Origin of the sequence: Enterococcus sp. FZMF (assembly GCF_030263915.1) — a bacterium.
Classification (GTDB): domain Bacteria; phylum Bacillota; class Bacilli; order Lactobacillales; family Enterococcaceae; genus Enterococcus_D; species Enterococcus_D casseliflavus.
In genome coordinates this window covers 2,045,687-2,161,029 of record NZ_CP127160.1, presented here as the reverse complement: position 1 = coordinate 2,161,029, position 115,343 = coordinate 2,045,687, and the positions used below count along the sequence as shown (strand labels likewise).

119 protein-coding genes and 1 riboswitch (2 of these 120 running past the window's edge) are annotated in these 115,343 nt (G+C 41.1%); of the genes, 96 read left to right on the top strand and 23 right to left on the bottom strand.

What is annotated here, in order from left to right; all coding sequences use genetic code 11:
- Nucleotides 1-189, bottom strand: partial view of a glycerol-3-phosphate 1-O-acyltransferase PlsY gene (gene plsY / locus QN079_RS10480; RefSeq protein WP_289229715.1) — the start only. It extends 450 nt beyond the left edge of the window; the window shows 189 of its 639 coding nt (coding positions 1-189); the start codon lies at nucleotides 187-189; its stop codon lies off the left edge, out of view.
- Nucleotides 190-473: 284 nt separating this feature from the next.
- Here plsY and parE point away from each other — a divergent pair, with 284 nt between their 5' ends.
- The 18 genes from parE to efp all read left to right on the top strand — a co-directional run bounded on the left by parE (nucleotide 474) and on the right by efp (nucleotide 26,739).
- A complete protein-coding gene (gene parE / locus QN079_RS10475) occupies nucleotides 474-2,501 on the top strand; it encodes a DNA topoisomerase IV subunit B (protein WP_289229714.1) in 2,028 nt (675 codons plus the stop codon).
- Nucleotides 2,502-2,512: 11 nt separating this feature from the next.
- Nucleotides 2,513-4,975, top strand: coding sequence for a DNA topoisomerase IV subunit A (gene parC, locus QN079_RS10470; protein ID WP_289229713.1), 2,463 nt, complete (start codon nucleotides 2,513-2,515; stop codon nucleotides 4,973-4,975).
- 269 nt (nucleotides 4,976-5,244) lie between these two features.
- A complete protein-coding gene (gene pflB / locus QN079_RS10465; protein ID WP_010749399.1) occupies nucleotides 5,245-7,473 on the top strand; it encodes a formate C-acetyltransferase in 2,229 nt (742 codons plus the stop codon).
- A 104-nt stretch (nucleotides 7,474-7,577) separates the two neighbouring features.
- Complete coding sequence (gene pflA, locus QN079_RS10460) at nucleotides 7,578-8,333, top strand: pyruvate formate-lyase-activating protein (protein ID WP_010749400.1); 756 nt, start codon at nucleotides 7,578-7,580, stop codon at nucleotides 8,331-8,333.
- 94 nt (nucleotides 8,334-8,427) lie between these two features.
- Nucleotides 8,428-9,357 (top strand): manganese-dependent inorganic pyrophosphatase, encoded by a 930-nt coding sequence (locus QN079_RS10455; protein ID WP_289229712.1) that lies wholly within the window; start codon nucleotides 8,428-8,430, stop codon nucleotides 9,355-9,357.
- Nucleotides 9,358-9,445: 88 nt separating this feature from the next.
- A complete protein-coding gene (locus tag QN079_RS10450) occupies nucleotides 9,446-10,255 on the top strand; it encodes a DUF1803 domain-containing protein (RefSeq protein ID WP_289229711.1) in 810 nt (269 codons plus the stop codon).
- 197 nt (nucleotides 10,256-10,452) lie between these two features.
- The gene (locus QN079_RS10445; RefSeq protein WP_289229710.1) at nucleotides 10,453-10,899 is read left to right on the top strand and encodes a hypothetical protein; all 447 of its coding nucleotides are present in this window, start codon (nucleotides 10,453-10,455) and stop codon (nucleotides 10,897-10,899) included.
- Nucleotides 10,900-10,997: 98 nt separating this feature from the next.
- On the top strand, nucleotides 10,998-11,405 hold the full coding sequence (locus QN079_RS10440; RefSeq protein ID WP_005229650.1) for a hypothetical protein: 408 nt from the start codon (nucleotides 10,998-11,000) through the stop codon (nucleotides 11,403-11,405).
- Nucleotides 11,406-11,594: 189 nt separating this feature from the next.
- Entirely contained in the window at nucleotides 11,595-13,541 is a 1,947-nt protein-coding gene (gene glgB / locus QN079_RS10435; protein ID WP_289230735.1) for a 1,4-alpha-glucan branching protein GlgB, read from the top strand.
- Between the two features lie 31 nt (nucleotides 13,542-13,572).
- Entirely contained in the window at nucleotides 13,573-14,715 is a 1,143-nt protein-coding gene (locus QN079_RS10430) for a glucose-1-phosphate adenylyltransferase (protein ID WP_016610807.1), read from the top strand.
- Entirely contained in the window at nucleotides 14,705-15,856 is a 1,152-nt protein-coding gene (gene glgD / locus QN079_RS10425; protein WP_289229709.1) for a glucose-1-phosphate adenylyltransferase subunit GlgD, read from the top strand. Before QN079_RS10430 ends, glgD begins: the two co-directional genes overlap by 11 nt.
- On the top strand, nucleotides 15,853-17,286 hold the full coding sequence (gene glgA / locus QN079_RS10420) for a glycogen synthase GlgA (protein ID WP_289229708.1): 1,434 nt from the start codon (nucleotides 15,853-15,855) through the stop codon (nucleotides 17,284-17,286). Before glgD ends, glgA begins: the two co-directional genes overlap by 4 nt.
- Nucleotides 17,287-17,403: 117 nt before the next feature.
- Nucleotides 17,404-19,857 carry a glycogen/starch/alpha-glucan phosphorylase gene (locus QN079_RS10415; protein ID WP_289229707.1) on the top strand — a complete coding sequence of 818 codons (2,454 nt, stop codon included), beginning with the start codon at nucleotides 17,404-17,406 and terminating at the stop codon, nucleotides 19,855-19,857.
- An 81-nt stretch (nucleotides 19,858-19,938) separates the two neighbouring features.
- Nucleotides 19,939-20,700: a hypothetical protein gene (locus QN079_RS10410; protein WP_289229706.1), complete on the top strand. Its 762-nt coding sequence runs from the start codon at nucleotides 19,939-19,941 to the stop codon at nucleotides 20,698-20,700.
- Nucleotides 20,701-21,124: 424 nt separating this feature from the next.
- Nucleotides 21,125-24,130: a WxL domain-containing protein gene (locus QN079_RS10405; protein WP_289229705.1), complete on the top strand. Its 3,006-nt coding sequence runs from the start codon at nucleotides 21,125-21,127 to the stop codon at nucleotides 24,128-24,130.
- A 362-nt stretch (nucleotides 24,131-24,492) separates the two neighbouring features.
- A complete protein-coding gene (locus QN079_RS10400) occupies nucleotides 24,493-25,062 on the top strand; it encodes a DUF2179 domain-containing protein (protein ID WP_005229664.1) in 570 nt (189 codons plus the stop codon).
- A gap of 103 nt (nucleotides 25,063-25,165) precedes the next feature.
- Nucleotides 25,166-26,104 (top strand): cation diffusion facilitator family transporter, encoded by a 939-nt coding sequence (locus tag QN079_RS10395; RefSeq protein ID WP_415271214.1) that lies wholly within the window; start codon nucleotides 25,166-25,168, stop codon nucleotides 26,102-26,104.
- A 74-nt stretch (nucleotides 26,105-26,178) separates the two neighbouring features.
- A complete protein-coding gene (efp, locus tag QN079_RS10390) occupies nucleotides 26,179-26,739 on the top strand; it encodes an elongation factor P (protein ID WP_005229668.1) in 561 nt (186 codons plus the stop codon).
- A gap of 58 nt (nucleotides 26,740-26,797) precedes the next feature.
- Here the strand turns inward: efp and QN079_RS10385 are convergent, their stop codons facing one another.
- Nucleotides 26,798-28,009 (bottom strand): chloride channel protein, encoded by a 1,212-nt coding sequence (locus QN079_RS10385; RefSeq protein ID WP_289229703.1) that lies wholly within the window; start codon nucleotides 28,007-28,009, stop codon nucleotides 26,798-26,800.
- Nucleotides 28,010-28,101: 92 nt separating this feature from the next.
- Nucleotides 28,102-28,174: riboswitch (Fluoride riboswitch) on the bottom strand.
- 231 nt (nucleotides 28,175-28,405) lie between these two features.
- Here QN079_RS10385 and QN079_RS10380 point away from each other — a divergent pair.
- Nucleotides 28,406-29,098, top strand: a complete 693-nt coding sequence (locus tag QN079_RS10380) for a hypothetical protein (protein WP_015509989.1) — start codon at nucleotides 28,406-28,408, stop codon at nucleotides 29,096-29,098.
- A gap of 86 nt (nucleotides 29,099-29,184) precedes the next feature.
- Here QN079_RS10380 and QN079_RS10375 read toward each other — a convergent pair whose 3' ends face one another.
- Together QN079_RS10375 and QN079_RS10370 are read right to left on the bottom strand one after the other, a co-directional pair.
- A complete protein-coding gene (locus QN079_RS10375; protein WP_015509988.1) occupies nucleotides 29,185-29,463 on the bottom strand; it encodes a GIY-YIG nuclease family protein in 279 nt (92 codons plus the stop codon).
- On the bottom strand, nucleotides 29,453-30,187 hold the full coding sequence (locus QN079_RS10370) for a tRNA1(Val) (adenine(37)-N6)-methyltransferase (protein WP_015509987.1): 735 nt from the start codon (nucleotides 30,185-30,187) through the stop codon (nucleotides 29,453-29,455). Before QN079_RS10370 ends, QN079_RS10375 begins: the two co-directional genes overlap by 11 nt.
- A 137-nt stretch (nucleotides 30,188-30,324) precedes the next feature.
- Here QN079_RS10370 and QN079_RS10365 point away from each other — a divergent pair, with 137 nt between their 5' ends.
- Nucleotides 30,325-30,960: a lysophospholipid acyltransferase family protein gene (locus QN079_RS10365; protein ID WP_005229679.1), complete on the top strand. Its 636-nt coding sequence runs from the start codon at nucleotides 30,325-30,327 to the stop codon at nucleotides 30,958-30,960.
- A gap of 53 nt (nucleotides 30,961-31,013) precedes the next feature.
- Here the strand turns inward: QN079_RS10365 and QN079_RS10360 are convergent, their stop codons facing one another.
- The 3 genes from QN079_RS10360 to anmK form a co-directional block, all read right to left on the bottom strand.
- Nucleotides 31,014-32,105: a DUF871 domain-containing protein gene (locus QN079_RS10360; RefSeq protein WP_289229702.1), complete on the bottom strand. Its 1,092-nt coding sequence runs from the start codon at nucleotides 32,103-32,105 to the stop codon at nucleotides 31,014-31,016.
- Nucleotides 32,106-32,222: 117 nt separating this feature from the next.
- Nucleotides 32,223-33,518 carry a PTS sugar transporter subunit IIC gene (locus tag QN079_RS10355; protein WP_005229683.1) on the bottom strand — a complete coding sequence of 432 codons (1,296 nt, stop codon included), beginning with the start codon at nucleotides 33,516-33,518 and terminating at the stop codon, nucleotides 32,223-32,225.
- Nucleotides 33,519-33,539: 21 nt separating this feature from the next.
- On the bottom strand, nucleotides 33,540-34,700 hold the full coding sequence (anmK, locus tag QN079_RS10350; protein ID WP_289229701.1) for an anhydro-N-acetylmuramic acid kinase AnmK: 1,161 nt from the start codon (nucleotides 34,698-34,700) through the stop codon (nucleotides 33,540-33,542).
- A 254-nt stretch (nucleotides 34,701-34,954) separates the two neighbouring features.
- Here anmK and QN079_RS10345 point away from each other — a divergent pair, with 254 nt between their 5' ends.
- The 3 genes from QN079_RS10345 to QN079_RS10335 are packed head-to-tail and all read left to right on the top strand — an operon-like array spanning nucleotide 34,955 to nucleotide 42,388.
- Nucleotides 34,955-36,076: an exonuclease SbcCD subunit D gene (locus QN079_RS10345; protein WP_289229700.1), complete on the top strand. Its 1,122-nt coding sequence runs from the start codon at nucleotides 34,955-34,957 to the stop codon at nucleotides 36,074-36,076.
- A gap of 2 nt (nucleotides 36,077-36,078) precedes the next feature.
- Entirely contained in the window at nucleotides 36,079-39,207 is a 3,129-nt protein-coding gene (locus QN079_RS10340; protein WP_289229699.1) for an AAA family ATPase, read from the top strand.
- A 16-nt stretch (nucleotides 39,208-39,223) separates the two neighbouring features.
- Nucleotides 39,224-42,388, top strand: coding sequence for a DEAD/DEAH box helicase (locus tag QN079_RS10335; RefSeq protein WP_289229698.1), 3,165 nt, complete (start codon nucleotides 39,224-39,226; stop codon nucleotides 42,386-42,388).
- Nucleotides 42,389-42,435: 47 nt separating this feature from the next.
- On the opposite strand, the gene QN079_RS10330 is transcribed toward QN079_RS10335, so the two are convergent.
- Nucleotides 42,436-43,170 carry an HAD family hydrolase gene (locus tag QN079_RS10330; protein ID WP_289229697.1) on the bottom strand — a complete coding sequence of 245 codons (735 nt, stop codon included), beginning with the start codon at nucleotides 43,168-43,170 and terminating at the stop codon, nucleotides 42,436-42,438.
- 244 nt (nucleotides 43,171-43,414) lie between these two features.
- On the opposite strand from QN079_RS10330, the gene QN079_RS10325 reads away from it, so the two are divergent.
- From QN079_RS10325 to pepF, 5 genes are all read left to right on the top strand, one after another.
- Nucleotides 43,415-45,151, top strand: coding sequence for an ABC transporter ATP-binding protein (locus QN079_RS10325; protein WP_289229696.1), 1,737 nt, complete (start codon nucleotides 43,415-43,417; stop codon nucleotides 45,149-45,151).
- 709 nt (nucleotides 45,152-45,860) lie between these two features.
- Nucleotides 45,861-46,259 (top strand): transcriptional regulator SpxA, encoded by a 399-nt coding sequence (spxA, locus tag QN079_RS10320; RefSeq protein WP_003127030.1) that lies wholly within the window; start codon nucleotides 45,861-45,863, stop codon nucleotides 46,257-46,259.
- Nucleotides 46,260-46,411: 152 nt separating this feature from the next.
- The gene (locus QN079_RS10315; RefSeq protein ID WP_005229698.1) at nucleotides 46,412-47,062 is read left to right on the top strand and encodes an adaptor protein MecA; all 651 of its coding nucleotides are present in this window, start codon (nucleotides 46,412-46,414) and stop codon (nucleotides 47,060-47,062) included.
- Between the two features lie 100 nt (nucleotides 47,063-47,162).
- Nucleotides 47,163-48,152 (top strand): competence protein CoiA, encoded by a 990-nt coding sequence (locus QN079_RS10310; protein WP_289229695.1) that lies wholly within the window; start codon nucleotides 47,163-47,165, stop codon nucleotides 48,150-48,152.
- 68 nt (nucleotides 48,153-48,220) lie between these two features.
- Nucleotides 48,221-50,038 carry an oligoendopeptidase F gene (gene pepF / locus QN079_RS10305; RefSeq protein ID WP_016610833.1) on the top strand — a complete coding sequence of 606 codons (1,818 nt, stop codon included), beginning with the start codon at nucleotides 48,221-48,223 and terminating at the stop codon, nucleotides 50,036-50,038.
- Between the two features lie 130 nt (nucleotides 50,039-50,168).
- Here the strand turns inward: pepF and QN079_RS10300 are convergent, their stop codons facing one another.
- Both QN079_RS10300 and QN079_RS10295 read right to left on the bottom strand, forming a co-directional pair.
- On the bottom strand, nucleotides 50,169-50,825 hold the full coding sequence (locus QN079_RS10300) for a ClpXP adapter SpxH family protein (protein WP_289229694.1): 657 nt from the start codon (nucleotides 50,823-50,825) through the stop codon (nucleotides 50,169-50,171).
- Nucleotides 50,826-50,933: 108 nt separating this feature from the next.
- Nucleotides 50,934-51,509 carry a CYTH domain-containing protein gene (locus QN079_RS10295; protein WP_015509976.1) on the bottom strand — a complete coding sequence of 192 codons (576 nt, stop codon included), beginning with the start codon at nucleotides 51,507-51,509 and terminating at the stop codon, nucleotides 50,934-50,936.
- A 196-nt stretch (nucleotides 51,510-51,705) separates the two neighbouring features.
- On the opposite strand from QN079_RS10295, the gene yjbM reads away from it, so the two are divergent.
- From yjbM to mgtE, 4 genes are read left to right on the top strand one after another with little or no spacing between them, the layout of a single operon-like run.
- Nucleotides 51,706-52,374, top strand: a complete 669-nt coding sequence (gene yjbM, locus QN079_RS10290; protein WP_289229693.1) for a GTP diphosphokinase — start codon at nucleotides 51,706-51,708, stop codon at nucleotides 52,372-52,374.
- A gap of 5 nt (nucleotides 52,375-52,379) precedes the next feature.
- Nucleotides 52,380-53,177, top strand: a complete 798-nt coding sequence (locus QN079_RS10285) for an NAD kinase (RefSeq protein ID WP_026008090.1) — start codon at nucleotides 52,380-52,382, stop codon at nucleotides 53,175-53,177.
- 4 nt (nucleotides 53,178-53,181) lie between these two features.
- Nucleotides 53,182-54,081: an RluA family pseudouridine synthase gene (locus QN079_RS10280; protein ID WP_074932946.1), complete on the top strand. Its 900-nt coding sequence runs from the start codon at nucleotides 53,182-53,184 to the stop codon at nucleotides 54,079-54,081.
- 17 nt (nucleotides 54,082-54,098) lie between these two features.
- Complete coding sequence (gene mgtE / locus QN079_RS10275) at nucleotides 54,099-55,463, top strand: magnesium transporter (RefSeq protein ID WP_010749430.1); 1,365 nt, start codon at nucleotides 54,099-54,101, stop codon at nucleotides 55,461-55,463.
- A 53-nt stretch (nucleotides 55,464-55,516) separates the two neighbouring features.
- Here the strand turns inward: mgtE and QN079_RS10270 are convergent, their stop codons facing one another.
- Nucleotides 55,517-56,353 carry an AraC family transcriptional regulator gene (locus tag QN079_RS10270; protein ID WP_010749431.1) on the bottom strand — a complete coding sequence of 279 codons (837 nt, stop codon included), beginning with the start codon at nucleotides 56,351-56,353 and terminating at the stop codon, nucleotides 55,517-55,519.
- 144 nt (nucleotides 56,354-56,497) lie between these two features.
- Between QN079_RS10270 and QN079_RS10265 the strand changes: the two genes are divergently transcribed.
- Both QN079_RS10265 and QN079_RS10260 read left to right on the top strand, forming a co-directional pair.
- Nucleotides 56,498-58,249, top strand: a complete 1,752-nt coding sequence (locus QN079_RS10265) for an ABC transporter ATP-binding protein (protein WP_010749432.1) — start codon at nucleotides 56,498-56,500, stop codon at nucleotides 58,247-58,249.
- Entirely contained in the window at nucleotides 58,236-60,017 is a 1,782-nt protein-coding gene (locus QN079_RS10260; RefSeq protein ID WP_213356641.1) for an ABC transporter ATP-binding protein, read from the top strand. Before QN079_RS10265 ends, QN079_RS10260 begins: the two co-directional genes overlap by 14 nt.
- Nucleotides 60,018-60,078: 61 nt before the next feature.
- Here QN079_RS10260 and QN079_RS10255 read toward each other — a convergent pair whose 3' ends face one another.
- A complete protein-coding gene (locus QN079_RS10255; protein ID WP_015509972.1) occupies nucleotides 60,079-60,720 on the bottom strand; it encodes a copper homeostasis protein CutC in 642 nt (213 codons plus the stop codon).
- Nucleotides 60,721-60,822: 102 nt separating this feature from the next.
- Here QN079_RS10255 and QN079_RS10250 point away from each other — a divergent pair, with 102 nt between their 5' ends.
- From QN079_RS10250 to QN079_RS10230, 5 genes are all read left to right on the top strand, one after another.
- Nucleotides 60,823-61,665 carry a methyltransferase domain-containing protein gene (locus tag QN079_RS10250; protein ID WP_005229724.1) on the top strand — a complete coding sequence of 281 codons (843 nt, stop codon included), beginning with the start codon at nucleotides 60,823-60,825 and terminating at the stop codon, nucleotides 61,663-61,665.
- Between the two features lie 353 nt (nucleotides 61,666-62,018).
- On the top strand, nucleotides 62,019-62,522 hold the full coding sequence (gene trmL / locus QN079_RS10245; RefSeq protein WP_015509970.1) for a tRNA (uridine(34)/cytosine(34)/5-carboxymethylaminomethyluridine(34)-2'-O)-methyltransferase TrmL: 504 nt from the start codon (nucleotides 62,019-62,021) through the stop codon (nucleotides 62,520-62,522).
- Between the two features lie 17 nt (nucleotides 62,523-62,539).
- Nucleotides 62,540-63,193, top strand: a complete 654-nt coding sequence (locus tag QN079_RS10240) for a histidine phosphatase family protein (RefSeq protein WP_289229692.1) — start codon at nucleotides 62,540-62,542, stop codon at nucleotides 63,191-63,193.
- 20 nt (nucleotides 63,194-63,213) lie between these two features.
- Nucleotides 63,214-65,868, top strand: coding sequence for an SF1B family DNA helicase RecD2 (recD2, locus tag QN079_RS10235; protein ID WP_289229691.1), 2,655 nt, complete (start codon nucleotides 63,214-63,216; stop codon nucleotides 65,866-65,868).
- A 101-nt stretch (nucleotides 65,869-65,969) separates the two neighbouring features.
- A complete protein-coding gene (locus tag QN079_RS10230; RefSeq protein ID WP_005229738.1) occupies nucleotides 65,970-66,197 on the top strand; it encodes a hypothetical protein in 228 nt (75 codons plus the stop codon).
- Nucleotides 66,198-66,301: 104 nt separating this feature from the next.
- Here the strand turns inward: QN079_RS10230 and QN079_RS10225 are convergent, their stop codons facing one another.
- Nucleotides 66,302-66,925: a response regulator transcription factor gene (locus QN079_RS10225; RefSeq protein WP_005229739.1), complete on the bottom strand. Its 624-nt coding sequence runs from the start codon at nucleotides 66,923-66,925 to the stop codon at nucleotides 66,302-66,304.
- Nucleotides 66,922-68,031 (bottom strand): sensor histidine kinase, encoded by a 1,110-nt coding sequence (locus QN079_RS10220; protein ID WP_370447897.1) that lies wholly within the window; start codon nucleotides 68,029-68,031, stop codon nucleotides 66,922-66,924. The genes QN079_RS10225 and QN079_RS10220 overlap by 4 nt, the downstream gene beginning before the upstream one ends.
- Before the next feature lie 86 nt (nucleotides 68,032-68,117).
- On the opposite strand from QN079_RS10220, the gene QN079_RS10215 reads away from it, so the two are divergent.
- The 3 genes from QN079_RS10215 to QN079_RS10205 are packed head-to-tail and all read left to right on the top strand — an operon-like array spanning nucleotide 68,118 to nucleotide 71,369.
- On the top strand, nucleotides 68,118-69,050 hold the full coding sequence (locus QN079_RS10215) for an ABC transporter ATP-binding protein (protein WP_015509966.1): 933 nt from the start codon (nucleotides 68,118-68,120) through the stop codon (nucleotides 69,048-69,050).
- Between the two features lie 14 nt (nucleotides 69,051-69,064).
- Nucleotides 69,065-70,210, top strand: a complete 1,146-nt coding sequence (locus QN079_RS10210) for an ABC transporter permease (protein WP_289229690.1) — start codon at nucleotides 69,065-69,067, stop codon at nucleotides 70,208-70,210.
- Nucleotides 70,197-71,369, top strand: coding sequence for an ABC transporter permease (locus QN079_RS10205; RefSeq protein ID WP_289229689.1), 1,173 nt, complete (start codon nucleotides 70,197-70,199; stop codon nucleotides 71,367-71,369). The genes QN079_RS10210 and QN079_RS10205 overlap by 14 nt, the downstream gene beginning before the upstream one ends.
- 53 nt (nucleotides 71,370-71,422) lie before the next feature.
- On the opposite strand, the gene QN079_RS10200 is transcribed toward QN079_RS10205, so the two are convergent.
- The 3 genes from QN079_RS10200 to QN079_RS10190 all read right to left on the bottom strand — a co-directional run bounded on the left by QN079_RS10200 (nucleotide 71,423) and on the right by QN079_RS10190 (nucleotide 73,650).
- Complete coding sequence (locus QN079_RS10200) at nucleotides 71,423-72,394, bottom strand: diacylglycerol/lipid kinase family protein (protein WP_289229688.1); 972 nt, start codon at nucleotides 72,392-72,394, stop codon at nucleotides 71,423-71,425.
- 472 nt (nucleotides 72,395-72,866) lie between these two features.
- Nucleotides 72,867-73,112: a hypothetical protein gene (locus QN079_RS10195; RefSeq protein ID WP_015509962.1), complete on the bottom strand. Its 246-nt coding sequence runs from the start codon at nucleotides 73,110-73,112 to the stop codon at nucleotides 72,867-72,869.
- 16 nt (nucleotides 73,113-73,128) lie between these two features.
- Nucleotides 73,129-73,650: a hypothetical protein gene (locus QN079_RS10190; protein ID WP_289229687.1), complete on the bottom strand. Its 522-nt coding sequence runs from the start codon at nucleotides 73,648-73,650 to the stop codon at nucleotides 73,129-73,131.
- Nucleotides 73,651-74,039: 389 nt separating this feature from the next.
- On the opposite strand from QN079_RS10190, the gene bsh reads away from it, so the two are divergent.
- On the top strand, nucleotides 74,040-75,014 hold the full coding sequence (bsh, locus tag QN079_RS10185; protein WP_289229686.1) for a choloylglycine hydrolase: 975 nt from the start codon (nucleotides 74,040-74,042) through the stop codon (nucleotides 75,012-75,014).
- A 60-nt stretch (nucleotides 75,015-75,074) separates the two neighbouring features.
- Here bsh and QN079_RS10180 read toward each other — a convergent pair whose 3' ends face one another.
- Nucleotides 75,075-75,602: an FUSC family protein gene (locus QN079_RS10180; protein ID WP_289229685.1), complete on the bottom strand. Its 528-nt coding sequence runs from the start codon at nucleotides 75,600-75,602 to the stop codon at nucleotides 75,075-75,077.
- A gap of 384 nt (nucleotides 75,603-75,986) precedes the next feature.
- On the opposite strand from QN079_RS10180, the gene QN079_RS10175 reads away from it, so the two are divergent.
- The gene (locus QN079_RS10175; protein WP_289229684.1) at nucleotides 75,987-76,685 is read left to right on the top strand and encodes a sunset domain-containing protein; all 699 of its coding nucleotides are present in this window, start codon (nucleotides 75,987-75,989) and stop codon (nucleotides 76,683-76,685) included.
- A 175-nt stretch (nucleotides 76,686-76,860) separates the two neighbouring features.
- Here QN079_RS10175 and QN079_RS10170 read toward each other — a convergent pair whose 3' ends face one another.
- The 4 genes from QN079_RS10170 to QN079_RS10155 form a co-directional block, all read right to left on the bottom strand.
- Nucleotides 76,861-77,313, bottom strand: a complete 453-nt coding sequence (locus QN079_RS10170; protein WP_289229683.1) for a hypothetical protein — start codon at nucleotides 77,311-77,313, stop codon at nucleotides 76,861-76,863.
- Nucleotides 77,314-77,877: 564 nt separating this feature from the next.
- Nucleotides 77,878-79,005, bottom strand: a complete 1,128-nt coding sequence (locus tag QN079_RS10165; RefSeq protein ID WP_289229682.1) for a site-specific integrase — start codon at nucleotides 79,003-79,005, stop codon at nucleotides 77,878-77,880.
- 103 nt (nucleotides 79,006-79,108) lie between these two features.
- Nucleotides 79,109-79,456, bottom strand: a complete 348-nt coding sequence (locus tag QN079_RS10160; protein ID WP_103299948.1) for an ImmA/IrrE family metallo-endopeptidase — start codon at nucleotides 79,454-79,456, stop codon at nucleotides 79,109-79,111.
- A 12-nt stretch (nucleotides 79,457-79,468) separates the two neighbouring features.
- Nucleotides 79,469-79,786 carry a helix-turn-helix domain-containing protein gene (locus QN079_RS10155; protein ID WP_086317086.1) on the bottom strand — a complete coding sequence of 106 codons (318 nt, stop codon included), beginning with the start codon at nucleotides 79,784-79,786 and terminating at the stop codon, nucleotides 79,469-79,471.
- 291 nt (nucleotides 79,787-80,077) lie between these two features.
- Between QN079_RS10155 and QN079_RS10150 the strand changes: the two genes are divergently transcribed.
- From QN079_RS10150 to QN079_RS10040, 23 genes are all read left to right on the top strand, one after another.
- Nucleotides 80,078-80,314 (top strand): hypothetical protein, encoded by a 237-nt coding sequence (locus QN079_RS10150; RefSeq protein ID WP_041119120.1) that lies wholly within the window; start codon nucleotides 80,078-80,080, stop codon nucleotides 80,312-80,314.
- Nucleotides 80,314-80,619, top strand: coding sequence for a DUF771 domain-containing protein (locus QN079_RS10145; RefSeq protein ID WP_142434657.1), 306 nt, complete (start codon nucleotides 80,314-80,316; stop codon nucleotides 80,617-80,619). Before QN079_RS10150 ends, QN079_RS10145 begins: the two co-directional genes overlap by 1 nt.
- A 14-nt stretch (nucleotides 80,620-80,633) precedes the next feature.
- Nucleotides 80,634-80,810 carry a hypothetical protein gene (locus QN079_RS10140; protein WP_289229681.1) on the top strand — a complete coding sequence of 59 codons (177 nt, stop codon included), beginning with the start codon at nucleotides 80,634-80,636 and terminating at the stop codon, nucleotides 80,808-80,810.
- A 208-nt stretch (nucleotides 80,811-81,018) separates the two neighbouring features.
- Nucleotides 81,019-81,450, top strand: a complete 432-nt coding sequence (locus QN079_RS10135) for a hypothetical protein (protein WP_289229680.1) — start codon at nucleotides 81,019-81,021, stop codon at nucleotides 81,448-81,450.
- Nucleotides 81,447-81,773, top strand: coding sequence for a DUF5406 family protein (locus QN079_RS10130; protein WP_123067483.1), 327 nt, complete (start codon nucleotides 81,447-81,449; stop codon nucleotides 81,771-81,773). Before QN079_RS10135 ends, QN079_RS10130 begins: the two co-directional genes overlap by 4 nt.
- A gap of 15 nt (nucleotides 81,774-81,788) precedes the next feature.
- Complete coding sequence (locus QN079_RS10125) at nucleotides 81,789-81,911, top strand: hypothetical protein (RefSeq protein ID WP_289229679.1); 123 nt, start codon at nucleotides 81,789-81,791, stop codon at nucleotides 81,909-81,911.
- Nucleotides 81,908-82,045: a hypothetical protein gene (locus QN079_RS10120; RefSeq protein ID WP_174784177.1), complete on the top strand. Its 138-nt coding sequence runs from the start codon at nucleotides 81,908-81,910 to the stop codon at nucleotides 82,043-82,045. The genes QN079_RS10125 and QN079_RS10120 overlap by 4 nt, the downstream gene beginning before the upstream one ends.
- Before the next feature lie 189 nt (nucleotides 82,046-82,234).
- Complete coding sequence (locus QN079_RS10115; protein WP_289229678.1) at nucleotides 82,235-82,564, top strand: hypothetical protein; 330 nt, start codon at nucleotides 82,235-82,237, stop codon at nucleotides 82,562-82,564.
- Complete coding sequence (locus QN079_RS10110) at nucleotides 82,561-83,205, top strand: ERF family protein (RefSeq protein ID WP_289229677.1); 645 nt, start codon at nucleotides 82,561-82,563, stop codon at nucleotides 83,203-83,205. Before QN079_RS10115 ends, QN079_RS10110 begins: the two co-directional genes overlap by 4 nt.
- A 5-nt stretch (nucleotides 83,206-83,210) precedes the next feature.
- On the top strand, nucleotides 83,211-83,933 hold the full coding sequence (locus tag QN079_RS10105) for a putative HNHc nuclease (protein ID WP_289229676.1): 723 nt from the start codon (nucleotides 83,211-83,213) through the stop codon (nucleotides 83,931-83,933).
- Between the two features lie 2 nt (nucleotides 83,934-83,935).
- Nucleotides 83,936-84,430: a hypothetical protein gene (locus QN079_RS10100; protein WP_289229675.1), complete on the top strand. Its 495-nt coding sequence runs from the start codon at nucleotides 83,936-83,938 to the stop codon at nucleotides 84,428-84,430.
- Between the two features lies 1 nt (nucleotide 84,431).
- Nucleotides 84,432-85,235 (top strand): phage replisome organizer N-terminal domain-containing protein, encoded by an 804-nt coding sequence (locus tag QN079_RS10095; protein WP_195960522.1) that lies wholly within the window; start codon nucleotides 84,432-84,434, stop codon nucleotides 85,233-85,235.
- Nucleotides 85,225-86,463, top strand: coding sequence for a DnaB-like helicase C-terminal domain-containing protein (locus QN079_RS10090; protein ID WP_289229674.1), 1,239 nt, complete (start codon nucleotides 85,225-85,227; stop codon nucleotides 86,461-86,463). The genes QN079_RS10095 and QN079_RS10090 overlap by 11 nt, the downstream gene beginning before the upstream one ends.
- Nucleotides 86,464-86,712 (top strand): hypothetical protein, encoded by a 249-nt coding sequence (locus QN079_RS10085; protein WP_289229673.1) that lies wholly within the window; start codon nucleotides 86,464-86,466, stop codon nucleotides 86,710-86,712.
- Entirely contained in the window at nucleotides 86,709-87,050 is a 342-nt protein-coding gene (locus QN079_RS10080; protein ID WP_289229672.1) for a VRR-NUC domain-containing protein, read from the top strand. The genes QN079_RS10085 and QN079_RS10080 overlap by 4 nt, the downstream gene beginning before the upstream one ends.
- The gene (ssb, locus tag QN079_RS10075) at nucleotides 87,047-87,517 is read left to right on the top strand and encodes a single-stranded DNA-binding protein (RefSeq protein ID WP_289229671.1); all 471 of its coding nucleotides are present in this window, start codon (nucleotides 87,047-87,049) and stop codon (nucleotides 87,515-87,517) included. Before QN079_RS10080 ends, ssb begins: the two co-directional genes overlap by 4 nt.
- Nucleotides 87,518-87,691: 174 nt before the next feature.
- Complete coding sequence (locus QN079_RS10070; RefSeq protein WP_289229670.1) at nucleotides 87,692-87,853, top strand: hypothetical protein; 162 nt, start codon at nucleotides 87,692-87,694, stop codon at nucleotides 87,851-87,853.
- Nucleotides 87,831-88,382: a DUF1642 domain-containing protein gene (locus tag QN079_RS10065; RefSeq protein WP_289229669.1), complete on the top strand. Its 552-nt coding sequence runs from the start codon at nucleotides 87,831-87,833 to the stop codon at nucleotides 88,380-88,382. The genes QN079_RS10070 and QN079_RS10065 overlap by 23 nt, the downstream gene beginning before the upstream one ends.
- Complete coding sequence (locus tag QN079_RS10060) at nucleotides 88,379-88,612, top strand: hypothetical protein (RefSeq protein WP_289229668.1); 234 nt, start codon at nucleotides 88,379-88,381, stop codon at nucleotides 88,610-88,612. Before QN079_RS10065 ends, QN079_RS10060 begins: the two co-directional genes overlap by 4 nt.
- Entirely contained in the window at nucleotides 88,612-88,923 is a 312-nt protein-coding gene (locus QN079_RS10055) for a hypothetical protein (protein ID WP_289229667.1), read from the top strand. The genes QN079_RS10060 and QN079_RS10055 overlap by 1 nt, the downstream gene beginning before the upstream one ends.
- 33 nt (nucleotides 88,924-88,956) lie before the next feature.
- Nucleotides 88,957-89,181, top strand: coding sequence for a hypothetical protein (locus tag QN079_RS10050; protein ID WP_270788439.1), 225 nt, complete (start codon nucleotides 88,957-88,959; stop codon nucleotides 89,179-89,181).
- A 365-nt stretch (nucleotides 89,182-89,546) separates the two neighbouring features.
- Entirely contained in the window at nucleotides 89,547-89,915 is a 369-nt protein-coding gene (locus tag QN079_RS10045) for a hypothetical protein (RefSeq protein WP_289229666.1), read from the top strand.
- Nucleotides 89,888-90,160, top strand: coding sequence for a hypothetical protein (locus QN079_RS10040; RefSeq protein ID WP_123836405.1), 273 nt, complete (start codon nucleotides 89,888-89,890; stop codon nucleotides 90,158-90,160). The genes QN079_RS10045 and QN079_RS10040 overlap by 28 nt, the downstream gene beginning before the upstream one ends.
- A 36-nt stretch (nucleotides 90,161-90,196) precedes the next feature.
- Here QN079_RS10040 and QN079_RS10035 read toward each other — a convergent pair whose 3' ends face one another.
- A complete protein-coding gene (locus tag QN079_RS10035; protein ID WP_142974169.1) occupies nucleotides 90,197-90,457 on the bottom strand; it encodes a hypothetical protein in 261 nt (86 codons plus the stop codon).
- Nucleotides 90,458-90,501: 44 nt separating this feature from the next.
- Here QN079_RS10035 and QN079_RS10030 point away from each other — a divergent pair, with 44 nt between their 5' ends.
- The 29 genes from QN079_RS10030 to QN079_RS09890 all read left to right on the top strand — a co-directional run.
- On the top strand, nucleotides 90,502-90,939 hold the full coding sequence (locus tag QN079_RS10030) for a YopX family phage-derived protein (RefSeq protein ID WP_289229665.1): 438 nt from the start codon (nucleotides 90,502-90,504) through the stop codon (nucleotides 90,937-90,939).
- Nucleotides 90,929-91,117 carry a hypothetical protein gene (locus tag QN079_RS10025; RefSeq protein ID WP_289229664.1) on the top strand — a complete coding sequence of 63 codons (189 nt, stop codon included), beginning with the start codon at nucleotides 90,929-90,931 and terminating at the stop codon, nucleotides 91,115-91,117. The genes QN079_RS10030 and QN079_RS10025 overlap by 11 nt, the downstream gene beginning before the upstream one ends.
- A gap of 2 nt (nucleotides 91,118-91,119) precedes the next feature.
- On the top strand, nucleotides 91,120-91,314 hold the full coding sequence (locus QN079_RS10020) for a hypothetical protein (RefSeq protein ID WP_289229663.1): 195 nt from the start codon (nucleotides 91,120-91,122) through the stop codon (nucleotides 91,312-91,314).
- Between the two features lie 89 nt (nucleotides 91,315-91,403).
- Entirely contained in the window at nucleotides 91,404-91,817 is a 414-nt protein-coding gene (locus QN079_RS10015; RefSeq protein WP_289229662.1) for a DUF722 domain-containing protein, read from the top strand.
- Nucleotides 91,818-92,402: 585 nt separating this feature from the next.
- Complete coding sequence (locus QN079_RS10010) at nucleotides 92,403-93,623, top strand: helix-turn-helix domain-containing protein (RefSeq protein ID WP_289229661.1); 1,221 nt, start codon at nucleotides 92,403-92,405, stop codon at nucleotides 93,621-93,623.
- A gap of 227 nt (nucleotides 93,624-93,850) precedes the next feature.
- Complete coding sequence (locus tag QN079_RS10005) at nucleotides 93,851-94,441, top strand: GIY-YIG nuclease family protein (protein WP_289229660.1); 591 nt, start codon at nucleotides 93,851-93,853, stop codon at nucleotides 94,439-94,441.
- A 24-nt stretch (nucleotides 94,442-94,465) separates the two neighbouring features.
- Nucleotides 94,466-94,954 (top strand): transposase, encoded by a 489-nt coding sequence (locus QN079_RS10000; protein ID WP_289229659.1) that lies wholly within the window; start codon nucleotides 94,466-94,468, stop codon nucleotides 94,952-94,954.
- Nucleotides 94,947-96,179, top strand: a complete 1,233-nt coding sequence (locus tag QN079_RS09995; RefSeq protein WP_289229658.1) for a PBSX family phage terminase large subunit — start codon at nucleotides 94,947-94,949, stop codon at nucleotides 96,177-96,179. The genes QN079_RS10000 and QN079_RS09995 overlap by 8 nt, the downstream gene beginning before the upstream one ends.
- A 13-nt stretch (nucleotides 96,180-96,192) precedes the next feature.
- Nucleotides 96,193-97,608, top strand: coding sequence for a phage portal protein (locus QN079_RS09990; RefSeq protein WP_289229657.1), 1,416 nt, complete (start codon nucleotides 96,193-96,195; stop codon nucleotides 97,606-97,608).
- An 11-nt stretch (nucleotides 97,609-97,619) separates the two neighbouring features.
- Complete coding sequence (locus tag QN079_RS09985; RefSeq protein WP_289229656.1) at nucleotides 97,620-98,762, top strand: minor capsid protein; 1,143 nt, start codon at nucleotides 97,620-97,622, stop codon at nucleotides 98,760-98,762.
- Complete coding sequence (locus QN079_RS09980; RefSeq protein WP_167827170.1) at nucleotides 98,759-98,989, top strand: hypothetical protein; 231 nt, start codon at nucleotides 98,759-98,761, stop codon at nucleotides 98,987-98,989. The genes QN079_RS09985 and QN079_RS09980 overlap by 4 nt, the downstream gene beginning before the upstream one ends.
- A 36-nt stretch (nucleotides 98,990-99,025) precedes the next feature.
- The gene (locus tag QN079_RS09975) at nucleotides 99,026-99,289 is read left to right on the top strand and encodes a DUF6275 family protein (protein ID WP_289229655.1); all 264 of its coding nucleotides are present in this window, start codon (nucleotides 99,026-99,028) and stop codon (nucleotides 99,287-99,289) included.
- 112 nt (nucleotides 99,290-99,401) lie between these two features.
- Nucleotides 99,402-100,052 carry a DUF4355 domain-containing protein gene (locus QN079_RS09970; RefSeq protein WP_289229654.1) on the top strand — a complete coding sequence of 217 codons (651 nt, stop codon included), beginning with the start codon at nucleotides 99,402-99,404 and terminating at the stop codon, nucleotides 100,050-100,052.
- Nucleotides 100,053-100,088: 36 nt separating this feature from the next.
- Nucleotides 100,089-101,102 carry a major capsid protein gene (locus QN079_RS09965; protein ID WP_502875133.1) on the top strand — a complete coding sequence of 338 codons (1,014 nt, stop codon included), beginning with the start codon at nucleotides 100,089-100,091 and terminating at the stop codon, nucleotides 101,100-101,102.
- Nucleotides 101,103-101,113: 11 nt separating this feature from the next.
- Nucleotides 101,114-101,440, top strand: coding sequence for a phage head-tail connector protein (locus QN079_RS09960; protein ID WP_289229652.1), 327 nt, complete (start codon nucleotides 101,114-101,116; stop codon nucleotides 101,438-101,440).
- Nucleotides 101,421-101,771, top strand: a complete 351-nt coding sequence (locus tag QN079_RS09955; RefSeq protein WP_289229651.1) for a hypothetical protein — start codon at nucleotides 101,421-101,423, stop codon at nucleotides 101,769-101,771. The genes QN079_RS09960 and QN079_RS09955 overlap by 20 nt, the downstream gene beginning before the upstream one ends.
- Nucleotides 101,761-102,303: an HK97 gp10 family phage protein gene (locus QN079_RS09950; protein WP_289229650.1), complete on the top strand. Its 543-nt coding sequence runs from the start codon at nucleotides 101,761-101,763 to the stop codon at nucleotides 102,301-102,303. The genes QN079_RS09955 and QN079_RS09950 overlap by 11 nt, the downstream gene beginning before the upstream one ends.
- A complete protein-coding gene (locus QN079_RS09945; protein ID WP_289229649.1) occupies nucleotides 102,303-102,665 on the top strand; it encodes a hypothetical protein in 363 nt (120 codons plus the stop codon). The genes QN079_RS09950 and QN079_RS09945 overlap by 1 nt, the downstream gene beginning before the upstream one ends.
- Before the next feature lie 12 nt (nucleotides 102,666-102,677).
- On the top strand, nucleotides 102,678-103,097 hold the full coding sequence (locus tag QN079_RS09940; RefSeq protein WP_289229648.1) for a phage tail tube protein: 420 nt from the start codon (nucleotides 102,678-102,680) through the stop codon (nucleotides 103,095-103,097).
- Nucleotides 103,098-103,193: 96 nt separating this feature from the next.
- On the top strand, nucleotides 103,194-103,601 hold the full coding sequence (locus tag QN079_RS09935; protein WP_195493240.1) for a DUF6096 family protein: 408 nt from the start codon (nucleotides 103,194-103,196) through the stop codon (nucleotides 103,599-103,601).
- Nucleotides 103,602-103,624: 23 nt separating this feature from the next.
- Nucleotides 103,625-103,999 carry a hypothetical protein gene (locus QN079_RS09930; RefSeq protein WP_289229647.1) on the top strand — a complete coding sequence of 125 codons (375 nt, stop codon included), beginning with the start codon at nucleotides 103,625-103,627 and terminating at the stop codon, nucleotides 103,997-103,999.
- A 10-nt stretch (nucleotides 104,000-104,009) separates the two neighbouring features.
- The gene (locus tag QN079_RS09925; RefSeq protein WP_289229646.1) at nucleotides 104,010-108,902 is read left to right on the top strand and encodes a transglycosylase SLT domain-containing protein; all 4,893 of its coding nucleotides are present in this window, start codon (nucleotides 104,010-104,012) and stop codon (nucleotides 108,900-108,902) included.
- Nucleotides 108,903-108,914: 12 nt separating this feature from the next.
- Nucleotides 108,915-109,277 (top strand): DUF6711 family protein, encoded by a 363-nt coding sequence (locus QN079_RS09920; RefSeq protein WP_074934705.1) that lies wholly within the window; start codon nucleotides 108,915-108,917, stop codon nucleotides 109,275-109,277.
- A 4-nt stretch (nucleotides 109,278-109,281) separates the two neighbouring features.
- Complete coding sequence (locus QN079_RS09915) at nucleotides 109,282-111,021, top strand: hypothetical protein (RefSeq protein WP_289229645.1); 1,740 nt, start codon at nucleotides 109,282-109,284, stop codon at nucleotides 111,019-111,021.
- The gene (locus QN079_RS09910; protein ID WP_289229644.1) at nucleotides 111,022-113,442 is read left to right on the top strand and encodes a metallophosphoesterase family protein; all 2,421 of its coding nucleotides are present in this window, start codon (nucleotides 111,022-111,024) and stop codon (nucleotides 113,440-113,442) included.
- 91 nt (nucleotides 113,443-113,533) lie between these two features.
- Nucleotides 113,534-113,725, top strand: coding sequence for a hypothetical protein (locus QN079_RS09905; protein WP_289229643.1), 192 nt, complete (start codon nucleotides 113,534-113,536; stop codon nucleotides 113,723-113,725).
- The gene (locus tag QN079_RS09900) at nucleotides 113,691-114,167 is read left to right on the top strand and encodes a hypothetical protein (protein WP_289229642.1); all 477 of its coding nucleotides are present in this window, start codon (nucleotides 113,691-113,693) and stop codon (nucleotides 114,165-114,167) included. The genes QN079_RS09905 and QN079_RS09900 overlap by 35 nt, the downstream gene beginning before the upstream one ends.
- A gap of 479 nt (nucleotides 114,168-114,646) precedes the next feature.
- Nucleotides 114,647-115,054, top strand: a complete 408-nt coding sequence (locus QN079_RS09895) for a hypothetical protein (RefSeq protein ID WP_016611208.1) — start codon at nucleotides 114,647-114,649, stop codon at nucleotides 115,052-115,054.
- On the top strand, nucleotides 115,055-115,343 hold the 5' portion of the coding sequence (locus QN079_RS09890; protein ID WP_289229641.1) for a phage holin, LLH family. The gene runs 47 nt beyond the window's last position; the window shows 289 of its 336 coding nt (coding positions 1-289); it begins with the start codon at nucleotides 115,055-115,057; its stop codon lies off the right edge, out of view.

Here is a 115,343-nt window from a genome sequence, read left to right as displayed (position 1 = left end):
TTTTAAGATATCCATCAATAAAACAACGATGCCGGCTTTTTTTCCTAAGACGCGAAATGTATTGGTCGTTCCCGTATTGCCGCTGCCGAATTGGCGAATATCTTTTTTGAAAAACAGTTGGCCAATCCAAACACCAGAGGGGATCGAACCTAAAAGGTAAGCAACAATAAATAAAAGAATCGTATTCATAATAACCAACTTTCTTTGCAAGGCTAGGGCAATTTTAGCATGAAAACGCCTTTCCAACAATAAGAAAATCTTTCGCTGGTCAGACAAAGAAGAAAAACAGCTTTTCTCAGAGCTGTGAAACACAAACAAGCCATTTTGCGACTCTAGCTTGTGCAAACAAAGGAAAAAGGATAAGATAGTTTAGAAAAATGTTCGCTTGAAAAAAGCGTATTTTGTGTTAAGATTTTTTTTGCAGTCCTTTCAGCTTTAGAAAAGGACTGATCAAGATTAAAGGAGCGGTGGGTTTGGCAAAGAAAACCACAGAATATAATGATGCTTCCATTCAGGTCTTAGAGGGTCTGGAAGCAGTAAGAAAACGACCAGGAATGTATATCGGCTCGACCGATAGCCGCGGCTTGCACCACTTAGTGTATGAAATCGTCGATAATGCGGTTGATGAGGCACTCTCAGGATACGGCAATGAAATCGATGTTACGATCCATAAAGACAATAGTATCAGTGTTCGAGACAATGGTCGGGGAATGCCGGTCGGGACACATGCATCTGGAATCCCAACTGTTGAAGTGATCTTCACCGTGTTACATGCTGGCGGAAAGTTTGGCCAAGGCGGCTACAAAACTTCTGGCGGCCTTCATGGGGTTGGTGCCAGTGTTGTAAATGCCTTATCCAGCTGGCTAGAAGTGGTCATCGTTCGAGACGGTATCGAATACAAACAGAGCTTCAAAGACGGCGGGAAACCAGCAGGTACTTTGAAAAAAATCGGCAAAACCCGTAAACCAACGGGAACAACCGTTACGTTCAAACCAGACGATACAATCTTTTCTGCAACCAAATTCTCCTATGAGATTCTCGCTGAACGTTTGAGAGAATCAGCGTTCTTGTTGAAAGGGGTCAAAATCTCCCTGACGGACGAACGTGGGGAAGAACCGATTCATGAAGTCTTTTTATATGAGGAAGGCATCAAAGAATTTGTTGATTATTTAAATGAAGAAAAAGATACATTGACCCAAGTGGTTTATTTTTCTGGCACGAAAGAAGCCATCGAAGTAGAGCTTGCCTTTCAATACAATGATGGGTATTCAGAAAACGTCTTGTCCTTTGTCAACAATGTACGTACCAAAGATGGCGGTACCCATGAAGTTGGGATGAAGACGTCAATGACCAAAGCCTTCAATGAGTATGCCCGCAAGGTCAATTTGTTGAAGGAAAAAGATAAGAACCTTGAAGGCAGTGATTTCCGTGAAGGGTTAGCGGCAGTTCTGTCGATCCGCGTGCCAGAAAATCTTTTGCAATTTGAAGGACAGACCAAAGGGAAATTAGGGACACCCTTAGCAAGAAATGCGGTAGACAATGTGATTGGTGAGCAGCTAGGCTATTATCTACAAGAAAACAGTGAAATGAGTCAAATGCTGGTTCGTAAAGCGATCAAGGCAAGAGAGGCCCGTGAAGCTGCCAGAAAGGCGAGAGAAGAAAGCCGTACTGGAAAGAAACGCAAAAAAGGCGAGTCACTGCTTTCTGGTAAATTAACACCTGCGCAATCTCGTAATCCTAAGAAAAATGAATTGTATTTGGTGGAGGGGGATTCTGCGGGTGGTTCAGCAAAGCAAGGACGAGACCGCAAGTTCCAAGCCATCTTGCCATTGCGAGGCAAAGTCATCAATACTGAAAAAGCCAAGATGCAGGATATTTTGAAAAATGAAGAAATCAATACGATGATCTATACTATCGGTGCCGGTGTTGGCCCAGAGTTTTCAATTGAAGACTGCAACTATGATAAAGTGATCATCATGACCGATGCGGATACCGATGGGGCGCACATCCAAGTGCTGCTTTTAACCTTTTTCTACCGGTATATGAAACCTTTGATTGAAGCGGGGAAAGTATACATTGCTTTGCCGCCTCTGTACAAAGTCTCAAAAGGATTAGGGAAAAAGTCAGTAGTTGAATACGCTTGGACCGATGATGAACTAAATAAACTGACCCAAAAAATCGGCAAAGGCTATCTCCTACAGCGCTATAAAGGGTTAGGGGAAATGAATGCCGACCAATTGTGGGAAACGACCATGGACCCAGAAACGCGGACACTGATTCGGGTACGGATCGATGATGCTGCCCAAGCAGAACGTCGCGTCACCACTTTGATGGGGGACAAGGTAGAACCTCGTCGGAAGTGGATCGAAAGTCATGTTCAATTTAGTTTAGAAGAAGATGGCAGTATTTTGGATAAAAAAGAAGATACGGTACCTGAATTAGTTGATGAAAAATTAATGGATACCGAACAAGCAGACAGCAAACAGTTAGTTAAGGAATAGGAGGTGGTCTCTTGGAACACAAAAGCAATATACAAGAATTGACATTGGAAGAAGTGATGGGAGATCGCTTCGGTCGATATTCCAAATACATTATTCAAGAACGGGCATTGCCAGATATTCGTGATGGGTTAAAACCGGTTCAGCGGCGGATTTTATTTGCTATGAACCAAGACGGCAATACCTATGACAAAGGTTTCCGCAAATCAGCAAAATCTGTCGGAAATATCATGGGGAATTTTCACCCCCATGGGGACTCGAGTATCTATGAAGCAATGGTCCGCATGAGTCAAGACTGGAAGCTACGTCAGATTTTGATTGAAATGCACGGGAACAACGGGAGTATGGATGGTGATCCGCCAGCTGCCATGCGTTATACGGAAGCACGGCTTTCGGAATTAAGTGGTGAGCTATTAAAAGATATTGAAAAAAACACCGTGGAATTGGTTTGGAACTTTGATGATACTGAAAAAGAACCAACTGTTCTACCAGCAAAATACCCGAATCTGTTAGTCAATGGCTCAACTGGGATCTCAGCTGGCTATGCAACGGAGATCCCTACCCACAATTTAGGGGAAATCATCGATGGAACGATCTATTTGATCGACCATCCGCAAGCTTCTTTGGATCAGCTGATGAAGTACATTCCTGGCCCTGATTTTCCAACAGGGGGTATTTTACAAGGGAAAGAAGAAATCAAAAAAGCGTATGAAACAGGCAAAGGCAAAGTGATCCTGCGTTCGAAAACCAAGATCGAAGACATCAAAGGCGGCAAACAGCAAATCGTCATCAATGAGATCCCGTATGAGGTCAATAAAGCCAACTTAGTCAAAAAAATGGATGAGATCCGTTTGAATAAACGCATTGATGGGATTGCTGAAGTACGAGATGAAACAGATCGTACTGGACTACAGATTGTTGTCGAGCTGAAAAAAGAGGCAAATGCGCAAGGGATTTTAAATTATTTATTTAAGAATACCGAATTGCAGATCAACTACAACTTCAACATGGTGGCAATCGACAATATGCGTCCTCAGCAAGTCGGATTAAAGCGGATTTTAGAAAGCTACATCAAACATCGCCGTGAAGTGATCGAAAAACGCAGTCGTTTTGAGCTGCAAAAAGCGCAAAAAAGACAGCATATCGTTGATGGGCTGATCAAAGCTTTGTCGATCCTTGATGAGGTGATCGCTACCATTCGCGGTAGTAAAGACAAAAAAGATGCCAAAAATAATCTGGTGGTTCAACATGGTTTTACCGAAGAACAAGCAGAAGCCATTGTGAACTTACAGTTGTATCGCTTGACCAATACGGACATTACACAATTGCAAGCAGAAGCAAAAGAACTTGCAGAAACGATCGCTGAATTGACAACGATTTTGAATGAAGAAAATGAATTGCTGAAAGTGATCAAGAAAGAACTGCGAGAGATCAAGAAAAAATATACGACGGCGCGGTTGACTGAGATCGAAGCAGAAATTCAAGAAATCAAGATCGAAACACAAGTCTTGGTCGCCCAAGAAGAAGTCGTCGTGACGGTCACAAGAGACGGCTATGTCAAACGCAGCAGCTTGCGTTCTTACGGTGCTTCAAAACCAGAAGAGATCGGCATGAAAGAAGGTGACTCTTTACTTTACAGTAATCAAATGAACACGTTGGATCACCTGTTGTTGGTTACTAATAAAGGGAACACGATCTATCGACCGGTCCATGAATTACCTGATTTAAAATGGAAAGATTTAGGGGAACATATTTCGCAAACAGTCATGACACTGGCGCAAGATGAAATGATCATTGGGGTCTTTGCGTACAAAGAGATCGATCCATTGAAAAATTTCGTGCTGATCAGTAAAAACGGTATGATCAAACAGACACGAATGACGGAATTTGAACCTTGGCGCACCTATAAAACACGGCCGATGACGATCATGAAGCTGAAAGATGAATCAGATGAATTGGTCAACGTCTTTTTGACGGATCAAACGGAAGAAATGGATGTATTCTTAGTCAGTCATCTTGCCTTTGGCTTACGCTACCCGCTTAATGAAGTGCCTGTTGTGGGACCAAAAGCAGCTGGGGTCAAAGCGATGAACCTTAAAGCGGATGATTATCTTATCAATGGGTTGCTCGTTTATTCCGAAGGGGATACACCGATCGTTTTGATCACCCAACGTGGCGCAGCAAAGCGAATGTTGGCTCAAGAAATCAACCAATTAGGTCGGGCGAAGCGCGGATTGATGGTCTTGCGGGAATTGAAGAAAAATCCTCATCGCGTCGTCTATATGGGCAGTGGGGAAAATCAGCAACTGCTAGTGACGAATCAAAAAGGACAATCCTTTGAAGTGATCACCAACCAAATCCCGATCAATGATCGGACCTCCAACGGCTCATTTATCATGGATGAGAAAACAGGAGGACAAATCTACGAAGTGAAAACCCAAATCAGTCCTGCAATCGCAGAGGATTCTGTACTATAAATTATAACAAGGCAACCCTTCTGTACCAGTACAGAAGGGTTGCTTTTTGTCTCATAATTAATCTTTCACATTAACGAAAAAGGTACTTTAATAAAAGTTTCACATTTATTAAACACCTATAAATCAACGTTTTTAGTAATTAATATCTTAAAAAAAAATAAATTGTTAAAAATAATTCTTGAAAATGCTTGCAATCATTAAGGTGTGTGTTATACTGTTCACGTAAAGCTGTTACATTAGTGAACAGAAAATTTAAGGAGGTCCATCAAATGGAACAATGGAATGGATTTAAAGGAAAAACTTGGAAAGAAGAAGTAAACGTACGCGACTTCATCCAAGAAAACTACACACCTTATGACGGAACAGATGAATTCCTAGCAGATGCTACTGAAGCAACGACGAAGCTATGGGATCAAGTCATGGAACTGAACAAGCAAGAGCGTGAAGCTGGCGGCGTATTGGATATGGATACAAAAGTCGTTTCAACGATCACTTCTCATGGACCTGGCTACTTAGACAAAGACTTAGAAACAGTTGTTGGTTTCCAAACGGAAAAACCATTTAAACGCAGCTTGCAACCATTTGGTGGCATCCGCATGTCAGAACAAGCAGCAGAATCTTATGGCTATGAAATTGATGCGGAAGTCTCTCACATTTTCCGTGACTACCGTAAAACACATAACCAAGGAGTTTTTGATGCTTATACACCTGAAATCAGAGCAGCGCGCCGTTCTGGTGTAATCACAGGTCTTCCTGATGCTTACGGCCGTGGCCGAATCATTGGTGACTACCGACGTGTGGCATTATACGGTGTGGACTTCTTGATCAAAGAAAAACAACAAGACCTATTGTATTGCGGAAACGGAACGATGTCTGAAGACATTATCCGCCAACGTGAAGAATTGAGTGAACAAATTCGTGCGTTAAGCGAATTGAAAGAATTAGGAAACATTTACGGATTTGATATTTCTAAACCAGCTCAAACGGCGAAAGAAGCATTCCAATGGTTATACCTTGGCTACTTAGCAGCCATCAAAGAGCAAAATGGTGCAGCAATGTCATTGGGACGTACGTCAACTTTCCTTGATATTTATGTTGAACGCGATTTGAAGAATGGCGTGATCACTGAAGAAGAAGCACAAGAAATCGTTGACCATTTCGTCATGAAACTACGTCTTGTGAAATTTGCTCGGACGCCTGATTACAACGCATTGTTCTCTGGTGACCCAACTTGGGTAACTGAATCAATCGCTGGTATGGGTGAAGACGGACGTCATATGGTAACGAAAAACAGCTTCCGTTTCTTACACACTTTAGCAAACTTAGGCCCAGCACCAGAACCAAACTTGACTGTTTTATGGTCAACACGTTTGCCTCATAACTTCAAAACATTCTGTGCGAAAATGTCGATCCAAACATCAGCGATTCAATATGAAAATGATGATGTGATGCGTGGACATTGGGGCGACGACTACGGAATCGCTTGTTGTGTATCCGCAATGCGCATCGGGAAACAAATGCAATTCTTTGGTGCTCGTGCCAACTTAGCGAAAACATTGTTGTATGCAATCAACGGTGGGGTCGATGAAAAATCAAAAGCACAAGTTGGACCAAAATTCCAACCAATTACTTCTGAATACTTGGATTATAACGAAGTAATGGAAAAATATGACACAATGATGGACTGGATTTGTGATCTGTATGTGAACACATTGAACATCATTCATTACATGCACGACAAATATTCTTATGAACGCATTGAAATGGCGCTACAAGATACAGACATTCTACGTACGATGGCTACTGGTATCGCTGGTTTCTCTGTTGCAGTTGACTCATTATCAGCGATCAAATATGCCAAAGTTCGTACGATCCGTGATGAAAACGGCATTGTTGAAGATTACGAAATCGAAGGCGATTATCCGAAATACGGAAACAATGATGATCGCGTAGATGATATCGCAGTCAACTTGTTGAAAGCCTTCATGAAAAAAGTAAAACGCACGAAAACATACCGTGATTCAAAACACACAACGTCGATCCTTACTATCACTTCTAACGTGGTTTATGGTAAGAAAACAGGGAACACGCCTGATGGACGTCGTGCAGGCGCACCATTTGCTCCAGGTGCAAACCCAATGCATGGTCGCGATACGCATGGTGCTTTGGCAAGTCTTTCATCAGTTGCGAAATTACCATATGATTACTCATTAGATGGTATTTCAAACACCTTCTCAATCGTACCTAAAGCATTAGGACGTGACGACGAAACACAACAAGAAAACCTAGCAACAATGCTAGATGGCTATGCAGCAAAAGGTGGTCACCACTTAAATATCAACGTATTTAACCGTGACACATTGCTTGATGCGCAAGCTCACCCAGAAAAATACCCACAATTAACGATTCGGGTATCTGGCTATGCAGTAAACTTCATTAAATTAACAAAAGAACAACAAGATGACGTGATTGCTCGTACAATGCACGAAGCAATGTAATAAGCAACAACTTCAGGCGGCGGACGGGAAAATCCGCCGCCTCTTGTTTTGAAAGTATCAGACGGAGCGTGGTCATCCGTCGTTTCGAAGAAAGGAAGAGCATTATGGCAGTAACAGGACAAGTACATTCAACAGAAAGTTTTGGATCAGTAGATGGACCAGGTATCCGTTTTATTGTATTCATGCAAGGATGCCGCATGCGTTGCCAGTTTTGTCATAATCCAGATACATGGAAGATTGGCACCGGTGTCGAACGAACGACTGATGATGTCTTAGAAGAGGCATTGAAATATCGCGAATTCTGGGGACAAAAAGGTGGGATCACCGTCAGTGGTGGGGAACCATTGCTTCAGATGGACTTTCTGATCGATCTGTTTCGTAAAGCCAAAGCAGAAGGTGTCAGCACGACATTAGATACTTGTGGAAAACCATTTACACGGGAAGAACCATTTTTTAGCAAGTTTCAAGAGCTGATGACCGTTACTGACTTGTTATTGTTTGATATCAAGCACATCGATAACAAAGCCCATAAAGAGTTGACTACCCAATCGAACGATAATATTTTGGATATGGCGAATTATCTTTCAGAGATCAATCAGCCTGTCTGGATTCGTCACGTGCTGGTTCCTTTTAGAAGCGACTATGATGAATTTTTGATCCGTTTGGATGAGTTTATCAAAACACTGAAGAATGTCGATAAAGTAGAGATCTTGCCTTATCACACGATGGGGAAATACAAGTGGGATGAGCTTGGTTTGAAATATCCCCTTGAAGGGATCGAACCACCAACAGAAGATCGGGTGAAAAATGCCAAGCGTTTGCTTCATGTAGACGACTATAAAGGTTACTTAACCCGTTGATCAAAACAGGAAAGAAGAGATTGCTATTGCTTCTTTCCTGTTTTTTTACTATGATTAGAAAGTGAATATCAATTGAAATAGGAGCGATGAAGAAATGTCGAAAATATTAGTATTCGGTCATCAAAATCCTGATACCGACGCCATTGGTGCAGCAATTGCCTTTGCAAATTTACAAAATCAACTTGGAAAAGATTGTGAAGCAGTAGCGCTTGGTACACCGAATGAAGAGACACAATTTGCGTTAGATACCTTTGGCCTAACTGCCCCTCGGGTGATCGATTCAGTGGCAAAGGAAACCCAAGAAGTAATGTTAGTGGATCATAATGAATTTCAACAAAGTGTAGCGGATATTGCGGATGTCACTGTGTTGGCAGTTGTTGATCATCATCGTATCGCTAACTTTGAAACGGCAAACCCACTGTATTATCGTGCAGAGCCGGTCGGTTGTACAAGTACGATCGTGTTGAAATTATACAAAGAAAATCAAGTGGAAATTCCAAAAGCGATCACAGGAATCATGCTCTCAGCGATCATCTCTGATACATTGTTGTTTAAATCACCAACATGTACCGACGAAGACGTAACAGCAGCCAAAGAACTAGCCGTTATAGCAGATGTAGAACTGGAAGTCTATGGATTAGATATGTTAAAAGCTGGTACGAATCTTGGAACGAAATCAGCAGCAGAATTGCTGGACCTAGATGCCAAAAGCTTCCCAATGGGTGCTAAAAACATCCGTATCGGACAAGTCAACACGGTTGATCTAAAAGAAGTCTTTGACCGTCAAGCAGAGTTGGAAGCGGCTATGAAGGATTCAATGGCAGCAAATGGCTATGATCTGTTCTTGCTGGTTGCCACTGATATCTTAGATAGTAATTCTGAGCTGCTAGTCGTTGGTGAACCAACTGCCCCAGTAGAAGCAGCCTTTAAAACGACATTAACCAACAATCGTGCGTTTTTACCTGGTGTCGTTTCTCGTAAAAAACAAATCGTACCTCAATTAACAGAGGTTTTTGAAGGATAATTAAGCTAACTGTCTGAATGCTGGTGAGATCTGTTTTGGTAGATCAAGCCAGCATTTTTCATGATTGTTTGGATAAGGAGTACACGCAGTGAAATTTTTTTACAGTCCCCACTTTCGCTCATTGCAACCGATACTGGAATCTTCGAAATTCCATGAATTGGTAGAGGAGCTATTAAATAGCCAAGAGCCGCCGACGCTACGAGCATTAAAAGCGAAGTTTACAGATGGTTCATTTGATAAAATTCTTGACCGCTTGATCGCAGAAAAGTTGATCATCCGCCAAGAACGACGCTATTATTTAGGCTTCCCCATCTATACTGAACAGGATCAACAGCAGATACAAGTAAGTGATGATTTCTATCAAGCAGCGCGCAATTGGTCAACACAAGAAATCGCTGGTTTTATCAAAAGCTTTGTTGCGTCAAGTGTTGAAAATAAATACTTTTACGGTTGTCAGCAAGGAGTTGAACAAGGAGCGGTCTATGCATTGAGTCATGAACAATTTCAGTTGATCTCTTACTCAGAAACACAGTGGCCACCAACACTGCCTGCTTTTTTTGAAGCGAATGAACAGTTGCGCACCCTTGCGATCTATGATGAATTAATGGATTTGATCGGTGATGTTGATCCAGTCTATTACTTAGACCAAGTGAGTGTGATCCTTGAACGCATTCGTAAAAATAAAAAAGTCCGTCCGAGTATTTTTCTGGAATCACTTCGACGGGGCGAGATCATAAGTCCTGAGCTACATTTGTTGCTGGAAGAAATAAATTGTGATAATCTAAAAAACGAGCGTTATCCGTCTTCTGAAAAGGATCTGTTCGTCCAACGGCTTGTGATTGCTCACTTGGCAAACAAATCAGGTTCATACAATAAACTTTATTTCAATAATAATTAGAATTTCTAATAATTATGTTATTTGTTTTAAAATTTCTGACTATTTAAAAGTTGCTAGATTCGATTCTAGCAGCTTTTTTTCTTATTTCTTCAAATGATAATTTGATGAATAAAAATTAAAAAACAACAATCGTTTTGTTTGGAGTTTTGATTTCTTGATGATATGATGATTCTAGAACTTTGAAAGGGGATATAAAAATGGAAGGATATAAAACGGTTGATTTTGAACAGTTGGAACAAAACAAAACGAAAGCAGAAATGATCACGTTCGTATCAATGTCAGAAATAGAAGCTGCTCGGCAAGCAATTACAAAAGCGGGGATCGATGAAACGCGTTTTTCTGATGGCGATCTCATTCTTGCGTTAAAACAACAGGAACGGTTTGGGGCAAATACGATCGTTTCCGTGATCATTGATTGGCTCATCAATCAAAACTATCTGGTGAATCCAGCTCATGCCTTGCGTTACTTAGCAAAGAAAATGGCAAATGGGCCAGTGACGAGTTACAAATTATTAAGTGAGGGTGAGTTTGATTGTGACGGGAACTATTACTTGATTGCTCGAACAAACACCTCCTCATCGGCAAATAAAGTCTATAAAGTTTACACGGATGGACAAGTAAAAGAGCTTTGGCAGGCAAAATAAGTACAGATGATTTCGGCTCTAGTGAATAAGGAAAACGGCTGTGTAAGCAGTAGTTAGCGGAAAAAGGATTTTTTTAGATTGAAGGTTGTGAAAGACGCGTGAAACTAAACATTCGAATCGGCTTAGCTGGCAGTCATCTTCTGATTGGCGCATTCAGCTTGCTCGGCGCTCTGCTGACGCTTTATAAAGTACCGACAAGTTTTGGTGCGATCCAAGCCTTGTTAGGTGAAATTTATTATACCGATACGGTATTTGACCGATTTACTCAGCTCTTCTTGTTGGGGATCATCAGTCTTTATACCGTGGTGACCAGTTTTTATGGGTTTCGATTTTGGTGTTTTTGCTCCGCCTCTTCTGCATTTGGGACACTGTTGGCATATTTTGAATTAACTGAAACACTTCCAGTGATGGTAGTTTTCATTCTTGTTTTAGCAAGTTTGTTTCAGTTATGGGTAGTCACATACTTCATTTTCCAAAAGCTAAAAAGTAGAGCTGAAACAGGTTGAACAGATACGTTCAAGCTGTTTTTTTCTGTCAAAGATTATTTGCTGGCAACTAAGGTTATTGCGTTACTAGCGCAGTGTTTTATGCTATGCTAGATAGAGAGATGTAGTTAATTTTGAAACGATTAATTAAAGATTAATAAAAGGTGAAAGAGCGTAACAAGGTCGTTGGCATTTCAGTCAGCGATCAAAATGAATTTGAGGAGGACTGATGAGAGAGTGGTTACCAAACAACAGGTACTGACTGCGGAAAAAGACTTTCTGAGTGGTGAAAATTTTTATGTACAGCATTTCTTAGGCACCCATCAAGTAGATGATGGCTACGTGTTTCGCGTTTGGGCACCAAATGCTCAGCAAGTTTGGCTTGTTGGCGACTTCAACCAATGGACGGACACCTTGCCGATGAACAAAAGGGCAGAATCCGGTGTTTGGGAAATTGAGACCAATCAAGTAAAAGAAGGACAGCTTTACAAATACAAAGTAAAACAAGCAAATGGACGAGAAGTATTGAAGATCGATCCTTTTGCTGTCCATTTCGAAGCTCGACCAGGAACTGCTGCCGTGTTGCATTCGATCCCACAAAAAAAATGGCGGGATGGGTTATGGCAAGGACGGAAAAAAAGACAAAAAACATTTAATCGACCTCTTAATATTTATGAAGTTCATGCCAGCTCCTGGAAGCATCACGAAGATGGCACCCCTTATCGCTTCTCCGAATTAAAAGATGAACTTATTCCTTACGTGAAAAAAATGGGCTACACCCATATCGAATTTATGCCTTTGATGGAACATCCCTTAGGAACCTCCTGGGGCTATCAATTGACTGGTTACTTTGCACTTAGCTCCTATTATGGGACACCAGAACAATTTCAAGACTTTGTAGAGGCTTGTCATTTGGAAAATATAGGTGTCTTCGTTGATTGGGTGCCAGGACATTTCTGTGTCAATGATGACAGTCTTGCCTATTATGATGGCACGCCGACCTTTGAATACATGGATGAAAACCGAGCGAAAAATGTTCGCTGGGGTGCGATCAACTTTGATCTAGGCAAACCGCAAGTCCAAAGCTTTCTGATCTCAAGTGCATTGTTCTGGATCGAATTTTACCACATTGATGGTATTCGGGTAGATGCCGTTTCCAACATGATCTATCGCGATTATGATGAAGGTCCATGGGAACCGAATCACGAAGGGGGCAATCGGAATTTTGAAGGGTACTATTTCTTACAAAAGCTCAATTCAGTCATCAAGTTAGCCCATCCTGCAATTGTCATGATTGCAGAGGAAAGTACTTCCGAGACCAAAATAACAGGAATGGTCGAAGGAGGCGCTCTCGGGTTTGACTACAAATGGAATATGGGCTGGATGAATGATGTCCTGCGTTTTTACGAAATGGACCCGATTTTCCGTAAAGATCATCTAAGCCTTTTATCTTTTTCTTTCATGTATCGGATGCAAGAAAATTATATCTTGCCACTCTCCCATGACGAAGTGGTTCATGGCAAAAAAAGTTTGATGCACAAAATGTGGGGAGACCGCTACAAACAGTTTTCACAACTACGAAATCTCTATACGTACATGATGATGCATCCAGGGAAAAAACTGTTATTCATGGGTAGTGAATGGGGACAGTTTTTAGAATGGAAATATGATCATGGGCTTGAATGGGTCGATTTAAACGACGCATTCAATGCAAAAATGCAGTTCTTCACCCAAACCTTGAATGAATTGTACAAAGAAGAACGAGCCCTTTGGGAATTGGATGATCAAGAAGAATCATTGATGGTGATCGATGCAGACAACTTAGATGAAACGACATTGACTTTCTTGCGACAAGGAAAAACGAAAAAAGATTTCTTGATCGTGGTTGTCAATCTGACACCAGTGGAGCGTCACGATTTTGCGATCGGCGTGCCATACGAAGGAACGTATCGCGAGATTTTAAACACGGAACGGGATGTATTTGGCGGAACTTGGGTGGCGAATAACCCAGACTGCCAGACCAGTAATACCCCTTTTAAGCAATACGACTATCAAATCAAAACAATTTTGCCTGCACTTGGGGCTTTAATCATCAAACCAGAAAAAATCAAAATGACTCGAAAAAAAGCAGTAAAGAAAGTACAAAAAAAAGAGTAGAGGGGGAACGGTGAGTAGATCACCAAACAAAATGAAAACAGAGATGTTAGCAATGATCCTCGCAGGGGGACAAGGGACTCGATTAGGGAAATTAACAAAGAATATTGCTAAACCAGCGGTTCCATTTGGTGGCAGATATCGGATCATCGATTTCACGTTGAGTAATTGTGTCAATTCAGGAATCAAAAATGTGGGTGTTGTCACTCAGTACCAGCCATTAGCACTAAACAACCATATCGGAAATGGTGCGAGCTGGGGATTGGATGGAATCAGTACCGGTGTGACGATCTTACAGCCATATTCAAATTCAGAAGGCGAAAAATGGTTTGAAGGAACTGCTCATGCGATCTATCAAAACATCGCTTATATCGATGAAATGGACCCGCAATATGTCTTGATTTTATCAGGCGACCATATCTACAAAATGGATTATGAAGAAATGCTGGAAAAACACAAAGAAAATGATGCTTCATTGACGGTTGCAGTTCTCGAAGTACCGATGAAAGATGCCTCGCGTTTCGGAATCATGAACACCGATAAAAATGACCGTATCATCGAATTTGATGAAAAACCAGCCGAACCAAAAAGCAATCTCGCTTCAATGGGGATCTATATTTTCGATTGGAGTCGTTTGCGCAGTATGCTGTTGAGTAACTATACAAAAGACGGCGAAATGGTCGATTTTGGGAAACATGTCATTCCTTCTTATCTCGAAAGCGGCGACAACGTTTTTGCCTATCGATTCTCTGGCTATTGGAAAGACGTAGGAACGATCGATTCATTGTGGGAAGCCAATATGGAATTTATTGATCCAGCAATGGAGTTGAATATTCGGGATAAAAGTTGGCAAGTATTTTCTAAAAACCCAATCGCACCACCACATTTTGTGACTGAGACTGGGGCTGCGAGAAACTCTCTCGTGATGGATGGCTGTTATGTTGCAGGGGAAATCGAGCACAGTATTTTATCAGAAAATGTGCAGGTGAAAGAAGGATCGACGATCAAGGACAGCGTGATCATGCCTGGAGCGGTGATCGGTAGAAATGTTAAATTAAACCGAGTGATCGTTGGGGAAAATGCAGTGATTGGTGACGATGCAGAGATCGATGGAACAGACGAAATTGCCGTAGTCGGCTATTCTGAAATTTTAGGGGTGACGATTGATGAGAACTAATAAAATGTGTGCGATTTTAGGGAATCTGCAACGATACCAAGACTTGATGCCATTAACAGAAAACCGTCCGCTGTCGACTTTATTGTTTGACTGCAAATATCGCTTGTTAGATTTTAATCTTTCAAGTATCGAAAATGCCAATATCAAACAAGTCTATATGATTTTCAATGAAGGAGAAACGCAGTCGGTCTTCGATCATATCGGTGGCGGAAAAGAGTGGAACTTGGACGGCGTACAAAATCGTTTCTTTATTCACCTGTTCCAAGACTCATTGAAAAAGCAAGCAGAAGGACAAGAGTATTATTATAATGTCATCGACTATTTGGAAAAATCCAAATCGGATCATACCGTATTTATGGGCAGCAAAGTCTTATGCAACATTGATTTGCGTGCCTTGCTGAAAATCCATCAGCTACAAGGCAATGAAATGACCGTCGTATACAAACGCATCAGCAGTGACAATGTTTGCGAAAGTGATCTGTTGTTCAATGTAGACAGTGAAGGTCACTTAGAAGAAGCGATCCAAGCGAAAAAAGGTGAGGTCAGTGACCTTGTCAACTTATGTACGGATATTTTTATCATTCAAACAGATCGTCTGATCGCTGCGCTAAAAGAGGGGCAAAAAGTTGGCGCAACGGCAGACCTCGGTCAATTTTTACGAGAAATGATCGCTGTTGAAAGTACAGGTCTATATGAGTACACTGGTTACTTAAGTAACATTTATGACATCTCTTCTTACTATCAAACAAATATGGATATGCTCGATGTGCATAAATTTACGTCGTTGCTTTATTCGAATCAAAAGATCTATACCAAACTGAAAAACGAAGTGCCAACGTATTATTCGGAAACATCTGACGTGAAAAATAGCCACTTTGCTTCTGGCTGCATCGTGGAAGGAACGGTCGAACAGTCACTCGTTGCCCGCCGCACGAAGATCCATCCTGAAGCAAAAGTCAAAGGAGCGATCATCTTCGGAAATAATGAGATCAAAGCAGGTGCCGAAGTCTCTTATGCGATCCTAGATAAAAATGTGACCATCGCAGAAGGCGTCAAAGTGCAAGGAACCAAAGAAACGCCAATCGTCATTAAGAAAAATTCTCATGTGACACAAGACGTTATTGGAGGGGCAAGCGCATGAAGGTTCTGTTTACAGCAGCGGAATGCGCCCCATTTTTTAAAACAGGCGGATTAGGGGATGTTGCAGGGGCATTACCAAAAGAATTGGTCAAAAAAGGCGTCGAGACGATTGTGGTCTTACCTTATTTCACGAAAATGCCTGCTGAATACCAGGAGCAAATGGAAGATTGTTTTTCCTTTGAAGTGGCGGTCGGCTGGCGCAAGCAATATTGTGGGATCAAAAAATTAGTTCTAGGCTCTGTGACCTATTATTTCATAGACAATCTCTACTATTTTGGCCGCGAACGGCTCTATGATTTTTATGATGATGGGGAACGCTTTGCTTTCTTCCAATTAGCCGTGATCGAAATGATGGAACGCATTGAATTTATTCCAGACATCGTGCATGTCAATGATTACCATACGGCGATGATTCCCTTCTTGATCAAAGAAAAATATCATTGGATTCAAGCGTATCAAAACATACGCACCGTTTTGACGATCCATAACATTGGGTTTCAAGGGTGGTATAGTCGTGATATTTTACCAGATCTTTTTGGTATGGGGACTGAGAGATACGATGATGGCACACTACGTTTAAACGATTGCTTGAACTTTATGAAAGCAGGAATCTTGTATGCGGACCGCATCACGACGGTCAGTCCTTCCTATAGTGAAGAAATCAAAACCTCTGAGTTTGGCTGTGGGCTTGAAGTGATTTTACGTATGGAAAGCGGCAAACTCAGCGGCATTTTAAACGGAATTGATTACGAAATGAACGATCCAGAAACCGATCCTCATTTGGACTATCCTTTCAGTGTCGAGGATTTATCAGGAAAAGTCAAAAACAAGCGAGCGCTACAAGAACAGTTTGGTTTGCCTACCCGTAAAGATGTCCCATTGATTTCTGTTGTTAGCCGTTTGACCACTCAAAAAGGGTTCCATTTGGTCCTTGAAGAAATGGAAAATCTCTTGCAATTTGATGTTCAGTTCATCTTACTAGGGACTGGCGAACATGATTTTGAAGAAGGCTTTCGCTATTTTGCTCAGAAATATCCTGACAAATGTGCTGCCGCGATTTCTTTTGATATTGCATTGGCGCAAAAGTTATACGCAGCAGCGGATCTTTTCTTGATGCCTTCCGCCTTCGAACCATGCGGACTGTCACAGATGATCGCGATGCGTTATGGTACATTACCGGTCGTTCACGAAATCGGTGGCTTGAAAGATACGGTAGATTCCTATAATCCGATCACGAAACAAGGTACCGGCTTTGGCTTTCAAGAGTTTTCACCATTTTACTTGATGAATGCCTTGAAGCAAGGGATCGAATTGTATCAATCTGATCAGGCAACGTGGAACGTATTGGTCAAGCAAGCAATGGCAAAAGATTTCAGCTGGAATCAAAGTTCCGATCTTTATATCCAGTTGTATAATACTATCAAAGTTTGATTGTTTTAAGACAGAAGAATCCTTGTCTGCAACAGAACTGCTAGTTGTATGACTAGCAATTTTGGCGGCAAGGATTCTTCTTTTTTATAAATTGAATGCAAAAAGGAGTGTAACCCTATGACAAAAGAACGATTGCGTGAACTGCTAGAAATCAGTGTTCATGAACTCTTTGCGATTGAAGTGGATGAAGCTTCACCGCAGGAATTGTTTCAAGCACTAGCCAATGTGGTGAAGCAAATGTATTCAGAAGACTGGCGTCAAACCAGAAAAAATCTCTTGCTGGAGGATCAAAAACAAGCGTACTATTTTTCAATCGAATTTTTGCCTGGCAAAATGCTAAAAAGCAATTTGTTGAATATGCAGCTGCTGGAACAAGCGGAAGCCGTTTTTGAAGAGTTAGGCGTTTCCCTTGATGAGGTTGCGGATACAGAAAAAGACATGGCTTTAGGAAACGGGGGCCTGGGTCGTTTGGCCTCTTGTTTTATGGACTCGCTGGCTTCATTAAGCTTGCCCGGAAATGGGAACGGGATTCGCTATCGCTATGGATTATTTAAACAAAAATTTATTGACGGCCATCAAGTAGAATTACCAGATGATTGGTTACGCTCTGGGAATGTCTGGGAAGTCCGCAAAGAAAGTAAAGCGGTGCCTATTCGATTTGGTGGGCAGGTCTATCTCGTTACGGGAGAGGACGGAAAACTAGCGCCAGTCTATGAAGGCGGCTTTACCTGGCGGGCAGTTCCGTATGACACCGCGATGGTTGGCTATCAGAATCAACACATCAACACACTGCGCTTGTGGAGTGTCGAAGTGCCTGCTGAAGATGAGGCTCATTATGCGACATTGGAATCACGGCAAGCCTTAGAAAATTTGACTGCTGTTTTATATCCAGATGACTCAAACGAGATCGGCAAACGTACACGATTGATGCAAGAATACTTTTTTGTTTCTGCAGGCATTCAAAGTATCATTCGCTATTATAAAAAATCGAATCTGCCTTTAGCGATGCTCAGTGAACGAGTCGCAATCCATATCAACGACACGCACCCAGCGCTTTGTGTCCCAGAACTGATGCGCATTTTAGTTGATGAAGAAGGCCTTGCTTGGGAACAAGCGTGGTCGATCACTGTGAAAGTCATGAGTTATACGAACCATACGATCATGGCGGAAGCCTTAGAAAAATGGCCAGTTCGCATGATTGAAGAAGTGTTGCCGAGAATGGATCAGATCATCAAAGAAATTGATCGGCGCTTTGTCGAAGGAATGCAAGGGGTCCATCCGCAAGCCTTACTGGATCGGACGCGAATCATTATTGATGATCAAGTCCATATGGCACATCTAGCCATCATCGGCAGCCATAGTGTCAATGGGGTAGCCAAGCTCCATTCTGATTTACTAAAATCAGTGGTACTCCATGACTTCTATCTCATTTATCCTGCCCGTTTCAACAATAAAACCAACGGCATCGCACAACGGCGTTGGCTTCAGCTAGCCAATCAACCATTAGCCAAAGTGCTGGATCAGTCGATCGGTACGAGTTGGCGCAATGACCCCTTGGATCTGCAGCTGCTCAAAAATTATTATGATGACGAAACCGTTCTGCAACAAATTGCCGACGCAAAAATGAGTAACAAGCGTGCACTGGCACAGCACATTCAAAAAGCAACGGGCATTACAGTAGATCCAACGGCAATTTTTGATGTGCAGATCAAACGCCTGCATGCGTACAAACGACAACTGCTGAATCTAATGCGAATTTTGAAGCTCTACTTTGAGGTCAAAGACGATCCGACTGCAGCGTTTCATCCAAGAGTCTTTATTTTTGGTGCCAAAGCAGCACCAAGCTATCACTACGCAAAATCGATCATTAAAGTCATCAATGAAGTGGCGAATCTGATCAATCATGATGAAACCATCAATGATAAAATCAAGGTTGTATTTTTAGAAAATTACAACGTTTCATTAGCAGAAAAAATCATTCCAGCAGCGGATGTCAGTGAACAAATCTCATTGGCCTCTAAAGAAGCGTCAGGGACAAGCAATATGAAGTTGATGCTAAATGGGGCAGTAACGATCGCGACTTTAGATGGTGCCAATATTGAGATTCGAGATGCGATCGGTGATGAAAACATTGCGATCTTTGGGTTGACGGAAGAAGAAGTGTATCAGTATTACGCCCAGCATAATTATTCTGCTTACACCTACTATGAGTCAGATCCAGTCTTGCAACGGGTGGTCAATGCCTTTATTGATGGGACGATCCCGAATATTCAAGTTGAAGGTCGGGAAATCTTTGATTCCCTTTTGAAATACAATGATGAATACTTTTTATTAAAGGATTTTCATGCCTATTGTGACGCGCAGCATCGGGTAGATAGTGCCTATCAGGATACGCCACGTTGGCGTAAAGTCAGCCTAATGAATATTGCCAATGCAGGCAAATTTTCGGCAGATGAAACGGTGCGAAATTATGCTGCAGATATTTGGCAGATCGATCCATTATTTGCCCATGTCAAAGAACCAAATGCAGCAAGCTTGACGGAGACGGTGCCTCCAGCCGAATTTAGCTGAAGTGTCCTCATCTGAAATGGTGTAGTCTTTCGTGAAATTCTCCTTAATTTATGGTATGATGAAAAAAATGCATGTAAGAGGATGAGTACAGTGGCAAATTATTTAGATGTGAAACGAAAACACTTCCGTTTTCCTGCTTATGATGATACAGATGGTGTGAAGCTGCAATCCGAGCATCGCCCCGCATTCAGTAAAGCAGATGATTGGATTTTAACCGAAATCAAAGATCCCGTGAGTCATTCTCACAAGGATGAAAATCAATCTTTACAGCGCAAAGTGCAGTCCAGCCAACGGGATCGGGGGCACAATGTTCGTCAAAAAGAAGAGCTTGCCAATCACCGTGCCAACTTGCCTCAGTACGGAAAACGTCCAGTGAAAGAGCAAATGCCAACAGAAAAAACCAACTTTTTTGGCAAAGAGGCGAACCATTCTTCTTATCAAGTGACTAGTAAGAAGGAAAAAGCTGAGGTTCCTGTTTCTTCGAAAAAAGAATATTCGGGGCGCTCTTATTTCGTGCCTAAATATATTCCTGCATCGATTATTCCAGATGAGCAAAAACCTGAAATTACGCCGAACGATTTGATGGATGCAATGGCAAAAAAACAAGAAAGTTATTTGTTGTTTGATACTGAACCAGCAGCTTATCAAGTCAAAGAAGAAAATGATCCGACCGTCAAAAAATTCAATCGCCACCCCTCTGTTGGGATGACACGCAGTGAGTTTCGAGCCAGCAATAAAAAAAATGGTGAAAAAAAACGTTCCGTTTTAGATCGATCATTAAAAGGAATGATTGAAGACGATCAACAAGAAGAATCTTCAAATGGCTATTTTCGTTCTAAATAGCAGTGACAGTTACTCTTAATAGAAGTGGTCCTTTGAGCATAACGATGAATGATTTCAGCTAGATGGCTAACATCTAGCTGTTTTTTTTGTGTGCCGAAACTATCGATTTCACAAAGTGATTAGTTGAAATACATTTTTCACCGCCTGAGGAATATTCTGATTTTACTAAGCAATAGCGTGGGCTATAGAATAAAGTGAAACGATCAAAACCATCGTTATTTATAATGTTTGTTATTTTAATTGGCGATTATTTTTGTCATTTAAAATCGATGGCAAGTCAAACGGTGGCAGGACAGTGGTTTTCTGATCAGCTGCAATTGAAAAAGGGAAGCAAGCGTCCTGATGGCTAAAGCTGCTCTTTGGGAAGGACTGATCCTTGATCGATTTCAAGGGAAAGATACGCTGAAAGGTGGGGCATCAACAAATGAACAAGAAAAAGAGAAAGGTATATTTCACCATCATTATTGGCTTACTTGGAGGAATCTACTTTTTCTCAACCATGAGAGTGGTTTCTTCAAACGTTTTCTTTGCTGCGGAGCTGGAGGAAGAAACGGTTACGAGTGAATCATTCGATCCGATACGAGAGCAAGAGGCTGAGGAAAGAGTTGCCATTTATTTTGATGAATCAAGTAAAGTCGGGACTGTAGGAGACCTGTTACTGGTTGCGTTTCATACGGACCGTCCCATTAGTGAAATAGCGATCCGATTGCCGAAAGCTGCGGTTATTGCTGAAGAGGAGTTGCCAAAGGGAGTCAAGATCACGCCACTCACTGAAGAGAACGGTTGGAAACTAACGACCGATACCCCTAGAAGTGATTTTTTGGTTCCATTGATAGTTGATACAGCAGGATCGTTTCCATTTGAAGCAGCAGATTCAATGATAATGCTTGAAATAAAGGAAGCACGGGAAAACCTTACGGACACACAAGAGGATGAGCGAACTGATTCGAGTGACTCCACTGATCAATTGGATCATTTGGATCAAGAGGATCAAGAAGATCAACTAGCAGAAGAGAAGGAAATAGAAAGCCAGCTTCCTGAGGCATCAACATCTGATCCTGGCAATCTTTATCTTTTAGGCGACGACGTAAAAAAAAGAGGAGTTGCTAACTGGGTCGAATTTATGGCTGCAATGGTCGATCCGACGGTCAACTATATTTATTTGACAGCCAGTTTTCAAACGAACGATAATCCTCGTTTAGGCATTACGGGAATTGACGGCTGGAGCAGCAGCGTCAATCCTAACGGCGGATTAGCCTATGTTTATATCAATGCCTCGAGAGTTTCAAGAACGTTAATCATCGATGGCCTCGACAAATATCAGATGGATCTTAGAGCCGTAGCGATCTGTTTCCGCGATTCGAGTGTCAATCCTGATTCTCCATGGGACATTACCTTGCAAAATTTGGAACTCTATCATGGAAACTTTTGGGGGGCAATTGAATACCATGATTTGAACATGACAAATCAGCAGCGTTCAATCATTCGATACCACAATCTCAACCATACGGGCAATCAGTTGTTTTACGGGTTGCACTCTCGAGCCAGCTTTTCTGGACATTCGGTTTCACACCAAACGCCTAGATATACATCAGACTTCAATGCTTCTTGGACGATTCACACAAATACTCAGGCGAATTTTGAAATCAACCAAATAGAGCTTCGTGAGGGAGCAAACGTCGAAATGTCGACGATCAGCTCAGGAAATCTTGATTTTTATAATACAAATGCGCGTCTCGTATTAGGGGATAATGCCCGACTATCATTAAATGCCAACGGTTCAGCTGGTGAAGCAGGCGGTGCTAATATTCGCTTTGTCGCTGGCAATGGACGCATTGAGTTAGGAAAAGGCGCGGAATTGGCACTAAATACACAAAACAACAGCCCAGCAGTCATCACATCAGGCACGCCCCATGATATTCGCTTAATGGAAAAAAGTCGCTTGTCGGTTGCTGCTGCAAACCGAACGTTGTACAGTCATATTTTCTGGTTAAGTGCCAATACGCATGTCACCTTAGAAGACAGCAGCACCTTAGAGGTTGAAGCAACAAATCAAAATACAACCGCAAATATCTTCCACTTCTCTGGCACGACTGGCAATCTCAACGTAGGCAAAGATGCTACCTTAGATATTCGTTCGGACAGCCCGCAAGCTGTCCAACGGCTACTTTTCTTTACCGGCGCCAACAATCCCGCAAGATTGACGATCGACGATGCCAAGCGTGTCAATTTGCAAAGAACCCGCCCCATAACGACCACCACAAATGGTCTAATTGAAGGGGGAGGAATCACTGCAAAGAATCAGGCGATTCGCCAGTGGCGGCATGGAAATACAGGAGAGACAGTTGATTTTCAGTGGCAACCGATTCTGTCCATGACTGCGGCGATTTCAGGAACCAATACCAATGTGACCAATGTATCTTCGCTAAATGAGGAAACAAGTCGAGGGTTTGCCGCGCAGTTTGCTTCTCGTTCGCAACGGTTATCGTTTGAGAACATACCAGACGTCACGGTGACCATCGATCCTTTGACAGAAGATAGAACCTTACCTAATGCCTATACGATTTCGGGAACCGCCAATCCTGGTAGCTACCTTCGATTCCAAAGAGAGGGACTGATGCCAGAACCGACGCTTGAAACGACAGTCGATAGTGCTGGCAATAGCACGTATTTTCACACCCAAGCGGATGAAAACGGGCATTATTTACTTGATCTATCTGATTTAGAACCTTTCCAGTATTTTACTCAAGGTGAGGTGGTCACCGCTCAGGCATTTCTTGATGGCAAATGGGCAGAAGCATCAACCACTGTGGAACCCATTGGTGACGTAGACCCAAAAGATCCCCTTGATCCTGATCAACCGATTCTACCTGAAAATCCACCCTTGATACCAGAAAATCGCGGGTTTATCAGTATAGACTTTGTTTCACAATTCAATTTTGGTACAGTACCGATTCGCTCGTCGACAAGCCGCTATCCGGCGCGTCCGCAACGAATTTCTTTAGTGGATGATCATGAATCAACCGAACGACCAAACTACATTCAGGTTTCCGATCGTCGATTTCTTCAAAAGGGCTGGACCTTGAATGCCCGATTATCAGAGGAAGGGTTCGTTAGCACGGATGCGTTTAAGCACCACTTAAAAGGAGCGAGTGTGCATTTGACGAATATTGAAATGGTTACCTCTAGAGAAAATCCCTCTGAAGCACCAGACTACTTTGATGCAATCGAGCTGGGACCGCAGAACCAAGTGATTGCACGTGCCAATGAAAAGCAAGGGGCGGGAACTTGGATTCAACGCTATGGAAACGAGGATACCATGCAAAAAAGTGTCGAGCTGGAAATCCCTATTGGCGCGAGGCCGCAAGCAACAAGTTATCAAGGAACTATCCATTGGGAGCTGAGTTTCGTACCTGGTGCTGACGAATAACCCCTTGGAAAACAAGTAAGTATGTTCTGCAATCGTGAATATGATCGAACACTGTAAAAGTTGATCAGACAAAAAGAAGTCCATTTGCCATTGGACTTCTTTTTTGTCTGAAACAAACGAGTAGTGGTTTACACTACTTTTCCCACTTTGGTGGATACGCTTTTCAATCAATAGAAGTGAGTGAAACCACAGGTAGTGTATCGATGAGCAAAATCATAACATGGTAGTCCTCAACAAAATCACCTGAGCACTGTGTCTTCTCCAGCATAAATTTTATTTAGCTATTTTAGTAATTAAATCCTGCTCAAATATTTTAATTTTCGCTTACCTTTTGATATGCTAAGAACAAGGGGGAATCAAAGATGGAAGTTGATCTACAAATGCTGGCGATGATTTTCTTTATCAATCTCGCCTATGTTACATTGAACACACTGCGATTTTTATTGACAATGAAAGGGTATCGCGTGATTGCCCCATTAGTGAGTATGATCGAAATCACGATCTATATTTTAGGCTTATCTATGGTATTGGATCGTTTGGATAACCCGCTGAATCTCTTATTCTATGCACTAGGCTATGCTGCAGGAGTCAGTATTGGGATCAAAATCGAAGATAAGCTGGCTCTGGGCTATACAATGGTCACAGTGATCCTACCTAGTAATACAGATGAAGAAAAGAGTTTGCCGAAGATTTTGCGACAAGAGGGTTACGGTGTGACACAAAGCTTTGGTGAAGGATTGGAAGGCCCGCGACTGATTTTAGAGATTCTTTCCCAAAGAAAAAGTGAGAAAAAGCTCTATCAAACGATCAAAGCGGTGGAAGAGCGAGCGTTTATCATCAGCTATGAACCCAAGTATATCTCGGGCGGTTTTTGGACCAAAAAAATCAGCCGTAGAGAGGCGAAGTTGAAAAAGCAAGCACCTGTTGATTGAGGAACTAGAGGCAGCTTGATCCATTCGTGAAGAATAGTTGCATAATAAGCAGGGAGTTTATTGATGAGAGGAAGCGTTAGGTGTGGAAAAGAAAGCAAATGGCATGATGGCGGTCATCGCTGCATTGATCTCAAACATTTTGGTGGCGATCAGTAAGTTTGTCGGTTATGCCTTGAGCGGTAGTGCGGCCATGCTGAATGAAAGCATTCATAGCGTCGTGGATTGCAGCAATCAGATCTTTTTATTGATCGGTGATAAACGGGCAACAAAGGGACAAAGTGAGCTGCATCAGTTTGGTGAAGGTCGGGCGAAATATTTTTTCAGCACGATCGTTGCGATGATGCTCTTCTTTGGTGGGGGCGCACTAGGCGTGATGGAAGCAGTGGAAAAGCTGCTGCATCCCGCCCATGAAGTCGGCAATACCTGGTTAGTGATCGCTATCTTGATTTTCGGGATGATCGTTGAAGGAAGTTCGTTGTGGATCGCAATCAAGGAGATCCGCGAGCTAAACGTCGAACGTCAACCAATCTATCGTTTTTTGAAAGAAAGTCGGCATAGTGAGATCTTGATCATTTTCACAGAAGACTTTTGTGCGGTGATCGGTCTGATGATCGCACTGATCGGAACGGTTTTAACAATGATTACCGAGAACGCATTTTTTGATGCCTTTAGCGGCTTATTGATTGGTCTTTTATTGATGGTTGCAGCGATCTTCTTAGCCCGCGAATTTTACAGTCTACTGATTGGGGAAAGTGTTACTAAACGTGATTTAGCGGTGATCAAACAAGCGTTTGAACGTCCCGATGTTGATCGCTTGATCGATGTGAAAACAGTCCATTTAGGGCCAGCAGAAATTTTGATTGCAGCGAAAGTTGATATTGCCGCAAAACAAGAAGAGGTCGGCTATGAGATCATTAATGAGATCGAAGCCGAGATCCGACATCAAATGGCAGATAAAAAAGTCTATATTTATATTGAAACGGATGAGTACGATCCTCACTACATGGAGAAGCGGCGCAAACTTGTGCGACCTTCCCACTGATTTAGCTAGAATAAAGCTGTTTTTTTTGATACAATAGACAAGGATTATCACATAGTGAAGGAGATTTCAAAATTATGATCAATGCAAGTGACTTAAGAGCTGGAATGACGTTTGTTCAAGACGGCAAACTTATCAAAGTATTAGATGCCAGCCACCACAAACCAGGTAAAGGAAATACGGTTATGCGTATGAAATTACGTGACGTTCGGACTGGTTCTACTTACGATACAACCTTCCGTCCAGAAGAAAAATTTGAAAAAGCGCATATCGATACGAAAGCTGTACAATACCTATATACAATGGACGATACCGCATTCTTTATGGATCTGGAAACCTATGAACAATATGAAATTCCAGTTGAAGTGGTTGAAGAAGAAATGAAGTTCATCCTAGAAAACATGGAAGTAAAAATCCAATTCTTCGGCAGCGAAGTGATTGGCGTGCAATTACCTTCAAGTGTAATCTTGAAAGTTGTTGAAACACAGCCATCGATCAAAGGGGCAACTGTGACTGGTTCAGGAAAACCGGCAACGATGGAAACGGGCTTAGTTGTCAATGTTCCTGACTTTGTTGAAGAAGGCGAAATGCTAGAAATCAATACAGCTGAAGGTACCTATTTAAAACGTGCAAAATAGCAAAAAACCGCGACTTGTTCGCGGTTTTTTCTTTGCTCAAGTTGTGTTTAGAAGTGGCTCATTGTCCTTTTGCCGATCTTTTTTGTAACGGATAGATACTATAAGGTTTACTGATAAAGTAGGCGACGGAGCAGACGATCACAAAGAAGGGTAGATTTTGAAAGCCAAAGACTTCTCCACCAATAAAGATCGGTGCAAATAAGGTGCTAGTGGCGCTGCCAAAAACACTGGCATAGCCTAGTGCTGCTACCAGTTCGATAGGCAGTCCGAACAGTGGCGCCAACACGACCCCCAAAGAAGAGCCAATCGCAAACAAAGGGGTGACTTCTCCACCCAAAAAACCAATGCTGATGGTCAATACGGTCAACACCAACTTAAGCAGCCAATCATAAGAATAGATCGGTTGCTTCGTGAAACTCGCGCTGATCAAATTTGTTCCTAAGCCTGAATAACGCCCTTGATACAACAGAACAAAAAGCAAGACTAACGCCAATGCGCCAATCCCAATACGCCAAAGTGGATTCGGGAAGCGCCGCTTCATGATGCGTTTCATCGTTTCTAAACAGCCCGCAAAGCTGCCGCCAACCATACCAAAAATCACCCCAATCACAAGTAATTTCAGAAAAACAGGTATCGTCAAATCGACGGATTGAGGCAACATAAGACTAAATTTTTCTAAGCCTAACCATTGAGAAGTCATACTAGCAGTGAAAGCAGCCAGCAAAGCAGGTAAGAGGGCATGATGACTGAATTTACCGATGACAAGCACTTCCAATGCAAAGAACGTCGCAGCGATGGGGGTTTCAAATAAACCAGCAAATCCCGCAGCCATCCCAATCATGATCAGGGTGCGGGCGTACTTTTCTAGTCGCAGCCAATTTCCTAAACGATTGGCGATGGTGGCACCTAACTGAACCGCAACTCCTTCTCTGCCTGCGCTTCCTCCAAATAAATGCGTCAGCCAGGTTCCCACCATTACAAAAGGAATCAAACGCAGCGGAATATCTTTTTCTTCTTCCTGCCCGACTAAAAACACTAAGTTCATTCCTTGAGGACTCCGATCGCCATACTTTTGGAAAAGGTAAGTAAAGCAAATACCGATAATTGGTAAGAAGAGAATCAATGGCAAAAAATGACTTTCACGGAAGGCACTTAAGAACAGCAAAATTTTGCCAAAGAAAGTGTCAACAGCTCCAGCAAGCACCCCAATCACCAGACTGAGCAAACCTAATGCAGTCAGTTCAAAATACGTTGTTTCTTGTTTCTTCATTTCTATCACGATCCTTTAAAAAAGATAGGAATAATGCTCTTGCAACTATGACGAACGAGTGAAAATAAAAAATGACTACTACACACTAAAAAAAAGTGGTAGAAGTCATTAGCAAAATTGCGGTTTCAGTAAGAACTGAGGGAGACATTCATTCCCTATTAGCATCAATATTATCTGATAAAACCCTCGTTTTGTCAATGGATGCTGGTCGTGAAAAGCAATCCAACGAATACTTATCTTTTATACATACTTATGGTAAAATTAATTTCATAAGAATTTACATGTGAATCGAGCGTCGGAAGAGTCGCTGGCAAGAAAAGGGATGAAAGGACGATCCTTCTACTGGTTGACCAAGGGAAAAACAGTAGGTAGTGAGGAATCGAAGGGGAAGAAAGAATGATTGCATTTATGACGATCGAAAAATGGCTGCAAAGTGAGCGCTTTTACTATGTGATCCTACCAATTCTCATGGTGGTTGGACTGATTGCGTTATTAGGGTTCCTGATGGTTCTGCTTTATCGAGAAAACCGTAACCCGAAAGTGACGCTATTCCTTGGCGGCATAGTCGTTGCGTGTCTGCTAGGCTTTTTTATTGGAGATCAAGTGTATGGTGAATTCAAAACGTATAATGCGCTGATCACACCGAATATCCGAGACCGCGAAAAAATGTTTTTAGGCTATAAATATTACGAATCTGATACTACAGCAGTTTATCAGCGCATCCAAAGCAATGAAGCGATTGAAACTTTAGGGATCTATCAAGCAGTACCAGTGGAACGGGCGATTGAATTTCTTGGATCTGCTCATAACTCCGTATATTTTAAAATGGGCGCCCAGGTTTACTATGCTCGCTATCAACCGACATTTGTGGAAGAGGAAACAACGGCTAAGCTGCAGGGGGTTCAATACCATTTGACTGATCCTTCCTTTGAAACGATCGGCTTCTATTCCGAAACCAACAACTATTTGACGGCAATTACGATTCCAAAGACTCAAGAAACCCTCGAATATCAATCCATCGATTCTGTGATCCCGAAAGAATTTGGGAAAAGTCAAACCCAATGGGCGTTACCAAATAGGAATGAATAACCATAAAAGAAAACTACCTAAGTCACGAAAGAAAGTTCCCTCAAGAAGGAATCTTCCGTGCGTAGGTAGTTTTTTTGTATACTTAATCAGATAACATTACTCTCGCTATGGCTGCTCAGGTAGGCCTCTTTCTTTTTGCGAGACAATTTTTTGAAGGCGGCTTCCGCTTGAGTGGCTTCACTGCGAGTAGAAAAGCTTTCCGCATGGATCATTTGTAATGGTCTGCGACTGGTAGGACGGGTATATTTTGCTCCGATCCCTTTGTTGTGCTCTAATAAGCGGCGGCTCAAATCAGTGGTATAACCACCGTAGAAGGATTGATCGTTGCAACGCAAGACATAAAAATAATGATTTTCAGCAGCCATAGAGCATCGCCTTCACTTCGGGACTATAGGCACCCGTTTCATCATAGGTAACGAGAGGGGAATCAATTTTAAAGCCATCCGCCTTGCCATCCTTGATTCCTTCAATCAATAAAATATTGGCCTCTTTGCCTACTTTCGGATAGACGAAGCGGACGCGTTTTGGTGCGATTCGATGGGCGCGCATATGGTCCAAAATATCGAGAAAGCGATCCGGGCGATGAACCATCGCAAACCGTCCGTTCATTTTTAACGCTTTGCTAGCGGTTTGGATCACTTCATCTAAAGTTGTGGTGATCTCGTGCCGGGCGATCGCTAAATAGGGATTCGGGTTTTTGATCGCCGTCGGTACATTTTTAAAATAAGGCGGATTGCAGACCAAAAGATCGACGGAATCAGGCTTGATTTTTTGAAAGAGGTTCTTCAAGTCCATAGGATAGACCGTCAACTGGTCTTGCAAGTCGTTTAATTCGATACTGCGCTGCGCCATATCCGCTAAGCGTTCCTGCAATTCGATTTGATAAATATGAGCGGTCGTTTTTTTGCTGATAAATAAACCGACTGCGCCATTCCCTGCACAAAGGTCAACGATTACACCTCTTTTTGGCACTCTAGCGTAATTTGCTAATAACACAGCATCTAATGAAAAAGAAAAAACTTCGGAACTTTGAATGATCTTTATGTCATCGGCATACAATTGGTCGATGCGTTCGTTCGGTTGCAACATGAAGCATACTCCTGTTCTAAATTCATTACAATGTATTATACTACGATTAAGAATAATGGGAAACGCTAAAAAATGCTTGTCATTTAAACCGTTTTTTTGCATACTTGAATAGGAGAGAAATAGAAAGGAAAATGAGTATGTTTTTTCGCTTTATGCGCGGTGTGGTTCGCGTAGTATTATTTTTGATCAATGGCAATGCTCGTTATCAAAACAAAGAAGTTTTACCTAAAAATGAAAACTACATTTTAGTGGCTCCTCACCGAACCTGGTGGGATCCATTGTACCTAGCAGTGGCTGCTCGACCAAAGAAATTTAGTTTTATGGCGAAAGAAGAGCTGTTCAAAAACCCGATTTTACGGTTCATATTGATCCATGCCAATGCTTTTCCAGTCAAACGAGACAAACCGGGACCGAGCGCGGTAAAGACGCCAGTCAAAATTTTGAAGGAAACGGATCTTAGCTTGATCATGTTTCCAAGTGGTACGAGACACGCAACGGCTTTAAAAGGCGGCATGGCGTTGATCGCAAAAATGGCTAAGGTCAAGATCGTTCCCTCTGTTTATCAAGGACCGCTGACGTTAAAAGATCTTTTTAAACGCAAACGAGTAACCGTCCGCTTTGGGGAGCCCATTGACATCAGTGACATCAAAAAGATGGACAAAGAGGGCTTGGCGGAAGTCGAACGGCGCATCCAGGGTGCATTTGACACACTGGATCAAGCGATTGATCCGTCATTTGTTTATCAAATCGATGAGTCCAAAAGAGAAGATTAATACCTAAGAAAAGCCGCTGACCCTTTTGTGATCAGCGGCTTTTTTCTAATGAGTTAATCCAATAATTCGAAAGCAAATTTGGTCCACGGTTTTAAATATTCCAACAAAGGCAGCTCGTCACTTGAAATGGCGCCGACTTTGTTTTTTCGCGTGTCTTGGTGAGGGGTCAAAACGATCTGCAATTCGTTTTTGTATTGGCCAAAGGTATCATTGCCGATAACGATGTCCCCATAGGCAAAAGGTTCTTGGTTTGTATGAGGGAGGTTTTCGATGGGACGGTACTTCACCCGTGACTGTGTGGAACGAGCGACTAACGCATTACTGTCACCACGCCGAAAATGATTGGTTTCGGCTAATATTCTTCGTTCGATTTCGCTGGCGTCTGCTTCTACGAGAACGCCAAAGGTCAGCTTGTAACGATCGATCGCCGCCAGAGCTTTCAGCTCTGCATCCGACGCATAAGCATTGCCGATAATCACGGTATCGATCAACCCAGAAGCAAAAAGCAGCTTCCCTTGCAGCGCCAATGGTAAATCTCGACAAGATTCTAAGGTCGGTAAGCCATCATTGACTTCCCAAGGGCCGATTTTGGCTGATTGACTAGTGATGAAGGCGGCTGTTTTCAACCCGTATTTTTTAAAACGTTGGCTGCAGCTGCGGAAAAAAGCATCCGTTAAGCCTGTGCCTCGTTGGGGGTAAAAATTGTGGCAGCCATATAAAAAAGGTTCATTGGCTTGATAAGAAAGGATATTTTCTAAATAGTTCACATCATTACTCATATTCAATTCAATCGCCAAGCCAAATGGATTAAAGGTCAGCTGGGCTTCTTTATTGCCATCAAACCCTTGATCCAAGCGGATACCGTCCGCACCTAATTCTGCAAAGAAGCTAAGATCGTCATAAGAGATCGCCAGATCACTAAAAACAGCAGGCGAAATATCTAATATCGTTTCAAAGCCAAGGTTCTTGGCAAAGCCGATAATCGAAGAGAATTTTTTTCTGACGGTCTCTTTGCCTTCACTGACTTCCAGCATACTCATAAATAAGCGAGAGTAACCAAGGGCAGCAGCTTTTTTTAAATAGTCTTGATCCAGTAAAGGATCGCTATGGTCGGGGTAAATCGAAAGGCCAATTTCTCGTTTCAATGGTTTTCCTTCTTTCTAAAAAACCGCACGAAGCACCTCTTGGCATTGGAAAAAGCTGCTGAGGAAGGCTTCTTCTGTTTGTCTTGGTGGGTGCTTCGTACGACCGTTATTTACACATTATTGTGCGACTGGTTGATTTTCTTTTTCCAATTCGTTTTTGTCGTAGATTTTTACGAATGGGTAATAGATCAGGATCGATAAAAGAATCAAAAGAACATTCAGCACGATCGCACGCCAATCGCCGCCAGTCGCTAAGAAAGCGCCAATTGGTCCAGGCAATGTCCAAGGGGCATTGACCGTAACTGCATTGACTAAACCAGCTGAGGTAGCGACCCACGCAATGACGCCATTGATCAGTGGTGCAATGATGAAAGGTGGGATCAAGATTGGGTTCAAAACGATCGGTGTACCGAAAATCAGTGGTTCGTTGATGTTGAAAATAGCTGGAATCAAGGCTGTTTTTCCTAGTTTTGAACCGAATTCCGATTTGGTGCGAAACGCTAACAAGATAGCCAAACCAATCGTTGAACCAGCCCCACCGATCCAGATGAACCATTGATAAAATGGTTCGGCTGCGATATTGGGAATCATATCTCCTGAAGCAAGTGCAGTCGTATTTCCTTCCAATAACTGCAACCATAATGGACGAGCCAGTGAACCAACGATAGAAGCACCATGGATCCCGAATGACCAGAAGAAGGTCGTCAAGAAGGTGATCAAAAGCACACTTGGCAAAGTGTCTGCGGCACTGACCAAAGGATCGACGACTTTTGCCACGATCGTGTGCCAGTCAAAGCCGATATAGTAAGTGATCGCACCCATTCCTAAAATAATGACTAAGGTAGGGGTCAAGGCTTCGAAAGAACGAGCGACTGCAGGTGGGACTTGTTCTGGCATCGTGATTTTAAATTTCGATTTGTCCGTTAACCGATAGATTTCAACGGCAAGAATCGAGGTGATGATCGCCACGAACATACCAGCACTCCCTAAATTGGCCATTGGCAAGACAAAGCCGACCGTTCCAGCAGCATCCAAGGCTTCTGCTGGGATATTGACAGGGGTGAAGGTCAGTAAGAAGGCGGTCGTAGCTAGGATCCCGCCAGAAAGACCATCAAGCTTATAAGAGCGAGAAAGACTGTATCCGATCCCGAATGCCGCATACAAGCTCATAATGTACATCGTCATTCGATAAGGCAATAAGATCGTTGTGGCATTGCTAGACAAGAATTGATAGATGCCCCAACTTTGAGGCAGCGGTGGAAAGGCTAAAATCATAAAGAACGAACTGACGATGATCAATGGCAAGGTTGAAACGATCCCGTCACGAACCGCCCGCAAGTGACGCTGGCTGCCAAGTTTTTCCATCGGTCCTGCCAAATGGCGCTCGATGAATTGAGTGAATTTATCTAACATGGTTTATCCTCCTAAGGTGTTTTACATTTTTGCTTCCCATGGATTCGGAATGATTTTCCCTAAAATCACGCCTTGGGCTGCCCCGGTTGCTGCAGGGGCATTATTGACACGGCTGTGAAGGGTTTCATTTCCTAAGATGGCAAAAGCCACCGCTTCTTTGGCATCGTTGGAACCGCCAATGTCATCTTGTGTTCCAACGGCTACTGATTCTGGTAAATAGCCTTGGATCAGTTCAATCAGCAGATGATTGTGGGCACCACCGCCCGAGAGAATCACTTCCAGATCGTTTGTTCCCAACTGAGGAAAAATGAACCGTTGGTAACTGTCAGCGATGGAAAAAGCGGTGAAATCGGTTAAAGTCCTCACCAAGTCTTCAGGGGCTGCTTCGGGATACTTGGTCAATAACTGCTGCACAAAATGTTTTCCAAAAAGCTCACGCCCGGTGCTTTTCGGCGGTTGCTGGGACAAATAAAAATGAGTTCTTAATTCCTTTTGCAAGGTGGGTATAATTGCTCCCGCACGGGCTGTTTCACCAAACGCATCATAAGGCTGGCCGAATAACTGAACCATTAATTCACCGATGACCATGTTTCCTGGACCTGTATCAAAGGCATACAGCTCGTTTAAGCTGCCACTTTTTGGTAGTACAGTAACATTGCCGATGCCGCCAATGTTTTGCAGCAAACGATTTTTGCTGTCTGATTGATAGAGCAGATAATCTGTATAAGGAACAAGAGGGGCGCCTTGACCGCCAGCAGACATATCCATCACTCGAAAATCGGCGACGACTTTCGTTTGTAAGCCATAAGCGATAATCGAAGGTTCGCCAATTTGCAAGGTGCTGTTTTTCGCTGGATCAGAATCGGGGGAGTGCCAGATCGTTTGTCCGTGGCTGGCAACAAAATCAATGCTTTTTTCTTCAATACCAGCTTTTTGGCAGAGGATTTGACACGCTTTCAAAAATTGATATCCTAATTCAGTATTTAATTGGCAGATGAGGGGAACATTTGATTCCACCGGATCACAAGCAGTTTTTATTCGTTCCTTCAATTCTTCACCAATGGGTAGTGTGACCATTTCCATCAGCTGTACGTCTGTTTCGGTGCCGCAGCCATTGATTTTTACTAAAGCAGCGTCGATCCCATCCAAACTGGTTCCTGACATTAGTCCTATTGCAAGCATAGCGTTTCTCCTTTCTTTTAGAATAGTGATGAAAGCGATTGTTGAATTCGATTTCACACTCATTGTAAATGAAGTGTAATTATATTTCAAGATATAAATTTATAATTGAAAAAACATTTCAACATAATGATGTCAGGTGTTCGCTCTTTTTATCAAAAATGGGTGGTAAGTGAAATTTCGCTGGCAGAGAGATGTCTAACGATCAGGGAAAGTGGTATAATGGTTGGAAGGATATTTTTTAAGAAGGTGAAGAAATGCGCTTTATACATACAGCTGATTGGCACATCGGAAAAAAACTACATGGCTATGATCTGCTGGAGGACCAGCGAGCAATTATCGATCAAATCATTGCGATCGCTTTAGAAGAAAAAGCCGCTGCCATCGTCGTTGCAGGTGATCTGTATGATCGTTCCGTTCCCGCTGTCGATGCGGTCAAATTATTGAATGAAAAAATCGCAGAAATCAATCTAACGAATGAACTGCCTTTATTGGCTATCTCAGGAAACCATGATAGCCCAACGCGGCTAGAAACTGGTAGTCAGTGGTTTCAGCAAACACGTTTTTATCTGTCCACCAGCATCGAACAAAGTTTACAACCGGTCGAGTTTGACGATACACAATTCTTTTTGCTGCCTTATTTTGAACCGATCGAGGCGCGCTTATTTTTTGACGAACCGTTAACGAAAATTTCAGATAGTGTCCAAAGAGTGATCGAGGAGATGACCAAGCACTTTGATTCGTCAAAAAAACAAGTGTTAGTGACCCATTTTTTTGTGGCGGGCGCTAGCCAAACGGATTCTGAAACGAAAATTCAAGTTGGCGGATTGGACAGCGTGCCGACCACAGCTTTTGCGCCTTTTGATCGAGTCGTTTTGGGGCATTTACATGCCAATACCGCCCTGAAGCATCCGAAAATCGGGTACAGTGGCTCTCCGCTGAAATTTTCCCTTTCTGAACGGACGAACCAAAAAGGGGTCTATCTTGTTGATACTGTAAAAGACACAAATGAATTTATTCCCCTGACACCAAAAAGGGATATCCAGCAACTGACAGCCTCCTTTGAGGAGTTGATCGATCCGGTTTTTTACCGTGAGCTGGATCGTGAGGCGTTTTGGCATTTTCTGCTGACGGATCGTGCTGTGATTCCAAATATGATGAATCAGTTGCGAAAGATCTATCCATTTATTTTGTCTGTCGAACGGTTGAATGGTCGAGAACAGACGAAAAAAAGACAGCTAACGACACGAGAAACCGACCCGCAGGCCTTGATCAGTCATTTCTTTCAAGAGATGACGGGAGATTCATTGCTCGATGCACAAACCAAGTGGATCGAACAAGGATTAAATGAAGCATTTGTCGTGGAAAAGAGGGAATAGTCATGCAACCGAAGTCTTTACAAATGAGAAATTTTGGTCCATTCATTGATGAAAAATTGGATTTTAGTCAGCTGCAAGCTGGCGGTTTGTTTTTGATCAGCGGCAAAACGGGTGCAGGAAAAACGACGATTTTCGATGGCATGACGTTTGCCTTGTTCGGTGAAACATCGGGGAATCTGCGCTCAGGCAAAGAAATGCGCTCGATGTTTGCTTCACCAACCGAAGAGACCAGCGTCACCTTTACTTTTGAACATCAGCGTTTTACCTATCAGATCCAACGGAAACCGGAACAGACCTTAGCAAAAAAACGTGGTGACGGGGTCACCAACCAAACGGCAAAAGTCCAGCTGACGATTTTTGACGCCGAAGGCAAAGAGAAAAAGCAGATCAGTAAACGCACAGAAGTTGATGCATTTATCAAGGATCTGCTGCAGCTGGATGCCAAACAGTTTTTTCAAATCATGATGTTGCCGCAAGGAGAATTTCGTAATTTTTTGATTGCCAGCAGCAATGAGAAAGAACGCGTTTTACGGAATTTATTTGGCACGGAAATGTATCAACAATTTAATGAATGGTTGAAAGAGCAAGTCAAAGCACAAAGTAAAAAGCTTGAGCATCAGCAGCTGCTTGCCTCGCAAATCATGGAGCGCTTTGAATGGGAAGAAGCGCAGGAGGTTTTAACGGTTGCGGAAGGTCTGACTTTGTGGGCGCAGGATTTAGAAAAACAACAGGCGCAGCTTCAGCAGTTATTGCACAAAAAAGACCAAGCGATCCAAGAAATGAAAGCTGCGCAAGACGCTTTTTACCGTGCAAAAGAAATTGAAAATGCACGGATCGAATGGCAAGGTCTACAAGAAAAAGCCCGAGAGCTGCATGCTAAAAAAACCGAGATCGCTCAGAAAAAAGCACAGTTGAACCAGTTGGTGTGGGCGCTTGAACATCAAGAAATCATGCAGCAAAAAGAAGAACGAGTGAAAGAAGCACAGCAAGCTACTCAGCAAATCAACGAAACAAAGCAGCAGCTGCAAGAAATACAGCAGCAACAAGTAAGCTGGCAAGACCAACGAGCGTTGATTGACGGCATCAAGAAAAAACAGGAAGCTGCTAGTCAAAAAGTTCAACGAATCCAGCAGCAGATCCCGCTAGCACAGCGCACACAAGCGCAGCAAGAAGAAGTGGTGCAACTTGAAAAAGCCGCACAACAACAGACCACCGAATTAACGAAGTTAAACCAAGCGCAAGCAAGTGCCAAAGCGCAAGCGCAGCATCTGGCAGAAGAAATCGAAGCATTGCGAGGGTTTCAAGCAGAAGCGGTGAAATTGGTAGAAACGCAGGCTCTGGTAGAAAAATGGCAGCAAGCAAAAGCGCAGTTTCGTGAAGCCGAGCAAAAAGCAGGGGAACAGCAACAAATTCATTCGGAGTTGGTTCTTGAACAACAGCAATTAGCAGCATCCTTGCTGGAGCTGCAAAAAACGTTAAAACAAGAAACCAGTCAAAATGCTCGAATGCAAATTGCTCGGCTTCGTCTTTTGCTGGAAGAAAATGAACCCTGTCCGGTTTGCGGATCCTTGGATCATCCGAATACACAAGAGCACACGACCTATCGCATCGAAGACATCATTGCCAGTGAACAAAGACTGGAGCAAACACAAGAAAAATTGACGAAGATCCAGCAGCAAGTATCGGCAAATCAAACGCTGCAGGAGCAAGCCACATTGCGAATCAGCGAATGGCAAGCCAACAGTGCTGCTGCGCAGAAGCAAGTGGCATTCGCTTGGACTACAGTTCAACAGGCATTTGCTGCCTTGCAGCCGATAGAAAACCAAGAGGCGATTACCGAGGAAACGACGGTAGCGGAATTAAAGAAACGGCAATCTTTCAATCAACAAAAAGCCGCTTCTTATGAAGACGCGCAGAAGAAACATCAGGCAGTAAATGAGAAATTAGCAACGTTAAATGAGTCCTATCAGCAAGTCAGTGAGCAAGCGAAAAAAGCCCAAGAAGCGCGCCAGCTTGCGGAGGGGAAATTGGCTTCTTTACAGGAACAACTTGCAGGCGCAACGTATGAACAATTACAAGCCGATTTAGCAAAAAACAATGGTTTACTGAGGGAATATACGCAACAAATTGAGGCTGATGCCCGACAAGAAGCGCAGCTAAACGAACAGCAAGCGATTCTTTCAGAGAAGCTGAAAAATCTGCAGCAATTTTTTGAAGAAAAGCAAGCGGCTAAGACAAAAGCAGAACAACGACTGACGCAGCGACTCCAAGAAGCTGGTATGACTGAGGAAACGATGCGGGAATTGATTGCCCAAGCCGCTCAAACAACCGTTCTCTCAGAAGAAATCAAAACCTATGAGCAAGAAATGGTGTTTGTTCAACAACGGCTAGCATTGTTAGATGCACAGTTAAAAGAGCAAGCTGCGATCGATTTAAACCAATTGGAAGCTGACTACCTTCAGTTGCAGACCGTGATGGAGGAACTACAGCAAGAAACAATTCGCAAACAGGAGAAAGTCAACGGCAATCAACGGTTGTTTGACGAGCTGCAGGTCATTTATCAGCAAAATGTCGAAGAACTCGCCCAACTAGGCCAACTTCAGCAGTTGGCAGAAACCATCAACGGCGAAAATGTCAAAAAAACCAGCTTGGAACGGTATGTACTGCAGCAATTTCTGACAGAGATCTTAGAAGTCGCCAATGAACGCTTGGCTCGGTTGACTCGTGGCCGCTATCAATTTGAATTAGCGGATAAAGTCGGGAGCTATCGAAGCTCAACAGGTTTAGAAATTGACATATATGACGATAATGCGGGACAGGTCAGAAGAGCTCATACACTTTCAGGCGGCGAAAGCTTTATTGCTGCCTTAGCGTTGGCGATCTCTTTGGCGGATGTGATCCAGCAACGAGCTGGTGGGATCGAGATCGAAGCCCTCTTTATTGATGAGGGCTTTGGATCGCTTGATGAAGAATCATTGGAAATGGCGATGGAAGCATTAGAAATGATCGAAAATGAAGGGCGCATGATTGGGATCATCAGTCATGTTCGAGAACTGCGGGCAAGAATCCTGCAGCAAGTTTTCGTAGAAACTAACGGCAGCGGGCAAAGCCGGATCCGAATAAAAGAATAAGGAGAGGAGGGCTCTTATGAAGTGGAGTATTCCAGAAAAAGTAATTGAGCGTGGCAGAACGTATGTCAACGAAGATCGCGTCTTATCTGTCACACCAGACAAAGAAAAAAATGTGTGGCACGCAGAAGTATTGGGGACAGAATTGTATTTAGTGACCTTAGATGCTACAGCCAAAGAGGTAGATTATTGCCAATGTCCGTACTGGGAAGAGCATCATTATTGCAAACACACGGTGGCAGTCGAACTTTATCTACGCAAACAAGGGAAAACACGAAAAATCAATGAGCAAACCCCCATCAAAAAAGCCTTTTCTGCTTCAGAGATGTTTTCCAACGGCTTTGCCCGCTTAGGGAGCGAAAAAGAAACGAGCCAACCCTTACAGGTTGAATTTCGGATAGATACCATCGCCACCAATCCTTACCATCAAGAAATGGATATCTTAGGGATTTCCCTCAAAGTCGGCCATCGTGGCACCGCACGGACCTACGTCGTTAAAAACATTTATAAATTTTTGCAGATGTACCAAGAAAACAAGCAGTACGCAGCGAATAAGCAGCAGACCTTCTTTCTATCTGCGGATGCCTTTGATGAGAAAAATCGAGCCTTGTTGAATCGATTGGCAGGAATCGCGCAAACGCAACAGTTAATCGGGCAAGCAGGCATTCAGATCAGTGGTAAACTTGACAAAAAGTATTTGCTGCTACCAGTTGAGTTCGGCAAAGAATTGTTGTTACAGTTAAACGAAGTCTATACGCAAATAACCATTGGTGAAACAAAAGTCAATGAAGCCAATTTTCAAATCGGTGAACCTTTGTCGTTTTCAGTCACAAAACAGGAGGATCATTTTCCGCTGGAATTCGTGAAAGATTTTGACCATTTACTTAGCTATTATAATTGGGGTTTGCTGGATGGAACCTTTTATGAACTGACTGTCGAACAAAAGGAAATCTATGTCACGATGCAACAGTTGTTTAAACGATTTGAACAGCCAGTCATTGACTATCCGAAAGAAGAACTAGCGAATCTCTTTATGAAAGTATTGCCGTATTTGCGAAAAATCGGGCGTGTCCAAGTAGCACCAGAAGTTCAAAATGAAATCGAAGAGTCTGAATTGAAAGCCGTCTTTTCGTTACGGAAAATCAAAGGACAAGTCGATTTACAAGTAGACTTCACTTATGGAGAAGTCGTTTTTTCAAGTGATGAAAAACATCACTATATGCCAGAAAATCATCCCGAGATTTTACGTGATTTTCAACAAGAAGCACGAATTGAAGCGATTATTGAAACCTTTGGCTATCAAGCGAGCACTAAAAATTGGCAAAAAAGCTTACCTGCGGGGGAACAACTTTATACCTTTTTTACAAGGGAGATCCCTGTTTTAAGGCAATTAGGTGAAGTCCGTATCGGCAAGAAGCTGCGGGAACTTTACCTTGACGCCCAACACCATCGACCAGAAATCGTTATCGAAGAAAATGGTTCTTGGTTGGATATCAAGTTTGATGTCAGCGGCATTCAAGAGTCAGAGATCAATGAGGTCTTGCGCAGCCTGTTACAGTCTGCACAATTTTATACCACTGAAAATGGGCAAGTCCTTTCATTGGAATCGGAAGAGTTTCAAGAAGCAAGTGCTGTCCTGAAAAAATTGCGTCTTTCACTAGAAGCGAAGGATGGGGCGATCCAAGTTCCTTTGAATCAAGGGCTGCTCCTGCAAGAGCAGTTTGCTGATCAAGCCAGCTTTAGCGCCGGTTTTCAGCAAATGACGGAAGACTTGATCCACCCAGAAAACTTTGAGGCGCAGCTGCCAGAAAACTTGCATGCTGAGTTGCGGCAATACCAAGAAGTTGGCTTCCGTTGGCTAAAAATGTTGAGCCACTATCAATTTGGCGGTATCCTTGCCGATGAAATGGGGTTAGGGAAGACCGTTCAGACGATCAGCTACTTACTTTCAGAAAAACAAGAGAAACAAAAATTGAATGCATTAATCGTGGCACCGGCGAGTCTAACATTCAACTGGCAACAAGAAATCAAACGGTTTGCGCCGACGATTTCTGCGTCTGTCATCAGCGGAACGAAAGAAGAGCGCGAAGGGCAGATGGCGCAACCAGCGGACGTCCGCATCACTTCTTATGCAAGTTTGCGGCAAGACATTGATGCCTATCAAGCATTAGATCTGACTTGTTTGATTTTAGATGAAGCGCAAATGGTCAAAAACAGTGCGACCAAAACGGCACAGGCCTTGCGCTCCTTGGAAGTTCCACAGCGGTTCGCCCTCAGCGGCACACCGATCGAGAACAATTTAGAAGAATTGTGGTCCTTGTTCCAAATGATCATGCCAGGCTTTTTCCCGAACAAGCAGAAATTTAAAGAACTGTCTACGCAAGAAATTGCGAAAATGATCAAACCATTTATTTTGCGAAGAGACAAAAGATCCGTGCTACATGATTTGCCGCAAAAATTGGAAACAAATTATTACAGTGTTTTAACAGAAGAACAAAAGAAAATCTATTTGGCGTACTTGCGGCAAATGCGGGAAGAAATCGCGCAAATGGATTCTACGTCTTTTCGTAAAAATCGAATCAGTATCTTAGCTGGTTTGACTCGACTGCGGCAAATCTGTTGTGACCCACGATTATTCGTGGAGGATTATGAAGGGTCTTCTGGGAAACTTGAACAGGTCAAAGATTTACTCTTAGCAGCCAAAGAAAATGGGCGTCGTGTGCTGTTATTTTCTCAGTTTACTAGCATGCTTTCGATCATTGAAGAAGAGCTAGCACAAGAAGGGTTTGAGTCCTTTTACTTGCGAGGCAGCACACCGCCGCAAGATCGTTTGACGATGGTCGATGCCTTCAATAGTGGAGAAAAGGACGTCTTCTTGATCTCGTTAAAAGCAGGAGGAACAGGACTGAATCTGACCGGCGCAGACACCGTGATCTTATACGATTTGTGGTGGAACCCGGCGGTAGAAGAACAAGCCGCTGGACGAGCCCATCGGATCGGTCAAAAAAATGTTGTCGAAGTCTGGCGAATGATTGCTGAAGGAACCATTGAAGAACGAATGGATGCGTTGCAACAAGAAAAACGTGAGCTTTTCCAAAAAGTGATCCAAGGCAATGAAACACAGCTTCAACAAATGACAGAAGAAGATATTCGCTTGATATTGAGTATCGGCGAAGAAAGTTAGCCAATCAAAAAGATGGACCTGCCGCAGGAGCGAAGGTCCATCTTTTTTTAGTTATACATGTATGCAGGCACTTGCATCAGTGTGTCAATACTGTCTTGCAGCTGTGAAAAAGCAGTGATCGATGCATCTGGTAAGTCTTCCAATCCACTAGGCGCTTGACGGAGACGATGATTGAACCACAAAGCTTGCCAACCGGCTTTCTTACAGCCAACCACGTCGTTATCAAAATTATCACCAACGTACAGTGTGGTTTCCGGATCAAGAGCAAAGGCGGTTTCTGCCAATTGGAAAATTTCTAGTTGGGGCTTTTGATAACCAGTTGCTTGTGAAATGATCATATGCTCTGGTTTGATCCATCGAGTCAGTTGCAACTGATCCAATTTTTTTTGCTGGTGGTCAGTGGGACCATTGGTAATAATTCCTAGTTTGACTGGCAATGTGCACAAATAGTTCAAAGTTGACTCAACTTCAGGATGCAGCGTGATGGCAGCTAGTTCTTGTTCATAACACAGCTGAAATTTACAGCTTTCTTCCATTGAAATAGGTAAGTACCCTAAATCCGTTAATGAATGGGTCAGTCGAAAATAACGAAAATGATCTAGCGTCCATTCATTTGCTAATACCCGTCCAAACTGCTCGTCACTGTGCACCCGAAACCGTAAGTAAAGAGCAGTTAAATCTTTGTGGGCTATTTGTGGGAAACATGAGGTTACGGCATTGCGAAATGGTTGTTGCTGGTCATATAAGGTATCATCGACATCAAAAAGAATACTAGTGATCAAAAAAGACACGCCTTTCAGAGTTAGTGAAAATTTTCAGTTTGTTTTCGAATCAATCATAAGCCATTATTCCTGTAAAAAAAAGAGGGAAATCCCTGTAAAATAAAGGTTTTATTTACTGTTTTTAGAAATCCGCGTCTTTATAGGTTTTCAAAATTATAGTGAATTTTACCCATTTTCACATGTTTCTCATTTTGCATTTCTACTGAGAGTTGCTTATAATGATAGCTATTGAGGAGGGGGAAATGTGTTAAAAAGGTTTTTTCGTTATTATCGACCGTATCGGTCACTATTTATACTCGACTTTACTTGTGCGGTATTTGCTGGTTTATTGGAACTAGCCTTTCCAGTTGCCGTCAACCAAGTAATCGATAAGATCATGCCCCAGAACAACTTTCGCCTAATACTGTTGGCTTGCTTAGGCTTGTTCTTGTTTTATGTGATCAATACTGTGTTGCAATATATCGTGGTTTTTTATGGTCATAAACTTGGGGTCAATATTGAAACTGATATGCGTCAAGAGTTATTTCGACATCTGCAAACGCAATCTTTTGAATATTATGATAATCAAAAGACTGGCAAGCTGATCAGTCGTTTGACTACGGATCTCTTTGAGATTTCTGAAGTCGCTCACCATGGGCCAGAAGATGTTTTTATTACCATCATGACTTTGGTCGGTTCATTCCTATTGATGTTAAATATGCATGTTCAATTAGCTGTGGCAACATTTGCGTTGATTCCCTTGATCACGATCGCCTTGGTTTTTTTCAATAAGAAAATGACCAAAGTCAACACACAGATCTATGATAATCTCGGTGAGTTCAACGCCGGAGTGGAAGCATCTGTCAGTGGCATTCGAGTGACACAATCATTTGCCAATGAAACGTTTGAACATAAACGCTTTGACGGGTTAAGTGAGATTTATCGGCAGTCTAAGATCCTTTTTTATAAGGTAATGGCAATCAGTTCAGCGTACAATTATTTCTTGATTCGGTTGATCAACTTGTTTGCTCTGATCTTTGGTGCCTACTACGTGATTCGTGGTGAACTGACGTACGGTCAGTTCGTAGGGTTTATTTTATTGTCAAATGTCTTTGTTAGACCAATTGAGAAGGTTAATACGATGATCGAAAGCTATCCGAAAGGAATCGCTGGCTTCAAACGCTTGACCGAAGAGTTGGATAAAGAACCGACGATCAAAGACAAGCCAGGGGCACGGGCAGTAACTTCCTTAAAGGGAGACATCGTCTACCATGATGTTTCTTTTTCCTATGCGGATGCGACGAAAGTCTTGAATCACATAGACTTGTCGATCAAAGCGGGTGAGACGATCGCCTTCGTTGGGCAAAGTGGTTCAGGGAAAACAACGTTATGCAACTTGTTGCCGCGGTTTTATGAAGTCACGGAAGGCGCCATTACGATTGATGGCATCAATATTCAGGAGATGACCTTGGCGTCTTTACGTCAGCAGATTGGTACGGTGCAGCAAGATGTTTTTCTTTTCCCTGGAACGATTCGAGAAAATATTGCTTATGGCAAACTTGATGCAACAGAAGAGGAGATTTTAAAGGCAGTCAAATTGGCACACTTAGAAAAAGTCATTGATCAAATGACGGATGGCTTGGATACGGTCATCGGTGAACGAGGCGTCAGATTATCCGGTGGCCAAAAGCAGCGAGTAGCGATTGCTCGGATGTTCTTGAAAAACCCGCCGATTTTGATTCTAGATGAAGCAACTTCAGCGTTAGATACCGAAACGGAACAAGTGATCCAAGAATCATTGAATTCTTTGGCAGATGGGCGTACAACCTTGATCATTGCCCATCGCCTCGCAACGATCAAACATGCGACACGAATCATTGTCGTTAGTGAGAAGGGGATCTTAGAAGAAGGAACCCATGAAGAGTTGATGGCGAGAAAAGGGCATTATCGTGCATTGCATGATGCTCAATTTGCTCGCGACCGAGAACCAACACTCGCTTAGAAGAAAGACATGGTAAACGATCAGTTCAAGAATAGTACAGTCTATTATGCTTTGTCAGTGACCAAGCAACATAGTGGCTGGCTTCTTGGATTGATCGTTTTTTACTGAGTTTTTTGTGAGAAACCCTTTTCATTTATAAGCAGATGTTCATTTCTGCTGCTGTTTTATAGCAGATTATGACAGAAATGCTTCTATGGTTTTCTGATTAAAAAGGAATGTGATACAATAAAACCAAGAAGAAAGAGAGTGGTTGCGATTACTCATACAAAAAAATAACATCCATTTTCATTGTAGCGCGATCGTTTCTCGGCAAAGGAAGGATCGTGAAAAAGTTCTTTTGAAAACGATTGAGCGATGGCCTTGGTTTTTCTCTCATTTTTTGATTACATCTGTAATTGTCGAAGGGAAATTAAAAAACGTTGCCTTCTGTTAAAAGAATATTTTAATATTCTGACATCTTTTTGATACACCTTTGACACACTGTTGTATAAAAGGAGTAATATTAAAAAAAAATTTGAGTTTTCTCATTTAAAAATAAACTTTTTGAATGAAACCTTTTGCCTTAAAGGTTTCGCTTTTAATATAACTTTCGAGTTTTATTAAAAAATATGAGATTTAGACTAGATTTTTTTTTATTAAACCTGTATAATTGAAATCAAGCGAGGGAACAGGACTTGCTTGATTGAAAATTAAAAAGGAGAGATGCACGTTGTTGACACTATACACTTCCCCAAGTTGCACATCTTGTCGCAAAGCTCGTGCGTGGTTACAAGAGCACGAAATCCCTTTTGTTGAAAGAAATATTTTTTCAGAACCGTTAAATATTTCTGAGCTTAAGGCAATTCTACAAATGACAGAAGATGGCACAGAAGAAATTATTTCCACCAGATCCAAAGTATTCCAAAAGTTGAATATGGATCTAGATGACCTGCCCCTAAAAGATTTATTGACACTTGTTCAAGAAAACCCAGGATTATTGCGTCGTCCGATCATGATTGATGAAAAACGATTGCAAGTTGGGTTCAACGAAGATGAAATTCGTCGGTTCTTACCTAGGGATGTTCGCCAGCTGGAACTAAGACAAGCGCAATTAATGGCAGGATTATAAATTTGACTTCATCGACTCGCTTTCTCTTTGAAAGTGAGTCTTTTTTTGAGTTTTTACGTTTTTCTTAAGAGGATATTCGTTTTCTCTTTACTTTTTATCAGGTTTCGATACAATGAACCTATAGTGAGTAGCAAAAGTGAGGTGTAGCTAATATGGAAATGGAACATATCAATGAGAACACCATTCGTGTATTGATCAAAAGTGAAGACTTAGCTGCGAGAGGCATCACTTTTCTTGACCTTCTAGGAAATCACAATGAAATTGAAAACTTCTTTTACAGTATTCTTGAAGAAGTTGATATTGACGAAGAATTTAAGGGCAGTGAAGCTGTAACTTTCCAAGTCTTGCCTAAAGGCGATGGGTTAGAATTGTTTATTAGCAAAAATCTTCCACCAGAAGGAATGGAAAATTTTGATGAGATGAACGATGAAGCGAATGAAGACATTACCGACATGTTGAAAAAGCATGTGGCGGCTCAATTACAAGAGTCGGAGCAAGCAGAAGACATCGGCAATCGTTTTGTATTCGAGTTGTTGCGATTCGAAGATATGATTCAATTGGCATCCGAAGTATATTTGGATTCCGTTGCAACCAATCTTTACCAAATGGGTAACCATTATTATATTGAAATTCGATTCATGGATGCAGAGGTTACTGATATTGAAGTGGAAAATGCACTTTCTTATTTGATGGAATTTGCCCAACGGACATCAGTGACGCCAGAGGTTTTATCTGAATATGGTCAGTTGATCATGGAAAACGATGCACTTGAATTGACTCGTTTCTACTTCAAGAATGATTAATGAATGAAATTCATTTCCAGCCAAGAACATGTTGCTAATGTTCTTGGCATTTTCAATTGTGTTTGATGAAAATGGCGTATCTTTTATTGAGGTGAGTTAGATGCTGAAAGCATTGAACCAAAGAAAAGAAGTCATTGCAGCGAAAGGGAGAAAGAAAGCATCAGGTCCTTTTTATTGCCCAGGGTGTCACCAAGAAGTGACTTTGCGGCAAGGAACCAAACGACAGCCCCACTTTGCCCATCAAGCAACTGCTGATTGTCAGACTTACAGCGAAGGGGAGACGAAGGAACACTTGGAAGCCAAACAACTATTGTTTGAATGGTTTCAAGATACAGGGATTGAGATCGAAGCCTTTTTGCCTAAACTCCAACAGCGTCCTGACCTTTGTTATAAGAATATCGCCATTGAAGTACAGTGTTCTTCCCTCAAGTTTTCACGTTTTCTTGAAAGAACCAGCACGTATTTAGCAAACGGCTATCGACCATGGTGGATCTTAGGGGAGAAATTGCATCCGAAACGCCAATGGTCACTTTTGGCAAAAGCCTGCTGTAGTTATCAGGCAACTGGTTTTTGTTTGTGGCTGATTGATACGCAAAATCAATCCTTAATGAAGTTAGAACATATCAACTGGCACTATCAAGAAGGAGTCAGCAGTCAACAAAGCGATGCTCGAAAAGGGGCGCCTTACCATAAAGAAACACTTCGCCCTTTGTGCAAAGGACAAAGATCAAACCATCACCGTCCTCCTGAATGGCTTGCTGCAGACTATCAGGTGTGGTTGATACAAAAACTGCGAAAGAACCTGTCAAAAATCCGTGTGATCCAAGAAATATTGTATCCGTTAAAAGGCAATGTCTCCCAGCTGCCTATGTGGTGCTACTGTGCAAGCAGCTTTGGCATTTTATTTGAGCATCGAATATTGGTTTTTCGCTTTCTTTATTTAAGTGACTGTCCACTTCGTTTTGATCAATGGGTAGCACGGCTGCGGCAGCTGGATTGGCAATGGCAATTCCCGTTACTGGATCAGCGGGAAATTTTGCGCGGACTCTTTCAAGAATGCCAATATTTAGAAAATTCGGTTTCTTTTTAAGCCAATGATTTGGTTTCACTGAAAAGTATGATAAGATATTTTTAACCAATGAACAAGGAGTGAAGGGAATGTCAGAAACAAAACAATTACCAGCACGTGAATCGATTCCAGTCGAAAAAACGTGGGACTTAACGAAAATCTATGCCGATGATGCGGCTTTTGACATAGAATTTCAAGAGATCCAAGCACAAGTCAAAGAAGCAAGTCGTTACCAAGGTACTTTAGCCGATGGGCCGCAAGCCTTCTTATCTGCATTAGAATTTGTTTTAGCGCTTTCTCGTCGTTTAGAGAAACTCTATGTATACAGTCATTTGAAAAACGACCAAGATACTGCCAATACGACGTATCAAGGCTTGTATGCAAAAGCAAGTAACTTGGTTGCGCAAGTAAGTGAAGCCGTTGCTTGGTTTGATCCTGAGCTATTGACAATGTCTGATGAAACGATTTGGGGCTATTTCGATCAAGAGCCGAAACTAGCTGTTTATCGTCATATGATCGAAAAAACCATCAACGAGCGTCCACATGTCTTGCCAGCGGAGCAAGAAGCGTTATTAGCCGGTGCTGGCGAAATTTTTGGGGCACCTGGCAACATTTTTTCTGTTTTAAACAATGCTGATTTGGATTTTCCAGTAGTTGAAGACGAAAACGGGGAAAAAGTACAGTTATCTCATGGTGTATACGGTGAGTTGATGGAAAGCACGGATCGGTCTGTCCGTGAAGCAGCCTTTAAAGGTCTTTATGGTGTCTATGAGCAATTCCGCAATACCTTTGCCCAAACATTAAGCACCAATATCAAAGCCCATAACTTTAAAGCAAAAGCCCGCAAATTTGATTCGGCACGGCAAGCCGCTTTGAGTGCCAACCACATTCCTGAAAGTGTCTACGATACATTAGTGGATGTCGTCAATCAGCACCTGCCATTGTTGCATCGTTATATGGCATTAAGAAAACGCCTGTTGGCTGTCGATACGTTGCATATGTATGATGTTTATACGCCGATTTTAGGGGAAGCACCCATTCGATATACCTATGAAGAAGCGGTCGAAAAAGCGAAAGAAGCGTTAAAACCATTAGGTGAAGAATACCTTGCGGTGGTTGAAGAAGCCTTCAGCAATCGGTGGATCGATGTCGTTGAAAACAAAGGCAAACGCAGTGGCGCGTATTCTTCTGGTGCCTATGATACGCTGCCATATATCCTGATGAACTGGAATGATCGATTGGATCAACTCTTTACTCTTGTTCATGAAATGGGACACAGTGTGCATAGTTACTTTACACGTAACAACCAGCCTTATGCCTATGGGGATTATTCGATCTTTTTAGCGGAAATCGCTTCAACCACCAATGAAAATATTTTGACAGAGTATATGCTGCAGACTGAGACAGATCCACGGGTCAAAGCTTATGTCTTGAATCATTTTCTCGATGGCTTCAAAGGAACGATTTTCCGTCAAACGCAATTTGCCGAGTTTGAACACTTCATGCACGTGGAAGATGCGAAAGGAACGCCATTGACCAGTGAGTTCTTAAGCGAGAACTATGCCGAGTTAAATGCAAAATACTACGGACCTTCTGTTGAAAAAGATCCTGAGATTCGTCTTGAGTGGTCACGCATTCCGCATTTCTATTACAATTACTATGTTTACCAGTATTCAACCGGATTTTCGGCAGCTTCTGCTTTAGCGAAGAAAATCTTAGCAGGTGAACCAGATGCCTTAACCAACTATTTGAACTATTTGAAAGCTGGACGCAGTGATTATCCAATCGAAGTCATGAAAAAAGCGGGCGTCGATATGACAAAAGCAGATTATATTGAAGACGCGATGAAAGTATTTGAGCAACGCTTGAATGAATTGGAAGAACTCGTCAAAGAAATTGAAGCATAATTGAAAAGCGAACCAATCCGTAAAGGATTGGTTTGTTTTTTTGTTTGTCCACAATAAAAAACGCTGCGCAGCGAGCCAAACACAAGATCATCGTTTGGCTCGCTGCGCAGCGTCGCTATTGAATAGGGTTTCATAAAAGAATCAACCCGCGATCAATTTCATGAATAGTGGAAAGTTTTGGTGTTTTCAAAGACTGAGCTTTTTGCAAAAATGTATCGAGTTCTGTTGCTGTACCACAGACGAGCGGAAGACTTCTCAGTTCCTCTGATCCTTCTAAAAGGACCCCATATTCTTCTTCACTTGAAAAATCATACACCACAGCAGAGGGTGTGATCGTGATGCCCATATCTTTGGCTACACGCTGATCGGTGGCAAAGTTCTTTTTCACTAGCTCAGAGGATCGATCTTCTAGGAACATCTCTAAATCACCATTCGTTTCAGAAAATAATTCTTTCACTAAGGCATCGCTATATTCTTGTCTTTCGATCCCTATCCGTTGTTGCAGTTTCAACAAGAAATCCCGCGCAATTTTTTTTCCTTGCAACTGAGCTGCCTTATAGTCCAGTGATGCAGCATAGATTTGGTTGGTCTGTTCATTTCGCAAGACCAAATCCGCCTTATTCATGGACAAATAGTCCATTGAGACACCTACGGAAAACAAGTTAACGAAAGGTAGGATCTGCAAATGGATTTTTTTGCGGCTGGTGTTTAATTTATTGAGAATCTCTTTTTCGATATCATAACAAATAGGCCCAATCGGATTAATAAATAAAAACAGTTCGATCATTTGAATCTCTCCCCAATTAAGATTCTTTTGTACCTTGAAAAACAAAATAAGTATGTTTTATTAAATATAGCAAAAAAACGCGAAAAAAGTAAGCAAAAGGACAGCTTACTATGATTTTTCTTCAACGGCTCGGATGATCTTGTTTTTCGCTGGTCGGTAAGGAACGCCAAAGAGACGTAACAAGGAGTGAAAGGCATCTTTCCCTTTAATCGGTTCGTTGACTTCTAACTCCAACTCATAATCATGCTGTTGACCATACCAGCTTTCATCTAACGCGAGCAATCCTTCTTCAATCGGAAATTCCGCCCGTTTCGTTTTTAATGCTGCGATCATACGTAACGTGTCAGGCTCGATACCTGCCGCTCTTAGGCGCTGAGCAACGATACCCGTAGGTAGAATTTTTTCTGAAGCAATCAATGCAGCTGCCGACGTTTTCGTTAAAGGATCAGTCGTCTCTAATAATCCGTGCTCAATGGGGGTTTTTAGCGTTAATTCCGCATTGGTAGCAGTCGTGCGAATACGCAAACCAAAGTGCTTTTCCCGCAGCTTATGATCTACCGTATCAAAATAGTAATTGGTTTGTATCTTAAATGCTTCTTCTGACAAATTGTAATAAGCAAGCAGCTGGTGGTATTCTTTTTCCGTCAACATCGTCTTGTATTCGATCTCTACTTGTTCGCCCATCGTTTCTCACTCTCTTTCTATTGCAACCATAGTGTACGCTGTTTCAGCTATTCCGTCAAAGAAACCAAACAAAGAAAATCAGAGATGTTGGGGGAGAGACAAAAAATCTTTTGTTTCTGCTCTTCTGTTCATTCAGTTTTATTCCAAGAGTATGGTAGAATAAGAGGTATGTTATGAACAGAATCGAGGGAGAAGAATGATTCGAGATTGGGAAGAATTCTTAGCGCCTTATGAACAGGCGGTTTCAGAATTAAAAGTAAAATTAAGAGGCATACGAAAACAATATCGGGAACAAAACAAGCATGTTCCCATTGAATTTGTCACTGGGCGGGTCAAGCCAGTGGATAGCATTTTAACGAAAAGTAAATTACGTGGGATTGCTTTGGATTGGCTTGAAGAAGAGATGTCTGATATCGCTGGCTTGCGAATCATGTGTCAATTTGTGGAAGACATTCACCAAGTCGTTGAACTCTTACGAACACGCAAAGACATGAAAGTGATCATTGAACGGGATTATATCACCAATAAAAAAGCCAGTGGCTACCGTTCGTATCATCTAGTGATCGAATATCCCGTTCAACTGATCGACGGGGAAAAAATTATTTTAGCTGAGATTCAAATCCGGACACTAGCGATGAATTTTTGGGCAACGATCGAACATTCACTAAACTACAAATACCAAGGGGAATTTCCCGCTGAAATCAGTGAACGGCTGCGTCGGTCGGCAGAAGCCGCCTATCAGCTAGATGAAGAAATGTCCAATATCCGTGAAGAGATCCAAGAGGCACAACGGTTATTTTCACATGGGAAAGGCAAGCGAAGCGGACATGATCAGAACCCGTTGCCAAAGGGGGAAACGGAATGAAAGGTATCCGCGTGGCAATCGTCCATAATCAAGAAAGCAAGTCGGTAGAAGTGACAAAGCGTTTAACTACGCTTTTAGAACAATCTGAAAATAAGATCGATCAAGACAATCCTGAATTAGTGATTTCTGTTGGGGGAGATGGCACGCTCCTTTCTGCTTTTCACTTGTACAATCATAAGTTGGACCAAGTACAGTTTTTAGGCGTCCATACGGGTCATCTCGGCTTTTACACGGACTGGCGAGATTATGAATTGGAAGAACTAGTCGAGTCATTATGCAATGACCATCAAAAAAGCGTCAGCTATCCGTTATTAGATGTCCGTATCACGTATGCGAATGGAAAATCAGACAAGCATTTCCTAGCATTGAATGAATCAACGATCAAGCGCGGCAATCGCACGATGGTTGCCGATATTTCTATTAAAGAAGACCTCTTTGAAAAGTTTCGCGGCGATGGCTTATCGATCTCAACGCCCACCGGCTCCACTGCTTATAACAAGAGTGTTGGTGGGGCAGTCTTGCACCCAAGTATCAATGCCTTTCAATTGGCAGAAATTGCTTCGTTGAACAATCGTGTCTTTCGGACCCTTGGTTCGCCGATCGTCGTGGGTCACCATGAATGGGTCAAAGTACAACTGCAGCAAAGCACCGACTATTTAGTGACGATCGATCAGTTTACCATCGAACAAGAAGAAATCGATGCTATCTATTACCGTATTGCCGATGAACGGATTCATTTTGCGTCTTATCGGCATATGCATTTTTGGAATCGGGTCAAAGATTCCTTTATTGGAGAAGAATAAACCCATGGAATTTACGTATCACTATACTGGACAAGGACAGCAAGTCAAATACTTTTTGAAGGAACAAGGGGTGTCCAAAGGACTATTAGCAAAAATCAAGTTTCAAGGCGGAAAGATATTTGTCAACGATCACGAGCAAAACGTCTTGTTTTCTTTGGCGCAAAATGATAGGGTAACTATTGTAATTCCTCCCGAAGGGGAACATGAGACGATGCTGGCTGACCCGACACCGATTGAGATCGTGTATGAAGATGCCCATCTGTTAGTCGTGAATAAGCCAGCAGGCATCTCATCGATCCCTGCGCAATATCATCCGACTGGCACGATGGCCAATCGCGTCAAGGCCTACTATCAAGCGCAGCACTATGAAGATCAAGTGATTCATGTAGTCACGCGGTTAGACCGTGACACATCAGGATTGATGCTTTTTGCAAAACATGGGTTTGCCCATGCGAAGCTGGATAGCCAGTTGCGAAAGAAGCAGGTCGTAAAAAAATATCAAGCCCTCGTTGCTGGTGAACTGCCCGCACTTTCTGCCCATGGTGAGATTGAGCTGCCGATTGCTAGGGACCTGACGTCACTATTGAAACGTAAGGTCAGTGACGAAGGAAAAGAAGCACGGACGGAGTATTGGCTAAAACAACGCAATTCAGATTGCGCTTTAGTTGATATTCAGTTACACACAGGCAGGACACATCAAATAAGGGTCCATTTTTCTGCAATCGGTTGTCCTTTATTAGGAGACGAGATGTATGGCGGTACAATGGCTCTTGGGATCAAACGACAAGCATTACACTGCTGTCAGCTGCAATTTCAGCATCCCTTTACGAATGAACCGTTGGCTTTTAAGCTGCCCTTACCAGCAGACATGGCCGCTGTTTGCTCAGCCATGGATAGGCAATAACAAATGAGGTGAAGAGATTGGATGAAAATCAAGAATTAACTGAACGGTTTGATCAACTGAATCAAGCATTAAAAGACAATGATATCCAGGGATTTCGTGAGGCGTTCTTGGATCTGCATATCTACGAGCAGGGTCAGTTCTACCAATCTCTAGAAGCAGCCGATCGACAAATCGTCTATACGTACCTTTCCCCGAAAGAATTGGCAGACATGTTTGACGTCATTGAAGAAGATGATGAACACATGGTGGACTATCTTTCAGAGATGCGCCCTGCCTATGCGGCTGATATGTTGGCGCAAATGTATACCGATAATGCGGTTGACCTGCTGAATACTCTGGATAAAAAACAAACAGCAAAATATTTGAGTTTGATGACCGCTGAAGCTGCTAGCGAAATCAAAGAGCTGCTGCACTATGAAGATGAAACTGCTGGATCGCTGATGACTACCGAGTTTGTTTCCATTGTTGCCAACCAAACGGTTCGTTCAGCGATGTATGTCTTAAAAAATGCCGCAGATGTTGCCGAGACGATTTACTATATTTACGTCGTGGATACTGATAATAAGCTTGTGGGCGTTATTTCTTTAAGAGACTTGATCATCAATGATGAAGATACCATGATCGCTGATATTTTGAACGAGCGGGTGATGTCGGTCCATGTTGGAGATGACCAAGAGGATGTCGCTCAGACCTTCCGAGATTATGACTTTCTCGCATTGCCAGTCACCGATTATGACGATCACCTATTAGGGATCGTGACCGTCGATGATATCATCGACGTTATCGATGATGAAGCAGCCAGTGACTACTCTGGTTTGGCAGGGGTCAATGTGGAAGAAGTCAGTGAGAACCCGATCAAAGCGTCTTCGAGACGCTTGCCTTGGCTTATCACCTTACTCTTTCTCGGAATGGCCACCGCCAGTCTGATCAGTCATTATGAAGAGTTGGTCAGCGAAGCAAGTATTCTCGCTGTTTTTATCTCACTGATCACTGGGACCGCCGGTAATGCTGGTACCCAATCCTTAGCCGTAGCCGTTCGTCGTCTGGCGATCAATGACGACAAAGAAAACAGCTTTATGAAGACGGTGGTCGGTGAAGTGCTGACGGGACTGTTCACAGGTGCCATCACGGGATTGACGATTTTTGCTATCGTAGCTGTCTGGAAACAAAATCCGATTCTAGGGTTTGTGATTGGGATGGCGATGATGTGTGCCATCACAGTAGCCAACTTAGCGGGAAGTTTGATCCCGATGCTGATGGACAAGCTGGGTTTTGATCCAGCAGTGGCAAGTGGTCCGTTTATCACGACCCTTAGCGATTTGACCAGTGTTTTGATCTACTTCAACATTGCCAGTCTTTTTATGAACTATTTTATTCAATGAACAAAGAGCAAGCCGATGATTCTTCATTCGAAGGAAGGTCATCGGCTTGCTCTTTAATTTTTTGGTTTTGGCAATACCCCAGAAGGAGAGACACCATAAAGTTTTTTAAAAGACTTGCTAAAGTGATAAGCATCCTGATAGCCCACAGCAGAGGCGACTTCTTTGATCGTGAGGTTTTCATTTTTTAACATGTCTTTGGCACGCTTTAAGCGAATCTCAATCAAGTAGTTGATGGGACTGACACCCGTCGCCTCTTTAAAAATCTTTGAAAGGTACGTCGGGCTGAGAAATTGATCCTGTGCGAGCTTCTCTAACGTGATTTCTTCTTTGTAATGATTTTCCAAGTAATAGACCGTATAGTTGACGATCTGTTGTTGTCGTCGTTGGCTTTTGGAAAGGTAAGGCACGACATTGATATGGTCTTCATTTAGTCCACGTAAAATGTAGACGAGCATCTCCATCAAAACAGCCTTTTGCATCAATTGAAACTCATCCCGCTCTTCACTGCTTTCTCTCACCAACTGCCAGGCTTTTTCCAAAACTTGATGATGGTATTTGCCTAGCTCCAACAAGGGGTGTTTGTTCGGGAAAAAATTCCGTTTAAACCCTTCCAAAGAAATATTTTTTAAACCAATATGCAGCTGATGTGAGCGAGTGCCCTTAGGCTGCAATTCGCAGTGATCGACGCCAGGATTGAAAAGCATGACGCTGCCAGCACGGATTTTTTTCGCTGGTTCTTTTTCAAAATAATAGGTACTTTCTCCTTCTAATAAGACGCTGATTTCTAAAAAGTCATGATGGTGCATTTCTCCATGACTTTCTGATTGCGTCCATGGGTCAAAGAGATAGATGATTTCTGGATTAAACGTGCGAGGGTTAACTAAATTCATGGCTGATTCACTCCAATTGGGTGCTTATTTCCTGTAAAAAAAGGGAATGGTGCTTCTTACTAATATTTTACATCAAAATGAGTAAGAAAAACCATTCAAATCGCTTTTCAAAACGCTAAGCTTAACAACGAGAGGGGGAATTAGATGAGTAATACACAATGGATCTGGCGCTATGCCAAAAAGAACCGGGGAAAAATCATATTGGCAGTCCTGTTTTTAGTGATCAATGCAGCGCTGATCATTGTTAATCCGTACTTGGGAGGAATGGTGATCGATGATGTCATCAATCAGCAAAAAACGCACTTATTGATTCCATTATTGTTGATCATGATCGCAACGACCGTCATTCGTACCATTGTCCGCTACAGTTATCAAATTTTATTTGAACGGGTCGGCCAAAATACGCTATACGATTTACGGGAAGATTTGTATCAGAAGCTGCAAGAATTGGATTTCGACTTTTTCAATCACACTCGTGTGGGAGATATTATGGCACGGATGACTGGTGATACCGATGCCATTCGCCACTTTGTTTCTTGGGTGACCTACAATATCGCTGAATGTATCTTGTGGTTCTTTTCAGCAGTGGTGGTTATGAGCTTTATTGATTGGAAATTGATGTTGGCGCTGGTGGCTGTCACACCGATCATATTTCTGTTGACCAATCGCATGTCTAAGAAAGCACACCCGTTGTTTTTTGACATTCGTGAGAGCTTTTCGCGCTTGAATTCAATGGTGGAAGAAAATATCGGCGGCAATCGAGTGGTGAAAGCTTTTGCTCGTGAAAATTTTGAGATTGAAAAATTTCGCTCTTACAACGAAGATTTTAAGACCCGCAATATGGCATCTGCCAAAGTATCCCGTACCTATCTGCCATGGCTTGATGGCTTAGCAGGAAGTTTGTCAGTCATTGCCTTGATTTTGGGTGGGATCTTCGTTATCAACGGCGAGATGACATTAGGGGATCTTGTTGCGTTTAATGGCTATCTTTGGATGTTGAATAATCCTATGCGCATGAGTGGTTGGTTGATCAACGATGTTCAGCGATTTTCCGCAGCCTGTATCAAAATTCGACAAATGTTGGCGCAAGAATCGAAAATTCCTGTTCATCAACAAGAAAAATTAGAGCCAATCAAAGGATTTGTAGAGTTTAAAGATGTTTCCTTCCACTTTTCGGATGATCCGAATCAAAATGTGTTGGAAAACATCAACTTCAAAATTGGCCCTGGCCAAACGTTAGGGATCTTAGGGGAAACCGGTTCAGGGAAAACGACGTTAGTGAATTTAGTTGGACGCTTTTATGATCCGACTGAAGGGGAAGTATTGATTGATGGAAAAAACGCCAAAGAGTATCCCGTGCGCCAAATGCGGGAAAACATTTCAATGGTGATGCAAGATGTTTTCTTGTTTTCCAATACCATCTCCGACAACATTGCTTTTGGAAATCCTTTAGCTGATGAAGGCTTTATTCGGCAAATGGCGGTAGTCGCTGATGCAGATACCTTTATTTCTCGGATGCCTCAAGGCTATGAAACGATCGTGGGCGAGCGAGGTGTAGGGCTTTCTGGCGGACAAAAACAACGGATCTCCCTAGCACGGGCCTTAGCCAAAGATCCATCGATCTTGATTTTGGATGATACGACGTCTGCCGTCGATATGGAGACAGAATCGAAGATCCAACAGGAGCTGACAAAATTAACAGGAGAGAAAACGACGTTTATCATTGCGCATCGGATCTCCTCTGTTCGAGAAGCCGATCAGATTTTGATGATGGAAAAAGGACGAGTCGTTGAACAAGGGACCCATGAAGAACTTGTCAGTCTGCGGGGCAAATACTACGAAGTGTATCAAAAACAATTAGGCTTGTCAGGAGGTGAAGACGATGGCGAGAAATAAATTTGATGTGGATGAGGAATTAGACCAGGAATTTAGCTGGAAGGATTTCAAACGCTTGTCACAATATGTCGTTCCTTATAAAAAAAGTATTGCCAAAGTCCTATTTACGATCATTCTGGCAAACTTAGCAGGAATGTTGGCGCCCGTATTCACAAAGATCGCGATCGATTCATCGATTCCTGAGAAAAATGTCAACCAATTGCTGCTTCTAGGAGCTGCCTTTCTAGTGACCTTGATCGTTATCGGCGTCTGCATGCGTTACCGTATCTACCATATCACGAATATTGGTCAAGACGTATTGAAGGATATGCGCTTTGATATTTTTGAACATCTGCAGCGACTGCCTTTTTCTTATTTTGATACAAGGCCCCACGGCAAGATCTTGATTCGCATCGTAAACTATATCAATACACTGAGTGACCTATTGAGCAACGGCCTGATCAATTTGATCTCGGATGTTTTCAACGTCATCATCACCTTGATCTTTATGTTTGCGATCGACTTCAAATTGACCTTGTATTCCCTTGCGTTGCTGCCAATTTTGTTCATCATGGTGATGGTGATCAAGAATAACCAGCGCAAAGCCTATCAGGTGTTGAGTAATAAACAATCCAATCTAAATGCTTACATTCATGAAAGTATTGCTGGTATCAAGATTACTCAATCCTTTGCGCGAGAAGAAGAAAATGCTGAGATCTTCCAAGAAGTCAGCAATGATTACCGGACTTCATGGATGAAAGCTGTCAAAATTCAGTTTCTGATGTGGCCAGGGGTGCAAAACATTTCAGTCATTACGACTTGTTTGATTTATTTTGTCGGCATTCGTCAGATCGGTGTCGATGTCAGCACAGGTACTCTGATCGCTTTTATCAGTTATATCAATAATTTCTGGAATCCAGTCATCAATATCGGGAATTTTTATAATTCTTTGATTACAGCAACAGCCTATCTTGAACGGATTTTTGAAACGATGGATGAAGTCCCAGATATCGAAGACAAACCTGATGCAAAAGTATTGCCGACGATGAAAGGGACCGTTGATTTTGAACACGTGACCTTCCGATACGAAGAAGGCAAAAACATTCTTTCTGATGTTAACTTCCACATTGAACCTGGGGAAAGTATTGCTTTGGTTGGTCCTACTGGTGCAGGGAAAACCACGATCATCAACTTGCTGAGCCGCTTTTATGATGTCAATGAAGGCAGTGTTAAAGTGGATGGGATGGACGTTCGTGACGTGACGCTGGAATCGCTGCGCTCACAAATGGGGGTCATGCTGCAAGATACCTTTATTTTCTCAGGAACGATCATAGAGAATATTCGCTATGGAAAATTAGATGCGACAGAAGAAGAGATCATCGAAGCAGCGAAGATCGTCCGTGCCCACGACTTTATCACGGAGTTGAAAGACGGCTATCAAACCGTCGTCGAAGAACGAGGAAGTACTTTATCTGCAGGGCAACGGCAACTGATTTCCTTTGCCCGAGCGTTGTTGGCTGATCCAAAAATTTTGATCTTAGATGAAGCGACCTCAAGTATCGATACGAAGACAGAAGAATTGCTGCAAGAAGGATTGTTGAAGCTGTTAGAAGGCAGAACCTCATTTATCATCGCTCACCGACTGTCCACGATCAAAAATTCTGATCGAATCTTTTACGTGGCAGGGGGGACAATCGCTGAATCGGGTAACCATGATCAGCTAATGGCACAAAAAGGCTTGTATCACCATTTGTATCAATCACAATACGACTTATTGCAAGCGATCTAAAAGAATCCCCACAAACGATAGAAACGCATCGTTTGTGGGGATTTCTTTGTGTCCTTCAAGCTCAATCGTTAAGGTCAACGATTCTGGTTCCATGAACTTCTTTTACACCTAGTGTATCGGCAACTTCTTGGGCATTTTCAAAGGAAATGCCACCGCCAGGTAAAATCGTTAAACGCTCACCAGCATAGGCGATCAATTCTTTCAGACGATCGAAATTTGCTTCGATTGGAGTGCCTGCAGCACCACCATGGGTCAAAATCCGCTGTACCCCATGCTCAGCTAACCAATCGATCGCCTTGAATTGGCGCGCTGCAGGAATCGCGTCGAACGCCATGTGAAAAGTAACCTGCAAGCCTTCTGCGGTTTCTAACAGTAGCTCCAATGCTTCTTCGTCCAACCAGCCGCTAGGTGTTAAGCAACCTAGAACAACGCCGTCTGTTCCTAATTTTTTTGCTTCGATCAAGTCGGTATGCATGATTTTCAATTCTGTATCATTGTAAACAAAATCACCGCCCCGAGGTCGAATGATCGTCATAACGGGTATTCCTTTTTCGCCAGCATATTGCAGAACTTCTTCTTGCACGCCGGTACTTGGTGTTGTTCCGCCGACTGCTAAATTATCACAGAGTTCGATGCGCTTTGCACCTCGGGCGATTGCTAAGGGAATATTGGTATAGTTTTCTGCACAAAATTCTTTTAACATGATTTACCTCCATTTGATGGGTGTTCAATTGATTTGTTATTCTATCCACTAGCATTCTACCACAAGAATATGCTAAAGTAGAGCAGAGATGAGGGAAGTTGAATGTTAAAAAAAATCGATCGCGGGCGCCTATTTTTAAACGCCCATTATCACTTGTTTGAATGTCCATTGTGCCGCCAAGCATTTTTCCCGACCGAAAATGGCTTGGTTTGTCCAAATCGTCATCGATTTGACTTATCAAAGAAAGGCACACTTTTCTTTTTGGATCATCAAGTCAAAGCAGATTATGATCAAGCACTGTTTTTGCCGCGTCAACGAATGATCGCTAGCGGCATGTATGCACCAGTCCTTGAGACCATCAAAGCAGCTTTGGGAGATGCTAAGCATCTTTTAGATGTTGGCTGCGGGGAAGGCAGTTTTCTGGCTCAGCTGGTCAATGAAAAGACTCAGGCGGCTGTCGGCTTTGATATTGCCAAGGACGGAGTCTATCTAGCAACCAATCAAAACGTACCAGCTTTTTGGTGTGTGGCGGATCTGACCAACCTGCCGTTTGCTGAAGCGAGCTTTGATACGATTTTCAATCTATTTTCGCCGTCAAATTATGGGGAGTTTAACCGCATTCTAAGAAAAGGCGGACAGCTGATCAAAGTGGTTCCTGCGGCGGACTATTTAAAAGAGCTACGAGCCGCTTTTTATCCTGATAACGAAACAAAACAGCAGTATTCGAATGAACGGGTCGTTAGCAAATTTTTTGAACACTATCCCAACGCATCCCGTCAAAGAGTGACGCATGTTTTTGCGATCCCTGAAGAAAATCGTCAAGATTTACTTGCCATGTCCCCGTTAGAGTGGGGGGCTTCGGAGGAACGCAAAGAAAAGCTGCGACAAACCCCTTTGACACAGATTACGGTTGATGTTGAGGTGTTGATTGCGAAAATTTCCTGAAAATATTTTGAACTTTTTTGTTATTTACTCTTGCAATCATGCCATGGGAGTGATATATTGTTCTCAAGTCATTTTTCATTGGTTTTTATCAGGTTCCTGTTCTGATAAAAGTTAGTGAAAAGAGCTTCACTAACGTAACGACTCGCAGTGATCGACACCGAGTTGGTACGTTTTTTTTATGCCCAAAAAAGCGCCCAAAAAATGTTGTTTCTAGAAAAACAAGCGTGCCAAAATATGGTACTATAGAAGTTATTGAAGTAGTTACTGAGCATGCAATGGAAAACGTAACGTTTAACGACACAAATCAATGCGAGAACCGATCGGCAGTATCCGATCGAAAGGAGTTTTTATCTATGAATCACATCGTTCTTTTTGAACCCCAGATCCCAGCCAATACGGGGAATATTGCACGGACGTGTGCAGCAACAAATACTCATTTACACTTAATCGAGCCTTTAGGCTTTTCAACGGATGACAAGCAATTGAAGCGTGCTGGGCTTGATTATTGGCACGATGTCAATATTACCTATCATAAAGATTTAGCTGCTTTTATGGACTTTTTAGGAGCGCGTCCGTTGTACCTGATCTCGAAATTTGCCAATCGCGTGTATTCTGATGTCGATTACACCGCAGATGACGATCAGTTCTTCATTTTTGGGAAAGAAACGACGGGGCTTCCAGAAAGCTTTATGCGTGAGCATGCCGAAAAATGCTTGCGGATCCCTATGAATGATGAGCACGTTCGTTCCCTAAATCTATCAAATACGGCTGCGTTGATTATTTATGAAGTTTTGCGGCAGCAAGGATTTCCGCAGTTGGAATTGACGCATCATTACGAGAACGACAAATTAGACTAAGAAGCGAGGCTTTTTCGATGCAATTATACTTTACCCGTCACGGAAAAACAGAGTGGAACCAAGCACGCCGCTTTCAAGGAATGCTGGGGGATTCGCCGTTATTGCCAGAAAGTTATGATGAGATCAAATTACTCGGTGATTATCTGGCAGCTATTCCTTTTGAGAAGATTTACTCAAGTACATCTTTGCGAGCAAAAGTGACTGCTCAAGAGATCCAAGCAAGACTCCAACACCCTGTTGAAATCATTTATAATGAGAACCTGCGAGAAATCGGACTCGGTGAATTGGAAGGTCGGTCCATCGATGAAATGCATGAGAAGTATCCCCAGCAACTGACTGATCTGCGTAATCACCTGGATCTTTACGATCCCAGTGCCTTTAACGGTGAGCCGATCCAAGAAACATTGAGCCGAATCGAGACCGTCGTCATGGATGCGGTGATGCAGCATGAAGGCCCATTATTGTTCGTCGGTCATGGAGCATCCTTTACGGCTTCTATTCAGTGGCTTGCAGGCAAACCATTAGCCGAATTAAGAGAACAAGGTGGATTAGTCAATAACAGCGTTAGCTTATTAGAGACGAATGAACAAAAAGTATTGCCTTTTGAACTAAAAGTTTGGAATGAAGCAAGCTTTTTAAGCAATCAGGCAGGATTAGACGCTTTATTGTAAACCATGAAAGGAGCGGCACCATGATTCCAGAAAGAACGTTTTTTGTCGGCCATGTTGCCGCCATCTTTTTCCAGAATCCCAGCAATTTTTATAAAGTACTATTAGTTAAAGTCACTGAGAATAATGCCGACTACAAAGACTCGGAGATCGTCGTTACTGGTAGTTTCGGCGAAATCCAAGAAGAGGAAAAGTATCGGTTTTTTGGTGAGCTGGTCAATCATCCCAAGTATGGCGTCCAGTTGAAGGCCGAAAGCTACCAACAAGAACAACCGACCTCTGAACAAGGGTTGATCGCCTATCTTTCTGGAGAAAAATTTCCAGGGATCGGCAAGAAGACCGCTGAAAAAATCGTTGATCTTTTAGGAGAAGAAGCGATCGACCGGATGCTGGAAGAACCAACATTGTTGGAGCAGATTCCAGGATTGAATGAAAGTAAGCAAAAAATGATTTTAGATACCGTTCGGCAAAATCATGGGATGGATCAAGTGATCGTTGGCTTGAGCCGTTATGGTTTTGGTAGTCAGCTTTCTTTTGCAATCTACCAAGCCTACAAAAATGAAGCATTAGCAATTATCGAAGAAAATCCTTACCAGCTGGTGGAAGACATTGAAGGCATTGGCTTTAAACGCGCAGATGGCATCGCTGAGCAGCTAGGGATCGAAGCTTCGTCACCGCAACGGTTTCGAGCGGCAGTCTTGCATCAGATCTTTGCCCAATCCTTGCAGACGGGTAATACCTTTATCCACGCCCAGGACTTGTTAGAGCAGACACTGCGTTTATTAGAGACGAGTCGACCTATTGAGATCGCGCCAGACGACCTGGCATCAACGATCATTCAATTAGTGGAAGAAGGAAAAATCCAGCAAGAAGAAACTCGTTTATATGAAAACAGTTTGTACTTTTCTGAGTGGGGAATCGCTAGTTCCATCGAACGCTTGCTTTCCCGCAAAAAAGAGATCGTGTATCCTGAGAAAAAAATCAGCAAAACGCTGCGAAAAATTGAGAAGCATTTAGGCATCACCTATGGGTCTTCGCAAGAAGAAGCAATCAAAGAAGCCATTCGTTCGCCATTGTTTATTTTGACAGGAGGACCTGGTACTGGGAAAACGACGGTGATCAATGGGATCGTACAATTGTTTGCTGAATTGAACGATTTGGACTTAGAACCATCAAAATACAGCGACGAAACCTTTCCGATTCTCTTGGCAGCACCGACTGGTCGAGCCGCCAAACGAATGAACGAAACGACTGGCTTGCCTAGTGGTACGATCCATCGTTTGTTAGGCTTGAACGGACGTGAAAAAGCGCCATCGATCAGTCCAAAAGAATTAGAAGGCGGCTTACTGATCGTCGATGAGATGTCTATGGTGGATACATGGCTGGCGAATACCCTCTTTAAGTCGATTCCTACGAATATGCAAGTGATTTTTGTGGGGGATAAAGATCAGCTTCCTTCTGTGGGACCAGGGCAAGTCCTTCATGACTTGCTAGCGATCGATGCGATCCCGAAACAAGAATTGACGGAAATCTATCGTCAAGGTGATGGGTCAAGTATTATTCCACTCGCCCATGCCATAAAAAACGGGCAGCTGCCTGCTGATTTTACACAAAACCAAAAAGATCGTTCTTTCTTTGCGTGTGATGCTTACAAAATCGAACCGTTGATCGCTCAAATCGTGAAACGGGCAAAAGACAAAGGCTACACGCCGCAAGATATTCAAGTGTTGGCACCGATGTATCGTGGGGCAGCGGGTATCGATGCCCTTAATAAAATGATGCAAGAGATTTTTAACCCCAATGATGGGACCAAAAAAGAGGTGACCTTCAATGATACGGTGTATCGTATCGGCGATAAGGTCTTGCAGTTGGTAAACTCTCCTGAAGATAACGTGTTTAATGGCGATATGGGGAAAATCGTTGGGATCACTCTATCCAAACAGTCGGAAGACAAGATCGACGAGCTGGTCATTCAATTTGATGCCAACGAAGTAACCTATAAGCGGAATGAATGGAACAAGATCACGTTATCCTACTGTTGTTCGATCCATAAATCTCAAGGTAGTGAATTTCAAATGGTCATTTTGCCGATGGTTCATCAATACCAACGCATGCTGCAGCGCAATTTGCTATATACTGCTGTGACCCGCAGCAAAGAGATGCTGATTTTACTTGGTGAACCACAAGCGTACCAAACTTGTGTCAACCACGAATCTGCGACTCGTTTAACGACGCTGAAAGAACGCATCAATGGCACAGAAAAAATGACGCCGTTGCAACGAGCAAAATTGGCCCAATTTGAAGAAGCGGATGATCCATTTTATGATGATTCCTCTGTTGACACGAAAGTAAAAATGTCTTCGACGAAGATAAAGGAGCAATCCAGCACTGAAGTTACTGCTAACAAGCAAGCGGTAGAAAAGACCTCAGATAGTGGGCTTGATTTGTTTGCTTTTGCCGAGACGGAGCCGTCAGCATCAAATCAGACAGAAACGGCAAAGCCTCTGTCAGGGGATAAGGCTCTAAGTGAAGGAACCACGGGGGAAGAAGCACTCATCGAAGAAACGCCAAACGATGGTGTATTGACTTTAACGATGGTCAAAAAGCATTTAGTGGATCCAATGATTGGCATGAAGGATTGTTCTCCATACGACTTTATGCCCACAAAAAATGGTTGATTCAAAGATGAGAAAATACTAAAAAAGGGTCGTTAGTGAGCGCTTTCTTTTGGTTTTTTAGCTTCTTATGCTAAGCTAAAATCAAAAGGAGGCGTTACGTTATGGCGAAAGAAACCGAAGATAAATTAGCAAAATTAGCAAAAGAATCTGGCAACGATTTTAAAAAGTTAGATGAGATGGAAAAAGAATTCAAATTGGATGAAAGTCCTGAGTCAGAACGAGGCGATCGGGAAGAATCTGGCTTAGAAAAAACGTTAGATAAGGCACCGATTTTTCCGCCTAACACACCGAATAATCCAACGAATCCTGGCAGTCCTGGAAATCCATAGCTTGTCCACCAAAAAAACTACGACAGTCGGATAATCGAATAGAAAACAAAAAGCCTGAAGAATGCAGCTTCGCATTCTTCAGGCTTTTTTTCAATCGATGAGGTTTACTGTAAATGCTGATAATAATAGATCGCTAATTGCGTGCGATCCCGCAACTCCAGCTTTTCTAGTAATTGACTGATGTAATTACGAATGGTTCCATCACTCAAATACAAGGCATCAGCGATTTCTTTATTGTTTTTACCCGCTGCTACTTCTTTGATGATCGCAAGTTCACGTTCGCTAAAAGATGCTTGATTGTCTATCGCTGGTTGGTTCTTCATCATTTGCGTGAAGGTCTCGACGATCTCATTCCCAAACACGACTTGCCCATTGTATGCGGCTTTGACAGAAGGGATGATCGCTTGCAGGTTCTGTTTGATCAAATATCCTTTGACACCGATAGAAAAGGCTTCACGAATGTATTCTTGATCTTTGAAGGTGGTCAAAAGCAAGAGGATCGCTTGCGGAAATTTAGCCAGTATTTCTTTGGCAGCAGCGATCCCAGTTTGTTCCGGCATACGGATGTCGGTCAACAAAACGTCCGGACGATGGGCTTCGTAAAGAGCAATGGCGTCTTTGGCACAATGACCGATACCCAACACCTGAATTTCTTCTGTGCTTTCAAGAATGGTTTGTAACGAGGTCGTCACAAACGGGTCATCATCAATAATGACTACAGTAATCATTGGTGTTCCTCCTTTGGTAAAATGATCGTCAACTGAAAGCGTTGGTTTTCTTGCAAAATATGAACTTGACCTTGCAGCTCCTGGACCCGTTGACGCATCGTTTTCAGACCGATTCCGCTGTTTGCAGTTTGGGGTGAATTGACGTCCTCGTTGGTGATTTGCAAACGGTAAAAGGCGGGCAGCGTTCGAAAATGCACGACAACGGTTTTGGCATGACTGTGTTTGATGCTGTTGGTCAAGGCTTCTTTGATGACCATTAAGAAACAGTTTTGCTGTGCTTCGCTCAATCCTTCAAACAAGTTTCCTTCAATCGTTACGGAAGAGGGAAAATCAGCAATCAGAAACTCTATGGCTTGCGGAAAAGAAATCGATGTTTCATGGAGATCATGAACGCTTTGCCGAATGCGATCCATCCCAGTGTGAACCGTTGCACTCAAATTTGCTAACGGCACATTTAATTTCGGCTCTTGATTGATCATTTCAAGCGCACCAATTTGTAAAATGGCACTCGAAAGTAGATGGCCGACATTGTCATGGATATCTCGCGCGATTCGATTTCGTTCTTCCGCGATTTGTAAGGCTAATTTTGTCTCTTGTGACAGGGCTAATGCTTTGTTTTGTTCCGATAACTGCTGCTGCTTTTCCCAATGGGTATCTTTTGAAGCAATATATTTTTTCTCAAGATCGATCATTCGCTGCTCTTTTTTTCGTAAATAAAAAGCGAAAAGCAGTAACAGGATGATAAAGGCGAGCTCAGTGGGGGAATGATTGCCCACCGTCGAAATCAACAAAAAACCTAATAGGAATAAACCATCATCTTGTCTTTCTTTTGGAGCGATCACCCGCATCATTGCGGGCAAAAAGAGGGCAAGCGCTGGCCAAAAGGCACATAGCAGCAACAGAATAACTTGAAAAAACCAGCTTGGTTTCTTAGGCAGCAAATAACTGACGCCAGTAAATAAAACAGCGATCAGCAGATAGATGACTTGCACAGCAACAAATCCTTGGTTTACCAATAAGAACAATGAGATAGCGAGGAAAAAGCCCGCTTCGGTGAGTGGTCGATAGTTCGTCATAGGAGACTCCTTCATTGTGACAAATGTCATGGTTGGTTTAGCCAATCGTCACTAGTTTCTTTCCTTGAACTTTATTATAGTCAGATTAACAAGAAATTTGGAAGGAGTTTTTCATCATGATTATCGAAATTGATAAATTAGTAAAACGCTATGGTGATTTTGTGGCATTGAACCATTTTGATCTGCAAGTTCAAGAAGGAGAAGTTTTAGGATTATTGGGACCAAACGGGAGCGGAAAATCCACCGCCATCAACTGTATGCTCTCTTTGTTAAATTATGACAAAGGGACCATTAAACTGTTTGGATCAATCATGACGCCGGAAAATTATGCCGTCAAGGCAATGATTGGCGTCGTTCCTCAAGATGTTGCCGTCTTTGAAGAACTTAGTGTGCAAGAAAATATCGATTACTTTTGCGGTTTATATGTTGCTGACAAACAGAAACGCCAAGCCTTGATCGAAGAAGTGATTCAATTAGTGGGATTGGAAAATTTTGTGACGTTTCACCCAGGCGAGCTCAGCGGTGGGTTGAAGCGACGATTGAATATCGCCTGCGGGATCGCTCATAAGCCGCGCTTGATCTTTTTAGATGAACCCACGGTAGCGGTCGATCCTCAAAGTCGGAACAAAATATTAGAAAGTATCAAAGAACTGAATCGTCAAGGAGCGACGATTGTTTATACGACCCATTACATGGAAGAGGTGGAGATTCTTTGTGATCAGATCGTGATTATGGATCAAGGACAGGTGATTGCTAAAGGAACCAAGGAATCTCTAAAAGATATGGTACGGACAGCGGATCGTTTGACCATCGATATCCCCTTACTGCCTGAGCCTGTATTGACAACGATTCAGCAAACCATTGCTTCTGATGGGATCGCCTATAAAAACGGTCAGCTTGAAGTAACAACGACGGAGCTGAATACAGTTTTATTACCGATTCTGACGCTCTTACAAGCAGAGCATATTACTTATGGAAAAATCGCAACCAAAGAAGCCACCTTGAATGATGTCTTTTTAGAGATCACGGGCAAGGAATTGAGAGATTAAAGGAGGGAATCACAATGTTTTGGCATTTTTATAAATACCGCACAAAAGTGTTGCTGCGAAATAAATCCATGCTGTTTTGGACGTTGGCGTTTCCTATCCTCTTAGGTCTAATGTTTATGGCTGCCTTCGGGGAGATCGATCAAGCGGGCAATCTAGAAACGATCCCAACGGGGATCGTAAAGACTGGAGATCAAACAGCGCTTTCGGAAAATTTTTCCACCGTCCTTGAACAAGTAAAAATCAATGAAAAACCATTATTTGAACTCGAGGAATTACAAGAGGCAGAGGCAGCTGAGAAGCTGACTGCCGGTGATTTAGCTGGGTATTATCTGATTGATGATGAAACCATTTCTCTGCATGTGGGCCAAGCGGGCATGAGCCAGTCGTTGATGAAAAATGTAATGGATCAATTTTTACAACGCACAGCAATCATTGCTAGTAAAGCGGCAGAACTTGAGAGCCTTGATCTGGCACCAATTCTATCGGCTTTTGAGCAGGAAGCGACTTTTCAAGAAGTGAATGCTGATCGTGACATGAGTTTCAAAAGTTTCTATTTCTTTACGTTGATCGGGATGGCGATCCTCTACGGGACGATGTGGGGTGTCCGCAATGTCCAGGATCAGCAAGCCAATCAATCCGCGAATGGTATTCGGCTTTCCTTGATACCAAGAAAACGGACATTGGTTTCAAGTGCGAATTTAGCGGCGAGTTTTACGATTGTGTTAGTAGAAGTCTACATTATTTTAGCGGTGTTTCGTTTTGTCTATCAAGTAGACTTTGGCGATCGTTGGCAATGGTTACTGCTGGTTGCCGCATTAGGATCATTGTGTGCGATTTTGCTAGGGACATTGATTGGGAATCTGACACCAAAAATGAATTTGGTGCAAAAGGACGGAATTTTGATTTCCGTGACGATGGCAATGAGCTTTTTTGCCGGGATGATGGGCTCGGAACAAATCAAGTATTGGCTTGATCTGCATGTGCCACTGTTGGGGCAAGTGAATCTCGTCAATTTGATCAGTGAAAGCCTGTATCAATTGTACTACTATACAGATTTGACTAGCTTTTATAGCAATCTTCTATGGCTGACTGGTTTTATCGTCCTATTTGCCATCGGGAATGCTTGGGTCGAAAGAGGGGTGCGCTATGACGCTTTATAAAACGATTTGGACTTTGCTTAAATCAAATAAGTCGAACTTACTGATTGGGGTATTGATCACTGTTGTTGTCACATTCTTTTATGCACAAAGCATCGATGTCGAAAACACCTCTTTGCAAGAGGCAAAAATTGCGTTGATCAGTGAGGAGGAGTCGCCTGTCGTGGATGGTCTCCGAGCCTACTTAAAAGAAAAGCAAACCTTGGTCACTTTGGATGGCACCTCGCAAAAAGAAATTGATGATGCGCTTTATTTTAATCGTGTAAACATCGTCTTGCATGTGCCAGCAGATTTCACTCATCAAGTTGAGGCAGGCAAGATGCCGACGATCGAGATTCAAAGTCGACCAGATGCCTTTTCTAAAACAGTCGTCACTCAGCAAGTGAACACTTTTTTACAAACAGTCCTTTTGTTTCAGGAGGAAGGCAAAACCGTCGGATCGGCGATAGAACAAGCGCAATCTGCACTGGCGGTCACAGGGGATGTGAAGCTGAGTGCAGAGTATGGGCAGCGAATGAAAAAACTGTTGACTGGCATGACCTTTAACTTATTGTCTTATGGGCTCTTTCTCTCGGTATTTAGCGGGTTTGGTGTGATCAACTTGGCATTCAATCGCAAAGAAATCAGCAAGCGAAACCAGAGTGCACCACTTCCGAAGCGTGTATTGCAGCGGAAAATCCTTCTAAGTTTGATCAGCTACTCGCTACTCTTGACCTTCGGCTTTCTACTACTGATGGTGTTATTAGTGATTCGCACGTCTTGGGATACAGCAGCCTGGTACCACATTTTGAATACGTTCTTGTTTTTATTGCCAGTTATCAGCTTTTCAGCTTGTGTCACTTCCCTGGTGAAAAACTCAGAAGCAATCGGTGGGATCAGCAATATCTTTATAACAGGAAGTTGTTTTGTCGGTGGTGTCTTTGTATCCGCGAATTTCCTGCCAGATATCGTCAATAAAATTGCAGCGTTTACGCCAACCTATTGGTTTGTACAAAACAATACATTGATCAGTGAAACCCTCACTTATAATCAAGCGTTCACAGAATCTTTTTGGTTCAATGGCTTCGTACTAGTTGCTTTTGCTGCCGTATTTTCAATGCTCCAATTTATTTTGGGAAGAGAAGGAAGACGTCGTTGGCAATACCACTCGGCGAAAAATTAATGATCGAACGTATAGAAAAACGATACAAATCAGCAGCGATTTGTATCGTTTTTTTATGGGCACCAGAATAATTGTGAAGCCGTGGTAAAGGTAATATCAAAGGGGCGTTGCCCCATTTCCTCGCCATCTTCTTGTCCATGTTGAGGAACGGTGGAGATGATTCTCAGCTTCGAAGTGGAAAGATGGTGAAAGTAACGTGAATTCATGTGTTTCTTTCGCATCAGTAAGCCGATCAGCCAAAAAATCTTAAAAAGCGACACACGTTCGACAAGAACGAAATCAAACTTTTTCTCTTTGACTGAAGCAGTTGGGGCAATCGCCACACCGCCGCCAAAGTAAGGATGATTGGTCGTGGTACATAAAAAAGCTTTTTTGTAACTGAACTGCTGCCCATTGCACTCAACTAAGATCGGGAAGCCTTTTTGGCGAAACAAAACCCGAATAATCGCAGCGATATAGGAAAAGGAGCCAAGATTAAACTTATTTAGATGGCTTTTTGCCATAGAGTGATTGGTGGTATAGACGATTGCCGCATCAAGACCAATTCCGACATTGTTAAGGGCAATGCCATTTTCTTCTTGGATCTGCTCCTCATAACGGATAATGGTCAATTCTTGAGGTTTAGTAGTACCAGCAATTTTCCAAAATGCTTTTTCTGGTTCCCGCGGCAACTCAATACTCCGAGCAAAATCATTTCCTGAACCAGCAGGGATATAGGCAACGGGGATTTGTTGTTGTTCAAGTTGTAACTCTGATACTACTTGGTGCAACGTTCCATCACCGCCGATAACCACCAATAATGGATAAAGCATCTCGCCGTTTTCTAAATAGACCTCATCCCAAGGAATGAGGCGTTCTTTTAAGAGTTTTCGTGTGATCGTTCGTTCATCACCTGGAGACTTTGTTACATAGACTTGATGGGGGAAACGATGTTTTTTTACAATTTTTTGCACACGTTCCACCGCTTTTTTTCCTCGTCCACTGCCTGAAGCAGGGTTCACGAGGAAGTGATAATAATAGTTCATTTTATGAATAGCTCCATATCGTTTTTTCGTTCAATGCGATTAATTATAGCATGTTTCGACAGAAGGAGGGGGGACGATGCCTGAAAAAAAGAGCAAAAAAATAGATTCGACGATTGTGCTTTCTAGGTTCTCAAAGGTTCTTATGTCCACTTTGATCCTCAGGTAACGATGCCCATCGCCGAATCCTATTCAATTAGTAAGGAGTAACTCAAATTCCCACATCCTTTGTCTTTTATTCTAAGTTGACAACAATTCTTTTCTTGCAGAACCTGCTTCGTCTGCTTTACTGGGAATCCTTGCTCCTTACACTTACAGTATAGCAGGTTTTCCTATTTTAGCAATCGCTTACAATATTTACTTTGTGCTTTTTAAAGAATTTTAAACTTTCTAAATGAAAGGTAAAGAAAAAAAGCAAAATCGATGGACAAACGATTTTGCTTTTAAAGTTTACGGTTCGAGGAGCCACGAAAGATTATTTTTTGGGATTTTTCACGAAAGTTAAAAGTAAAATTGGAATCACCAAAAATATAATCGCATTATTGATTATCAGCACATCTGAATTACTAAAATTTAATGGATTATTTTGCCAAGTTTGAATCATAAATCCCAGTAAATTATGAGTGTGAGCAATATAAAACAGAGCAGAAGTGCCTATCACATTTAAAATAATCGCGATAATGCTTAAGATTCGTACCAGTTTGATTAGTACTTTTTTCATCGCATTTCTCCTTTAATTATGGCTGCATTTCTGGTAAATTACCGAAAGCTTCTGTTAGTTTTACAGAGTCCTCCAAAATATCCATATAGATATCGTGATAGGCCCAGCCGTCACCTAAATCAGCAGCTTCAATTGCTTCTGTAGTCTTTTGTAATTCTCTCATCAAATCAGTATAATTGCGCATGATAGAGGTGTAGGCTGTTAAGTCATACGTGTCAGGATTCGCAATATAACCCTCCACTTCTGCAATCATTTCAGCGTACGTATCGGATAATTTTTCAAGTTGTACTTCTAAATCGTCAGCAGACACTTGATTCGCTTCGCTGTCAGTTTCTTCTTCAGAACTTTCACTGATGTCGGCATCAGAATCATCAGTTTCGTCTGAATCATCTATCTCTTCATCATCTTCAGATGGCGCCGTCGTGGTTTCTGTTGTTTGTTGTGAGGATTCGACAGTATCACTTTCCGCGTCTTCACTCGAGCAGCCAGCCATAAATAAGGCCGTTACCAACACAAATCCAAATAGAGTCTTTTTCATTTGTTTATCCCCTTTGTTCAAAGAAAACGATAATTTCTTTTTATTATTTTCGATGAATTAGTATTTTTGTATTGTAAAAAAAGAACGGTTACCATTCTTTCCTAATACTCTATCTATTTTACATTTAAGCACTTCTTAAATAAAGAAATATTCCGATTTTTAATCATTATTTAACAATGTATACGTGATAATGTTGTTAAAATTGAATAAATTTTCGCTTTCATCGATGGAAGGACTTTCAAGGTAGCTGATTTTTGTTGTTTTGTAGTAATAAAACAATCATAATATATCTAACTATTTTTTTATTAATATTTCTTCCGTTTTACTTGTTAAAAAAATGCGATAGGAGTAAATTAAAGGTGTAAAAACTTATTTTAGGAGGAATTAGGATGTGTACTGCGCTAACGTATGTAACGAAGGATCATTATTTTGGCAGAAATTTTGATTACGATGTTTCTTATAAAGAAGTGGTGACCATTACTCCGAGAAATTACCAATTGAAATTTCGCAAAGCAAGTGAAATAGATCACCATTATGCGATGATCGGGATTGCTGCTGGAGTCGCTGAATACCCACTCTATTATGATGCGGTCAACGAAAAAGGCTTAGGTATCGCTGGTTTGAATTTTCCAGAAAATGCTGTATACAATGAGTTTCAAGAGGGGAAAGAAAACGTCACGCCTTTTGAATTCATCCCATGGTTACTAGGACAATGCGCTACCGTGGAAGAAGCAAAAGCCCTGTTGGCGAAGGTTAATCTGGTAAAGATCAATTTTAGTGAAGAACTACCATTATCGCCATTGCATTGGATGATTGCTGATAAAAAGAGCGCCATCGTTGTTGAGAGTATGAGTGATGGTCTTCATATTCATGAAAATCCGGTCGGGGTCTTAACGAATAATCCGCCATTTGACTACCAGTTATTCAATTTGAATAACTACCGTGTGTTATCATCGAAAACACCAGAAACGCATTTTTCTGACAAGCTGGATTTTGATGAGTACAGTCGTGGAATGGGGGGCTTAGGTCTGCCAGGAGATCTTTCTTCGATGTCTCGTTTTGTCAAAGCGGCATTTACCCGATTGAATTCCGTTTCTGGAGAATCTGAATCCGAAAGCATTAGTCAGTTTTTCCATATTCTAGGTTCGGTCGAACAGCAAAAAGGACTATGTGATATTGGAAATGAAAACTATGAATACACGATTTATACTTCTTGCTGCAATACAGACAAAGGGATCTATTACTATCGTACGTATGAAAATAGTCAAATCGTTGCAGTCGATATGAATAAAGAAGATTTGGAAGGCAATGTACCGATCGCTTATCCATTAGTTGAAGACCAACAAGTATTTTTCAGTAACTGATCCATTTTTAAAACCCCATCTCAATGCCGTTTTGAGATGGGGTTCTTTTTCTGCTTTGTTTCAAACCGAATCGCTCTGACTCGGTGTTGCCTTCGTTTGTGCAGTGCGTTTATTGGGGAATGGAAAAAAGCGATTTACCAGTATGGCGATCGTCATGCCTGTGAAGCTGTCAATAATCCGGTTAAAGGCATACAAGTATGATTCAGTTTGAGGAATCATAAATAAAATCGTCAATAGTGTGGCACAGGCGCCAACTGTTCCCTCGGAGTAATCAAATTTGACCAATAAAGCGATCATCAACATGATCACTAAAGGGATCGCAATGATTTGTATAACGGACGAATGTCCGAAAAAGTTAAATATCGCAATACAAAATACGGAAGCGATTGCGCCAAAGCTGTTGCCGGCAATCCGATGTTTCCCGTATTTGACAGTGTTTTCATGGTCTTCTCGTAATGTGAAAACAGCTGTGATCGTCGATACAACATACGTTTCACGATTCAAAAGAAAACTAATCAAAATACATAGAAATACACTAATGCCAGTTTTTACATTTCTTAAGCCAAAGGTCAATCCAAATAATTTCAATCATGCCATCCTCTCAAAACAATTTCAACGAAATAGATTATACCATATCGCAAGCACTCATATTTTAGATTTTCAGAAAAATGAACAACGATTCTTTCATCGTGCGTTGAGAGGTACATTCTACCAGTAGTCGAAAAGCTAGTTTTATCCTATGCACTTTTCAACTTTGAGTATTGAAAGGAATACAATAAGTAAACCTAATTCTGAATGAATTGATTTTCGCATTCCTCATTTAAGGCTCCTTTCCATGAGTGATCCTTCTTTTGATTTTTCAGTCCTGTTATCATTTATATAAGTTGTTTTGATAAAAAACTACTTATTGTTTATAAAAAGTTTGTTTTTTAGATATTATATTGAGATAATCAAAAATAAGGAGGGGATAAAATGAAAAAAGTTTCTGTATTACTTGTTTTCTTACTTAGTTTTGTTGTTTTTCCAGTGACAGTTTTCGCTGCTTCTTCACCGAGCGTGAGCTATCAAACGAATGTCCAGTCTCAAGGGTGGCAATCATGGAAAACAAACGCTCAGACGTCAGGGACTACAGGAAAAGGGAAGCGACTTGAAGCAATCAAAATAAAAATTACAAACGAAAAATATAAAGGAAGTATTGAATATAAAACATCCATTCAGAAACAAGGATGGGAAAAATCTTTTAGAAAAAATGGTGCGCTATCTGGTACAAGCGGTAAGGGGCAGCGTTTGGAAGCGATCCAAATCAAACTTACCGGTGAGATCGCTAAGTATTATGATGTCTATTATCGAGTCAATGCACAACAATTTGGCTGGATGGGTTGGGCAAAAAACGGCCAGTCCTCAGGAACTTCTGGCTTTGGCTTTCAATTGGAAGCAATTCAGATCAAGCTGGTAAAAAAAGGTGGGAAAGCACCTGGAACGACGAATAATGGCTTTCGAGATGGACGAAAAAAATATGTAGATAAACGGGGCAAAGGGTTGATCAAAGGGTCAAAACAAAAGATTTATCACCTGCCGGGCAGTCAATACTATAAGAAAACGACCAGTCCGATTCGTATGTTCAAGACAGAGATGGAAGCTTACAAAGCGGGCTTTCGACCAGCTAAATAGAGAAGGACTCAGTCAATGTTTACACAATCGGGCACTTGAAACTGGTTCGATCACTATAAAAAATTCCTTCCTCTCAGCGGGAAAGGAGTTTTTTATTCCATAGTATTTTTATGCTAGATATGAGGATTCACAAAGTAAGTTTACTGGCTGCCCGCTTTATAGGCTGATCCTTTTTTTAGCGAGGTGTCAGCACAAAGCTACCATCTTCATCGTTCATTCCTTCAATAAATGTAAAAATAATATATTTACCATCTCTTTCAAGGAAGAAGTAGGACATCTCAGTTTCATATTCTGGATCTTGCATCACTAGCTGATTGTCTTCAAGGGTATAGTTGTAGGTATACTCGAATTCTTCCCAGATTACCCCATCAAAAGCTGCTCCAAGCTCTTCCAGTTCATCATCTTCTTCTGATTGTAGCGAGCTATTATCGATACCAATAGTAAGATTCGTTTCACTAAATGTGGCTGTCATCACTGCATACTCACCATCATCATCATCTATCTCAATAAGCCAGTCATTTTTTTGTAAGTCTTCTTTTGTGATATTTTCATTACCATTACCATTTCCACAACCAACAGCTATGACCATCAGAAGGAGAATTGTTAAGTTTATCGCTATTTTTTTCATTATTACACCTTTTGTTCCTTTTGTTTTTGTTTATTTGAGTATATTGTAACATATTTATTGCGTACCTCGTTAAAGTAAAAAAGTATGATTATCCATCACGTGATTTGCGACATCGATTACAAGTGCTTCTCTCCCTTCTTTTTTTAGTTTTCTATCTGAAAGATCAGCATGACTAGCGGTACTTTTTTATTAGTAAGCGTAGGCTTTGCAAGAGTATTTCTCATTGAGTTTGCTTTCCAAAAGTATGCTTTTATTGGAAGCCAAAAAGAAAAGCTACCCCATGAGCCGTGACTAGCTTGTTTAAGTAGAATAAAGAAGCACTGAATGAATGGCAATCGGTGAGAAACTTGACTTAGAAAAAGCTTTTAAGGTGATTTAGAAAAGGATTTGGCTGGTTTAACATTGATATATGGCTATTAATGTGTATAATAAGTACTTGTGCGAAGCGCACCGCGGTTCATCAACCAAAACGTTTATATTCCATTAAAACCCTTCAAACCAACATAAAAAGCTCCTTTTTAGCTTTTTCATCCACAAAACATCCACATGAAAATAGAATTTATTTTAGAAATAACGTTCATACATAGATATAGCTTCAGTTTCCATTTTTTTAGAAACATGAAGATACACGTTTGCGGTCATATTTATCGAAGAGTGTCCTAAACGTTCCGATACATATTTAATATTTGACCCACTTTCAAGTAAGTGTACTGCATGAGAATGTCTTAGTGCATGAGGCGAGAGGCGAGGTAGCTCGGCTAAATCGCACATTTTATAAAAGTAGGTTCTATAATTCGACTGCTTGATAAAGTTCCCGCGTTCATCTGTAAAAATATACTCTTGATTAGGTATGCTTCTGGATGAAGCGATGGCTAGCTCGTTTTTCTTGATTTTGAAATTCTTCAATAATTCGATTAAGTATCTGTCAATTACAATTATTCTATAGCTTGATTGAGTTTTTGGAGGGTTTATATAGTCAGTTTTTCCCTCTCGATACAAAGTTTTGTTGATTTCTATTTTATTTCTGTTCCAATCATCCCATTTTAATGCAGAAGCTTCTCCTAGTCGCAAACCAGTTCGCGATAAGAGTGTTGATAGTACAAAATACAGGTAATCCACAAAATCATTTTCTTCCGCGTGACATTTGCTGATGTCTAAAAAATAAACTAAATCATCTTTTTCAAAGAATTTGATTTCTTTTTTGTTTTTGTGTGATTTAGGATACTTTATATTCTTCATTGGATTGGATTCTAGTAGCTGGTATTCTACAACAGCATCCTCGAGCGCGCTATTAAATGGGGCAACATATGATTTGACAGAATCTACATTTAAGTGATCACAGAGTTCATTTATCCATGTTATACATTCAAGCCTCGCGATTTCGGTGAGTTTGTAAAACTCGAAACGTGGAAGGATGTATAAACGAAGGGACTTTTTTATTCTATATAAAGTTGACTGTTTGACAGTCCGTGCTTTCAGATCAATCCACATCTTTAAATAGTCCCCCACAAGCATGGATTCATTGTATAAAGCCTTGCCCTTTTTTATCCTGTTTTCAATCTCGATAGATGCTGCTAATGCTTCTTTTTCTGTTTTAAAACCTTGTTTGGCAACTTCCTTGTAAACTCCGTTTTTCTTATAGCGAACCCGGTAACGCCAATTGTCTTTAGCTACTTCTTTAATGTTTGCCATATTGTACCAACTCCTGATATTTGATAAAATAGGCATAGCAAATAAGCCTATTTGTTTATTGCTCTGCACGCCTTCTGACCGCCAAGAAAGAGGGGCGTGCTTTTTATTTGAAATAATTAATGTCGTATCCCATACCAATGTCGAAAGTTTCTATAACCTGACTATAATTATAAAAACCATCATTCTCATTAATTATATAGTTGACCATAAAATTGTTTGCTTCGTTTTCCATCTTAGAATGAGCAACAAAATTCTTATATAGAGCGACGTAGTCTTCGTGGTCAATTACATGTTTCATCTCGTGAACTATCACTCTTTTCATCTCTTCATCAGATAATTTCTGATTTACAAAAATGATTTTCCACGCAGGAACGTAATATCCATTTTTTTCCATTTCTTTAACTACTATTTTGACCCCGAGTTCATCCAATTGGCTTCGCAGCTCGTTCACAAAATCACCTCATTATTTACCTTTACGGCCCATCATATAAGCAATTATTGCTTCTTTATCGCTTTCGGTCATTTCTTCGCCGTCAAACGAAAGTACATTTTTTAAAGCGGCTCTTAATTCAGTCTCTTCTTTTGTTATATCCTTCCTTTCCAATAAATCATCAATAGATGCTCCAAAAAAATCAGCAACTTTTTGTACATTCTCAACTTTAGGAGAAGCGTTATCCCACCTTCTGATTTGTCCATTAGAGAGACCAACTTTTCTTTCGATTTCAGCAAAAGTGACATTTTTCTCGTCTGCAAGTCGTTTGATATTTTGTACTAAACTCACTTATATCAACCTTTCTAGTGCTTACGAAAAAATATATTAACTTTTAAGCTATTTTCGTTTGACAATTGACTTAAAAGCTATTATACTGTGTTCATAAGCTAATATTAAAGCTAACAAGTACAACGAAAAAACTCATGTTAATTAATTATTCGTGGTCGCCAAACTTTGAATCATTAATATAGAGCTATTTGTGCGCTTATTTAACTATGTACTTATGATAGCTTAAAAGTTAACTATCGTCAACTACTTTCTTTGGTGTTAGCTTAAAAATTATTTAGGAAGGAGAATATTATGATTATCACGGATTTTGCTGAAATTGTAGAAATCAAACGAAACCGCGAAGGCAAGACTTTAAAGTACTTGGCGGATCTGATCGGCGGTAAATCAATTGTCTACACAAAGCAAGTAATCGCAGGAATTCAAAACGGTGAAAATGCTAGAAAGTATCGTCAAATTATCGCTGACGATCTTGGGATATCACTCGCTGAATTAGAAGAAATGAAGAATTCGAACGGGGAGGGCAAGTAATGATTGAACAACCTCGAATTGAAATCGTTGCGGATAATGATTGGCTTGAGAAGTTTGCCAAAGAATATTTGCAGCAATTATATGATGAACGTTTGAAACCAGAATGGCTTACAATTCCAGATTTGGAAGAAATTACGAGACACGAAAGAAAATGGATCATGGAACATATCATTAATGATCCCTACGTTCAGAAAAACGGAATCGCAAAGAAGGCTGGCGGAAACACTAAGTCAAAATGGATTGTTGATGCAGAAAAAATAAGACCTTTTTTGAAAAGATTATTTGCTAGTTTCCCAAATGAATAGAAGGAGGAACCAAAATGGAACACGAAAACGTAAAAGACGCTTTGGCAGCTGCTATAGAAATTGCAGAAGCTAAGGGAATAAAAGTTGATGGTAAGCCAGCGACTGTTCATGACATTCAAAATTTGACGAAAGAACATCTTTATTTTATCGCAGACTTGCTTGGTTTGTCAGAAGTGTATCTGGGTAAATAGCCTATGCCATACACACTACAACAGGAACTATCCATCCACGACCTAGCAAAAGACAAAGTCAGAATGCTACACGACGAACTAAACGACAAGAAAAACCCGTTGAGCGACCAGCAGCGTGACCTATTACTGCGCGAATTAAAAAGGTACCAGGAACTACTGTATGCCAACCGATTAAATCGGCAGATTAACATATAAAGGAGAAAAAACATTGAAAAACAAACTAGCAAAAACAACAGCAATCATCGGACTAGCACTAGGCAGTGGAGTTATCGGCTACGCAGCAAGTAACGCATTCCAAGACTTGGACACGATCAAGGCGAACTTCAATACAGTCCTACAATACGGACAAACGAAATCGCAACGTGTGTCAGAACTCGAATCACAGCTATCTAACAACACTCGCACACAGGAGCAGCTGAAAGCCGAAATTGAGCAAATCAAATCGGACAAGCAAAAGGAAATCGAAGCCAAGCAACGAGAGATCGAAGCTAAGCAGCAAGAAATCAACACAAAGCAACAGGAAGCCGATAGTTTGCGTCAACAACTGAATACGGTGCAAAACGACAAGGAACAGCTCGAACAGCGTGTGAGCGAGTTACGGCAGTATACGGATCAAAAAGTAGGGGAGTTGGGTAAATGAAAGAGTTGACTATTTATGACCCGAATATTTCATGGGCCAAACACACAATTAAAGTTTCTTTTATGATTTGGGATTACAAAGGATACGTTACTTACAAAGTGGGCGGTAACACTAAGGGTTTATCATTAATAGCTATTGATTCAGACGATCTATATGATGCTAATTTCGAGGATAACCCCGTTAATTTCCGCGACCTTGATGAAGATTGGTTCTCTATGGAACTTACTAACGATAAAGGCGACAGTACACTTGTAGAAGATGAATTCGACAGACTAGGTGATTATATTGTCGGTGTTGAAATTATTGCGCACGAACCAGAATAGGAGAGTGAATACAAAATGATTAAAAGAATCACTATAGCAGTTGAGGAAGATAGTGGATCGACAATGCAGCATACCGTCTCAACAAAAGAAGAAGCGCTCGCTTTGATCGATCGATACTTCAAGGAGGAGTCAGCATGAATAAAAAATGGCTAGCAAGTCTAAATAGAAATCACTTTTACAAAGCACGACAACTCCAAGCAATTTCATATTTAAGCATTGGTTTAAACATCGTACTTTTGTTAACACTGATTTGGATCATGGGGGTTAAGTAGTATGACCAGAGCAGAAGCGCTATGTATAGGCAAAATCATTGCTGATCGATGGTACAAGCATAACAAGCCGTTGATTCAGTCAAGGCAGAATATTGAACGACAAAAAGACCGACTAGCCGGCAAGCTATAGTCAGTCAGAAACGAAAAAATATTTACCTAAGTTTACCACAAATAAAGAGGAGTGGGAAGATGTCAGATTATATCGCAACAGATTACGACAACCTGATTCAAGACGAAAGCAGCCACGTGTTCCCAAATATCCATTCTGAGGAGGCACAAGAAGAGGTTGACCCATCAGCGCATTGGAACGAAGACGACAACGAAACGCCCGTACACTCAGCGGACTGGTTGTTTATAGGCTACAGAAAGAACGGACTGACACGTACTAAGTTTGTCTTACAGCAAGAAAACTTTCTAAGCATGGTCGAGGAATTCGGACCATCATCATTGCTTATGAACGAATTACGGATTGTCAGTGGAGCAGATTGGTTAGATCAAAGATTGGAGGAATTTAAGTGAGCGATAAAGAACGAACATTTCTAGAGAGAGTATCTCTTTTGATAACAGAATTGAAGGCTCCCAAGAGCCAAAGAAATAATTTCGGTAAATACAACTATAGAAGTGCCGAAGATATTCTGGAAGCAGTGAAGCCACTGGCAAACAATTATGGCTTGGTACCTAAACTTTCTGATGAACCAGTTATGATAGGCGATTGGCATTACATTAAAGCGACCGCATCTATCAAAGATGTAAAAACAGGGGAAGTAGAAATCGCAACAGCTTATGCTAGAGAACCGCTTGCTAAAAAGGGAATGGATGAATCTCAAATAACAGGAACAGCTTCATCTTATGCCCGTAAATATGCAATGAACGGACTTTATCAGATTGATGATACCAAGGATGCAGATTCGGATGAATATACCGAGCAAGTTAAGCAAGCAACACCTAAACCAATTACAAAATCGCAACAAGAAGCTTTGCAAAAACGATCTGATGAAATTGCTAAGATGGCGAAACTTGAAAGCAAAAATTTCTTTGACCAGATTACGGAAAAGAAAATTGGTTACTCAGTAGATATCAGCAAGGTTAACACAGAACAACTCGGGACATTGACTAGATATCTTAATGAACTGGAAAAATACTATCAAGGCAAGAAGTGATGTAAATGTTTGATTTAGGTAAAGTAATCGACCATCAAGGGAAAAGATTGACTATCGAATTTGAAGAGGAAATAAATGCCGAATACCTAAAAATGATGGCTCGTGAGAAAGAAAATCTGGTCAAAGTGAAGCTCTTAGATAACAAACCACTCTCAGTAAAGCAGAATAAGCTTTCTCACGCATTAATTCGTGACATAGCTAATTGGTATGTTGATGATCCAGGACACGTAGAAACAATGCTTAAGTACGAATACGAGTACACAGAAGACGAACCTTTCTCGCACGCCATAGCAAGTATGAATGAAGGCAATATTTGGATAACGAAACTCATTCAATTTGTCATAAGAGAAGGGGTCCAACTTAACCAAAGATACTCATATCTACTAGAACATGATAGCTTTTTCTACTATTGCTGCAAGTACCGAAAATGTGCAGTTTCTGGTAGACCAGGAGCGCAAATACATCATGTTACGGCAGTTGGTAATCGGCATAGAAATAACGTTGACCATCGGCTATTTCCATTCGTGGCTTTGGATTGGAAAACACACAATATTGCTCACCAACTTGGGCAACAGGAATTTCTGAAGAGATATCAGATCAAGCCTGTTTATTTAGATAAAGAAGCTTTAATCAAGATTGGCATTATGAGTAACGCTCAAATAATGCGTTTTGATGAAAAGTACGAAACAGAAGAGCTGTTCAAGAAAGCGATAGAGGAGGGACAATGACCGTGAGAACGATCAATGACAATTACAAACGTTTAAAAGAATCAACAAGCGAGCTGAAAGCCCTTAGAGAGACGTTTATCAGGCAAGAGAAAAAGCTATTGCAAGAAATTGAATTACAAGAAAAATATATCGAAGAATTTAGCAAGCGTGATGAAAAAACAGCTGTTGGAATGCAACTTGTGATTTGCAGAAAGTACGAAAATTGGGGAAAAGAGTTTAAGGATCTATTGAATTTCGCCATCAGCAAGATTAAAAGCGGATATCTGCCAGAGTTGCTTTCTAGAAGAGAAGTTTTTGGATATTGGCACAACAGCGGGTTTCAATCAGGAAACTCCAGGCTAATTGGAAGATATATGGGAGAAACCTACGGAAACGAGCGGGCACAAATTAGATTCGCTGATGAAATGTATGAAGATGGTTATGAACTTACAACTCAAGATACCTTAGCAATATTATCCTACTTGACGCATTTGATGTCCGATTCAAAGGAGGGATAACGTGGCTGAAATAAGTTGGATTAAGCTTAAGACGACAATGTTTGATGATGAAAAAATAAGGTTAATTCAAGCTGTTCCTGAGTCAGATGCAATCTTAGTCATTTGGATAAGACTTCTCGTATTAGCAGGGAAGACTAATGATGATGGCTTAATCTATATACAAAGAAATATGCCCTATTCAGAAGAAATGCTAGCAACCCTTTTTGGTAAAAACGTCAACACAGTTAGATTAGCGCTGACGACCTTAGCTAGTTTCAACATGATTGATCTTAGCAACGATGGCTTAATAGCAATTAGTAATTGGGAAAAGCATCAAAACGTTGAAGGCATGGAACAAGTAAGGTTGAAAAATGCCATAAGAAACAGGGAATATCGTGAACGGAAGAAACAAGAAAAGCTTCTATTAGAGCGTGACGTTAGCGTGACGTCACGTGACGGTACAGATATAGATAAAGAATTAGATAAAGAAAGAGATATAGATAAAGAGAAAATACCATATAGCGACATCATCAAATACTTGAACGAAGCAACAAGTAAATCATTCAAAGTTACTCAGAAATGGAAAGACCTGATCAAAGCAAGGTGGAATGAAGGTCAACGATTAGATGATTTTAAGAAAGTGATTGATGTGAAAACAAACCAATGGTTGAACAACCAAGAAATGAATAAGTATCTAAGACCAGCAACACTCTTTGGAAATAAATTTGATGATTATTTGAATGAATATCGTCCACAAGTTAATTCTTCAATCTCCGATGAAATTGCTGAATCTCAAAGGAGGTTGTCTGAAGCCTATGAACAATGAGTTGAAACTTGTGGCTGAAATGCTAAATAATCCATCAATCATTACCAACATTGACATCGATTCAGAATGGTTTGAAAGTTCTCAGTGCAAATTGATTGTAGAGTCAATGACGAGACTGCGTGGAATGAAATACACCACCGAACAGGTCCATCGAGAAATGCGCACCATTGACTACTTCAAAGCAGGGACAGCTGATGAATTAGACATCTTGAAGAATTCTGCGAATCAGCTTGGAATCGAAAGAGAACTAGCAAGGATCATACACAATGATTATCTTGACCGTAAGTTGCATTCAGCGTCCATAAAATACGCTGAGACGCTTTCTAAGACAGATGGCGATAAGTTAACACGATTGCTAGAAGAAAAGCGTGACGTGAACCATATTAAGTCTGATGGCAAGTTGGATAAAGCATTCTCTGAATTCTCGGAGAACTTGGATAAGCCAAGCGATGTTCTAACGACATACAAACCGCTAGATGCATTTCTTGGTGGTGGACTAACTGGTGGCAAGTTGATTGTTTTAGCAGGAAGACCAGCTACAGGGAAAACGGCGTTTGCTTTAAACATCATGCACAAATTATTTACAGATAACGAAAATGTCCAGTGCGACTTTTTCACTTTTGAAATGGGCCAAAACGAGCTAATGACTCGACTGGTTTCAAAAGAGACACATATCAACTCACTTCTATTTGTGGGCAAGGATAAGCTGTCACAGGAAAATAAAGTCAAAGCACGCAAAGCCTACGAAGAAATTAAAAATACATTCGATCTACGTGTCTATACATCCGAGTACTCAAACTTAAACGATATTAAATACGCAATTAAGCAGCGTTTGAGTGATAAGAAGTATGTCGTGTTTGTAGACTATGCAGGGCTGATCACAGTTAACGATACTCGCAAAAATGAGCGTCAAGTGATGAACGAAGTCACACGAGAGCTGAAGAAGCTCACAACAGACTATGGAATCACCATTGTGTTGCTAGCTCAGTTAAGCAGGGCAGTCGAACAGAGACAAGACAAGCGGCCAATGCTCAGTGATTTGAAAGAGTCTGGATCATTAGAACAAGATGCGAATGTCACGCTCTTGCTTTCTGCTGACGACAAAGACAGCCGAAAGATTCGATGTGATGTAGCCAAAAACAGAGAAGGTATGACAGGAGTTGCGCCATTTATCTTTGACAAGAAGTTTATGGATTTTTCAGTAGACTTTGACGAATGGAGAGGTTAGATGGACGGACAAACATATCTGGCTATCTTCAAAGAAAACGGCCTTGTGCGATCGGACTTAGTAAGGATATTGGAAAATCAAGTTAAGGTGTTTGAAGAAAACAGCATGCTAGAAAACGCAGAAGAAGCTAAGTGGTTGGCAATCGAAATAGCTGAGGAAGAAAAAGCACAAGGTTATCCATTCTTAAATGGCAATGAAACTAGAGAACAGATTGCCGAAAGATATCTGAATGCGAGGGGAAAGATGTGAACGAACTCGATTTACAAAAGCAAATAAGAAATTCACTCAAGGTAATCGGGCATGATTGCTGGAAAGTTGATACAGGTCCAGTCAAACGCGCTAGCCATAAGCAAATGAACCTTGAAAAAGGATTCCCTGATTTGTTCGGATTCCGAAAAGAAGATAAACGGATTTTCTTTATAGAAATCAAAATGCCGAAAGGGAAATTAAAACAAGAGCAAAAAGAGTTCCTTTTAGATAAAAATCGGAAAGGGTGTCTCAATGGAGTAGCTAGGAATCTTGTTGAAGCGATCGAAATAATTCAAGGTACTCGAACGATTGAAAATGAATTGGAGGAAGAAAAATGATAAACAATTTAACTTTGGTCGGAAGACTAACGAAAGATCCGGATTTGAAATATACAGGCAACGGAACCGCAGTTGCCACCTTCACATTAGCTGTGAATCGCAACTTCACGAATCAGAGCGGAGAGCGAGAAGCGGACTTCATCAACTGCGTGATTTGGAGAAAGCCAGCTGAAACATTAGCGAACTATGCGAAAAAAGGCGTGTTGATCGGAGTGACGGGGCGGATTCAAACTCGTTCTTACGATAACCAACAAGGACAAAAAGTTTATGTCACCGAAGTGATTGCGGACAACTTCCAGTTGTTAGAAAGCAAGAAAGCCGATTCTAGCCAAAATACACAAGGTAGCGGCGTTTCAAATGGTCAAACGAATAATTACACTCGCAGCCAACAAAACCGCAACAACGATGAATCAGACCCATTTGGTAACTCGTCTATTGATATCAGCGATGACGACTTACCATTTTGAGAGGTGAGTAGATATGGAATTGAAACAGGCGGAATTTTTAAAGGCGAGCTCGTTAGCTAAATTCATTAACAACAGAAAAATAAAACAAAGCGATATACAAGCGATCGTACGCAACGAGGGGATTTACACCGTATTTTATTGGGAAAATCACTATCAGTATTAAGAGGTGAGCAGATGACACCGACACAAGAGCAAATACGCAAACTATCAGATAAAGAGTTAATAGCACAACTAAAAATCGTGCGCAGCGCACAAAGGCGATTTGATTTTCGTGAAAAATGGATTTGTGAAGAAATGGAACGGAGGAGTAAAGATGAACAAACAAGAATTGACTGAGATGGTTAAGAACGCAGAAGTTGCAGCGCAGACGGGAATTAATTTAATTCGAAGATACAAAGACGAAGATGGCGAATATCAAAGAGGACAAAGGAATGCCTATAGAGATGTTGCTACTTGGATTGAAGAATTTGACGAACAACCAAAAGAAACGGTACCTAAGTTTGTAGCTGATTGGATCAAGCAATGCAAAGAAAAAGCTACACTAGCTGATTGCTTAAATGGATATTATCAAATCTCAAATGGTGAAGTTGTTAGCTCGGAAGATTTTCAAAATTGGGTTGTAGACAACGAAAATGATGAACTGACTGCTAAAGCGTGGATCTTTGGATATGAAGTGAAGAAAGAACCACTATATCAAATTGAACTTCCCGGAACATCATGGGGCGCATATCTAACTAAAGCTGATAATGGAGATTTAGTGATATTTCAAAATACTACAAGCGGATCAACATTTACCGAATCAGAAATAAAAGCAATCGATGAAAGATATTGGGCATTCGCAGTACTAGTGGAGGAAGTCAAATGAAACTAGCAGACACAGTAACAGGCGTGCAAGACGGCAAGTATAGCCCACCGTCACGAGTAGTCAGAAAGCAACGTAGAGTAAAAGCAGGCATCGAGTATTGGTGCGTGACCGAACGTTTTACAAAACCTTTTAAAGCAGTGTGTGTCAAAGTGCTTGAGAACTCAGCTATTGTGACGTTTGGCAGCGATCGGACAGTAGTTAAATTGCGAAATATGAAGAGGGTGGAATGATGGCTAACAAAGAAGATTTGTATCGGTTGGAAAAGTTAGTTAATACGCCAGGTGCTGATGCAGACGAAATCAGAGTTTTGAGAAAGGCTTTGTGGGGAAAGAGTTACGATCGACCAAAGCAAAATAGATACAACTCAACGCCAGTCAGGTTTACTTTTCCAGATGGTGAAGTCAAAGAATTCAGCACACAGCGTGAAGCCGCAGAGATGTCAGGGCTGAACAAATGGACTTTGGATCGAGCATGCAGATTGCAGATACCTTTGAAGAAAGGCAATTTTGCAGGTGCAACGGTCGAGATATTGAGTCAGTGATCGGAAGAAATTACCAACTAGGAGGAAAACAAAATGAATCAATCAATTCATATTAGCTATGCAACGAGAAAATTTTTGTGTTTAGAATCTTTTTCATCTGAAGGAAGACATTGTTTAAAAGATGAAACTTATACAGCACACCCTATTGATGGAGGGTATAAGTTAGTGTTTGAAAATGGTGATATGAACTTTACGGATGAACTATTTGAACGTGTTGTAGATGCGTGGTCAGATGTATTAATTGAAATTACTGGATAATCCACTATCCACCAAAATAACCAACTAAGAAAGGAGTAAGAAATGTTCAATAACTTGGTAAACTTTAGCATGGACTTATACGATCTAGACAGCAATATTACATTCCAAATGTCTACAGATAATATAACTATTGATTTTAACGATAGGAAAAAGCAAATGGTTTTATGGATTCAAGATGATGATGTATATCCAGAGATAGTTCACAATCTAGATAGTAACCATGCTATTCCTCTAGATACTGTTATGAAAGTGTTGGAGATAACCAAAAAATATTTGTAGGGAGAAATTTGAATTAGTGTGAATACAAATATGTCAATCACATGTAGAGCGAGTTGATTAAACGACGAAATAGCAGAAAGCGAGGAATGAATGTGAGTGAAGAACGCAAAATAACTGCAGGTACAATCAGTGGTGCGACTTTTAAAAGTATAGATATTGAACCGTCAATAATAGTTGATGGGAAAAGCTATACCGCTAGTGAATTTAATAAAGCCGTTGAAATGTTAAAACAACCGCAACTCAACGAGAATCAGCAGATTGTGTTGGATTATTTAAAAAAACAATTCGGTAAACATTCGATATTTGTGAAAAGCATATTCGATCCTATCAGTGATTTGCTGTCCGATATTTGGATTGATGATGTGGATATAGCTTTTGAACAATTGGATCTGAAACAAGAAATTCAAGTCTTAGAAGTATTTAGCCAATGGGTGCAGGAACAGGAGGAAGAATGATGATTCTTAGACCAGTAGTAATTCGAGAGAAGAAAGAAGAGCATGCTTTTAGTGAAATAACGAGTGTGCGGTATTGCGTTAGTTGCGAATACACAGACACAGAAATAAAAGGCAAATTTCATCAGTGGATATCCGAATATGCTGCTAACGAGTATGGAGAAAGATCCAACCTATACGCAGTAGTAGAAATGAACGATGGAACAATAGCGCTATATGAGCATGACTTGATAAGGTTTATCGATTAATTCCGCAATCGTCAGCGATAACGGAAAAAAGACCCACTAAGAGTCTTCTTTTGGAACTATTGAAATTCCTTGTGTTTTCAGATCGAATGCAACACGTTCAGTCACTCTGACCATAAATTGTTGCTTAAGAATTTCAGAAAATTCATCAGAATACTCATTTATGTAAATCCTCAGTTGTTTCAGAAATTCGTTAGGATCATCGCTTAATTCGATGACTCGTAATGGATACATCATTTCATTAACAGCATCAATGACGGCTATTGGAACAACTGAGTTTAGATCAACAGTAATTTTCATACGATCGCCTCCTATGGCGATTATATCATGAACGGGGGGGTAAAATGATGCCAAAATTTAGATGTTGGGATGAACGAGTAGGTTTGACAGAAGTTGTGAGCATTGATTTTTTAAGAAAGACAATCAAAATTAACCACTGGGAGTACGGAGATTCTAATTTCTTCCCTTTAGATGAGGTTGTCCTCATGCAGTCCACTGGCTTAAAGGACAAGAACGGCGTGGATATTTTTGAAGGGGATGTTCTTTTGCACACAAGTTCATCCGTTAATTACAGTGATACTTACTGGCATAGCTATGTACAAGCATACCGAATGGATAACGGGGCGTATAGAATCAAAGGCAAGCATATTTATGATACAGATTTGATGAGTGCTAGAAGCAGAATAGAGGTAGTAGGAAATATTTATCAACATCAAAAATTGTTAGAAAAAGAATACTTTAGCACGTCTGATGGCGTTGTGGTGCAAGCCAATGAAAACTAGTCATGCAATCTTGTTGATACTGCTGACAATCGCTGGTCTAAGTTGGCTATCCTATACAATAGTTGACCAACAACAGCAGATTGAGCAGCTAGAACAGCAGCTGCAGCATGAGCAGATGAAGTACAAGATTATTATCAATGATCCGTTAGTCAGGGATGCGATGGAAGCGGGGGGATGAAAATGGGACTACCTAAGAAATCAAATCATGTTCGTGAAGTTAAAATGATGGAAGTTATTCATGTCGTTTCGTTCGAAGGTGTGGGAACCGAAGAAAACCCAGCAAGGTTGATCCATGAATATTACTCCAAAGAAGGTGCCTTGCTAGCAACGAAAGATGAATGGCTAGAGCGAGAAATTGAGAAGGTACAAAAATGACAGAAGCGGTTTTAATATTTGTAGCCGTAATAGCGACAGTGGTCGCAAGTGTGATTTTTGGTAAGGAAGACAATGAGGAGGGCAAGTGATTGGAGAAATGGCGTGTTGAACGAGTCAAGGCAGTGTTGAAAGATTACCGAGATACGGATAAGTACGTCAGAAAGCTTGAAGAAGAGATTCGAATTCCGTATCGAGAAGAGGATGTTAATGGGGACATTAAGGGAACAAGAAGCGACAGCGATTTGATGTTCGGCACATTGTGGACCATCGAGACGGATAAGCAGATTCGGCGGTTGAAACGCAATAAGCAGATTGTACAAGAACTTCTCGATGAGTGCGGCAGTGACACTGAGACGATCATTCGAGAGTTGTATATCAAACGATTTCCGCAATACACGATGCAAGGGTTGGTGGAGCAGAGAATTATTCTTGCTAGTGTGAGTACGGCGAAGAGATTGCGTAATAAGTTTTTTGAAGAAGTCGATAAACAGCTTGATTTATGAACCCTTTTTGAACTTTTTGAGGCATAAAAATGTTATAAAATAGTATTATCAGATATCGCCCACAAGCAGAAACGCACAACGGCATTCAACCTCCTTTTGATACGTAAAAATTATTCTGTGGGCGATAGTCACTGTGGCGGAAGTAGAAGACGCAACTAAGGAACACGGTGTTCTGTACGTAGAAGTGACTTTATAGTTACAGCGTGAGTACAAATCAGAACGTGAGTGGGGCAGTACCACTCCAGTGACTTAAAGAACCTACGGAAACAATCAATCTTATCGGATGCCGATTGGTTGGCTGAATTAAACAGCGTGTCTGTGAATCAGTTAATAGGCATAAAATACTAGCACAGACGTGTGCCACCTCTCAGGTGTAGGTTAGGAGAGAAACATTAGCAACCGAGGGTTGGAAATGGGCGCTCAAAGTACAAGAGCAAGGCGATGTCGGTAGTAATCGACGGAATCGGTGTAGGTTGCTTTAAATTTAAGTCAATACTCTCATTCCTTTGTGGCAGACGTGTATCTGATATGAGAGTTTTATAAGTCACTCATTGCGAGTGGCTTTTTATTTTGCAGAAAAGCGAGGTGGCAGACATTACTAAATGGACAGAACAGCAGGTCAAACGATTGTCGGAATTGGCAAATGAAGGACTAACCAATATTGAGATAGCGCCAATGCTTTCAGAGGAGTTCGGCAAAGAGTTCTCATGGCCAAGCGTTAGAAGTAAACGTGCCAGGTTGAATTTGCCACCGAGCGAAAAGAATATGCGTGTTAAGCAAACAGATAAGGATAAGAAGAATGTAGTATCTACAGAAATCAAATCAGATGGTACTCAGACAAACCTTATCAAGCTGCGTATGACTGAAGAGCAGTCGAAGAATCCTAATTATGTATTACAAGCACATGGTTATGATCCAGAAAATTGGGAATTGGTTCAAGCGACTAATAACATCTGGGAACAGAACAACCAAGTAGATGGACTTATACAGCTTTATCAATCAAAGATAGTTGTTAAGCCGAGGGCGGCAGCGAACATTCAAACGTTGGCTACTAAATTGCTGCAAAGTACTAAGCCGATTACAATTCAACCAATTATCAAAGGGAAGAGCAATCTAGTCATACCGTTGGCTGATTTGCACTTCCCTATTTTGTCGGAACGAAAGTTTGAAACCTATCTATCCGATGTTTTAGCAATCATAAATAAAGGCTATAAGACAATCGTTATAGAAGTGTTAGGGGATATCTTTCACTCAAACGCTATGAAGGCAAGCCAAACGATCAAAGGTACCCAACTTGAAGATGTGGATATGGTCGAAGCAATTGAGTTGGCTAAAACATTCTTCATTACGCTGATAGATGAATCATTAAGAAAAAGCTCAGAAGTGCGGATTGAATTTGCTAGTGGTAATCACAGTGACTTTGAATATTTGTTTCTAATGTACTTAGAGACACTCTATCCACAGATATCGGTAAACAAACACAACCTACCAAGGGTCGCATATCAGCTAGACAATGTAGGCATTATGCTCACTCATGGACACTTTGGGAAAAAAGGCGATTATCCTATGCTATTCGCTACCGAGTTTCGAGACGTATGGAGCAAGAGTAGTTGGCTAGAGATTCACCAAGGGCATTATCACTCGATGGAAGCTCAAAACCTTAAAGGCGTGATTCACCGGCAGCTTGGAACAATTAAACCTAACGATCAGTATGAGTCGGAGAATGGTTACACAATGAACTATAAGAGCACACAGGCATTTGAGTATTCAGCAGATAAGCTGAAAGTAATCTATGAGTTGGGGTGACTGATATGCATTACTATTACATCCAACTATCAGTAGGAATACTTAGACATAAGAACATCCGACAAGCGGAGTTGAAACCTAAGCATACGTTGCTTGAATGCTATCAGCATTTTAATGACGAGTATATCGATCGGCATAAGCTGGTGTACATTGGGCATGGATGGAAGAGTGATCCGCATATTGTGGAGAGGTTGAACAGATTTTTATAGAAAGGCGGTGGCGTTGATGTGGCTAAGTTAACAAACAAACGTTATGGAGTAGTTTACTTAATAACTAACATTGTAAACAACAAAAAATATGTAGGCATAACCACACGATCCATCGATTCTAGGTTTGAAGAACACTGCAAAGCTGATAGTCTAATAGGAAAAGCTATAAGAAAATACGGTAAAGATAATTTCACGATTGAAATCATAGCTGAAACTACGAGTAAAGAAGATACTGTAGAAAAAGAAATTTATTATATATCCAATTACAATAGTTTCGAGAATGGTTATAACTTAACTATTGGTGGGGATGGAGTTGTTCAAAAGTTCAAAAGAGAAGTTCCTTTAAGCGAAGAACAGATAGAGTATTTGAATAATTTCCCACGTGATAACAATAGACATAAAGATTATTTAAAAATGACCAAAGTAGAATTTGTTAACGTGACTATAAAATGCCTCGTTAAAATGTATTTAGAATGCGAATACGAATTAGGGGTTAAACGAATTTTTGAATTTTTAAAAGGAAAAAGAGCTAGTGATTTTAATTTCTTAGAAGCCTTTTTAGAAACTGGTTTAATTTCTGAATATCATATCAAAAAATACGTAGCATAATCCAATCAGAAGGGAGGTCATTACGTGGCAATTGGAAAATATAAAAAGTGGCTTGAGCAAGAGAATCTTATTTTGTTAGAAGGTTGGGCACGTGATGGACTGACCGATGAACAGATAGCACAAAGAATGGGTATAAGCACAACTACATTGTACAGGTGGAAAAGTGAGCATCGGGAGATTAGGGAGGCCATAAAAAAAGGGAAAGAAGTCGTTGATTTCGAAGTGGAAAACGCCTTATTAAGAAATGCTAGAAAAGGTGATACGACAGCTCAAATATTTTGGTTAAAAAATAGGCGTCCTGATAAGTGGCGAGATAGTAGAGATAGAACAGATAGACAAGATAAGCTTATGGCTGCTCAACTACAAAAAGAAGAAATGCAAGCTAAGAAAACAGAAGTGGAAATAAAACTTGCTGAGGCTAAACTTGAGAAAATCAAAAATGGCACAACTCAGACTACTGAAGATAAGTTGGATGAGTTGTTAGAGAAGATTAGTGGTGAATTGAATGATTAGTGATGTTTACACTGCTAAACAAATTCAAGTTTTGAATGAAACGGTAAAGAAAGATTGGTTCATTACTTTGCTGCATGGAGCTAAGCGATCAGGAAAGACAAAGATAAACAACGACTTATTTTTGTTTGAGTTAAGACGTGTGCGCAAGATAGCAGATAAAGAAGGCATTAAAGAGCCGATGTATATTCTCGCTGGTGTATCGAGTGCTACTATTCAGAAGAACATTCTGCAAGAACTGTACAACATGTATAGCATTGAACCCAAATTTGATAAGCATAATAACTTTGTCTTGTTCGGTGTGAAGGTGGTTCAAGCATACACTGGAAACATTGGCGGTGTTGGTGCTATTCGTGGTATGACGGCTCATGGTGCATATATCAATGAAGCTTCATTAGCTAAGCAAGAAGTATTTGCTGAAATCGTTTCTCGTTGTTCAGGAACAGGCGCTAGGATATTGGGCGATACTAACCCAGATAATCCAGAGCATTGGCTAAAAAAGGAATATATCGACAATACAAGTAAAAATATCAAGGCGTTTCATTTTGAATTAGATGACAACACGTTTCTTTCTGATCGATACAGAGAAAACATCAAAGAGTCAACGCCTAGTGGTATGTTCTACGATCGTGACATAAAAGGATTATGGGTGTCTGCTGAAGGTGTGGTATATCAAGACTTTGATGCGAGTAAGCATTACGTCCAATCAAATGAAATCCCTCAGTTATCCTCTTTCTATTGTGGAGTTGACTGGGGATACGAACACTGGGGATCAATTGTTGTTATAGGTGAAACAGATAACGGGACAGCATATCTCGTAGAAGAACATGCCACACAGTTTGAAGAGATTGATTATTGGGTAGAGATTGCCAAAGGTATTCAAGAGCGATATGGCTCTAGGATACCTTTTTATTGTGATTCTGCTAGACCAGAACATGTTGCTAGGTTCAAACGTGAACGCATCGAAGCATTTAACGCAGACAAAGCCAGATTAAGCGGTGTTGAATCTGTTGCCAAGAAGATTAAAGCGGATAAGCTTTTTATCTGTCGTGACAAAGTTAAGAAGTTTCCAAACGAGATTTATCAATATGTTTGGGATAAACGAAAAGGGGAACCAATCAAAGAATTTGATGATGTTCTTGATGCATTAAGGTATGCAATTTACTCACACGAATTGAAGAAAAGCAAAAAAGCTCAAATCGTCAGCAAAGTTAAATTCGGATTTTAAGAGAGGTGATATTGTGGCAATAGTAGTTAACAGACAGATAGCCGGTGACTTAAATAACCCGTCTGCTGAGTTGCTTAATTTTTGTATCCAACAGCACATGATGGAATTGGCGAGACTAGAAAGGCTATCAGATTATTACGATGGTAAGCATGACATTCTTAATCGCAAGAAAGAAAATGAAGCAGCGCCAAATAATAAAGTGTTGATCAACCATGCGAAATATGTAGTGGATATGAACGTTGGTTTTATGGTGGGTAATCCGATTTCTTATGTATCTGAATCAGATAAGAACATATCGCCAATCTTAGATGCTTACGACAGGATTGACATCGTTTCTCATGATACAGAATTGGAGAAAGACCTATCGACGTTCGGCGTTGGTTATGAACTTGTGTATCTAAACAAGACAAAGGAAAACGATGGAACACAATTAGAAATCAAATGTATTGATCCTAGAGGTATCTTCTTAGTTACGGATGACACAGTAGACAAGAACCCTTTGTTTGCAGTTCATTATCAACCCGTACTAACGCTACAAGGCGGCATTGATCACTATGTGGTTAAGTATTACAACGACAATCGAGTGATTACGTTTCACGCAAGCTCTAGGGGATTTGGCGAATACTTACTAGTGGATGCCAAGCCACATTACTTCAAAGCAGTGCCGGTCATTGAGTATCGGAACAATGAAGAAAAGCAAGGTGACTTTGAACAAGCTATTTCTTTGATCGATGCATACAATCTACTCCAATCTGATCGACTAAACGATAAAGAAGCCTTTGTAGATGCAATTCTGTTTATTAGAGGATTTACTTTAGAAGATGGTGATGGCGAGAAGTTGGCGAAAGAAAAGATGCTTCAAACGGCTGCAATGCCTAATGAAGTAGACGCAGGGTATCTTACAAAGGAATTAAATGAGGACGGTGTTAATCTTTTACGATCAGCAATCCTTGACGATATTCATAAGATTACCTATGTACCAGACATGAATGATGAAAAGTTTTCTGGAAATGTTTCTGGTGAAGCTATGAAGTACAAACTGTTTGGCTTACTTCAGCTTATGTCGGTTAAATCACGTTATATGATTAAAGGTTTGAGAAAGCGCATGGAACTGTTTGAAACAATTTTGAAGGTTACAGACAATTCCGTTGATGCGCAAGGAACGAAGATCAAACTTAAGCCTAATTTACCTGTAAACACTAGCGATATCATCAATCAAATCGTCAGTGCTTATCAAGCTGGTATTCTGCCGCTTAAAGTTCTTCTAGGATGGTTGCCAGATATTGACGATGTTGACGAAGTATTGAAACAGTTGCACCTTGAAAAAGAAGAAGCTATTGTGATGAACCAGAAAGCATTAGGTGTGCAAGCTGAAGATAGTCATTCAGATTTGGATGAACAACCTGAAGATGATGTTCAGGAAGACTAGGAGCTGATTAAATGGCTCAAAAGAAACGTAAGCTATCCTACTGGGAACGACGGAACATTGATGCTGAACAAAAGATAAACGATGGCGCAATTAAAGTCGAGGAAGCTGTAGCCAAGGCTTACAGGCAAGCACAGACATACTTAACCCAAAAGGTTAGGAAGTTATTTGCACGCTCTCAGCAACGTTCTGGACTATCTGAGGAAGAGGCTAAACGGATACTGAATCAAACAACATCGGTTGAGGAATTAGCGGAATTGAGGAAGCTATCCAAGCAGATTAAAGATCCAGAGTTGCAAGCGTCAGCAAAGAATCGATTGCAAGCATTAGCATTTAAAGAGCGTATCACTCGTGCAGAGGACTTGAAAGCCAAGTCTTTTTTAGTTTCCAAGCAAGTTGCTGATGTTCAGTTAGAAAAACAGACAGAGTTCTATGTAGATGCTATTCACGAATCCTATCGGGAGGCAACTGCTGAATCAGTCATCCGAAAGGCGCAAGAGAATGCCAAGAATGGCGTAGTCATTGAAGTATGGAATAAGAAGGATTATCAGTTCAAAGAATTGTCTACCAGGTATACAAAGAACATCCTCGATAGCCACTGGCATGGATCAAATTATTCTAAACGGCTGTGGGGCGATACTGATGCTTTAGCCGTAAGACTGGAAGAGTTATTCACTGTCGAGTCTATGACTGGCATGTCTGAGTTTGAGATGGCCAAGGCTATTGCTAGTGAATTTGACCGCTCTATTGGCGTTGCTAGGCGCTTGATTCGTACAGAAGCTAACTACATGGCTAACCAAGCGAAACTCAAAGCGTGGCAAGATAACGGCGTAAAAGAGTACATGCTAGTAGCTGTATTGGACTTGCGGACATCTGAAATCTGTAAAGGTAAAGATCATAAGATTTATCGAGTTTCTGAAGCTAAGGTAAACGGTGCTAGCGGAACGTATCCGCCATTTCATCCTTGGTGCAGAACAATAGCTATTATGTACAGTAAACGCACCATGAAGCTACCTAGGAATGCTTTAGATCCTATCAGTGGGAAAGTCATTCCAATCAGAGGCGACACAACCTATAACGAATGGATGAACAAACTTAAAGAAAAGTATTCGGATGAAGAGATAGCTTTGCAGAAGAAAAAAATAATGGGAGTGTGAATCACTTGGATTTCAGAGAGATGAAACGCAAGAAAGAGCGTGGTGTTAGCAATGAAGAGTTTATGGATAAATCGAAAGAATTCTTCAAAGACGCTGACAGCATTATAGTTGTAGGCATGGATAAAGATGGGTTTATCAACACCTTTTACACTCAACTAAGTTCAACACAGGTTATCGGCATGGTTGAGATTGCAAAACAACAATTGATTCAAGAAACGGAAGTCTAGTTAGAAGTTACTTAAAAAAAGAAAGGATTGTGTAAAATGGGAGATCAAGAATTTGTAACGGCAGCAAAAAATGCAATCGTCAAGGCGTTTAACGAACGAAAGGGATCGCTACATACACCACTAAAAGAGGAAGAGTTGTACGTGGTTTGGCTAGTAAAAGCGTTACAAAACAACAAGGCGCTCTTATCAACTAGTCGCTCTGGTGATGGGCTTTACTTTGAAGTAACTAACAACGGGGATAAGAATGAAATGTATTTGGATGTATACAAAAAACAAGAAAATATTCGTATTCCTTATTAATCAGAAGTCTAGCAGTCGCTAGGCTTTTTGTCATGTCCAAGCGTGATGACATTAAAAGCTTCGGAAGTGCAAGCATTTATCCACTCTAAAAGATATGGAAGGAGTAATAAACATGGGAAACAAAAAACTGTTGCCACTTAACCTACAATTCTTTGCTGAGAAAGATGAATCAGATACTCCGGATGATTCTGAAACATCAAAACAGCTAAATGTAGAAGAGTTGAGCGACGAAGAGATTGCAGCAATCAAAGAGAAGTTTGGTTTCAAGGACGACAAAGAAGTAGACTCTATTGTCAAAAGTAAAAAGTCACGCTGGCAGAAAGAATTTGAAGAAGAAAAGAATGAAGCTGCCCGTTTGGCCAAGCTAAGCGAGGAAGAACGGCAGAAAGAATTGCTAAACAAAGAAAAGACTGCCTTCGAAAAGGAAAAAGAAGCTTTTCGACAAGAACAATTATTTGTTGAAAAAGGTAATCAGTTACAGTCGATCGGAATCAGCAAAGAGTTAGCAGCACGCATTAAAGGTGACACCGCAGAAGAAATTTTGGAAGATGTCAAAACATTCAAGAAAGCATGGGATGAAGCACTAAAAGTTGCTGTTGATCAAGCGCTATTGAATTCAGTTGATTCGCCACTAGGTTCTAATACAACTTTGCCTGACACTAATCCGTTTGCTGCAGAAACCTTAAACCTTACTGAGCAGGGAAGATTGCTGCGAGAAGATCCAGAAAAAGCAAAAGCCTTACAGGCATTAGCGAATAAATAGAAAGTGGGAGAAAAAATGAAAAAAAGTTTAATGAAAATGAACTTGCAGTATTTTGCTGCTAAAACAAAAATCGAAGATGTCATTGTACCAGAAGTCTTCAATCGTTACGTTATTGAACGTACTGCTGAATTATCAGCGTTGTACCAATCGGGAATCGTTGTGAAAGATCCAGAATTAGATGCTTTGGCTACTGCTGGTGGTAAGTTGATCAACATGCCGTTTTGGCAAGATTTAACAGGCGACGATGAAGTGTTATCTGATACAGATTCATTGGCAACAGATAAAATCACTGCTGGTCAAGACGTTGCCGCTCTCTTGATGCGTGGTAAAGCTTGGAAAGTAAATGATTTATCTAAAGCATTGTCTGGTGACGATCCTATGCGTGCTATCGGTGACTTGGTTGCTGCTTATTGGGCCCGCCGTCAACAAGCTACTTTGTTGAGCGTCTTAAAAGGTGTGTTTGGTGCCACAACTACTAAAATGGGCGACAATAGCTTAGATATTTCTGCTTTAACAGGTAACGATGCAGCATTCACTGGTGAAACATTCCTAGATGCTTCATACAAATTAGGTGATGCAGAAGAAAAACTGACTGCCATTGCCGTTCATTCATCTGTATATGCTAACCTGCGTAAACAAAACTTGATTGAGTTCTTGCTAGATTCAAACAACACGAAAATCCCAACTTACATGGGTAAACGCGTGATCGTTGATGATGGTATGCCTAATTCTGGCGGAGTGTTCACATCTTACATCTTTGGCCAAGGGGCTATCGGTTTAGGTAACGGCGCTGCTCCAGTTCCAACAGAAACAGATCGTGATGCATTAGCTGGCGATGATATCTTGGTTAACCGACAACATTTCTTGTTACATCCACGTGGAGTTAAGTTCACAAGTAAGTCTGTTGCTGGTTCTTCTCCAACAAACACTGAGTTAGCTACTGGCGGTAACTGGGAACGTGTATACGAATCTAAAAATGTTCGTATCGTTCAATTCAAGCACAAACTTTGGACGCCAACCACAACGGTAGCTGGCGGAACTGGCGAATAAGGAGTGAAATCATGGACGAGAAACGAGATGAAGTTATTTCAGTACTAGCTGAGCAATTGGAGATATCTCCTATCTCAGCAACAGTATTGATCGAGGACGCTATCGCACTCGTCCTTGATTATACTGGTCGGGAGGAAATGATTAAGAGCATGTGGGTGTATGCAAGACAACTTGCGACTATCGCGTACAACCAACAGGGCGCTGAAGGTGAAGCTTCAAGGTCTCAAGGTGGCGTGTCGCAATCTTTCTTGACCGATATACCGGCTACTATCCAACGTGGTCTAAACAGGTTCCGTGTAGGAAAGGTTGTGAGTTACTATGCGCCTACTGAACAATAGCCTACAAACTGTTTATCTAAAGAGGCGGAAAGTCACCCTTGACGAAGAAGCAGAGGAAATAATCACTTACCCATATGATCCAATTGAGTTACGAATGAATGTTCAAGCTGCAAGCGGTACGGTAAACGCACAGATTTACGGTAGCAAGCTTGAAACAATGAAAGCATGCAAATACCAAGGCGACAAGATTAACGAGGCACAGAACGAACTAGACGGTGTTTGCGTGTACGTTGGCAAAGACGAAGAACCCGACTTTACGATCAGGTCTATCCAGACTTTTTCTACACATAAGAATATTATGCTAGAAAGGAATGATAATCGTGGGAGTTGAAATCAAAGGCCTTGAAAGGTTACGGCGAAAAGTCAAAGCAATACCGCAAATCTTAGATGATGCGATGTGGGATGCAACTTTTGAAATTACCGAGTTGATTAAACAAACCGCTGAATTGCGATTATCGTCTAGCATGAAATATTCTAGCGGCGAATTGTTGGGTAGTTTGAAGAATGAGGTCGTCATCAACGCACAAAATCAAATAGTCGGGCGTGTCTGGTCAGATAAGCAACAGGCTATGTTTCGAGAGTTTGGTACTGGTCCTGTCGGTGAAGCTAGTCCTAAAGATTTGCCAGACGGAATCACGCCAGTTTATTCGCAAACAGCATGGTTTATCCCAGCAAAAGATGTTGCTGTAGATTTGGAAGCTATATACGGTATTCCTCGTGTGACTGTTCAAGGTACAGACTTCTACATTACCAAAGGACAGCCAGCACGTCCGTTCTTGTATCCTTCTCTAGTAGATTTGATTGGTGAAGCACCAGAAATCTATAAAGAGCATGTGCAGCGCAAGTTAAGGGAGTTGAAGTGATGGAAAAAGTGAATATGAAGATAGTGACTGTTGAAGTTCTACAAGCCGTTACTGCTATCAAAAAGATCGCGACGGACTATCCTTCAACTTGGAACACCTTTCCATTGGCTATCTATCGAACGGCCAACAAGCCACATCAGATTGATTCGTTGGGCAATGAGCTACAAACAGAATGGACAATCACAGTTGAATTATACGGAGACAAAAGCCAGACCAGTATTGCTGAAAGTGTTTTAAGCACGTTCGGTAGTATTGGTTTTTCTGGTACCGCCAAGGATGCTAACACGGCTGATCTAAAGCGAATCATCGTTGAAGTAACAGCGGTGGTTGACAACTATACAAAATATGTATTCAAAAAATAGGAGGAATTACACATGGATTTTGCAGGACTATTATCAAAAGGCACTGTCTTAACTTATAAAGATGGCGAAACAACTAAAACTGTAGCAGCAGTTAAATCTATCCCGGCGTTGGGCAGTGAACCAGAAAAAGTTGATGTTACACATTTGGGATCAGAAAAGAAGGCGTATATCAAGGGTATTGAAGATACTGATAACTTGGAATTTGCGATCGTATATCAAGGAGATAACTTCCGTGATATTCACGCACTAGTTGAAACTGGAAAATCTGTTGATTGGACAATTACGTTCCCAGATGGAATGACATCAGAATTTACGGGAGAGCCTTACTACAAATTCGACGGGGTAGAAGTTAACCAAGCGGTCGGCTTTAACTTAGGGGTAGTTGTGAGCGATGGTCCAGATATTACTCCAGCTCCTGCGCCGGGGGCGTAACAATCCTCAATATTACTGAGTAAGATAACGTAAACGAGTCGGAGACTGAGGAATAATCCTTGGTCTCTATTTTTTATAACTTAGGAGGAAACATACATGTCAAAAAACAACGTAGTACAAATGCCAAACACTAAATCATTTCAGCTAGGAGACCTAACTTTACAACTTCGTTTAGACGGTAAATCGATTTTAGCAATCGAAAAGCGCTTAGATGAAGGGATTATGGGACTGTTTGTTAAAAAACAAGGCGAAATCAAATTACCACCAGCCAACAGTTTATTGATTATCTTACAAGGCGCCAATAAAACAAGCGGCGTGACAGATAAAGCAATCGTTGATGCGTTCGAGCAATACATTGAATCAGGAAAAACAACGATGGATCTATTTGGCGAAATCAATGACTTCTTGGATGAAGCTGGTTTTTTCGGAAAGAAAGAAACGGCGAACGAAGCGACAGATGGGGAATCTTTGGATCAAACGAACAGCGAAGACAGTCTTCTGTAAAAAACTTCAATAATCTTTCCGAAATGCTTGAGTACATGTACCCACAAGCGGTCGAATCAGGAATCCCTGCCACTGACTACTGGGGAATGACGCTTGAGGAAATCATGATACAAGTTCAAGCAAACAAAAAGATCAAAGAGAATGAGTTAAAAGAAAAAGCATTATTCGACTATTCTCAGCAAAGGCTAGCCGTTTTTGCATTTAATGATCCGAAGAAGTTTCCAAAATTTGAAGATGCTTATCCATTTCTCAAACAAATTGAACAAGCCGTTGAAGAAGCAAAAACGGAGGAAGAAACAAAGCAGGAAACTATGCAGCGTGAGCAAGAAATGTTCTTGGCCCAAGCGCAGGCTATCAAAGCAACAAGAGAAAGAAAAAAACTCATTGAAGAAAGGTAGGTGAGAAAGCATGGAATTAGAAACACTTGAAGTCCTGTTGGATATCAATACTGCACGAGTTGAGCAATCCTTAGAGAATGTGCTGCCAAAAATCGAGGCTGCAATGAATCGTATTCAGCAAATGTCTGGCAACTCTATGGATCGTACTGAAAAGAACATGAACATCGAAAAAGGTGCAAACAACTTCTCTAAGCAATTAGATAAGATGACGCAGCTGCTTGAAAAGTCACTCAATAACTTTGAACGATCAACAAAGCAAACATCTGAAACGGTGGGAGATAACTTTTCTTCTGGAATCCGCAAGGCGCGGCCGAAAGTTACCAAAGAAATCGATGCCATGGTCAACGAAATCAATGCCAAGATGGGTCAAGCAAAAGCAGCGCAAGAAAAGGTTGCTTATCTGAAATCACAACGACAATCAGCATCTAACAAAGGCGATACTGGCCAAGTGGTTAAATACGATGAACAGATTGCTAGAGCGCAAGCTCAGATGACGAAATTCCAAGATCAAGCAAAAGGCATGGGCAATACAATCAAGCGTGAGTTAGACGCTGTGCCGTCGTCTTTAGACAACATAACCAAAGGTATGAGCCAAAACGAAGCGCAGATTGAAGCGATGCGTAAGCGACTAAGAACACTAAAAGCTGAGTACAACGATCAACGTGTGCCAACTGGAAGTTTTAGTTCTGGATTCAAGAACTATGAGGATACTCCTCAGTCTCTGAAAACGTCTGGCGAGATCCAAAAGCAATCTATCAAGATGAATAAGCTGATTAGCGACAACGATCGATTACAAAAGGAATACGCACAAACAGAAGACCGCGCAGACGCACTGAGAAAGGCGCTACAACGAGTTAATTCAGCATTAGGACAATCATCCATCCAAACGGGTAACGCCTCTAGCGGCGCTAGTATGACAGGTACAGGATTGAAACAATCTGAACGGGCTGTTTCTAAATATGGCGGTGTATTCAACCGCATGTCCAATGCAGTTTCTCATGGATTTGGGAGCGTCGGAAATGGCTTAAGGAACTCTCTTGGATTTATTGGAAAGTTCGGAAGTCTATTTTCTAGTAACTCCAATAAAGTAACGGCCGGAACAAACAGAATGACTGGAAGCACAAACGCTTTTGGCCAGTCAATGAAATACTTGCTACCTTCATTAGTTGTGTATCAATTATTAGGTGGCGCAATCACCAAAATGGCTAGCGGTATGATGTCAGCATTGAAAACGAACGATCAATTCAGCGCCTCGTTGAATCAGATTAAAGTCAATCTTATGACGGCATTCTATCCAATATACACGGCAATCTTACCAGCGTTGAATGCGTTAATGAGTACAGTGGCCCAACTCACGGGGCAGCTTGCTTCATTTATTGCAATGTTATTCGGGACAACCTATGACGCGGCAAAACAAGGCGCTAGTGGATTGTATGACAATATCCAAGCGCTGAACGATACTGGTTCTTCTGCAAATAAGGCCAATGAGAAAGTCAAAAAACTGCAACGATCGTTAATGGGATTTGATCAAATCAACAAGCTAACGATGAATACTGATGATGCAAAGAAAGAAGATCCTGCTCCTGGTATTGATTTTGGGTCTGCAACTGGTAACTATTCTACGCCCAAATGGATGAAGGATATTCAAAATATTTTGAAGGATTTCTTCAAACCTTTCCAAGATGCATGGAAAAATCAAGGACAGCGAGTGATCGATGCTTGGAAGTATGCATTAGGTGAGGTAATAGGTTTGGCTTCTGCTATCGGCAAGTCATTTATGGAAGTGTGGACGAATGGAACTGGACAGAAGTTTATCGAAAACATCCTTATTCTTTTGGCAGATGTACTGGGGATCATTGGCGATATAGCTGGTGCTTTCAGACGAGCGTGGGAAGACAACGGACGAGGAACACGCTTGATTCAATCCATTTTTGATATGTGGAACCGAATCCTTGAATTGCTTCATGAAATTGCTGTTGCTTTTCGTGATGCATGGAATGATGGCCGTGGAGAAAGTATAGCTGCCAATATCCTTGAAATCTATACCAACATATTCAACACGATCGGCAACATAGCTGAACAGTTGAAGAAAGCTTGGAAAGAGGGCAAGGTTGGGGAGTCTATTTTCGGCACTATTCTTGATGCAGTAGATGATTTGCTAGGCAATATAAACGACATGACCAAAGCGACTGAAGAATGGGCGAAGAATCTTGATTTCACACCATTACTCAAAGCTATAGATGGATTATTCAAATCGATTCGTCCAATCTTGAAAAATGTAGGTGATGGGCTTGAGTGGTTGTATAAAAACGTATTGTTGCCACTGGCAAGTTTTTACATTGAAGACTACGTGCCCAAATATTTTGATTATCTATCAGCTGCTCTAGATGTGCTGAACCAAGTAATTGAGATTTTCAAACCAATCTTTAAATGGTTCTGGGATGTCGTTATTGTTCCTCTTGCTCAGGTGGCTAAATTCCTGATTATTGGACAAATTGAACTCTTGACAAAAGGGTTAGAAATTCTTGCTGGCGTGTTAGAAAAAGTTGCTAACGCAGTTAAGAATCCTAAAAAAGCGATTGGTGAACTTAAAGATGTCATAGATGACAAGTTTGGCAGCATCATGACTTTTGTTTCTGATACTTGGGGAAATGTTCAAAAATGGACCAGTGATACTTGGGCCAACGCCAAGAAAACTGTTTCGGAAAAAGCTTCTGATATTTGGAAGAATGTTAGCGGACGATGGAGTGACATCAAGAAGAATACCAAAGAAACTTGGGACACTTTTTCTACAGATGTATCAAACAAAGCAAGAACTGCTAAGGATAATGCATCCAAACGTTTACAAGAACTTAGAACGAACATTTCTGATCGATGGAGTAACGTCAAAAAGAATACCGTTGAAAAATGGAATGAAATACAAGACAAAGTTACAACAGCAGCAGGAAATGCAAAATCAAAAGCAAGCATAGCGTTCTCTAATCTTAAGACTAGTATGGGCGGATCTTTTGAAACAATGAAGAAAAATGCTTCTGAAGCTTTCGATAAAATTACTGGTTGGGCAACCGGATTAGGTAGCAAGATTGGTAAAGGTTTGAGCAATGGTGTCAAATCTGTCAAAGAAGGCGCTGGAAAAATTTTCAACGGAATGGTCGGAGTTATCGGAAAAGGTGTCAACGGTGTAATCAGCGGTATCAACTGGGTACTAAACAAAGTTGGTGCAGGAAGTAGCGCTTTGAAAAAATGGACAATTCCTACTTATGCTAAAGGTACTGGGTATCATCCAGGCGGCATGGCTCTGGTCAACGACGGACTAGGTTCTAATTATCAGGAAGCTTACCGGACACCAGATGGACGTACGGGTATCTTTCCAGCGCAAAGAAATCTGATGGTTAACTTACCAAAAGGAACGTCTGTTTTAAGTGGTCCAAAGACTGCTGCAATGTATGGCGTACCAGCCTATGCAAATGGTATAGGTGAATGGTTTAAAGAGAAATGGAATGGTGCAAAAGAAATTGCATCGGATATTTGGTCTTATGCATCAAATCCGAAGAAGCTTTTGAATGCTGCAATTTCTAAGTTCGTTAACTTGAAAGGTGCTGTTGAACCGGCTCTATCAATGGCGAAAGGTTCCGTTGGTACGATCGCAGAAGGTTCTTATGAATGGTTTAAATCGAAGTTCAATGCAGGATATGAAGCACAAAATAGTTCGTTTGATGGATCAATGGGGAGTTGGGGTGTATACAAATACCTATATGATATCGCTAGAAAAACTGTCGATCGATATCCTGGTATGAGAATCACTTCTGGCTTTAGACCAGGTGATCCACATTCCCACGGAAAGCATCAAGCAATTGATGTCGCCTATCCAGCAAGTATGAACGGATCTTCGAAATACTTTGCTCCAGCGAACTGGGTGTTTGATAACTTTGCTTCAAAAGTAGCTTACGTAATCACTCAAGGTAAAGTTCGAGACCGAAAAGGAATGTCTGGTACTGGATCAAGCGGTAGTTGGGTTAAATGGCCAGCAAACGACCATTACGATCATTTGCATATCAACGGCTCACTCGGAGCAAGCGACATTGACAAGAATGCTTCGTTTGGTGCATCTGGAGGTGCAGCAGTTGCTGGTAAGTATGGTTCATCAGTAGAAAGATGGCGTTCGACTGTCAATAGCGCATTGAACAAACTAGGAATTTACTCACTAGCCAATGCAAATCGCACGCTTTACCAAATGAAGACTGAATCAAATGGTAACCCTAACGCTATCAACAATTGGGATATCAACGCCAAAAATGGCACACCTTCAAAAGGTTTGATGCAGGTTATTGATCCAACGTTTAGAGCGTATGCCCGAAGCCCATACAACAAAAATATTTGGGACCCAATGTCGAATATTTTGGCATCTATGAGATATGCATTAAGTCGTTATGGATCACTTGCTGCAGCTTATCGAGGTGTTGGATATGAGAATGGCGGTTTGGTAACTCAAGACGGTTTATATCGCATGGGTGAAGGCAACAAGAAAGAGATGGTCATTCCACTTGAGAGACCTCAACGTGCTGCTGAACTGATTCAACAAGCTGTTGAGTATCTTGGGCTTGATATGTTCAACTCAAGCCTTGTTTTGCCAGAAATGTTCACAGAACCAACTAGTGTTTCAAGTATTTCTTCAAGCTTCAACAATCAAAGCGCACCTTCTCAATCAATGGGAACAGATGAACTTTACCGTATTCTGTTGATGTTGCTAAATCGTCCGGGTAATGGAGGCGGTGACAATCCAACTCCGACAAGGACTGAAGTAAACCTTAAAGTTGATCGTGCTACCTTAGCAACAGTTGTACTAGAGGAAATAAAAAAAATTGAGAAACAAACTGGCGTTAATCCAGTAATTGGAAAATAGGAGGGTGGTAAGATGGCAAACTTAAGTATCAATGGGAGCGTGGTCAAGCCACCCAAGACTTTTTCAGCAAGCATCCAAACAATTGATGCTGATTCTACCGGAAGAAACGCCAGCGGGAAAATGATCAGAGATATAATCGCAGAGAAAGTAAAGCTTGATATTGCTTGGGGACCATTATCTGATAGCGAAATATCACAAATACTCTCAAAAGTATCTGCTGCTTTTTTCTCGGTTTCATATCCTGATCCGCAAGTTGGCGGAAATACAACTAAAAGATTTTACGTAGGGGATAGGACTGCCGCTTCATATTCTTGGAATGATAAGTTTCAAGCTATGAAGTGGGAAGGTCTAACCCTAAGTTTTATTGAGGAGTGATTATATGTTGAAATCAAGTATTAAATTCAATGAAGCTTTCGAGAAAAACGAACGTAAAATTTATGCACGGGTCACTATTAATGATCAGTCATTTACTGAAGCTGATATTTTCAATATAAAATTTGAATCTGGAAGTATAAACGGACCTGGTTATCAAATCGGGTCTGTTTTTTCTGATTATGTCTCGATAACTTTAGATAAGGTTATCCGTGGAATCAATGAGTTGGATCAAGTGATCGTAGAGTTGGGTATTGAACGGGAACAAAAAACAGGTTCTGAAGCAAGAAAATATGTGAATAAGACTAACAAAATGAGAATAGGCGGCTATCTGAACAAGATTTTTTATGAGAACCCAATTGAATACGTTCGGTTAGGCACTTTTTTTGTTAGTGAGCATGTAGATGTTGATGAGAACGAAAAAACAACAACTATAAATTGTATGGACTCAGTTTTGTTTCTGGAAGGCACATACAATCCAACGGTAACTTTCCCAGCCAAGCTATTTGATGTAGCTGCAGATGCTTGCTATCAAGCAGGCGTTACCATGGATGTTGAAACATTCTTACAACTGCCAGATAAAAAAATCACAACTATACCAACAGACCTAACCGTTAGGCAAGTGTTGGGTTATATTTCCCAGTATGTAGCAGGATACATCAAGTTTTCCAAATATGATGTACTTCAACTAAAGAGTGGTAGCGATACTGTGAAGATTATCAATACAGATTTGTACTATTCGAAAGGCCTAAGCAAAAATGATTTGAAATATAAAATCAGCGGATTGACAAATTCTCCAGCGGGCGATTCGGCTAGTATAACAGTTGGATCTACCACAGGTAATCAATTAGAAATCGATAATCCATTTGTTAGTCAAAAAGATTTGCAAGATATATTTTCACTGCTTAGTAAGGTCGAGTACTATCCATTCAACATTGAATGGCGTGGTATCCCTTCGATAGAAGCAGGAGACTGGATGATTGTCGAAGATATCGAAGGCAATCAATACAAGATACCTAATTTGAAATACACTCTTTCCTATAACGGAGGGTTGCGTGCGACTAGTTCAGCAGAAGCAGAAGCAGTTTCGAACGCAACAACAGCATATAAGAGTAAAGCTGATTCTGGGGTCAAAGCTGTAGCAGCTCAAGTTGCAAGTGTTAAAAATGAAATGATCAATAAAGAAAAAATTATTGAACAGATTAATTTATCCGAGGAAAAAGATCCCGATAACAATACATTACGAATAAACCCCAACAAAATAAGAATCGGTATGAATACTGAAATTGATAATAATTCTATTGAGGGAGAAAAAATTAAAGAGGTAAAAGCCGATAAACTTGTTGGTGAATATAGTGGCGATGAGTTGAAGGTTAGCTTCGATGAACAGTCTGTTGAAACTAGGATTAATGATAAAAACAAAGTTATGTTGTCAAACGGTATGATTTCTCTACACAACGCCGGAAAAATTGTTTCGAATATATCTGCAGATCAAATAAGGAACCCGGTTATATTCGATGGCGACATAGCGATACAAGCTATAAAAAACACCGATGTGGTTTCGTTTGAATATTTGGTAAATGGAGATAGCGGCTTAGGGATATTGCTTTCCAATGAGTTCATAGCAGACAGCTCGATTATAGATTTAGATGGAACTGTTTCAGAAACCAAATTAATATATTTACTTTTTTCAGCTATTAAAAATTTAGAAATAAGAATATCAGAACTTGAAGGAGCGGATGCATAAATGGTTTATCAAAGACAATATTGGAAAGAATATGATGAAAGTAAGACAGAAACTCAAAATATTGAAAACGGATCTGTAGTTACGGCCGAAAGATTAAACATATTAGAGAGTGGAGTAGTTAACAACTATAATGAATTAGATACAAATAAAGCAGACAAAACGAGCTTAAGTACCACAAACCAGAAAGTAGACAGTCTTGCCGCTGGAAAGGTCGATAAAAACGGAGCTGGTCAAGTTACGTGGGGGATGATCGCTCAAGACGCTAGAGAGAACATCACTAATCAACCTGCTGTAGTAGGAAAAAATTCTGTTTCTACAGATAACATAGTAGATTCATCGGTAAATACAAACAAAGTAACTCCGCTTGTACAAAGTGGCTATTTTATTCCGAATGATTGGCGAGCAAAAGTTAATTTTGACACGACTAGCGGTGTTTTGACCACGCCTTCTGGACAATTTTTCTTTGCCAATAAACCGTATGTCACTGCTTCCGGAACGCAAGATAAGTCTAATTTGTTAACTAATCAGACCTACTTGTTTTTGATTTTTGTTAGATCGAGTTCTACTTTCGACTTGTTGTCTCGTGCTGATTATATCGCCTTAACTGACCAAAACGTTGTTTTGTGTGGCTTTTTCAGAATAGATACATTAGCAGGAAACGTAAGGATTCCCTTTACGTTGAATGGTCAGAAGATCAGGAATGAAAGAATAACAGACGGAGAAGTTACAAACAGCAATTTAACCGGGATTTCAAAACCTGGTTTTTACTTGCCATCGGTTTTAAATCGAACGCTAAATCTAGATACAACTTTAAAAACGCTGACAGTTGGTGCAGGGGATGTTTTTCAAGGGTTAACACGTTATAACATTGCCAATCATTCTACTGACGTTGCGGAAGCTTTTGAAACAGGAATGAGCAATAAATTGACATTATTGTTGGATATTGCTACAAGAAAATTTACAGTTAAATCCATCACTATGTACAACGCAATGGATGAAAATTATGTCAACTTTGGTGTATTCGATTTGGCAACAGGTCTGGGTAATTTGACAGTCCCTTTAGTTGTAGATGGTGTCGCTGTAAAAAATGGGGATTTATATCAAAATCGCATGTTATCAACAACTGTTGACCCTGTGAATATTGATTTTATTAGTAAGAAAATTATAATTCCTCGATTCACTAGAGTTATCGATGGATCAACTAATGTACAACCTTCGTTGTTTAGTCTAAATATGTTGAGTGGCGAACAAGTGGTATATTTTAGGCATTCCACTAGAGCTATTTCTGTCGTACCGTTGGGAGACCCAGCACTTACAGGAGACATTACTTTTTTGTTGTATCTAAATGCTGATACAGGATCTGTACAAACGCCTTACGAGTATACGATAAATGGATTTTTATCGAGCTCGGTTGATGGTGTGCCCAACTATGCTATCGCGCGTGTCGATGATATAGTGGACGAAATTTCGGAGACCAAAAACAAAAAAATGCTTACTTTTGGGTTGATATCAGACACTCATGGAGATTCGCGGCATTTAAATAGTTTGGTTTATTCAAGTAAATTTGGCGTTTGCGACTTTTATGTGCATGCGGGTGATATAAATTTAACAGAATCTGATAAAAAAAAGGTGCGCAATTACTATAATCAATGTCAACTTGCATTAGAGAAAATAAAAGCGCCGGTTTATGTTGCTCAGGGCAATCACGATCAGGCAGGTACAGGTGGTAATGATGTCGGAACATTACCTAAAAGCGAGTTTGCTAATAGGTTTATTCTAAGTCAAAAACAAAATACAAATGTAGTTTTCCCGGATGACGAAACACTAGGGTATTATTACGTGGATGATGATAAACATAAGGTAAGACTTGTTGTCGTCAACAGTTGTAGTGAGGCGAGTGGTAATTCAAAACGATGGGGAATCGACATGCAACAATTAAAATGGATAGCCGAAAACGCACTTGATTTAACCCAAAAGCAAAATAATGAACAAGAATGGCAAGTGTTGGTTATCTCACACCACAACTTATCCGCTGCTCTATCTGTTGATGCGACTTTCGCTAAAAATGGTGATGTATTATTAGGTATTTTAAAAGCTTTTAAAGAAGGATCAAGTTACACAAATGAAACGTTGGGTATAGATGTAGACTATGCGAAAACGCATATCTTGATTGCGACACTTTGTGGCCATGTGCATGCGGACAATTTGTATCTAGATGAAGAACTCGGTTTTTATCAAATATCAACAACTTGTAGCCAAACATTAAATCAAAAGACATCTGCTACAACTGGCGAGATTTTAGAACGAACATTAGGGACAATCACAGAAGACGCGTGGGATATTTTTTGTATCGATTTAGAAAATCGACATGCAGAAATTAAACGTTTTGGCGCGGGAGATAATAGACAGTTTGATTATTAGGAAAATATCAAATATGGCGGACAATCATTCTTGGTTGTCTGCTTTTTGGCTAATTGTGTTGTGGATTATGTTTTAGGAAAGTAGGTGATGAATGATGAAAGTTGAAAACTTATCAACTGAAGCGTTTAGAGAAGATAATATTGAGAAGAAAAAGATAATAAAGAAATTTATTGAATCCTTTAAAAATGATATCATTGTTGTAAAAACCAAAGGAGATAATGATGGAAATTTTAGGGATGAAAGAACAAATGATAAAAACATTAGACACTCCATTAGGAAATAGAATTTCTATAAGCGCAGATTTTGAGATGCCAGAAAAATTAAACATGGAAATACTAATGGCCATAAAACTTGTAGAGTTAGAAATGGAGTCGCAAGGAATCAATATTGAAAAACTAAAGGGTACGAACTTAATCATCCTTGCTTCAGGAGAAGTTAAGTTGAAAATGAGTAGTATAGGTAATTACATTCGTTTTTCTGTCATAGATTACTCTAAACTAGCAAATGTCAGAAATGAGAGCGCTAGAATTGCTGTAATAATTGAAGAGTTAGTCCATAATTTTTGGAATTATAGCGATGAAGAAAAAATTAAACTGATTGATATTAAAATTCTAAAAAGGTTTGATCAGAAAGTTGAGCTTGAAGATATATTTGACATGAGTACTATAGAGGATTCTGAAAAAATTAATTATCTAGTACTTACACCCGAAAATTTTGATAAGTAGTAAATTAAGCGCGCTCAGTCGAGTGTGCTTTTTATTTTATGAAAGTAGGTGGCATATGTGGGAATTAATTAGATATACACTCGGATATATTAATAAACGAAGTACATCTTTCGCTTTCTCTCTAGGTTCAATCGCCTATGGCTTCTACCACTTTTTCAATTCAAACATACTTTCATATTCAAACGCATATGCGGCTATTAATAATATCTTCGGATTTATTGGTGGTCGTTATTTTGGTTTGATGTTTATAATCATCGGCGCTTTGAAAGTGTTTGGGTTGATAATTGATAATGTGTATCTCAAACTCCCTCTGTACTTTGTATTGCTGTTTCTGTGGCTCCTCTTAGGCTCTTGTTTCTTGGTAACTTTCATAGATGGCAGTACAAATCCATCGTGGATTTATTGCTTCACAATAGCGCTAATGAGCACAAATATCCTGAAGGCACATCAACAGGAAATAATTATAAAGGATGAAGCAGATGGATAGATTTTGGACCAGCGGATTTCCGCAAATCATGACGATTATCGGCGTTTTTCTTTCGGCGGTATACGGTCCGAAATTAGTGGCTAAAGTGCAGGGGAAGAACAAAGTTGAAGAAGTGAAAACAGAAGGGGATAACAACGCAGAAGCTTTGTATATCCAAAACATGGGAAACATTATTGAAGGCTATCGATTGCAAGTGAAGGAATTTAAAGACGAGCTAGCAGCAGTTAGATCAGAATTCCGAGAGTTTAAGGAAGAACACGAGAAGCAAGTGACGGCATACAAGGAACAAATTGGGTTTCTTGAGTTGCAAGTTGAAGAACGTGATGAACGCATTCAAGAACTCGAAGGAGAAAACGAAACATTGAAAAATGAGAACACTATTTTGAAAGGCGGAATTTAGATGGAAGCACTACAAGATGCATTGTTAAACTTATTGATTGTTGTGGTTGGTTTAGTTGCGGCCTTTATCGGTCAAAAGGGATCAGAATACTTGAAGAAGAAAGGTGTCTTAGCTCAGTTGGAAAGCAAGAAAAACTATGTAGCGATCGTTGTATCAGCAGTTCAGCAAGTTTACGCAGAAGCAAACGGAGATGCTAAGTTACAAGAAGCCAAAGCTCAGTTAGTGGACTTGCTTAACAAGAACGGCATCAAGTTCACCGAAGACGAGCTGAATCTATTAATCGAATCAG

Excerpts from the sequence above, each read along its gene's own strand:
- pflB (WP_010749399.1), top strand. The coding sequence starts at position 5,245 with ATGGAACAATGGAATGGATTTAAAGGAAAAACTTGGAAAGAAGAAGTA.
- pflA (WP_010749400.1), top strand. The coding sequence starts at position 7,578 with ATGGCAGTAACAGGACAAGTACATTCAACAGAAAGTTTTGGATCAGTA.
- QN079_RS10455 (WP_289229712.1), top strand. The coding sequence starts at position 8,428 with ATGTCGAAAATATTAGTATTCGGTCATCAAAATCCTGATACCGACGCC.
- QN079_RS10445 (WP_289229710.1), top strand. The coding sequence starts at position 10,453 with ATGGAAGGATATAAAACGGTTGATTTTGAACAGTTGGAACAAAACAAA.
- glgB (WP_289230735.1), top strand. The coding sequence starts at position 11,595 with ATGAATTTGAGGAGGACTGATGAGAGAGTGGTTACCAAACAACAGGTA.
- QN079_RS10430 (WP_016610807.1), top strand. The coding sequence starts at position 13,573 with ATGAAAACAGAGATGTTAGCAATGATCCTCGCAGGGGGACAAGGGACT.
- glgD (WP_289229709.1), top strand. The coding sequence starts at position 14,705 with ATGAGAACTAATAAAATGTGTGCGATTTTAGGGAATCTGCAACGATAC.
- glgA (WP_289229708.1), top strand. The coding sequence starts at position 15,853 with ATGAAGGTTCTGTTTACAGCAGCGGAATGCGCCCCATTTTTTAAAACA.
- QN079_RS10415 (WP_289229707.1), top strand. The coding sequence starts at position 17,404 with ATGACAAAAGAACGATTGCGTGAACTGCTAGAAATCAGTGTTCATGAA.
- QN079_RS10410 (WP_289229706.1), top strand. The coding sequence starts at position 19,939 with ATGAGTACAGTGGCAAATTATTTAGATGTGAAACGAAAACACTTCCGT.
- QN079_RS10405 (WP_289229705.1), top strand. The coding sequence starts at position 21,125 with ATGAACAAGAAAAAGAGAAAGGTATATTTCACCATCATTATTGGCTTA.
- QN079_RS10400 (WP_005229664.1), top strand. The coding sequence starts at position 24,493 with ATGGAAGTTGATCTACAAATGCTGGCGATGATTTTCTTTATCAATCTC.
- QN079_RS10395 (WP_415271214.1), top strand. The coding sequence starts at position 25,166 with ATGATGGCGGTCATCGCTGCATTGATCTCAAACATTTTGGTGGCGATC.
- efp (WP_005229668.1), top strand. The coding sequence starts at position 26,179 with ATGATCAATGCAAGTGACTTAAGAGCTGGAATGACGTTTGTTCAAGAC.
- QN079_RS10385 (WP_289229703.1), bottom strand. The coding sequence starts at position 28,009 with ATGAAGAAACAAGAAACAACGTATTTTGAACTGACTGCATTAGGTTTG.
- QN079_RS10380 (WP_015509989.1), top strand. The coding sequence starts at position 28,406 with ATGATTGCATTTATGACGATCGAAAAATGGCTGCAAAGTGAGCGCTTT.
- QN079_RS10375 (WP_015509988.1), bottom strand. The coding sequence starts at position 29,463 with ATGGCTGCTGAAAATCATTATTTTTATGTCTTGCGTTGCAACGATCAA.
- QN079_RS10370 (WP_015509987.1), bottom strand. The coding sequence starts at position 30,187 with ATGTTGCAACCGAACGAACGCATCGACCAATTGTATGCCGATGACATA.
- QN079_RS10365 (WP_005229679.1), top strand. The coding sequence starts at position 30,325 with ATGTTTTTTCGCTTTATGCGCGGTGTGGTTCGCGTAGTATTATTTTTG.
- QN079_RS10355 (WP_005229683.1), bottom strand. The coding sequence starts at position 33,518 with ATGTTAGATAAATTCACTCAATTCATCGAGCGCCATTTGGCAGGACCG.
- anmK (WP_289229701.1), bottom strand. The coding sequence starts at position 34,700 with ATGCTTGCAATAGGACTAATGTCAGGAACCAGTTTGGATGGGATCGAC.
- QN079_RS10345 (WP_289229700.1), top strand. The coding sequence starts at position 34,955 with ATGCGCTTTATACATACAGCTGATTGGCACATCGGAAAAAAACTACAT.
- QN079_RS10340 (WP_289229699.1), top strand. The coding sequence starts at position 36,079 with ATGCAACCGAAGTCTTTACAAATGAGAAATTTTGGTCCATTCATTGAT.
- QN079_RS10335 (WP_289229698.1), top strand. The coding sequence starts at position 39,224 with ATGAAGTGGAGTATTCCAGAAAAAGTAATTGAGCGTGGCAGAACGTAT.
- QN079_RS10315 (WP_005229698.1), top strand. The coding sequence starts at position 46,412 with ATGGAAATGGAACATATCAATGAGAACACCATTCGTGTATTGATCAAA.
- QN079_RS10310 (WP_289229695.1), top strand. The coding sequence starts at position 47,163 with ATGCTGAAAGCATTGAACCAAAGAAAAGAAGTCATTGCAGCGAAAGGG.
- pepF (WP_016610833.1), top strand. The coding sequence starts at position 48,221 with ATGTCAGAAACAAAACAATTACCAGCACGTGAATCGATTCCAGTCGAA.
- QN079_RS10300 (WP_289229694.1), bottom strand. The coding sequence starts at position 50,825 with ATGATCGAACTGTTTTTATTTATTAATCCGATTGGGCCTATTTGTTAT.
- QN079_RS10295 (WP_015509976.1), bottom strand. The coding sequence starts at position 51,509 with ATGGGCGAACAAGTAGAGATCGAATACAAGACGATGTTGACGGAAAAA.
- yjbM (WP_289229693.1), top strand. The coding sequence starts at position 51,706 with ATGATTCGAGATTGGGAAGAATTCTTAGCGCCTTATGAACAGGCGGTT.
- QN079_RS10280 (WP_074932946.1), top strand. The coding sequence starts at position 53,182 with ATGGAATTTACGTATCACTATACTGGACAAGGACAGCAAGTCAAATAC.
- QN079_RS10270 (WP_010749431.1), bottom strand. The coding sequence starts at position 56,353 with ATGAATTTAGTTAACCCTCGCACGTTTAATCCAGAAATCATCTATCTC.
- QN079_RS10265 (WP_010749432.1), top strand. The coding sequence starts at position 56,498 with ATGAGTAATACACAATGGATCTGGCGCTATGCCAAAAAGAACCGGGGA.
- QN079_RS10260 (WP_213356641.1), top strand. The coding sequence starts at position 58,236 with ATGGCGAGAAATAAATTTGATGTGGATGAGGAATTAGACCAGGAATTT.
- QN079_RS10255 (WP_015509972.1), bottom strand. The coding sequence starts at position 60,720 with ATGTTAAAAGAATTTTGTGCAGAAAACTATACCAATATTCCCTTAGCA.
- QN079_RS10250 (WP_005229724.1), top strand. The coding sequence starts at position 60,823 with ATGTTAAAAAAAATCGATCGCGGGCGCCTATTTTTAAACGCCCATTAT.
- trmL (WP_015509970.1), top strand. The coding sequence starts at position 62,019 with ATGAATCACATCGTTCTTTTTGAACCCCAGATCCCAGCCAATACGGGG.
- QN079_RS10240 (WP_289229692.1), top strand. The coding sequence starts at position 62,540 with ATGCAATTATACTTTACCCGTCACGGAAAAACAGAGTGGAACCAAGCA.
- recD2 (WP_289229691.1), top strand. The coding sequence starts at position 63,214 with ATGATTCCAGAAAGAACGTTTTTTGTCGGCCATGTTGCCGCCATCTTT.
- QN079_RS10230 (WP_005229738.1), top strand. The coding sequence starts at position 65,970 with ATGGCGAAAGAAACCGAAGATAAATTAGCAAAATTAGCAAAAGAATCT.
- QN079_RS10225 (WP_005229739.1), bottom strand. The coding sequence starts at position 66,925 with ATGATTACTGTAGTCATTATTGATGATGACCCGTTTGTGACGACCTCG.
- QN079_RS10220 (WP_370447897.1), bottom strand. The coding sequence starts at position 68,031 with ATGACATTTGTCACAATGAAGGAGTCTCCTATGACGAACTATCGACCA.
- QN079_RS10215 (WP_015509966.1), top strand. The coding sequence starts at position 68,118 with ATGATTATCGAAATTGATAAATTAGTAAAACGCTATGGTGATTTTGTG.
- QN079_RS10210 (WP_289229690.1), top strand. The coding sequence starts at position 69,065 with ATGTTTTGGCATTTTTATAAATACCGCACAAAAGTGTTGCTGCGAAAT.
- QN079_RS10205 (WP_289229689.1), top strand. The coding sequence starts at position 70,197 with ATGACGCTTTATAAAACGATTTGGACTTTGCTTAAATCAAATAAGTCG.
- QN079_RS10200 (WP_289229688.1), bottom strand. The coding sequence starts at position 72,394 with ATGAACTATTATTATCACTTCCTCGTGAACCCTGCTTCAGGCAGTGGA.
- QN079_RS10195 (WP_015509962.1), bottom strand. The coding sequence starts at position 73,112 with ATGAAAAAAGTACTAATCAAACTGGTACGAATCTTAAGCATTATCGCG.
- QN079_RS10190 (WP_289229687.1), bottom strand. The coding sequence starts at position 73,650 with ATGAAAAAGACTCTATTTGGATTTGTGTTGGTAACGGCCTTATTTATG.
- bsh (WP_289229686.1), top strand. The coding sequence starts at position 74,040 with ATGTGTACTGCGCTAACGTATGTAACGAAGGATCATTATTTTGGCAGA.
- QN079_RS10175 (WP_289229684.1), top strand. The coding sequence starts at position 75,987 with ATGAAAAAAGTTTCTGTATTACTTGTTTTCTTACTTAGTTTTGTTGTT.
- QN079_RS10170 (WP_289229683.1), bottom strand. The coding sequence starts at position 77,313 with ATGAAAAAAATAGCGATAAACTTAACAATTCTCCTTCTGATGGTCATA.
- QN079_RS10165 (WP_289229682.1), bottom strand. The coding sequence starts at position 79,005 with ATGGCAAACATTAAAGAAGTAGCTAAAGACAATTGGCGTTACCGGGTT.
- QN079_RS10150 (WP_041119120.1), top strand. The coding sequence starts at position 80,078 with ATGATTATCACGGATTTTGCTGAAATTGTAGAAATCAAACGAAACCGC.
- QN079_RS10145 (WP_142434657.1), top strand. The coding sequence starts at position 80,314 with ATGATTGAACAACCTCGAATTGAAATCGTTGCGGATAATGATTGGCTT.
- QN079_RS10140 (WP_289229681.1), top strand. The coding sequence starts at position 80,634 with ATGGAACACGAAAACGTAAAAGACGCTTTGGCAGCTGCTATAGAAATT.
- QN079_RS10130 (WP_123067483.1), top strand. The coding sequence starts at position 81,447 with ATGAAAGAGTTGACTATTTATGACCCGAATATTTCATGGGCCAAACAC.
- QN079_RS10125 (WP_289229679.1), top strand. The coding sequence starts at position 81,789 with ATGATTAAAAGAATCACTATAGCAGTTGAGGAAGATAGTGGATCGACA.
- QN079_RS10120 (WP_174784177.1), top strand. The coding sequence starts at position 81,908 with ATGAATAAAAAATGGCTAGCAAGTCTAAATAGAAATCACTTTTACAAA.
- QN079_RS10115 (WP_289229678.1), top strand. The coding sequence starts at position 82,235 with ATGTCAGATTATATCGCAACAGATTACGACAACCTGATTCAAGACGAA.
- QN079_RS10105 (WP_289229676.1), top strand. The coding sequence starts at position 83,211 with ATGTTTGATTTAGGTAAAGTAATCGACCATCAAGGGAAAAGATTGACT.
- QN079_RS10090 (WP_289229674.1), top strand. The coding sequence starts at position 85,225 with ATGAACAATGAGTTGAAACTTGTGGCTGAAATGCTAAATAATCCATCA.
- QN079_RS10085 (WP_289229673.1), top strand. The coding sequence starts at position 86,464 with ATGGACGGACAAACATATCTGGCTATCTTCAAAGAAAACGGCCTTGTG.
- ssb (WP_289229671.1), top strand. The coding sequence starts at position 87,047 with ATGATAAACAATTTAACTTTGGTCGGAAGACTAACGAAAGATCCGGAT.
- QN079_RS10070 (WP_289229670.1), top strand. The coding sequence starts at position 87,692 with ATGACACCGACACAAGAGCAAATACGCAAACTATCAGATAAAGAGTTA.
- QN079_RS10065 (WP_289229669.1), top strand. The coding sequence starts at position 87,831 with ATGAACAAACAAGAATTGACTGAGATGGTTAAGAACGCAGAAGTTGCA.
- QN079_RS10060 (WP_289229668.1), top strand. The coding sequence starts at position 88,379 with ATGAAACTAGCAGACACAGTAACAGGCGTGCAAGACGGCAAGTATAGC.
- QN079_RS10055 (WP_289229667.1), top strand. The coding sequence starts at position 88,612 with ATGGCTAACAAAGAAGATTTGTATCGGTTGGAAAAGTTAGTTAATACG.
- QN079_RS10050 (WP_270788439.1), top strand. The coding sequence starts at position 88,957 with ATGAATCAATCAATTCATATTAGCTATGCAACGAGAAAATTTTTGTGT.
- QN079_RS10045 (WP_289229666.1), top strand. The coding sequence starts at position 89,547 with ATGAATGTGAGTGAAGAACGCAAAATAACTGCAGGTACAATCAGTGGT.
- QN079_RS10040 (WP_123836405.1), top strand. The coding sequence starts at position 89,888 with ATGGGTGCAGGAACAGGAGGAAGAATGATGATTCTTAGACCAGTAGTA.
- QN079_RS10035 (WP_142974169.1), bottom strand. The coding sequence starts at position 90,457 with ATGAAAATTACTGTTGATCTAAACTCAGTTGTTCCAATAGCCGTCATT.
- QN079_RS10030 (WP_289229665.1), top strand. The coding sequence starts at position 90,502 with ATGATGCCAAAATTTAGATGTTGGGATGAACGAGTAGGTTTGACAGAA.
- QN079_RS10025 (WP_289229664.1), top strand. The coding sequence starts at position 90,929 with ATGAAAACTAGTCATGCAATCTTGTTGATACTGCTGACAATCGCTGGT.
- QN079_RS10020 (WP_289229663.1), top strand. The coding sequence starts at position 91,120 with ATGGGACTACCTAAGAAATCAAATCATGTTCGTGAAGTTAAAATGATG.
- QN079_RS09995 (WP_289229658.1), top strand. The coding sequence starts at position 94,947 with ATGATTAGTGATGTTTACACTGCTAAACAAATTCAAGTTTTGAATGAA.
- QN079_RS09985 (WP_289229656.1), top strand. The coding sequence starts at position 97,620 with ATGGCTCAAAAGAAACGTAAGCTATCCTACTGGGAACGACGGAACATT.
- QN079_RS09975 (WP_289229655.1), top strand. The coding sequence starts at position 99,026 with ATGGGAGATCAAGAATTTGTAACGGCAGCAAAAAATGCAATCGTCAAG.
- QN079_RS09970 (WP_289229654.1), top strand. The coding sequence starts at position 99,402 with ATGGGAAACAAAAAACTGTTGCCACTTAACCTACAATTCTTTGCTGAG.
- QN079_RS09965 (WP_502875133.1), top strand. The coding sequence starts at position 100,089 with ATGAACTTGCAGTATTTTGCTGCTAAAACAAAAATCGAAGATGTCATT.
- QN079_RS09960 (WP_289229652.1), top strand. The coding sequence starts at position 101,114 with ATGGACGAGAAACGAGATGAAGTTATTTCAGTACTAGCTGAGCAATTG.
- QN079_RS09955 (WP_289229651.1), top strand. The coding sequence starts at position 101,421 with ATGCGCCTACTGAACAATAGCCTACAAACTGTTTATCTAAAGAGGCGG.
- QN079_RS09945 (WP_289229649.1), top strand. The coding sequence starts at position 102,303 with ATGGAAAAAGTGAATATGAAGATAGTGACTGTTGAAGTTCTACAAGCC.
- QN079_RS09940 (WP_289229648.1), top strand. The coding sequence starts at position 102,678 with ATGGATTTTGCAGGACTATTATCAAAAGGCACTGTCTTAACTTATAAA.
- QN079_RS09935 (WP_195493240.1), top strand. The coding sequence starts at position 103,194 with ATGTCAAAAAACAACGTAGTACAAATGCCAAACACTAAATCATTTCAG.
- QN079_RS09930 (WP_289229647.1), top strand. The coding sequence starts at position 103,625 with ATGCTTGAGTACATGTACCCACAAGCGGTCGAATCAGGAATCCCTGCC.
- QN079_RS09925 (WP_289229646.1), top strand. The coding sequence starts at position 104,010 with ATGGAATTAGAAACACTTGAAGTCCTGTTGGATATCAATACTGCACGA.
- QN079_RS09920 (WP_074934705.1), top strand. The coding sequence starts at position 108,915 with ATGGCAAACTTAAGTATCAATGGGAGCGTGGTCAAGCCACCCAAGACT.
- QN079_RS09915 (WP_289229645.1), top strand. The coding sequence starts at position 109,282 with ATGTTGAAATCAAGTATTAAATTCAATGAAGCTTTCGAGAAAAACGAA.
- QN079_RS09910 (WP_289229644.1), top strand. The coding sequence starts at position 111,022 with ATGGTTTATCAAAGACAATATTGGAAAGAATATGATGAAAGTAAGACA.
- QN079_RS09905 (WP_289229643.1), top strand. The coding sequence starts at position 113,534 with ATGATGAAAGTTGAAAACTTATCAACTGAAGCGTTTAGAGAAGATAAT.
- QN079_RS09900 (WP_289229642.1), top strand. The coding sequence starts at position 113,691 with ATGATAAAAACATTAGACACTCCATTAGGAAATAGAATTTCTATAAGC.
- QN079_RS09895 (WP_016611208.1), top strand. The coding sequence starts at position 114,647 with ATGGATAGATTTTGGACCAGCGGATTTCCGCAAATCATGACGATTATC.